We start from the raw sequence: 115,343 nt of genomic DNA on the forward strand, positions 1-115,343 counted from the left end.
AAACGAGCAACTTTTTCGTCTAAGTGTTTAGGAAGAACGTAAACCTTGTTTTCGTATTTTTCACCTTTGGTCCACAATTCAATTTGAGCCAAGGTTTGGTTAGTGAAAGAGTTACTCATCACAAATGATGGGTGGCCTGTAGCACAACCTAAGTTCACTAAACGACCTTCAGCTAAAACGATCACATCTTTACCATCAATCGTATAAAGATCAACTTGTGGTTTGATGGTGTTTTTAGTATTACCATAGTTAGCGTTCAACCATGCCATATCAATTTCAATATCAAAGTGACCGATGTTACAAACGATCGCTTTATCTTTCATTACACGGAAATGTTTTTCAGTGATCAGGTCTCTACAACCTGATGCAGTAACGATGATATCCGCTTCTTTAACCGCTTCGATCATTGGTTTAACTTCAAAACCATCCATTGCAGCTTGTAATGCACAGATAGGATCAATTTCAGTAACAATAACACGGCAACCGGCACCTTGTAATGAAGCAGCAGAACCTTTACCTACGTCACCGTAAGAACCTACTACCGCAACTTTACCAGCCATCATCACATCAGTAGCACGACGGATCGCATCTACCAATGATTCTTTACAACCGTATTTGTTATCGAATTTAGATTTAGTTACTGAATCGTTTACGTTGATAGCAGGAATAGGCAACGTACCTTTTTCCATTCTTTCGTATAAACGGTGAACACCTGTAGTAGTTTCTTCAGATAAACCTTTAACGTGTTGGATCAATTCAGGGTAAGTATCAAAAACCATATTAGTTAAATCACCACCATCATCAAGGATCATGTTCAACGGACGGTCTGCACCACCGAAGAATAAAGTTTGTTCGATACACCAGTCAGCTTCCGCTTGTGTTTGTCCTTTCCATGCAAATACACCAATACCTGCAGCAGCGATAGCAGCAGCAGCCTGATCTTGTGTAGAGAAGATATTACATGAGCTCCATTTAACTTCTGCACCTAATGCAACTAACGTTTCGATCAATACAGCTGTTTGGATGGTCATGTGTAAACAACCTGCAATACGTGCACCTTTCAATGGTTGGCTCGGTCCGTATTCTTTACGGATTGCCATTAAGCCCGGCATTTCTGCTTCGGCTAAAGTGATTTCTTTACGGCCCCATTCGGCAAGGCTGATATCGGCTACCTTATATTTAAGGCTGAAGTCGATGTCGGTTTTAGTTATTGTTGACATATTTGATTTTTTTTAGACCACAAAAGTACAGTTTTACAGTGTAATTTTCTGTATCTTGTAGTAAATTTGGAATATTGTTACAGTTTTCAATCGATTTACAGAATAAAATAGCAGTTTACTATGCCTAAAGCAACTCAAAAAGAAAATTTAGCTACCACAACATTTGTACCAGACGCAAAAGATCTGGCCATATTGAAAATGTTGCAGGAAAATGCCCGTGTAACGGTGAAGGAAATTTCTGCAGCGATACATTTAAGCACCACACCGGTGCATGAGCGTATCAAGCGGATGGAAGATGCGGGGGTGATCAAACAGTATGTTACTATAGTAGATAGAAATGCGGTGAATAAAGGATTGATGATCATTTGTTATGTCTCTTTAAAAGAGCATAGTAAGAATGCAGGAAATAAATTCATCAAGACCATTCATGAACTGAATGAAGTGGTGGAGTGCTTCAGTATTTCGGGTGAATTTGATTTTTTATTGAAAGTGATGTGTGCGGATATGAATGCGTATTACAATTTTCACGTAAATAAATTATCGCCGATTGAGAACATGGGGCATGTGCAGAGTGTGTTTGTGATGGGGGAGGTGAAGAATACGCAGCAGCTTGTTTTTTAATTAGCAAATATGAAAATGTGCAAATGTGCAGATGTGCAAATAGTGGAGTCGTTTGAGTTTAACATTAAAACAGCTTATACACTTGCCGTATATAAGCTGTTTTAAATCACAATCAAAACTAACAAATCTTCATTGGCATATTTGCACATTTGCTTATTTGCACATTATCCCTTGATCCTTCCTTTCTCTGCATCCAACCCAGTCTCTCTTTGTCTTGAGCTTTTAATTTGTGAACTACCAAAACGATAGTTGAAATTGATACGGAATGTTTGACTTTCATATGTTCCACGGCCTTTTAACTGTAATCCGCCGAAATTGTTGCTGATCCTCCAGGGAGATTCGGTTGCAAAAATATCAGTAACACTTAATTTGATTGAACCTCTTTTTTGCAATATTGTTTTTTGAATACCGAAGTCAACATCCGCTTGTGATTCTGCTCTGCCAGTGGCTCCCCAGTTAGTAGGACTGCTCCACCAACCACTCATTTCTGCATTGTAGCCTTTTCCTAAATTAAAGCTTTGTGTTGAGTACACACCAAAATGCGGAACAGACTGATGTACTTTTTTACCGTTTGCTATACCATCGAAGATATAAGTGTTATGCCAGAATTCTAAGTAGCCGTTCCACCATTTTGTAAGTTGCAAAGGAGAGGAAATGTGCCAGCTTAAAATTTGTTGCGTTGCTAAATTTTGAACCTGCAAAAATGTTGAATTCTTATTAGTAGTGTCCAATATTTCTGTTGCATAATCTTTTACATGACTATACGAAAAGTCTGTAGATAATTTGCCTGCAAAAATGTGTTTGATCTGTACATTGTTGGTGTACTGTGGACGAAGGAATGCATTTCCTTTTTGATAAGTCAATTCATCTAACTTGTTTTCAAAAGGATTCAGGTCCTGATAACTTGGTCTGTCGATACGTCTGCTGTAAGAAAGACTGAAATTATTCTTATCATTCAATTTATAACTGATGGCAGCACTTGGGAAAAGATCTGTATAGCTTCTTTTTACATTGTTGTCACTTTGGAAAACACCATCCGCTCTTGTAAGTTCGCCGTTGCTATTGGTTTGTTCTACACGAAGCCCACCCTGAAAATCAATTTTTGAACTGAACTGACGTTGGTATGTAATATAGGCAGCGTTGATATTTTCTTTGTATTTAAAGCTATTGCTTTTGTCCAGCACTTTTGTATCTACACCATTGATCACATTATAAAAATCAAATGCATTTTTTGTTATCACATAAGATGATTTTACGCCGTAACCAACTTTGCCTTTCCATGCTTTTTGCTCAACATCCGCTTTTAAAGAATAGATATCAATGTCTATCGGAGTGCGGTTTCTGTAAATAGCCTGTGATATAACATTGTTGTTTACATCGTAATAGGTATTTGGTTGAAAACTGTTGCTTCTTGCTCTGAATAAACCATAGTCTGCATCAACATTGATCTCTTTACCTGTTGTATCGGTATAACGATAATTGGTGTTGAAATTGGCATTCAGATTTGTTTGCGGAACCGTATTCTTAGCAATCAGCGTTTGTGTCAATTCTTTTGTTGGTGCATAGTAAATAGGCGTGGTGCTTGAACTGCTCCAGTCACGTGAGCCTGCACTCACATTGGCCATGAAGCCGAATGTATTTTTCTTATCGATGAAATAATCGAAACCAGCTTTAGCATTGATATTATTGTTATTGCCCACTTGTTTGCTGCTCATGTCAAACAAAGAGTCATTTTGTGTTCTTGCCAACCACATTTTTTGAATTCTGTCGCCAATATTGCCACTAACATTACTGAAGATGTTGATCTTTTTATCACGATAATTAAGTGAAACAGCAGCATTGCCTTTAGGTGTTAATCCTTGAATATAACCTAGAGATGCGTTTCCGTTAGTGCCATATTTTTTATTCTTTTTTAGACGTATATTAATGATACCGGCATTACCTGCCGCATCATATTTTGCACTCGGGTTAGTGATCATTTCAATGGCTTCCATATCGCTGCTGGTGATACCTTTCAGATATTCCGATACCATTTTCTCATCCATTTGCAACATTTTACCATCTACATATATTTTAACACCGTTCTTTCCGTTCATGCTGATCTTATCATCGTTGCTCACTTGTACACCCGGACTTTTCTTCAGCATTTCCAAGGCATTGCTACCTGTTGCAGTGATGCTGCTCTCTACATTAAAAATGGTTTTATCCGCTTTTATCTCAATAATGGGCTTTTTTGCAGTAACAACTACCTCCTGTAATTTTTTGACAGCGATGGTTAGTTTTACGGTGGGTAGCTGGGTTTCTTTGTCATCGGCTATAGTAAATTTTGGTGAGTAGGTTTTCTCAAATCCGGAGCTTGAATAGGCTAAAAGGTATTCGCCGGGAGTAGAGGTAGGGAACCTGAATTCTCCGTTTATATCTGTTATCTCTACTTTTACCAGACTGCTATCGGCAGCATTAAGCAAGGAAACGGTTACAAACTGTAGTGGTTTGTTTTGAGCATCGGTAACTTTTCCGCTTACAGATGTTTTAGATATATTATTGGCATATAATGATATACAGCCAATAATTAAAAAATTAATTGAAGTTAAAAATATCTTTTTCATTATTATTATATTTTAAAGTACAGGACAAAAGTAGGTACTTTGTAAAACATAGTACATTATTTTGTATAGGTGGTAAAGAAAAGGGACAAATGGTTAGAAAAGGGGAAAATGAAAAGTAGTCTTAGTAAATTAAAAGTCTAATGTCATGATATAATCATCCATGTAAAAATTATGACCAAGATCGAGTAATTCTTCCCGGGAAATGATAAAGCCTATCTTTTGGTAAAAACCAACGGCTTTGTTGTAGCGATTTACATTCAATTCTAATTGAGTAGCTCCGGCCGGTTTTATATCATTGATGATATAATCAACCAGCGACCTGCCGGTACCTTTGGTTTGGTTGCCGACAGAAACATATAGTTTATGTAAACGATAAATACTTGTTGAGGCAATATTATTCATCACTTTTGGGGCATACGAGGCATAACCAATGGGGCTGCCATTATCGTATGCCATAATAAAGTTATGTCCATGGTTTAGTATTTGATTAGAGAGCGATCTTTCGCTGTACATCAACTCAAGCATGTAGTCAATTTGTTCTGAGGAGATGACATCTTTGTAAGCTATTGGCCAAATAGATCTTGCCAATGCATTAATGACCGGAACCGCTTCAAGGCCGACTTTGTTGATGCTAAGCATAAGAAGTTACTGAATAACGATTTTGATCTCAGGAGCAAAGAAGCGACTTCCGTCCGGAGCAAATGCAATAATATCATAGAAATACAACTCTTCCCCTGTGTGTAAATTCTCGGTGATATTTTCTATCCAAATAGTGGGCAGGGGGGAAGAAGTAAATCTGTCAGCAGATAAAGTGCTTTTTTGTGAGATCTGTTTGGTGGTTTCATCTTCCACAGCTCCCCATTTTGTATAGGCAAACTGGTAGGATGATAATTTATAAGTAACGTTTTTATCGTCGGTTATCCGCAATGGCAATGCAACTACCTGCTTACCTTCAGCGGCAGTAGCTTTAGCATCTTTTCCCGTGAACTTACCGAGATAGCTTTTAACTTTTGTAGGATTAAACTTATTTGGAGCCGGTTTTGTTTTTTTAGGAGTACCCTGAGCAAACAACACTGTACTGCAGAGGGATAGAAATAAAACGGCAATCGTTCGTTGCTTAAAGTGTAAAACTGCTTTCATAATTTACAAATAGGTGATACCAATTTACAGAAAAAAACTGAAGCAAATTGTTAATTTAATGCTGCAAGGCTTTCTTCTATGGTTTTGATCCTGTTTTCAGCATCTTCCATTTTCTTCTGCTCTAATGCAATTACTTCGGGTTTAGCGTTTTGTACAAAACGTTCGTTGCTTAGTTTCTTTTGAACAGATAGCAGAAAACCTTTTTGATGCTCAAGGTCTTTTAACAGATCAGCTTTTAAAGTAGTGCTGTCTAATTGCTTTTCACTTTCGATGTAGAATTTATCTTTTTCAATTGCTACAACAATTGTGTTAGCAACACTGTCATTCACAAAATTGATGGAAGCAGCATTGACCTGTTTTGCAACAATTGCTTCTATTGCTTTGTATGCTTGCGGAGTAGCAGTTTGTATGTGTAGTTGAATTGCTTCTTTAGGTTTCAATTGATTTTTATTTCTTGCATCTCTTAATGTAGAAATAACTTGTTTCAATAATTCACCTTGTGTAAGTAAGTCTGTAGTTGGATGTTGGATGTTGGAAGTTAGTTTAACGCAAAGATCATCTTTCTGATCACCAAGTAAATGATAAATTTCTTCCGAAATAAATGGCATGTATGGATGTAGCAATTGCATCAATTCTTCAAAGAATGAAATGGTTTTATCATACACAACTTTTTCTATCGGTTGTTCAAATCCCGGTTTTACCCATTCTAAATACCAACTACAGAAATCATCCCATATTAAAGAGTAGATCGCTTTTAAAGCTTCACTCAAACGGAATTGTTTCATCAGGTCATCAACTTCTATTTTAACCTGATTCAATCTGTTTTCAAACCAATCTATTGCAAAGTGCTTCTCTTTGCCTTGTTGCCTCATTGCCTCATGGCCTTGTCTTCCTTCCCACATCTTCAGCAACTTCAACGCATTCCATAATTTATTATTGAAATTTCTTCCTTGTTCCAAACTGCTTTCATCAAATAAAAGATCATTTCCTGCAGGTGAGGAGATCATAATGCCAAACCTTACTGCATCTGCACCATATTGATCGATCAAACCTAATAGGTCGGGTGAGTTGCCTAATTGTTTGCTCATTTTTCTGCCTTGTTTATCTCTTACCATACCGGTAAAATAAACATCTTTAAAAGGCAACTGATTTTTAAAAATATAGCCGGCCATTACCATACGGGCAACCCAGAAAAAGATAATGTCTTGTCCGGTTACTAACGTGGTAGTAGGGTAGTAATAATTAACTTCTTTATTATTCGGATCGCTGATGCCTTTGAACACCTCCATCGGCCAGAGCCAAGATGAGAACCAGGTATCGAGGCAATCTTCGTCCTGAGTAAGCTTCAAGCTGCAAGCTTCGAGGGTAGAAGTATCCGGATTTGTAATGCCTTTCCCTTGTAGCTTGAGGCTAGCGGCTTCTAAAGCTGTTGTTGCTACAAAAACATTTCCTTCTTCATCATACCATGCCGGTATTCTTTGTCCCCACCATAATTGTCTTGAAATACACCAGTCTTTAATATTCTCCATCCAATAGCTGTAAGTATTTTTCAACTTAGATGGGTGGAACCTGATCTCATCAGTAGCAACAGATTGAATTGTTTCCGGGTTTTCTGAAATGATCTTTTTCATGTCTAAAAACCACTGCAAGGACAAACGGGGTTCTACTACAGCTCCGGTTCTTTCACTGGTAGCAACGGTTCCGTTATAGTCTTCAATTTTAGCAACCTGATTTAGTTGTGCTATGTCCTCAATAATTATCTTTCTTAACTCATCTCTGTCAATGCCATTGTATTTGGTAATATGTTCCCCCGGATGATCGTCGGATAATTCGGCTGATGTGAATTTACCTTCACTATCTAAAGTGTTGATCACCTTAAGATTGTGCTTTCTGCCTAATTCATCATCGTTCTTATCATGAGCAGGCGTTACTTTCAACGCACCGGTACCAAAATCCAATGCAACGTATTCATCGGTAATGATCGGTATTCTTCTGTTGATCAATGGTACAAAAGCAAACTTGCCGTGTAAATGCGTATAACGTTTATCGTTAGGATTAACGCAAATAGCAGTATCGCCTAAAATAGTTTCGGGTCTTACAGTAGCAACAGTGATGTAATCGGCAATGGTCATGCTGTCTTCATGCTCTCTATCATCATCAATTAAATAATTGATGTAGTATAATTTGCTTTGAACTTCCTTATGTATCACTTCTTCGTCGCTCAAAGCTGTTTTAGCTTTTACGTCCCAGTTGATCATTCTTTTACCACGATAAATGACGCCTTGTTTATGCAATTCAATAAAGACTTTTATTACACTGTCGTAATAGTCTTTATCCATTGTAAAAGAAGTGCGATCCCAATCAAGGCTACATCCTAATTTCTTTAATTGCTGTAAGATAATACCACCATATTTTTCTTTCCATTCCCATGCATATTTTAAAAACTCATCTCTGCTTAGGGAAGATTTTGTAATACCTCTTTCCCTCAACATCTGCACAACTTTTGCTTCAGTAGCAATGCTGGCATGGTCGGTACCCGGCACCCAACAAGCATTCTTACCTTGCATTCTTGCCCTGCGTATCAAAATGTCCTGAATGGTATTGTTCAAACAATGCCCCATGTGCAATACACCAGTAACATTCGGTGGGGGCATAACAATGGTATATGGATCTCTGTCGTCTGGTGTACTGTTGAAGTATCCTTTTTCCATCCAATGTTGATACCATTTTGCTTCTGTTTCAGTAGGGATATAGTTTTTGCTCAGTTCCATTTGCCTCAAAAAGGGGTGTTATTGTTGGTTTATAATGTTTGCAAATGTACGAATTATAGGTGTTTAACCACAAAGAGCACTAAGGTTTTCATAAAGTACTCAAACTATTTTTTGTGGGCTTTATGTGTTTTTCATTGTGTCCTTAGTAGTTAATAACTAAGCTATTGATCACCAAAAATTGCCTATATATTTGTTGCTAAAATCTACGTTTTGCAAAAAAAACTACAGAATTTACGTCTTCAAAAAATAATTGCCATTGTAGCAATTGTATTGTTTATAATGAAAGTTATTGCCTGGTATTTGACACGGTCCGTAGCGATTTTAACAGATGCTCTTGAAAGTATCGTGAATGTTACGGCCGGATTGATCGGTGTATATAGTTTATACATTAGTGCAAAACCAAAAGATAATGATCATCCTTACGGACACGGCAAAGTAGAATTTATTTCTGCCGCCGTTGAAGGAACTTTAATAACTGTTGCAGGCGTTATCATTATTTATGAAGCCATCAATAATTTTATACATCCACATCAGATCAAGCAATTAGATTGGGGAATTATGTTGGTGGCTGCAACGGCAGTCATTAATTATTTGGTCGGTATCATTTGTGTTACAACTGGGAAGAAAAACAATTCGTTGGTTTTGATATCCAGTGGGAAACATTTGCAAACAGATACTTACAGTACACTTGGAATTATAGTTGGATTGATCTTATTATATTTTTTGAAATTCTGGTGGATAGATGGCGTGGTAGCGATCATTTTTGCTTTTATCATCATTTTTACAGGGTATAAAATTGTTCGTACGTCCGTTGCCGGTATTATGGATGAAGCAGATACAGAACTTGTAGAAAAAATGGTGACTTTGCTAAACGCTAACAGGCGAGAAGATTGGATCGATTGTCACAATCTACGCATCATCAAAAATGGTCCTACGCTGCATTTGGATTGCCATCTTACCTTGCCCTGGTATATGAATATGCATGAAGCACATCATGAAATTGATGGCTTATCTAATTTGGTGAAAACCGAGTTCGGAGATTCAATGGAATTGTTTGTACATACCGATGGTTGTCTGGAATTCAGTTGTGCCATCTGTTCTAAACAAAACTGCAATGTTCGTAAACATGCTTTTGAAAGAAAGGTAGACTGGACATTTGAGAACATCACTACCGATAGTAAACATCGGCTGTAATATTATAATGCTTGTCCCTTTATCAATAAAACAGTTTTAATGGATTTCTCTTTCAAGTGTGTAAACTGTTTTCTCTCTTCATCATGCAGGAAATTTTCAAAATCTTTTTCAGTGGCAAATTCTACCAAATGAATTTCATACGGATGATCTGTCTTACTTACAATGATCTCTTTCTCAGTTGGCCTTACTCTTAGTAAAAGTTTACCATTGTATTTTGCGATAATCGGTATGGCAATGTTTTCAAATTCATGGAAACTTTTTTCTTCGCCATCATGCAAATAAATTAGTTGCGTTATATAAATACTCATGCACGCAATTTATAATTTTATTGTCAGACCGAATTTTCCTCCGGAAAAAGCATTGCCTCCGCCAAATTCAAGATTGATACCAGTTTTTGGAGAGAAATAATATCGACCGCCGATTTGAGCGCCAAGCCCGAGTCCTGAATTATGTGAGCCGGGATAACCGTTCGGAGATGACCAAGCATAAAATCCAAGATTCAGACCAGCGTAAAAATCATATTTTCTTGGAATTTTTAATGCAGTATTAAAATGATAGTTCCCGTTTCCGGAAATACCGACAATGCTGTGTCTGTATTTAACTGATTGATATTTTTCGTTGTACGATCTGAAAGAGACTTCGCCACCTATGGTGATGTTTTTGTGTACACTGTGATCTATTCCTATATAAAGTGGAACACCCCATTCTGATAATCCTACGCCGAAATTAATTTGATTTTTACCTACGGGTAATGGGCTTTGGCTATATGAATAACTCAAAACCGATAAAAGTACGATCGCTAAAAATAATTTTTTCATAATGATTAATTTTTGAATGATTATTTTATGTTTAGGTATTGCCTTTATTTCAAGTGGATAAAGAGCTCCACTGTTATTTTTTGTGCTATTTTCATTCTTTACAAGAAGGGTGCCAAAAAAAAATCTACTGCAATATCGCAGTAGATTTTTTTCGTATAACAACGAATATGCCTAATTAAATTTTAAGGTAATTTTTACAATTGATCAATTCACATCTTTGTTATTCTTTAGTTTTTCAATCATAGTTTGTACGTTATTTCTATTTTGTTGATCGGGTACAATCGGTAAAACTTTGTTGGCATATTTCAATGCAGTTTTATAATCGCCGTTAGCTGAATAACCTCTTATCATACCAATGAGAGTTGTAAAATCGTTCGGATTTTTTTTGTAGTTCATTTCAAAAATTTCCAGCGCTTCTTTAGGCTTTTGTTGTTGTAGCAATTTTCTTCCATACTGATGTATTTCCTGTACACTTCCTAAGGGAAATGTTTTTTTCATGAGTGCAAGTGCCTCGTCTGTTCTTCCTAATTTTTCTAAAACCTGCGATTTTGTACTCCACGCAGTAAATGATTTATCGCCGCCGAAAGTTGTGCTTGTAGCAGTGTCTGCCCAAAGTAAGGCCTCGTTTAAATTGGTATTATTTTCTACACACCAGGCTGCCGCCTGATCCCAGCTTTGCCATATGAATCCTTTTTCTGTTCTTAACTCACGACGGAAGGAAGCTATTTGTTCTTTCTTATAATCGACTTCTATTTTAAAAGGGATCATTAGTTTTTCCCATTGCAAGGAAACTGTTGCAGTATTGGTTGTTTCATTTGTAAATTCATATTTAAGCCATTCAACACTTTTATCTAATGCAACGGGTTTTACTTTTACTCTTAATACATCTTCTTCAGGTTTATAATAAAAATGCCCCCATGAAGTAGAGTTGCTTGAAAAGATCAGTGTGCATTCTGCAGGATCGTATGCAATAAAGAAACCATAACGTCCGGCTTTTAATGCTTGGCCCTCAATCGTAACATCTGTACTGAATTCAAAAGTTGTGTTTTCGTTTGAACCTGCACGCCATGGTGCAGCTTTGGAACTACCGAATCCGGGGTCAGTAAATCCAACGGGTACAAGTTCTCCCCATATTTTTCCTTCACGACCTTTTACGCCAGGTCTGTCGTAATGAATCGTTACATCTGTTAATCCAATGCGTTCGCTAACGCTTGCTTTTTTATTACCGCCACTCGGTGCAACTGTTAAAGGAATTTGTGCAAAAGAGATTGCAACAATACATACGGTTGTAATGGCCGTTGTGAATATTTTTTTCATAATTGATTAGTTTGGTATAACAAGCTAATCAACTAATGGATGTTAAAGAAAGTGATTGTGATTTGTGGAAATAAGAAAGGATAGGCGGGGGGTATAATAGATCCCCTTTGAGTAAGTTTCAAACTCAATCAATAAATGCAGGTCGAAAACCGGGTCAGATCATACTCTGGTATCATCGAAGTCAAGATCACGTTGATCGTCTTCTGCCCAATCTCTCAAAGCATCCTTTATCTTTTTTATGAAAGATGAAGGCTCTTTTTCTTTTTTGTTTGTCGAATTCGGATCAAGTTCTTCCTTGATTTTGTCCGTGGTTTGAGTATTGGCATTGCCTTCATTTCCCCCACCGGGGTAGTATATGAAGTGATTGTTGGTCTGCATGTTGTTTCAGATTATATGTTAACAAATGAAATGAAGCAAAGTCGCATTTAAATCTAATAAAAAAAATTCAGGAATGCAATGCGAATAACAATTTTAGAACACTTTCTTGCTTATCATTTTCAGATGAAAATATATCTACCTGAATTTTAAGAACATACTGATGATATCCGATTGTAAATTGTTGGTTCTTTTGTAATGCCCATATCTTAATTCAAATTGTTTGATACCGATCACTTTTTTTAAGGGCGTGAATCTAAAGCCGGCTCCCCAAAAATGGCTGTTGAATTCAGAAAGATCATAATTGCTTGAATAATATACATCTGTGATATTGTGTTGCAGATAAGGAGCAAAATAGTTGATGCTTTGTTGTGCGTAAATACGGTAAAACGGACTAATTGAAAACAGCTGGTTTATTTTTACCGCGGTTTCAAGTTCTGCTGTATGGGCAGTCAGGCCCCAGTTGTCGTAATAAAAACGATAATAAGATCGCAGGATCAAGCGATCGCCTAAAAAATAAGTAGCTCTGGCTGCTATGGGCAACTTAAATCTTGTTGAAGGAAGCAGTTCTGTTTTCATTGACCCATTTCCAAAATACACCCGGTGAAAGGGCATGCTTAAAAAGCCATGTTGGTAAGTGGGCTCAGTTAATAACATTAATTGCAGTCGATCATTGATCACTTGCGAATAGGAGAATAGAGTACTTAAAGTGAGTCTTCCTTTTTTAGGGTATCGGTATTGGTTAGGATAACCCCAAAGGCCTCCTGTTTCAGGCGTTCTTAATTCGTAGGGTAAAATGATTTCCACCCTGTCGGCATAACATTGAGCTTTTATAATGAATTCTTTGTTGTCGTCTTTAGATCTTTTTGTGATGCCGGCACCAAAGCCTATCGATACATAATCCGATTCAATTGAAGTAGATAGATTGAAATTTATTTTCTTTCTTTTGGGTTCGTATTCTACAACATGCTCAAATGAAGGATAAAACCGTAAGTCTTTTGACGAAGCCGAGGAAATGGTTGAGGGGTCTATTTTATCAGAAGATGCGGATGTGTAATAGTCGACACCCATGTTGATATTCCAGTTTCTTTTTCTATTCTTCTTATCGTACTTGTGAAACTTTAATTCAAAGCTGTTAGATAAGTCGGTTAATTTTTCGGTACCAATGCCCCCGGTAACTGCGGAGTTAACACCATCCTGAGAGTAGTAAGAACTCACAAGGTTGATCTCATCTAATGCCAATTTTCTTTTTTTGTATTGAGATGAATCTGCGATCTGTGAAAATGCACTCAGTACACTAATATAAAGACCAACTACTACAAGGCAAATTTTTTTCATGTGTTCTAACAGTAGCTTTTATCCTCCGAATTTTATAAGGTGGTGGTCGATATGGTTATTGTTCAATTTACCCCATAAAGTTTTAGTGTTAGGGTAGGGGTTATCAATCCTTGAAAGAATATTGTACTTTATGTGCTGATCGAATAAGTTTTTCATGCACTACTTATTTGTTTGTAAGGTAAAACTTTTTGGCGGGTTAAAGTTACTATTCGGAAAGGGTTTATTAATATAAAATATCCTGAGTTTTCAGCTCAGGATATTTTTACTTTAAAAGTATTTGTAGCAACTTAGTCTTTATTGAGTAGAGAGTAGTAACTTTTTGGTTTAATGGAATAACTGCTATCTAAACGAAAACACATGCTGTCAAGAACAGTAGCTCCTTTTGAGTTTTTCTTTCTGTAGATGTGCATGATGTTGAAGCCGCAAGGTTTCCCTTTAAAGTTGTGAATAAATTTTATTTTTCTATCCAGTATGTCTATAGCTTCCTGATTGTATACACTGCTTAGTTTTAGATAATCTAAATAGGAGATATTATTGGCTAAATATTTTTGTCTGACACTGTCAGTTTTTGTTTCTGTAAGTTTAACGGAGTCTTCATATAATTGAAATGTTTTGTCATCATCAATGGATGACGAATCACTTTTTAATTCGCCAAAACGAAGCGATTCATAACCCTTAGGGTCATTGATGTTTTCCGTCATGTATTTTTTGATGTTTTCTTCTGCCTTCGCTTTGGGATTGTCCTTACAACTGTTTAAGAGAAGTAATGCGGCACTTACAATGGTTAAGTTTTTGATTGACATGTGTTTAAGTTTAGAGTTCCTGAATGAATTTTTTAAAGATGATATCGTTTGTTTCGTAGTACTTGTCTTTCAGGGTTTCTTTTTCCAGATCAATGGAATGATAATTTTCATCTTCATCAAAATAAAAACGAAAGATGTTTTTAGTAGGAAACCATTTCATAGATACACTTAATTTCCATTTAGCATACATTGTATTATCAAAGCCGGCAAAATCTTTTTTGACCTCCTCCAATACACGTTTTTCATCAAATTTTCCATCGCAATAACCTTCTCCGTAGCAGATCAATGCTTTGCTTTTGTAATATGCACTGTCTTTTGAGTCTTTACGTTCCACTGTATCGAGGACATTGTAGGTAAAGTCAAACTCTTTTACATATACGAGCATTGTGTATTCATTTCCACTTAAATTTATTCTGTAAAGGTTGTATGATGTAAACGATTCATTCGCATAAGGAATATCGTGAAATTCTGATAAGATGCCATTTGGCGAACTTACCCATTTACCTATATCATTCTTTCGCCACCCGGTTGCTTGTTTCAAAGTGGCTATTTTTTTTGTAATGATTGGTTGTACATCATCAACTCTGTCATCCTGTGCTTGAAGTTGTAATGAAATTGCAGCAATAAGAATTAAAAGAATAGATTTTAACATATAGCATAACGGTTATGCGTAAATATACATAAATCTTTAATTTCTTTAACTCGTTGTAAAGATTTTTTATGTATTATGCATTTCCTTAATTTGGTATGTAAGGATATCAAGGTTTATCCGCTGAAATAGCCAGGTCTTGTATTTTCCAGAATAGCTCATTCGTTAAAGAGGTCTTTTCGCCATCTTTCGGATCATTAGAAGTAAATCAGCTTGCCCTTTATACCATTCGCTTTTGTTGTTCACTTATTTGAATGGTTTTTTGAAGTCTTGATAGTCTTGTCTTTTCTTGTTTGGCACACATTATCCAATGTAGCATTACTTTTTTATAAGAAGGTGGTTGTAAGTTAAAAAACTTCCATGCAGGTCTATTTTTTTTGAATAGTTTCTCATAAGCAGGAGCCAGCAATTCTGGCCCTTTTTCATGTGCATAAATTCGTGACTTGTTTTCGGTTCTTAAGGCAAATGCTTTTAATCCTTCCGGAGTCATTAACCCTAGTTTGTTGAGTTCTTCAACTTTTTTAATGTTAACAGCACTCCAGATGCTGCTGCTTTTTCTTGGGGTAAAACGAATTGAATAACTTTCTTCATTAATAGATCTTCGTAAGCCATCTATCCAACCGAAACAAATTGCCTGATCAACAGATTCTGACCAGGTCATAGAAGTTTTGCCGCTGCCTATTTTATAGAAGCCAACTAATAATTCTGTTTCTTTATCATGGTATTTTTTCAACCATTTTCTAAATGAATCTTGTGTTGTAAAAAATGTTGGTGTCATTTTATTCCGAACCGCCTGTTATGGTTAATTGAAAATTTGTATTCACTTTTACATTGGTGCCGGGTTCCTGTTTAAGGCTTCTGCAAAAGGCGTTGCCGCTCACAACCGGTTGGTTGGGAACTAAATTTATAATCACATCAGTATTAATATCGGGTACAGTGCCACATGTCCAATTACCTGGATTAGCCCAGGAAGTATTTACTGCCCCTGTCCAATTATTTGCGAATACAATTTTATGTACAATACTTGTATCTTTTATTGCACTATTGGTAATGATGCATCTATATCGGTAATTTAAATATGAAGCAGGAACATTTTTTAAACTCAATGTATTTTGTGTTGTACCCGAATAGATAGCATCGTTTGAAATGTCATTGTAGCCTCCACCCATATCTGCCTGCCATTGATAAGCATCACCTGCTTTTTGTGAGCCCGAATAAAAATAAAATGCATCGCAGCTAGCAGGCCATTGCTTAAACAGCCATTGATAAGCTGCCGCAAATTCTCTTGCCCAAAACCACTCTGCATGTTGCCCATCGGTTTTGGTTACAAGTTTCAGGTTGTTACTGCTAAATCCTACATTGGTTAGTGTAGTATATGTTTTTTGCATATCCGGTACCATTGAACCACTTTCGGTAGTACCCGATACTAAATAGAATTTTTGATCGTTGCGTTTTCCTCTGCTAAGTATTTGAATATTATTTGAGTCATTTGCAAACCAATAAGCAGGAGAGAAGTTGCCTACTCTTGAAAAAACATGTGGATATTCAATTGCTTCGTAAGTAGAAATTAGTCCTCCCATTGAGCTGCCGATGACACCCGTATTAGAAGGATCTTTTTTTGTTCTGAATAGCGAATCAATATATGGTTTTAATGTGTTTACTATAAATTGCGTATATCGTTCACCTTTACCACCGCCGTAAGAAGGGTTTACCCAGGCCGACAATTCATTTAAACGTTCTCCTCCGCCATTATCTATACCTACTACTATTGCTCCATGATCTCCTTGTGTTTGTAAAGTATTAAGTGTTTCATCCACCTGCCATTCACCGGAAAAACTTGTTACCGCATCAAAAAGATTTTGTCCGTCATGCATATAAATGACAGGATAAGTTTTTGAAGTAGTATAATAATCTGGAGGCAGGTAGATCCATATTCTTCTTGTGGTGTTCAATTGCGGTATGGGAAAGTTGTTGCTTAAAATAGAAGTGTTATCTGTTGTGGTAGAATTGTTGGCTATATTTTTCCAGCCCCTTATTACAAGTCGTAAAGTATCCTTGCCACCCGAATAAGTGTAAGTACGATTTGCAATATCATTGCCGGCCGTATTACCTTCCACAGTTGCCCAAGTGCCTCTGGTAAATTTGAATTCTATATTGCCGGCAGCCGGTTGAAAAGTGATGGTGTATTTATTAGAAGGCTTTTGCATTTTGTAATTTGCATTCACTTCATTCCACAAGTTAAAATTTCCTGCCAGGTAAATATCTCCGGCGGGTGTATTAATCGGAACTTTTGTTATTTCAATCGTTAATTGAGCAATCAAGGATTGTTGTAACAACAGCAATACAAGAAAAGTAAAGATCCTCATCGCATACGTAAATTGTACACTCAAGTTACAATTTTAAACTCAGATAAGTTGATAGGCATTAAAATGGAGAAGCATTACTGAATTCCTTCATCAGATCTTTTGTGAAATTGTATTTCACCCCAATTATATAATTATTATTCCCGATAAAATCATTGCTATTTGCCAGTTTGATCTTTGTTCCGTAATATATTCCCACTGTTCCGAACCAACTGAGACCGACATTCGGAAGAACATAAAATTTTAATTTTTGAAAGTCTGTTTGAGCTATTGCACCGAGCCCAAGGTGCAGGAAGAGGAAATCTATATCTCCCCCTGCTGTTATTCCAAACAGGCCATGTTTGTAGTTGTGATTATTTTTCCAGTTGATGCCATAGTATTTAGTTGTAGTATTGTTTAGTAACCAGATCAATGACAAAGAATTTCGAACCCTTGCTATTTCAAAACCAATATTCCCATCGTAGGTAATAGATGCTTTAACTGAAGGTTTAAATGTTCCGTAACCACCTTCATGTCGGGATAAGTGTTGTGTAGTATCCCATGTTATTTGAGCAATACCTCTATTGAATAACAGCAAAAGAAATGTTGTAATAATAATTCTAATATTTATAAAAGTAAAGGTTCTGTGAAAAATTAAAAATCCTTCGTTGAAACTCAGCATCAAGAAATATTAAGTTCTATAACTATCAATATTCAATAATTACTGCCACTCTAGTAAGTTGGTCTTTGTTAAGTTCATATGTACTTGCACTATATTTAACTATTCTAATAATATATCCATCGCCGACATAGCTATGAGCTTTTTCATATCCGGCTTCGTATGCATGGTCCATTTCCACCGTGTTCTTAAAACATGATTTTAGTTTGCCGGATAATTCCTTGTATTTGGCATTTGCCTGTGCATCGGTAGATTTGGAGCAATAAAATGCTACTACCTGATATAATCTGCCTCCATCCGGAAATTTTTTCACTCTCACTGAATCGCTTCCTGATATTGTTTCTTTACTGAGGAAAGTTTCATAATACTCATTTCCCCATACCTTTTTACCAACTACAGCCTTCTCATCTTTCGCAATTTTTTGAGGAATTGCCTTTAGTGCTTTACACCATACGTCTTGTGCATAGCTGGTTAGAGAAAATGTGATAAATGCCAATGCTGAAAAATAATGTTTGATAGACATAAGATAAATTTATAGGTTGACTAAAAAATATGATGCTAAATGTATTAAAAATCACGAAGTTTTCTTACTGCCGATATTCTTTATTTTATTTCTCAGGGGCTCTTCAATAAAACTGTAACAAATAGCCGAGACAATGATCAACACTATCAGAAATATATAAAAAATATTTGCTTGATCGGTTATGTTCAGTTTTGCCAAAGCTTTCAGCGTCCACCAATAAACAGGGATTTGCAAAATGTATATGCAATAGCTGATCTCGCCAAGAAATACAAATATCCTTTTGCTGAAAAGTTTAGTGATAAAACCATTGTTGATAGAGAATAGAAATATCAAAGGTACAAATATGATATTCAGAACGCCATCATGAAGGATCAGAATTGAATTATATTTCAGCCATAAAACAAAAAGTATTGAAGTGAGTATAATGTATACATCTACATTTTTTTTTGTGTTACTTAATTTATTTACAAAAAATAATCCGGCAAGATTGCCAATGAGAAACTCATTTAAATGCATCAAGGGAAAATAATACAACAGATCATGACTTTTTGAGGGAAAGCCTCCGTAGAAACCGGAGTAAGTGCCAATATGTAATAACACCTGACTTAAGATCCAGAAAAGTAAAATAGGGACTACCAGTTTCTTATAATCATATTTTTTGTAGATGTAGTTGAAAAGAAAAGGGAAGGAGATGTAGAACAACACTTCAACGGATAGTGTCCATCCCGGTCGGTTGAATGACAATGCTTCACCGGGTATCCAGCTTTGTATTGTTAAGATGTTCAGCAATATTCCCTTATGATCAATCCAAAGAGATTCGACTTTCAGGTAAATAAAGAAGAGCGCAATAGCGAATAGATAGATAGGATACACCCTTGCAAACCGGTTCTTTAAAAATTCACCTACACCAATTTTATTCTTGCTGCCATAAGCCAGTATCATTACATAACCCGATAGTATAAAGAAAAAACTTACTCCTACATTGGCTTGCTTGAATAGAAATGAAATGCTATCTAAAGAAAAAGGATAGATCGTATCTCCGAAATGATACACCACAATAGATATGGCTGCTAAAAATCGTGTAAATGTAATTTGATCAACCCTCATAAAGTTTGTTTCAACCAAGAAATGGCTGTAACATCGAAATTAGTTAATATCAGGATAATGGGTATTTAGTTTTTTTATTTTTTATTTTGCCTCCACTATACAAAATAGGTAAATTAAAATGTAATGGTTTTTAGTGCTTTGGGATCCGTATGATCTTTGTCCAATTGAACAAACGTATAAAAAAATAAGTTGCATCCATTTCAAACCATTTGAAACCAAAATTCACTTGCGCCGGATTTTTATGATGGTTATTGTGATACGCTTCACCCATCATTAAAAAGTCAATTTTGAAGAGGTTTGTAGATGTGTTTTTTAGCTTAAAATTTATTGAGCCGTATTTATGAGCAAACCAATTAATGATCACTCCCTGAATGGGTACCATTAGAATATGTATTGGAAGCAACAAGAGTAACCAAGCTGATGACGAAAAAATAAAATAGATCAAAACGTAAATGGTAATCCAGCCTAATCTTGATAAGGCCGAATGAGCAATAACATCAAGCGAACGCCATTGAGGTAAATTTTTCAAAAACCTTTGTTCGATCAATACTTTTGCCTGATAAATATTATTTGTCATTTGACGGGCATGCCACATCATAACAAAAATGTTGCGGTCGTTTGCCGGAGAGTGAGGATCCATAGCTGTGTCAGTATACGCATGATGCATACGGTGCATTATTGCATACACTCTTGGGCTGATATAGGATGAGCCTTGTGTGATGTAAGCAGTAAGGTAAAAGAAACGCTCCCAAAACCGACTCATTGTAAAAGCTCTATGTGAGGCATATCTATGATGAAAAAATGTTTGCATAAAAAGGGAGAGATACCAATGCACTATCAAGAAAAGTAAAATAAAGATCATCTGAAGGAACAATACATTAGAATATTGGACTACTGAATATACGCTTTTTAAACAAGATTATCTAGCTTATTGTTGCATTTCTTCTATATAGGCTGCAGGTATATCGGGTATGAATTATACAATTAAAATGCATATACCTGTAAGAATTGCTATATAAATACATCGAACTTTACAAAAACCGATCTGCTCAATTTTTGCCATTTAACTAACTATCAATGAAACACAAAGGGCTTAAATTGTTTTCTTCAGTAATCTTTGTTTTTGCTATATTTTCTTCCGTTTCGGCGCAGGTTTATGTAACATTAGAGTTGTTATTCCTGTGAAATTAAAGACTGAAGTATTTATTAAGGCTATACTGATTACTGAAGAATACGAATCATGGATGGTGCGTAAATGGAAATGAGGGAACGGTAACATAAAATCATCATATTAAATGAACTATGTATAAATTTTATTTTATTCTGCAGCTTGCAGCAATCACTTTTACTTTTAGTCAGTGCAATCAACCGGTAGCTCCTAAGCATGCCGCAGAGCGAAAAAGAATTGAACCTAAAAGCATAGGTTATCATATTGAAGATGCCAAGGAATGGTTAAAGACACATGCAACAGATTCGGTACTACAGCGTATTGTATTTGCTGTGAATAGGGTAGATATGAAACATCTCCCATTATTAGATACGATCATTGTTCCTAATGATGGTAGTGGCGATATTGAATATTATATGCCATTCCCATTAAATGTTCCCGACATAAAAACTGTTCAAAAAATACTTTTCTTTTCTTATTCAACACAATCTTTTGCCGCTTATGAAATGGGAGAACTGGTGCATACAGGGCCGGTTAGTATGGGTAGAGAAAAAGACATTACTCCATCCGGACTATATTATACCAATTGGAAAGCAGAGAAGACCACCAGTACTTTTAATGATGAATGGGAGCTTAAATGGAATTTTAATATTGAAAATAAATTAGGAATAGGGTTTCATCAATACGATCTGCCTGGTTACCCAGCATCACACTCCTGTCTTCGGTTACTTGAAAAAGATGCAATGTATTTGTACAATTGGGCAGACCAGTGGATATTGGATGAAAAGAATAAAGACAGCATCCGTACAAAAGGTACACCAGTTATTATATTTGGCAGTTATCCTTTTGGCTCAGCTAAACCATGGCTGCAATTGCTTAATGATCCACATTCACTTGATATATCGCCGGCAACTCTCGGCCGGGAGTGGGGACGATTTTGATTACAAAAAAAATCCTGAGCTATAAAGTCAGGATTTCCCAATATGATGTAGTCTACAAAAATTATTTAACAGGTAGCATGTCTATCCAAAGCAATTCTGTTTCGTCGGGGTTAAATACAAAATTGATCTGCACTATACCATTGCTATACTTATAACCGTTAGTGAAATAACATTTTTCAATAGTCCAAGATTCCAGTGCATTAGCCACTTCAGTTGCTGATAAAGAAGTACTGAGCTTTAAATTGTCTACCGTGATCGTGCCAGAAAATAATCTTTTCGTTTTATTATATGAATCATTTGCGCCTTGTTTATCGGAGTAAAAAATTTGCATTTCTATTACTTTTCCGCTGTCTGAAGTAGGTTCCCAAAAAATGATCCCTTTTTTTTCGTAATAGTGTACTCTGTTGACCCAGGTTGCACCACTTTTCATGTGATCGGCTTTACCAAGCCCTTTTTTAAAATCACTCACTTTCCAGTCCAACGAAATTTTTACATTATCTATAAACATTCCCTTTTTGCTGATATTTATTCTTTGAGCAGAAATTAAAGTTGTTACAAACAAGAGAGTCAGGAGTGTGCTTATTTTTTTCATTTTTGTAAGTTTAAGAGTGTTAAGATAAAACAATAAAATAAGTATTCATAATGGTAGTTTTTTTTATGATTTCGTGAGATAAAATTCATTCATTATATTGAAACTATTCTACTTTCTTGCCCGTTTTATCAATATAAAATTCTTGCCCATTTAATTTCACTAATGCTTTGCCATCATGGAAAGTGTAAATGTTGTCAAACTTATAGGGAGTTACACTTATCCCTTTTTTATTGATAATACACCACTTGCCCGATATTTTAAGCTGCACTCCGGCAAATCCATCAGAAAAATCTCTTGCATCATTAAATTTAAAAGGAATGACGGTCTGTCCCTTTTTATCAATATATCCGTAACCTTCCATGATGTGCATTGATACTTTTGCAACACCATCAGAAAAATCGTTAGCCAGTTGATATTGTATTGGTATTACAACTTTTCCTTTTTTGTTTATATAGCCCCAAAGACCACCTACAAAATAATTGTCGTATTCCTCTTCCTCAGCACCGCCTAAATTAACCAAGGCCATGCCTTCTTTAAAATCATATGCATAATCGTATTCAGCTTTGATAACAATGTTATCCGCCTCATCTTTAAAGCCATACCTGCCATTTTCGTCTTTGAAAGCATTTAAGTTTTGTGCATCGATAAATGTAGTGCTAAAGCAAAGTAGCAACAATAAATAAGTTTTGAGCATAGATGTAGGTTTAATGATTATAAATGGTACTATTTAAATAGTGTAAAAGAAATTCTGGTTATAGTATTTTCGGTCAATTTGACGATGCAGTAAAAATAATAGTCTTATAACTTTTTGTGGGTAGTATAATAGTAGTATACCTATTGAGTATAATTCAGGCAAAAGCAGATCGTTTTAACATAGAATAACTGAGATATGCTGTTTAATCTTATATGAGATTGCTCCGTTTTCAATAATATCCTTATTGTTGAGCGTGGTGGCATAGGATAAACAAAGGCATTTAACATTCACTTACCAATCTATACCTTATAGTCTCGGTTATTAAGCTCATATTTACTCAAAATATATCTCCTATGAAAATTTATATAAGAAATATGGCATGTGAAAGTTGTAAAGTGGTAGTAAAGGAAGCATTGGATGAACTCAAAATACCGGCTTTAAAAATTGACTTAGGTGAAATTGAAACAAAGAAAGATATTACACTCGCTGATAAGAAGAGGCTAAACAGCAAAATAAAAAAAGCCGGATTAGAATTGCTGGAGAAAAGGCAGGGAATATTAATTGAAAAGATCAGAAAAGAGATCATCAATTATATTTATGAATCAGAAGAGAAGCCTATAAAAAAATTCTCCGTTCTGTTAAGTGAAAAATTGAACCATAGTTATAGGTACCTCTCCAACTTTTTTTCTGAAGTAGAAGCAACTACTATTGAGCAATATATTATTGCGCTGAAAATTGAGCGAATAAAGGAATTGATATTGTTAGAAGAAGACGGCATTTCAGAAATAGCAGACAAATTACATTATAGCAGTGTGGCACATTTATCCAATCAGTTTAAAAAAGTAACAGGATTATCGCCATCACATTTTAAACGTTTGAAAAATAAAAGAAGATTAACCATACAGGAATTATAATGGTTTATTATTTCCTAGTAAGGCTCTTGACTTGCGCTGGGGGGGCAGTGAAGAAAGAATATTGCGATAATTTAAAAGAAGGTCATGTTGTATACCCAGAGCCATAAACTCAGTATAACACAGTTTTTTTTTTATTGAACACTGCAGATAGTTGAGCAATAACTATTTTTCACAGATATCTTTCAACTTGTTGAGTGCTTTTGGATAGGTGTCGTTCATATACTCTAAAAAATCTTCAGTGGTGTCTAATTCAACAGTAAGGGTTGTTGTACCATTGTTTTCTTCGAAGGTATAGTTTTCAAATCCGTTAGCCCATTTTTCTACTTCAGGTCCTTCTGTAATTTCGGTATCAGCTTTTAAAAGTCCGTAATGTTGAATGGAAACAAATTGGTTGGGAATGTTTTCTGCTATTCTGGAAACCATGCCTCCTTTTTCTCCTTTATCATCTACTCCAACAAATAGCATTTTATTTCCTTTCTCCCAATTTCCTTCATAGGTAGATGTTGGGTTAAACAAAGCGGTCCATTGTTCATAAGTTGATTTATTATTAATGCCAAGCATATAATCGTATATCTTACTTGCCGGTGCATTGATACTTACTTGGAATTGTAACTTTTTCATAATATTCTTTCAAGAGGTTATTTTATGTAATTAGTTAGAAGTTATACCAAGATAAAATAAAAAATCCTGAGTTACAAAATCATGATTCAGGATAGTGGAGGGGTGAGATTTCATTCATTGAAAATTTGTGGCAGATATAATTGTTTATTAAAATTCTTCAATTACTTTAGTGTATCATTCTTAATTTTCAAAACTTAATATGGATAACACTAACACCAACGAACAAACGCAAGACCAGATTGCTGATTATGCAGAAGAAATAAAAAAGATCAATATGGAGGGTTCGGAAAGGGTTGTAAAAAAAGCAAGAAATGCATTGTTCTGGACAGCCGGACTATTACTCTTGGGAGAGATATTATCTATTTTCCTAAACAAACTTGAAGTGGATGTAGTTTTGGTTGGGGTGATAGTAGTAGAAGTAGGTGCATTTATCGCATTGGCATTATTGACAAAAACAAAGCCATATACAGCTGTTGTTTCTGGTTTAATCCTTTTTATAGGCATACAGTTATTGGCGGCGGTGGCATACGGCTATGCAGGTGGTATAGAGGGAGTACTTAAAACCTTGTCTAGTGGAATTATTGTCAAGGTAATCATTCTCGTTAACCTTTTTCGTGCTATTGGTGATGCAAAAGAATTGCAACAAGAAAAAGAAAGATTGGCTGAGAATGTTTAGCAAAAAAGTTGGATTTCTTCTTAGTTTGCCTTGGTTCCTGGCACACTAAATAGTTTTTTATTTTATTGTTACACTTTAAACTTTGCCGTTTCGTGTGTCAAGAGCAGGGACAGTGAGTGAAAGAACAACAGCGGCGAAAACAATTTTTACTTTTCTAGATGTGTCTTTAAATTTTCCAGACTTTGTAAAATATCTTTTCCGAGCATTTTCTGAAATATGCCTTTGAATAAGCTCATTGGAAATTTTGTCGGTCCTCTAAAATCCCAAATTACTTTCGTTTGGTTATCATCAAGCGGTTCTATGATAAATTTAGAAGTGCCTGTATTTTTCATTGGTCTTAAAAAAATCAGTTCATATTCTATCCTTGAGCCATCTATAATTTTTGTGATCTGCTGGCTGCCTGCACCAACACTTTTATCTTTACTATCCCATGAATAGATAAAGCCTACAGATCCGTCAGTTCCTTCTGATGATGTTTTCTTATTTGGATCTTTCATGTTCCAAACGCTAAAACTATCTTGATTCCGGATGAATTTTAAAAATTGAAATACCTCTTGTTGCGGCTTATTGATTACGATAGATTTTTCAATGATCATTTCTTTTGCCATGGTAAAAAAAATTAAGTGTTGTCCTGTCAGGATTTGTAATGTATTCTCCCCCAAATATAATATTCTTTCTTTTGTCTTCGGCTTGATTCCCGAAAAAATGGGATAGCGCAGTTTTTACATTTGTTGTACACTAGGGATAACAGTGAAGGAGACCACCATTGCCAATACGATACTAGCAGTAGCCGTTCTTTTCTACTTAAATGCTTTCTCCAAAAGTAAGTAAGTTGTTGTCTGGGTCAAGCATTGCAAATTCTTTTTGCCCCCAGGGTTTTGTTTGTAAATGTCCTTCCGGATGTATATTGTTATTGTTGTTCAACATTGACTGATAGATTGTTTCAATGTCGTTGGTACGAATATAAACTTGTCCATAATTTTCTTTTGGATCAAGCCCTTTGAATTCAAAAAAATGTATTTCTACATTATCTTTTTTAAGTAACAAATAGCCATCAAAGTCAGCTTTGCCAATGTCTGAAAAACCTAATTGTGTTAAATAAAATTCTCTTGTCGCAGCCTTGCTACGCATAGGGAGTTTTGGAATAATAGATGTAAGCATAATACTTTTTAAGGTCTTGTTGGTAAGAACAGCAACAAGCTAATTTAAAAAAAAATATCAGATTTTTCTTTGTGATCTTTTATGGTTTAGACTTCGGTCGTTGTTGAAAACACCAGATAATTTTCTTGAACACTATAGATGGCCGGGAATCAAAGCGAACTGTTTAAACTTATTGACAAGTATATCCTCCATCTGCAGCGATCAATGCACCTGTTATAAAAGAACTATCATCTGATAAAAGAAAACGAACGGTTTTGGCAATCTCTTCAGGTTGACCAATACGGCCTAAAGGTTGAGCAGTATCCAGAGCAGTATATACTGCACTTGTTTCCTGGCCGGATCTATTTACAAACTGTTGAACGGCATTATCGAGTAATGGTGTTTGAATGGTGCCAGGGCAAATACAATTCACCCGTATATTAAATGCAGCATAATCGATAGCTGTACTTTTAGTGAGTTGAGCCACAGCGCCTTTGGTCATACCATAAACAGAACTGCTGGCTTTGCCAACAAAAGCCTGATCGGAACCCATGAGTACAATACTTCCTTTTTGTTGTTGCTTCATGATAGGGATCACTGATTTTAATAAATAAAAAGTGCCCATCAAATTAATGCCCACCAACGATTCCAATTGCTCATAACTGGTGTCTTCGATATTGGCAAAAAGATGCCGGCCTGCATTGGTAAATAAAAAATCGATCCTTTTTTCTTTTTCATGGATCGTTTTAATTGCTTGTTCTACATTCAACGGGTTACTTACATCACACTGAATAAAATAGGGGTCAGGTTGTTTGGCTGGGGTATTGTCGAGGTTGTACACCAGGCTGCCTTCTTTTCTTAAGAGTTCAAGGGTGGCTTTGCCAATTCCCGAACTAGCACCGGTGATAATGGTAACCGTATTTTGCCATTGCATACGTTCGAATTTTTATTTAAGATATGAAAATATTGCTGCAACATAAAAATCCTGAGTTGCAAACTCAGGATAGCGGTATAATCAAATATACGGAACTCCTAATTACAAATTTTCTATCATCCGCTTCGATAAAAGCCCAATAAAGAACTAAACGCACAAGAGTGCCCTTCGTCCCTCAGAGTAAACTGTGCCACCGCAGTCCAATAGCTCCCCAAAAGCCCGTCCCATAAACCCAATTTTGCTTAGCAAAAAATCCACTAAAATGAGCTACCTTCGCCAATCTTTAAAAGAGGAATCAGTACATGAAGAACATCAGAAATTTTTGCATCATTGCACATATTGATCACGGAAAAAGTACTCTTGCAGACAGGTTGTTGCAGTTTACCCATACCATCAGCGACAGGGATATGCAGGCGCAGGTATTGGATGATATGGACCTGGAAAGGGAAAAAGGGATTACCATTAAGAGCCATGCGATACAAATCAATTACCCATTGAACGGTACCGAATATGTGCTGAACCTGATCGATACTCCCGGCCATGTGGATTTCAGTTATGAAGTGAGTCGTGCCCTTGCAGCATGTGAAGGAGCATTGCTTTTGGTGGATGCTACACAAGGTATTCAAGCACAGACTATCAGTAACTTATACCTTGCAATTGAAAATAATTTAGAGATAATTCCTGTCATCAATAAGATCGATATGGATGGGGCAATGATACCTGAAGTAAAGGATCAGATCATTGAACTGGTGGGTTGTAAAGAAGAAGAGATCTTGCTGGCGAGTGGTAAAAGTGGTATTGGTATCGAAGAAATTTTGAAGGCGATCATTGACCGCATTCCTGCTCCGGTGGGTGACCCTAATGCACCTTTGCAGGCTTTGATATTTGATAGTGTGTTCAACAGCTTTAGAGGCATCATTGTTTACTATAGAATTTTTAACGGCAGCATTAAAAAAGGCGATAAGGTTAAATTTTTCAGTACCGATCAGGAATACGAAGCGGATGAAGTGGGCATTTTGAAACTGGGTATGGAGAGCAAACAATCTGTTCATTGCGGCGATGTGGGTTATATTATTACGGGTATTAAAAATGCCAAGGAAGTAAAAGTGGGTGATACGTTGACCACAGTTGCTAATCCTACCTTGAAACGTATTGATGGTTTTGAAGATGTGAAGCCGATGGTATTTGCAGGGATCTTCCCGGTGGATACGGATAAGTTTGAAGAGCTTCGTGATTGTATGGAGAAACTTCAACTGAATGATGCTTCATTAACTTTTGAATTAGAAACATCGCAGGCATTGGGCTTTGGTTTCCGTTGCGGATTCCTTGGCTTGCTGCACATGGAAATTATACAGGAGCGTTTGGAGCGTGAGTTCAACCAAACGGTTATTACTACGGTACCGAACGTAAGCTTTATTGCGTATACGGTTAAGGGTGAGCGTGTGGATGTACACAACCCTACAACATTACCTGACCCAACACGTACGGATAGAATTGAAGAACCTTTTATTAAAGCACAGATCATTACTAAGCCGGAATACATTGGTAATATCATGACGCTTTGTATCAACAAACGTGGTATGCTAACACATCAGGGCTATTTGAGTCCTACCCGTGTGGAGCTTAGTTTTGAAATGCCGTTGACAGAGATCGTTTTCGATTTCTATGATAAATTAAAATCTCAAACTCGTGGATATGCTTCGTTCGATTATCATCCGATTGGATTTAGAGAGAGTGATATTGTGCGTATGGACATCATGTTGAACGGCGAAAAAGTCGATGCACTGAGTGCATTGATACATCGCAGTCGCAGTCAGGAGTTTGGCAGAAAGCTTTGTGAGAAATTAAAAGAATTATTAACTCGTCAGCAATTCCAAATTGCTATACAGGCTGCAATCGGTGCTAAAGTTATTGCCCGTGAAAACATCAGCGCTATGCGTAAGGATGTTACTGCTAAATGTTATGGAGGTGATATCAGTCGTAAACGTAAACTCTTAGAGAAACAAAAAGAAGGGAAGAAGCGTATGAGACAGATCGGTAATGTGGAGATACCGCAGGAAGCGTTTCTTGCAGTACTTAAACTTGATGATTAATTTTTTGATGTGCTGATATGCTGATGTGGTGATGTGCTGATTGGATGCAACTTTTTTGATGGTTAAAGCGACTTGCTATTTAAAACAAAATGCAGTCTGATAAACCTAATTTAATAGTTGATCTTTCATTTGAATTTGCATTGGCTATTATTAAATATGCAGAATTACTTGATGTCAATCGCAAGTACATTATTTCCAAACAATTATTAAGATCGGGAACAAGTATTGGTGCTAGTATCAAGGAGGCACAATGTGCTGAGAGCAGAAATGATTTTATTCATAAAATGAAGATCGCTGCCAAAGAAGCTGAAGAAACGGAATATTGGTTATCGCTTTGCCAGTCATCTGAAGGTTACCCTGATTGCCAAGCCCTTTCAAACAAATGCATTTCAATTAAAAAAATTCTTTCCAAAATAATAGCCTCTTCCAAATCAGCACATTAGCACATAGGCATATCAGTAAATTACTGCGGCTGCAACTTATCCATGGACGGATCTAAAGGTGTCGGGATCGGAGTCTCTCCCTCGGGTGTTTTAAGGTGAAATACTTTTTCGATGTGTACCCATTTGCCGTTTTTCCACTTAAAGCCTTCGTAGTCGCCATCGGGTACATAGGTTTCTTTTTTGTTGGGTTCGTTTGTTTCAGATATTAAATGGTCAACAATGATCATGTCGAGTTGAGGGTCGTAATTCAATCTGGCACCTACATCTTTTTTAAATTCTAAAATGAATCGGTTTTGCGATGATTTGAAAACCGTATCTTCTTCATAACTAAAAAAGCGTCCGCCGAAAATCGGTTCATCGTTTGTAAAACTTAATACCTCTATTAACTTCTTTGTAGTTTTTACATTGTTCTCATCATAACCAATGAGTGTATAATAATTTTGATTGCTGCTGCGTTTTTGTAAGATATTGTAATATACTGCGCCTATCCATCCTTTATTGTTGGCCATTGTATCTAAAGGCTTAGCTGTTACATCTGACTTGTCGATCAATGGAAATAATTTCAAAGAACCGTCGTAGGTTCTCATTTGTATAGCTCCATGCTGACGAATGATATTGTTATTGATGACCATTTGCCAGGTGAATATTCTGAAGCTGCTATCCGGAGCATATAATTTTGAAATAGTTGCTAACGAATCGAAAGGGTAGTAGAAAGATCCATTTACTTTTAATGCTCTTACCAGCATTTTTGTAAAGAGACTATCTGCTGCAAATCTTTTTTGCGGTATAGTATCGTTTAATATTTTGTCGGAATATATTTTTAGAGAGTCTTCTTTCTTACGTAAAATACTTTCGTCGATTGTTGATGGTCGCTGTGAGAAACAGCAAAGGGTAAGTATTGTGCAACAAACAAGTAAGAGAGGTTTCTTCATGCGATAAATTTATATCATATGGTGTATGGTGCTTACAAAGATAGTGTTGTTTAAAGAAAATTTAACAGGAGGGTAGCTATTAGCCACAAGCCACAAGGGAGAAGCAAAGAAGCTTGAATCAGCATGCTTGTCCCTTGTAGCTGATCCCTTGAAGCTGCTTTATAACGCTTTTGCAAAATCATATAAACTCGGATACGAGGCATCTATCCGTTCATCAGTCACATCAACTTCCGGTCTTGTGGTAGGTAAAAAAACGGTTTTAATACCAAGGTTCCTGCCGAAGCCCATATCACCTAATGTATTGCCAACCATTATTGCTTTGGAAAGATCGATATCCGGAAAGTCATCAACAGCTTGTAATCCCATGCCGGGATTGGGTTTTCGGTTAGGACTGGTTTCTTCAAGGTCGGTACAAAAATAGATCTTGGTGATCTTACCGCCATGAGCTTCAATATCTGCCTTCATGTTTTTATGAATGATCAATAGATCTTCAAGTTTGGTCATACCTCTGCCAACACCTTTTTGGTTGGTAACAACAAATATGTATTTGAATTTTTTAGCAAAGATGTTCATGGCTTCTTTAACACCATCATAAAAAACAAATTCATCCCAGGTATGTATATAGTCTAAATGTTTTTCGTGGTTGATAACGCCGTCACGGTCGAGGAAGAGGGTCCAGTCGCTGTTAATTTTTGATAGGTCTAACATGAACGCAATTTACGATTTTTGATGTACGATGTACGATTTCCTTCATTACAAGTACTCTGCTGGCTAATTGAATAAACTAACAATTTAAAGTAAATCGTAAATCCCAAATCGTAAATCATTTTAGTTCGACTTGTGCACGAGCAAAATCCTCAGGAATGCCTATGTCAATGAAATACTCATCCTGTATAGAGCCGTACATTTTATGCTGGGAGAAAAAAACTTCTAAATAATCTTTTTCAAAAGAGAATTTTTCAGGTAGATCTTCGTGTAAAAATTTTGATACATTCAATGCATACACGCCGCCGTTGATCAATCCTTTATGGTAAAATTGTTTTTCTTTAAAAGAAGCAATGGTTAGGTCATGATGTAATTCTACAACACCATATCGATCAAACTCTTTCATTGGTTTTAAACTCAAGGTACATTCAGCATGGTGGTTGAGGTGCTGTTCACTTAATTTTCTAATATCAACAGCAAATAAAGTATCGCCATTTAATACCAATACATTTTTCTCCATTGCTTTTTGACAGGATAATTTTATTGCACCACCTGTGCCTAAAGGCTCTTCTTCAATCGATAATTGATAATTGAGTTTTGGGTGTTCCTTTTTTAAGTAGGCTTCAATTGCTTCGTACATGTAGCCTACAGAGAAAATAAATTCATCTACACCTTGCTTTTGTAAATGCGCTATTACATAATGCAGAAATGGTTTGCCGGCAACCGGGGCCATGCATTTGGGAAGGTCTGCCACAACTGAGCGTAATCTTGTGCCCAGGCCACCTGCTAATATTATTGCTTCATTGATCATCCGAAATATTGCTCTTCAACCAATTGACAAATGATATGCCCTAGTAAAATATGACTTTCCTGAATACGTGGAGTATCGGTACTTGGTACGTTCAGTAAAAGATCGGACAGAACTTTCATGCCGCCGCCGGTCTCACCTGTAAGACCAATGGTGATCATCCCTTTTTCTTTTGCAACTTCAAATGCTTTAATGATATTTTTTGAGTTGCCGGAAGTAGAAAGGCCAACCAATACATCACCTTTATTGCCGATGCCTTTTATCATACGACTGTAAATAACGTCGTAACTATAATCGTTACCAACTGCGGTTATATATGAAGTATTGCAATGCAAAGCTTCGGCAGGTAAAGCATCTCTATCGGTATAAAATCGTCCGCTGAATTCAGCTGCTAAATGTTGTGCATCTGCAGCGCTGCCACCGTTACCGCAAAACAATACCTTGTTGCCGTTTTTAAATGCAGCAGTAATTGCAGTAACGCTATCGTTTACAGTTTTTATCAATACTTCATTTTGTAAAATTTGTTGTTTTACATCGATGGAGGCTTGTATGATATCTTTTATTTGTTTCATCTTAGTTGATCGTCCAGGTTGTTAAACCATATTTTGTAAAGGAATAATTTTTTACTTCGCCCCCAAAAGTATTCAATCTTTCAATAACTGCATAACGTGTATTTTTGGGACAATAAAAGATCATAAATCCGCCACCACCGGCACCGCTGATCTTACCGCCGGTAGCCCCTGTAGCTTTAGCAGCTGTATATATTTCCTCAATACTGTTATTACTGATGTTCGCAGCCATTTGTCTCTTTTGCTGAAAACCAAAGTCGAGCACTTCGCCAATTTCATTGAGCTTGCCTTTCAGCAAAGCTTCTTTCATTATTTTGGATTGCTCTTTTAGTTGATGCATGGCTTCGATACTTTTCTCATTCTTGCTGTTAACATTTTTTACCTGCTCTTTGATGATGCTGGCGCTTTCTCTTGATGTAGCGGTAAAATATAATACAAGATTGTTTTCTAATTCATGTAAATACTCAGGACGAATTCTTAACGGGTTTACAATGACCCGATTGCCTTCATAAAATTCCATAAAATTTACACCACCAAATGTTGCAGCGTACTGATCTTGTTTTCCTCCGGCTAATTGAAGGTCTTCTCTTTCAATTTCATAAGCAAGATGGGCTATATCGTAATCACCTAAAGGAAGTTTTAGCATTTCTACAAAGGCTCCCAATATTGCTACAACAAGGGTAGAAGAAGTGCCTAATCCGCTTCCGGCAGGTGCATCAACAAAAGTAGATAAGCGAAAACCGGTTGTGGTAAAAGGATACTCTTTTTGTATACGATTATAAACACCTTTCAACAGATCCAATTTTCCATTGATCGGGAGTGCATTAGCAACATCAAATGATTCTTCTTCTTTTCTGTCGAGTGCTTCTACCGTTATTTTTTGATCATTGGTTATTTCAATACTTGCATTAGCAGATAATGAAATGGTTGCATTTAAAATAGCACCTCCATACTGGTCGCTGTAAGGACTAACATCTGTTCCTCCTCCTGCCAATCCAATTCTTAATGGTGCTTTACTGCGATATATCATTGGTTACTTTTAATTATCTCAAAAATACTATCTGTCATGTTATTCCAGGTATATTTTTTCTTTTCTTCAATAAGGTGTGGTAAAAAATGTGCTTCACCTTTCTCAAAATATTCAACAATTTTTTCTGCTATTGAATTAGCGTTAGGCTCAGCAATCAAGCCAACCTTATTATCCGGTACAAGTGAAGGGAGTCCGCCTACATTAGTAACGATCATAGGTTTTTCGAAATGATAGGCAAGGGGAGTAACACCACTTTGTGTAGCACTTCTGTAAGGTTGTACCACAACATCGGCAGCACATAAATAATATTTTACTTCACTGTCAGGAATGAAATCTGTTCTTAATACAAGACTGTCTTTTATGCCCAAATTTTCTATTTGATCGTCGTATGCTTTCCTGTCTTCGTAGAATTCTCCAGCAATAAGCAGTTTTATGTTGGAAGTTGGAGGTTGGAGGTTATGCAATAAACTCATTGAATCGAGTAGTATATCAAGCCCCTTATATTTTCTGATGAATCCAAAAAACAGAATTATTAATGCTTCATTATCAATTTTTAATCTTCTCCTTGCTTCCTCTTTGCTTATTTTCTCTCCAAAATTATCGTACAATGGGTGAGCAACAAATTTTACAGGTTTAGTTGGAGCAAATAGTTTAAGGTCATTCAAAACCTTTTCACTCATGGTGATGAAAGCGTCAATTGGTTTTACAAAGTATTTTGTAAACGCACTGTCTCCAATTCTTTTTTCGTGTGGGATAATATTGTCGGCTATACAAACAACTTTAGTGTGTTTGTTCTTTTTTACTAGTCGCAAAATTGTTCCAAGGCAAGGCCCCATAAAGGGTAGCCAGTAACGTACAATAATTATATCTGGTTTACTTTTTCTTAATTCATTACCAATAGAAATCCAGTTGAATGGATTAATGGAATTTATTTTTACATGAATATCCAAATCTGTAGGAGGAGGTTCTGTAGAAAACTGCGTAGTGCCGGGAAAAAGGAATCCTGGGTATTGCAGAGAAAAAGTGTAAATGCTTACAGAATGGCCCTGGGATAAAAATTCTTTTGCTAATCTTTCATTATACGAAGCAAGGCCACCTCTTAGCGGGTGAGCCGGACCTATGATGACTATTCTCATACACCAATTTTTTCTTCTATCAAATAATGATTCCTTTCAGAAGAATTACGTGCAATTAGTTCGCCTAAAAAGCCTGCTAAAAAAAGCTGAACACCTATGATCATAGCGAAGATCGCAAAGAAAAATAATGGCCTTTGTGTTAATCCGGTTTTGTCAAAAAAGAATTTAGATACGGTTAAATAGCCAAATACGACTGAGCCGAATAAAAAGAATAAAGTACCCCATAGGCCAAAAAAGTGCATTGGCCTTTTTCCAAACTTGCCTACAAACATTATAGAGGCAAGATCTAAAAAGCCATTTACAAATCTTTCCCAACCAAATTTTGTTACACCGTATTTTCTTGCCCTGTGTTCAACTACTTTTTCTCCAATTTTTTTAAAACCGCTCCATTTAGCTAAAACAGGAATATAACGGTGCATTTCTCCATAAACCTCAATGCTTTTTACAACTTTTTTTCTGTATGCTTTAAGGCCACAATTAAAGTCGTGTAGCTTTATACCTGAACTAGCTCTTGCTGCTGCATTGAATAATTTACTTGGAATATTTTTTGTAAATGTGTTATCATGTCTTACTTTTTTCCAACCACTTACAATATCAAATCCATCATTCAATATCATGCTACGTAAACCCGGAATTTCATCCGGACTATCCTGCATATCTGCATCCATTGTTATAACGACATCTCCTAGTGCTGCTTTAAAACCTTCGTTCAATGCGGCACTTTTACCATAGTTGCGTTGGAATTTTATACCCTTAATATTGTTATTTTTCTGACGTAGTTCTTCAATCACTTTCCATGAATTATCATTACTGCCATCATCGATCATAATTATTTCATAGCTATAATTATTTTGTTGCATGACATTTTCTATCCAGGCCGATAATTCAGGCAAAGATTCATCTTCGTTATATAGGGGGATGATGATTGATAGATCCATGTTATTGTTTTTTCATTTGCATTATTACTCCTGATGTAACAGCGCTTATCAAAGCTCCTAAGAAAAGATACATAAAAGTAGTGATAGCCGACATCATAGGTATAAAGATACTCTTCATTTGCTTAGCATTTGCCTCAATTTCTATAGGGGTATGATTGCCTTCTTTTACTGCCAGTTCATTGTTCAGGGCTATTTTGGCTTCTGCAATTTGTGGGTTCAATAAAAAAAATGCAATTACAAAAACAACCATTAATAGTGTAACAACAATAAAAGTTTTAAATCCAATGGAGAAATATTCTTTAAACTTTGTATTAACATCAGCGGTTTTACTAAAGGTTAAAATACTCCAAATAATACCGATGGTATAGGTTGTATAGATCGCATATTGATACGGACTCTCAAAAGGTTGCTTCAATCCATAATAAAAAAATACTGCCAGGGCTATCATTGTTAAGCCTGTTATCAGGCCCTTGCCGGCAGGAGTAATATTCTTCATTGCTAATTAATTGAAATTTTATCGCCGTTTACAATACCAATGACCTGACCTTTTAATTTTTTATTGATCAGGGCGGAGTTCTTCGATTTTGATACGATCATTTCTTTATTGAATGTGTATTCATTGTCCGGATTAAATAGAGTAAGCGCTGCTGTTACATTTTCTTTGATCTCCGGGATCGGGAGATTGAATGCTTTTCTTGGAGCGATACTCATCATTTCCACTAACTGTTGCACTGTCCATTGGTTGTTAGTAATTGAGTTGATCACTCCAAAGCTAGACTCAAGGCTAATCATACCATATTTTGCATATTCAAATTCACAATCTTTGTCATCTTTGTTTTGAGGGATATGGTGCGATGCAATGCAGTCGATTATTCCGTTTTTAACAGCTGCTTGTATTGCAAGCATATCTTCTTTTGTTCTTACAGGCGGATTAACTTTTAGGTTGGTGTCGTATTCTTTAAGGTCTTCATCACAGAAGATCAGGTGATAGGGGGTAGTAGAACAAGTAACATTCAAGCCTTCTTGTTTAGCACTTGATATCAGTGCTAAACCTTTTTTTGTTGAGATGCCGGTGAAATGTATTTTTCCGTTGGTATATCTTGCCAGTTCAATATCCCTTGCTATCATTAATTCTTCCGCAATTGCTGGTTTGCCTGGAAGTCCTAATTGGGTACTAATAATTCCTTCATTGATCAACCCCTGAGGGTTGATACTTTTGTCATCCGGTATTTGAATGATACAGGCGTCAACAGCATTTAAATATTGTAATGCTTTCAATAAAATTCCGGGAGATTGGATGCTGTTTATACCATCGCTGAAGGCAACTGCTCCATACGATTTCATATCATACATTTCCGTTAGCTCTTTGCCTTCGGTATTCTTTGTTACTGCTCCGATCGGGTGTATGTTTACCGGAGTAGATTTAGATTTTTGAATGATGTATTCAACCTGAGATTTACTACCCACTACCGGAGCAGTATTCGGCAATATCATCACATCGGTATAACCGCCGGCTGCGGCTGCGGCAGCTCCGGATTCAATCGTCTCTTTATACTCAAATCCCGGATCGCAGAAATGTGCAAATACATCCACCCATCCAATACTTACATGCAAATTGTTTGCTTCAATGATGGTATCAACTTGATCATTGATCGAATCGGCTATCTTGTTAATAATGCCGTTCTCAATAAAAATATCTTTGGATTGCCCGTGATAGGGAGAAGTAGGACTAACTATTTTGGCTTGCTTGATTAAAAGCTTCATGTAATAAAAGTTACGCAAAGGTAATCTTTGTTTTTTGAATTTTTAAATTCGATTTATGTATCTATTTTTGCAGCCGATTTTTGGATATTTCGGGATGTAGCGCAGCCCGGTAGCGCACACGTCTGGGGGGCGTGGGGTCGCAAGTTCGAATCTTGTCATCCCGACATTACTTCCAAAGAGGTGATCTTGAAAAAGATTACCTCTTTTTGTTTCTTCCAAACCCATTGTTGCTGTTGCAATTGCAAGGAATAAACTGTTTACTCTGGTAGTTCGAACTGTATCATTTTTCTTGTCATATTGTATTCCATCGGGAAATATCAAATACTGCAGTTGTTGTTTATTAGTATAGTCTGCAGAAGACCAAAATTGTTGCAGGTTTTCAGAGAGGTACAGACTCTTTTGAATGGCTTTTTTCAGGTTCGAACTAATTTTGTCATGGCTGTCAATTTCATTCTGCAAATGCTGTATATCAGCTGTATATTTTTTTACTAAATTTTTCAAATAACTCCAATAGTATTAGAATATTTTGTATAAACTGTCATTTATTTATCTAAAAGCCTTTTTAGCATTTTTCTAGGTGTTTGTTCCTTTACATTTAGGGCCTTTATTCTATTTTTATGCAGCCATGAATAACGTCATTAAAAAAGGGCTTACAAAGTACATCATTATTACTTCTACCTACTTACTTAATTAATTAAAGTTATGTTCCCATTTAAATCAATCTCACTATTGTTATTACAAATCACCTGCATTGTGTAAACGAAGGTGTCAGTATTTAATTTACTTCCTTTGTAAGTTCCATTCCACGCCGCAGATGGGTCATTTGCATTAAAATTATTTTTTTCAAAAATAATTTCTCCCCAGCGATTAAAGATGCGTAATTTTTTTATTTTATACAAACCGCTTCCTCTAGGATAAAACAAATCATTTACGCCATCATTGTTTGGAGAAAAAACGTTTGGCATGAATACATTACTTCCATTACATGTTACAAAAACAGTTACATCATCTGACGCCTTGCATCCCCCTTCATTTTTCACTTCAATAGTGTATGTTGTTGTTTCTTTTGGCATAACCGTTAAATCCGGTAGATCATTGTTACTACTTATTACAAAAGTTTTTGGAGACCAGTTAACTTCCGTTACATCTTTAGAAATTGAAGGTTGGATCATCAAACGCTGACCGATATTAATTGTTTTGTTTTCACCTGCATTTGCTCTTGGTATAGGGTACACTGTTAGTTTTACATAACCGGTATCTTTAAAGCAGCCTACTTCATCGGTACCAATTACCCGGTAAATGGTTGTGCTATCCGGTTTTGCATTTGGTGTTGCTATTCCGGTGTTGTTCAAGCCGGAAGAGGGAGACCATTGGTAACTGCTAGCTCCCGATGCAATTATATTTTTTGATTCTCCAAAACATAACTTAGCAGGTGGAGAAATTGTTATTTTGAATGGCTGCTTCACCTGTACAGTAACAGAGCTACTGTCTTTACATCCATAAGAATTTTCCCCGCTATACTTGTATGTTGTAGAACTCAGAGGGTTTGCAATTACAGTTTTACAAGTATCACAATTTAACCCGGTGGCTGGTTGCCAACTGTATTTTTCTGCACCACCTGTCGTTAAACTAATATTCTCCCCTTTACACAACAAAGTGTCTTTTAATGCCAGTAAGGATGGTACAGGGTACACTTCAATAGTATGATGTATAGATTTGGAACAACCGTTTATATTCATTACAGTAAGGTTAACTGTATAGGTGCCTGCATCTTTGTATAATTGTTTGGGAGGATTAGCTGCATCATAATGTTTACCATTTCCCATATCCCAATGCCATTGTATAAATGGTGCTCCGGCTTCGTCTTCTACAGAATAAAAAGTAGTGCTAAATGGCGCACAACCTTTACTTATACCCGCTATATTTATGTTTGAAGAGGGCACTACTTTTACAGGTTCTTTTGAACGATAATACCCACTGCAACCAAGGCTGGTAGTTATTGTTAAGGATGGATAAAAGAGTCCTGGAGATTTATACTGATGTAATGGATCTTTTTTATCTGAATTTTCACCATCTCCAAAATCCCAATGGTAAGTTGGGTTTTTATCATTTGTATATGACGTGTTTGTAAATTGAATGTCGCTGCCGGCGCATATTGCATTATCGGGAAATATAAATGCTGATGTTGCGAACACATTTGTTATAGAATCTTTACCTAATATAGGTACTCTGCAACCTATTGTGTCTACCAATATCATTTTTGGAAGAAATTTTCCGGAATCCTTGTAAACATAATTTATTGCAGAATCATTTCCCGTAAGGATATTCCCATCATTGAAATCCCACAAATAAGAACGAGCATCCAATGAATGAACCTGAAAATTAACGGAGTATGGTTTACATTGTCTTAAAGGATCATAAGTCATACCGGCTTCTTTAATTGTAAATCCGATACTTGTCTTTGGTATACATAACTCTTATGTTAAGAAATTTGTAATGGTATTAGATAATTAATAAATAATGTTTTGGCAAAGCTATGTTCTAGTAATAGAAGCAACATTGATTCTTTTTTCAATTCACGGTGCCGAAATAGTAGGTGATTTTAATCTGTTTGTTTTTTAAGAAAAATTTTTATGCTGAAAAAAATATTATTAATGTAGGCCTTAGATCTGTTTTGAAAAATTTTTGGACGAAGCAAAATTAAAATTAAAATAATGGCTACCGCAACTGCAAAACTTGAATATGATTGATTTTTAGCTAAAAATTTAATGATTGAATCAGAATGCATTTTAAAGAAGTGCGTTGGTTAATATATTAATTTCAATAGAGTTGTAGTTATATATTTAAAAGGCCTAAAAAAGGAGAGGTATTCTGAGGTGTAATCAAACGCCACAATTCAATAAGTTGATTTTAATCATTTTGATAGTTGATTAAAATCACATAAACACAACATCTAGGTTGAGACTCGTAATATTTTTAAAGATTCGTTGTTCTTTTGGGAGCATAATTTGATTCTTTGCATATAACCAAAATCCCTAAAAACTTTTTTACGTAGTAAGATTTAAATGCCAATTGACTATGAATTCTTTTATTGCAAGCAAAAACAACAAATGGGCCTATATAACAAAAGTCTTAGGTTTATTATTAATTTCTGTACTCTTGATCCAAATTTTGTGTTCAAATATATCTTTTACTGAATTGACTCAAATCTCTAAACCCAGTACATCTTTCGCCTATGTACAATTAGGTGTTACAAGTTTTAATACTTTGGCACTGGGGTATTTAATTTTTGTATTGAGCCTGTTTCTATTTGGTTCGAAACAAGAATTTGTAATGAAACAGCTGATTGCTTATTCAGTAGCACACATTATTACTTTATGGCTAGGTGCTTTAGATGTTATTAATGTATCAGCTTATGTAATGAAGGCGTTAGTTTTGCTAACTACAATTTATATTGCAGGAGAAAACATCATAGCTTTCAAGTTAAAAAATCTTCGTGTAATAGTAGTTTTCACTTGTGGATTGATTCATGGCTTAGCTATGTCTGCTAATTTAAAGGAAGTGAGTTTTGGAAAAAGTACTTTTCCAACAAAACCTTTATTGATGTTCAATTTAGGAATAGAACTTGCAATTGCTTGTTTTGCAATCCCGGCTTTCATACTATTTGTAAAATTTGCTGCAGGCAAATCTCACACCAAAGTTTTTTTGAATATTATTTCCGGAAGTTTGATTGCTTATGCTGCTTACTTAACTGTACAACAACTATTTATTTCTAACTAATAATTGGTCAGGACTAGAATAAAGGAAATATTTATCTGCTATAGCTACCGAAAGACAGCAATAAAAAATATCAAAGATGAGAAATATTAATATTTAAATAGGTTTGTAATAGAAATCACTAAAATGCTTTAGAATAATAAGTTTTATCAATCACTGAAAAAAGTATATGCAGAATGACATGCATGACATGTTCAATGGTATAAATGGGGGCGGTAAAAAAAGCGGCCCTTTTTTGTGCCCATATAATTGAATATAGATAAGAGTTTCTGAGCTTTCCTTTATATTACAAAATAGTATTCTTTCTACCATCCATCATTCAAGCCTTCATTGAGTGCCTGATGATATTTTTTTAGATTAAAAGAATACAGATAAGGTGATTTATGTGGCACACCTTTTTTTGTTTCTGACAATCGTTCGAGTATTTGAAAACCTAGAAGTTTACGCTGAAAATTTCTTCTGTCTAATTTTTTATCAAGAATAGTTTCATACAATTTCTGTAGCTCTGGCATAGTAAACTTTTCCGGCAATAAATTATGTCCTATTGGTTGATAATTTAATTGTATCCGCAGCGTATCGAGAGCTTTGTCAACAATTTTCCTGTGATCTAAAATTAATGAAGGCATCTCATGAATATCCCACCATTCACATTTTTCAGATATGGTGTCATATACGGGATTTACTTTTGAGAATTCTACCAATGCATAATATCCAATGGTAACAAATCTTTGTAAGATCCAGTGATCTTCGTTTACATTTATACCATCTTTTTTTAAATCTTGAAGATGAAATTCTTTTTCAGAACGTTTAGGTTCACCAAAAATTTGAAATTGTTGTAGAAAGATTTCATTTAAACCTGTTCTTTCTTTCAATACCCGATATGCAGCAGCATCAACAGGTTCATCTTTGTATATAAAACCGCCGGGAAGTGCCCACATGTTTAGATGCCGATGTTTAAGCAATAATACTTTTAGCAGATTTTCGTGAAATCCAAAAATTACACAATCCACTGATAACGAGGGAAGAAATCCTTGTTCACCTGAATTTAATAATTCTCCAATTATTTTATTTCTTTCCATAAAAACCCTTAAGAATAAATTATTTCAATCAAAAAAAATAAAAAGTTTTGACAATTTGAAAAAAAGATTTATCATTGTGTCATAAAGACGCAATGAATTATTTTTTCATTGTTCCCTTTAAAACGATTTGCATGAGATTGCTTGGCCAAATATTCAATCCATTGGTATCTATTAAAATTATTTATTAATTGTTTCATGTTTCGAAACAAAAACTAATTATTTACTGTTTAGTTCTTCGTGTAGTGCGAATATTAAAACAGTATTTGGATGATAAATATTGATAGCTACAATTAGAAAGACGATTGAAATGCCGGGTATATTTCTCACCGACCCCTTATAAAAGCCAATAATAAACAAGGATATTTTTTAAAACGAACACGGATTTTGTGCAAAGAGATTAGCCAAAAAATCACTCAATGTAATAATTGATATAGGGATACTAGATTTTAATAAACAACTAAATACACAACTTATGAGAAAGTCTGTTTTTGCTTTTGTTTTGGTTTTATTAACTACTGCAATATCGGCACAGGTAAACAAAGTGTACGTAAAAAATGGTACAGAAGGGACAAGGCTGTCTGTAAATGGCAGCGATTTCTTCATCAAAGGTATGAACTGGGATTATTTCCCAATCGGGACTAACTATACGTATAGTTTGTGGAAACAGCCGGAGGATGTAATAAGAGCAGCACTCGATTATGAGATGCCACTACTAAAGAATTTGGGTGTGAATACCATTCGCCAATATGTTGGCGTTCCATCTAAATGGATAAAATACATTTATGAAAACTACGGAATCTATACCGTGCTGAATCATTCTTTTGGTCGGTACGGACTTACATTGAAAGGAGCGTGGGTGCCCAATACTGATTATTCCAATCCTTTGACGAAAGAACTTCTTTTAAAAGAAGTAAAAGATATGGTTAGTCAATACAAAAACACACCGGGACTATTAATGTTTTTGTTAGGAAATGAAAATAATTATGGGCTTTTTTGGCGAGGAGCGGAAACAGAAAATGTTCCAATGCAAGACAGAAAATCTACCATTGGAGCAAAATATTTATATAAGTTGTTTAATGAGGCTGCACTTGAGATCAAGGGTATTGATCAATCACACCCTGTTGCCATTTGTAATGGTGATCTTTTGTTCTTAGATATTATAGCAAAAGAATGTACCGATATAGATGTACTCGGTATTAATATATACAGAGGGTTATCTTTTGGTGATGCATATACCAGGGTGAAAAATGAATTTGGTAAGCCTGTTGTACTAACCGAGTTTGGCGCAGATGCATATAGTACTTTTTCTAACAGCGAAGATCAGGAGTCTCAGGCAAAATATTTAGTTAACAACTGGAAAGAAATATATGCCAATGCCGCAGGTATGGGCAAAGCAGATAACAGCATTGGTGGTTTCACTTTTCAGTTTAGCGATGGCTGGTGGAAAACCGGCCAAACAACCAATTTAGATGAACATGATGCAGATGCTTCTTGGTCAAATGGTGGTTATCTCAATGATTATAAAGCCGGCGAAAACAATATGAATGAAGAATGGTTTGGCATTTGTGCTAAAGGAGAAACGAATGAAAGAGGCACTTATCAATTGTTTCCTCGTGCTGCTTATTATGCATTGAAAGAAGTACATCATTTTAACCCATATAACAATAATGCACAAACGCAATTAAACAGCATTGATAATATCCAAATAGCTGATGCAGCACTAATGGCTCGTGGAGATAAAGCGGCATTGGAAACTGAAGGCAAAGGAAAGCTTTACCTAAGCAACCTGCAAGCTAACTTCAGCACTTATAGCACGGGTGGTAGTTTAATTTCAACACCAACAGAAGATGATCCTGCTACCAGCAGTTATCCAAATAAGTTAGGCTTCGATCATATGCAATCGTTTAACATTGGTATTACAGCAAAGCCTGCTCCTAATATGACCGCTAACATACAGTTCAATGTACTCGGTAATGTAGCAGAGAATCCTATTGATGAAGTGTTTTATGAAAATAGAGGAAGAAAAATTACAGTAAATACACCTACAGGAACACAACAAATAAATTCAAATAACAGAATCCAATTATACAAGGCTAGTTATGGTTGGGATGCAAAATTATTTAAGCTTACCGGTTTTTACAGAACGGGCCATTATCATTGGGGATATGAAGGTGATTTCTTTGGCTTATATCCGGAAGCTAATTATGGCCCTAACATTGACATATATAACGGCGAAGCTCCGTTTGGTTTTGAAATTGAGGGCAAAAAAGCCATCAAAGGATTAAAGTTGGCTTTTGGTCCTGAATTATGGTGGGGTGCAAACCCGGCTATCATGGCGAAATATAGTCGTAAAATAGCCAAGTTCAATATAACAGGAATGTTTCATGAAGATATAACTCAACGTAGCGGCTTGCAAAGTTCTTTTGCAGTACCAACACCAAAAACAAGAAAAGCTGCTTTGAGTGTTTCAAGAAAATTTGAAAAATTTGGATTTGATATTGGTGGTCTATGGGCCGGTCAGCCACTTAATGGTAGAGACTTTCAACTAATGAGAGAAGGAAAAGTTTATCAGGATAAGATAAAAGCTGAAGACAATTTTGGCGGTAAAATAAAACTAACCTACACCGGTGGAAATATTAACTGGTATGGTTTGGCTAGTTATATGGGCCTTGTGGCCAACGGTGGTGTTGATCAAACTAAAACATTTACCGGATGGCGTTTGAAAGATATTGGCAGCGGCAATATGTACAATGTGTTGAGTGGCTTTACCGTGAATGTAGGTAAGCTGCAAATAGCACCTAATTTTTTATACCAAAAACCTATAGAAGGTCCTATACCTGCGGATGTACTGGCACCGGGCAGACCAAGAAATGTTTTGGATGATCCATTTTCCGTTCGCAGCAACAGAGAAACAGTAGCCGGCGAATTGTTACTTACCTACGACCCTACACCTGGTACCTGGATGTATGACTGGGATAACGATAGGGCTGAAGATGCAAAATTTGCAATTAGTGCAGACTTTGTTTATCGTCATTTACCAACTACACAAGATGCAGCAATTGGTATTTCAGCAAATGGAAGAACAACATTTGTTTTTCCAGGTGCTGCACCTGCCGAGGATTTGTGGGAAGCTAATACCCGTATCGTGTCTAAGCTAAACCCAAACTTCGGTATTATTGGCAATCTTTATGTTGGTAATGGTCAAGCTAACGGTAGTGATAAACGCACTATTAACCGATATGGTTTTGATCTCCGCACTATCTATAAAAAAACTAAGTTGGTTGCCATTGGTAAATTCAATGATTGGGGACCTTTTGATTATCACCGAGATTTTAACCTTACGTTTCCTGTGCAGTTGATTGCTGATATATCTACCGAGATTGGAAAACCGGATTGGTTTATGATGCCTGGAACTAAAATAGGTATTAGAGGCACCTACAGAACACTGGACAAATATTCTCCTCGTTATTCACCAATCAAAACCATTGATGCCGCAGGCAATTGGGTGCCCGACCCGAATGCGATTGGCTTCCCTAATGGTAATGAGTGGGAAATTCGGACTTACATTCAAATCAATATTGGTAAATAAATCTGCTTGCTAAAAAATTTTAATAAAATTTATATGAAAAAGAATCACTCACTTTACACAATTTGCAGCTTCTTATTAGTTGCGGTAGTAATAATCGGAATCAGTTGTAAAAAGCGGGATGTTGGAGAATTGCAACCAACAATTTTTCCCACCACTGCCGAAGTTTTTATTGATGATTTTACAAGTGACCTGGCCTATTCTGCTTTTGGTGGATCTGATGTAAAGGCATTTCAGGTAGATAAAGATGTAGCCTATAACGGCACGAATGCTTCTATGCGTTTTGCTGTTCCTGATGCAAACAGCCCACAAGGATCTTATGCAGGTGGGGTATTCTACAGCAAAACAGGTCGCAATTTATCCGGTTACAACGTACTTTCTTTTTATATAAAAGCATCTCAACCAGCTACAATAGAAATATGCGGTTTAGGGAACGATCTGGGACAATCAAAATATCAGGTTTCTAAAAGTGGGGTTGCTGTGAATACAAATTGGAAAAAAGTTTACATACCTATTCCAGACGCATCAAAACTTACACAAGAAAAAGGATTGTTTTACTATTCTACAGGTCCGGAAAATGGAAAAGGATATACTTTTTGGATTGATGAAGTAAAGTTTGAAAAGTTGGAAACAATAGCTTATTCGGCCGCTACTATTTTAAATGGAGTTGATAAAGAGCAAATATCTGCTATAGGTATTGCTAGTGCTTTGAGTGGATTTTCTGCTTCTTACAATTTGCCGGACGGTATAAATGAAACAATAAATATTTCTCCTTATTATTTACAATTTTTGTCTTCAGATCCTTCAGTAGCAACGGTTAACGAAACAGGAGTTGTTAATACAACAGGAGGGGGGACTTCAAAAATTACTGCAATGTTAGGTACACTAACTGCAAAAGGAAGTCTTACTATAAAGTCTTCTGGTGTATATGTAGGAGCACCTTTACCTACCAAAGCTGCTACTGATGTAATTTCTATTTTTAGTGATGCGTATACAAATGTAAAAGTAGATTATTACAATGGGTACTGGGCACCTTATCAAACTACATTATCTGCCGATTTTGAAATAGGTGGAGATCATGTTTTAAACTATTCAAATTTTAATTTTGTAGGAACTCAAATTTCATCTCCAAGTATAGATGTTTCTTCAAAAAGTTTTTTACATCTTGATATTTTTATACCAGGTACTTTAACACCCGGCGCTAATTTTAAAGTAAAAGTGTTAGATTTTGGAGCTGATGGAGTTGCAGGTGGCAGCGATGATGTGAGTGGCGAAGTTAGTTTTACTGCACCTACTTTAGTAGGGAATGGTTGGACAAGTTTGGACATACCTTTTACGAGTTTACCTACACTTACAACCAAAGGTCATATCGGTCAAATTATTTATGAAGGTGCTAATATTTCTAACTTCTTTGCTGATAATATTTACTTCTGGAGCAATCCGGCAACACCTTTAACAGCTGCTCCAACACCAACAACTCCGGCGGCAAATGTTATTTCAATATTTAGCGATGCATACACAAATGTGGCAGGAACCGACTTCAACCCTAATTGGGGACAAGTTACGGCTGTAAGCCAATTGCCAATTGCCGGCAACAATACCCTTAAATATGCAGGGTTAAATTATCAGGGTACACAATTTGGAAGCAATCAAAATCTTTCTGCCTACGGCTCATTGCATATTGATTATTATGCAACCAATTCAACCAGTCTAAAACTTTCGTTGATAAGCCCGGGTAAAGAAACGCCTTATACACTTAATGTACCTACAAGTGGTTCATGGACAAGTGCAGATATTCCATTGTCCGCATTTGCATCAATTGTTGATTTAACCAATGTAATTCAAATAAAGATCGAAGGCAATGGAGATGTCTTTATCGACAATATTTATTTTTGGAAATTTCCAGCAACACCTCCAACAGCAGCACCTACACCTACCCGTGATGCAGCAAAAGTAATTTCTATTTTTAGTGGTGCTTATACAAATGTGGCAGGTACTGATTTCAATCCTAATTGGGGACAAGCTACAGCTGTAAGTCAATTATCAATTGCGGGGAATAACACACTTAAGTATGCAGGATTAAATTATCAGGGAACACAATTCGGCAGCAATCAAAATGTTTCTACTTACGATGTATTTCATATAGATTATTACACAGCTAATTCAACCAGTTTAAAACTATTTCTTATTAGCCCAGGTAAAGAAACGCCTTATACGCTTAATGTACCTACAGGTGGTGTATGGACAAGCGTAGATATTCCATTGTCGGCATTTTCTTCAGTTGTTGATTTAACCAATGTATTTCAAATAAAAATTGAAGGCAATGGAGACATCTATATTGATAATCTTTATTTCTATAAGTCCGGATCAGGTGGTGGAGGAGGAGCATTCGATATTACTAAAACAATTGATTTTGAGCCCGCTGGTTTTGGTGCCGGTTGGACATGGAATGTTTTCGAAAACGGATCAAATCCGCCTCTGGCGTTTGTAGCAAATCCGAATGCTTCTGGAATAAATACATCTTCACAAGTCGCTAAATTCTCTGCACGCCAAGCAGGTCAGCCTTATGCAGGTGTTGAAGTGGCACATGGTCAAATGGGAATTACCTGGAATCTTTCAGCTACAAATTCCAAAATTAGAATTATGGTTTACAAAACTAAAATAAGTGATGTAGGTATTAAGTTAGCAAACACTACTGGTGGTGCACAATCAGAAATTAAAGTGGCTAATACTTTAGTTAATACTTGGGAAGAATTAACATTTGATTTTAGTTCTCGAATTGGAAATGGATTGGACGGATCTACAAATATTGATCAAATTATAGTGTTTCCTGATTTTGTTGCAAGAGGAGCTGATGACGTGATATATTTTGATAACATAAGATTCGGTAATTAAAAACTTAAATTATTTCAGCAAAGCATGTTTGTTTATTGCATATGCTTTGCTGAATTTTTAATCAATTATTAAAAAAAAATATTATGAAAAAGTTTAAAAAATATATTGGTTTATCAACTACATTTTTGTTCGGGCTACTAATGCTTCTTTCAAGCTGTAAAAAAGAAGCCAAACAAACTTTGCCTGAGAGAAATTGGGAATTAACTTGGTCAGATGAGTTTGACGGAACTTCGGGATCTTCACCAAGCAATACAAATTGGTCATTTGATATTGGCGCAGGTGGATGGGGAAATTCCGAATTAGAATATTACACAGATCGGAGCCAAAATGTTTCTCTTGATGGAGATGGACATTTGGTTATTACCGCAAGGCAGGAATCTTTTTCCGGCGCAGGATTTACATCCGGTAGAATTAAAACAAAAGGTTTGTTTGATCAAACTTATGGACGATTTGAAGCCAGAATAAAAACTCCTTATGGACCGGGAATATGGCCGGCATTTTGGATGCTGGGCGCCAATATTGATGCTGAGCCTTGGCCGCAATGTGGCGAAATTGATATAATGGAACAACGTGGTCAGCTGCCACATATAAATAATGGCAGTGTGCATGGCCCGGGGTATTCTGGTGGTAATGCTATTACCAAGCCTTACGGATTATTGAATGGTCGGTTCGATACAGATTATCACATTTATGCGATTGAATGGGGAGAAGGGTACATAGATTATTTTGTTGACGACTTTTTGTACCAACGTATAACACCTGAAAGTGTAACAGGCCAATGGGTGTACGATCATCCTTTTTATATTATCCTGAATGTGGCAGTTGGTGGCAACTTTGTTGGCTTTCCTACAACCGGTACACCATTTCCACAATCCATGTATGTTGATTATGTAAAAGTTTACAAACAGAAATAAGTGTTGATCTTGCGATAAAATAAATTTTTATCTGCATCAAATACTTCTTAATAGATATTAATGGAAAATTGAAATATTTATTTGCTTCAATGCTTTATAAAGTTTTGAAAAAAATAATGTTTTTGTAATGTATTATTAACCGTTACTAACAGTTATAATGAAAATGGCGTTAGATGAAAAAGTAAAACTTGATTCGGTAGAAATTAATAATGAGTTTTTTTACAAAATATCCAATGTGGATGCAATGCGTCCTTTCTTTATGAGCATTGTAAGCGATTCTAATCATTGGATGTTTATTTCCAGCAACGGAGGATTAACAGCCGGAAGAAAAAATTCAGATTATTCCCTTTTTCCATATTACACCGATGATAAAATAACTGAATCTGCAGAGATTACAGGAAGTAAATCTATTTTTAAAATCATTAAAAATAATAACACTTTTATTTGGGAACCTTTTTCAGAAAGATTTTTTGGATTGTATGATATCACAAGAAATCTCTATAAAAATTCTTTCGGTAACAAAATTATTTTTGAAGAAATTAATCACGATTTACAATTAGTTTTTAAATATCAATGGAGTTTTAGTAATGCTTATGGTTTTGTGAAAACTTCAACATTAATCAATTTATCTACCGAAAATCAAATTCTAACAATTTTGGATGGAATCCAAAATATTGTTCCTTACGGTGTTGGAAGCGATTTGCAAAATAAAGTGAGCAACCTTGCGGATGCTTATAAAAAAAGTGAATTAGTAAAGGAAACAGGGGTAGGAATTTTTGCATTAAGTGCCATTATTGTAGATAAGGCCGAGCCAAGTGAAGCATTGAAAGCGAATGTTGTTTTTTCTTTAGGGATAGATCACCCGAAATATTTGTTATCGTCTTTGCAATTAAAAAATTTTAGAGCAAAAAAAAATCTGGTTGAAGAAGAAGATATTAAAGGCGAAAAAGGAGCTTATTTTATTTGTAGTGAAATAGAACTTATTGCCAATGCCGAAAAAAAATGGATGATCGTTGCTAATGTTAATCAAACAAACACTACTATCCATCAGCTTTCAGCAACAATTAAAACAAATAAAGATTTTGCAAAAATCATTCAGGATGATATTGATTTGGGCACTAAGCATCTGATTGAACTAAATGCTTCTGCGGATGCTTTGCAATACACAGCTGATGATCGTAAAGATGCCCGTCATTTTTCCAATACCCTTTTCAATATAATGCGTGGGGGGATTTTCGATTATAATTATCAAATTGAAAAGCAGGATTTTGTACAATATCTGGTAAAAGCAAATTCAGCTGTTTTTACAAAAAATAAAAATGTTATCGACAAACTTTCTGAAACATTTTCTTTGTTCGAACTAAAAAATAATTTAAAAAAATCGGATGACAAAGATTTTATCCGTCTTTCTACAGAATATTTACCATTAAAATTCAGCAGAAGACATGGAGACCCTTCCCGTCCCTGGAATCAGTTTTCTATCAATACTAGAAGCGAAGTAGATGGTTCTAAGATTCTGGATTATGAGGGGAACTGGAGAGATATTTTTCAGAATTGGGAAGTACTAGCTCACTCTTATCCGGAGTTTATTGAAGGAATGATCTTTAAATTCCTGAATGCTTCAACTTTTGATGGCTATAATCCTTATAGAGTAACGAAAGGTGGGTTCGATTGGGAAACCATTGAGCCCGACGATCCCTGGTCGTACATCGGATATTGGGGTGATCATCAAGTTATTTATTTGCTGAAGTTTTTAGAATTTATTGAACATCACCAACCAAATGCATTGAATCATTTGTTTGAAAAAGATGAGTTTGTTTATGCCAATGTTCCTTACAAAATAAAATCTTACGAAGAAATATTAAAGAATCCAAAAGACACGATTGTTTTTGATGAAGAGTTAGATAAAGAGATCCGTAAAAAAGTAAGTGAAAATGGTGCAGATGGAGCTTTGCTTACAAACCAAAGTAATGAGATTTATCACGTCAATTTTATCGAAAAAATATTGGCAATAGTGTTGGCGAAATTGTCCAATTTTATTCCGGAAGGGGGTATTTGGATGAACACACAGCGTCCTGAGTGGAATGATGCTAACAATGCTTTGGTAGGGAATGGCGTTTCTATGGTAACGCTATATTATTTGAGAAGATTTCTACATTTCTTAAAAAATATTGTAGAAAATGCAGATTTGGAACGGGTAGAAATTTCTACAGAATTGTCAGATTTTTTTTCCGAGATCAACGATACTTTCCAGCAAAACCAATCGGTTTTATCAGGGAAAATCAGCGATGAAACCAGAAAAAAAGTTTTAGATGGTTTAGGGAAATCTGGAAGTAATTTTCGAGATACCATTTATAAGATCGGATTTTCGGGCAATAAATCATCTGTTACATTAAAAGAACTTTTACATTTTATTGAAACCGCTAATCAATTTTTAGAACACTCCATTAAAGCCAATAAAAGAAACGACGGCTTATATCATGCATATAATTTGATGACAATAGAAAAGGAAGGTGTTTCAGTTTCTTATCTCAGCGAAATGTTAGAAGGTCAGGTTGCGGTGCTGAGTTCCGGGTATCTTTCTGCGTCAGCATCTTTACAGGTGTTGGATGCATTGAGAAACAGCAGCCTTTATCGGGAAGATCAATACAGCTATATACTTTACCCAAATAAAAATTTGCCTAAATTTTTAGAAAAAAATAATATCCCACATGAGGCAGTTTCGAAATCTGAACTGTTGCAACAATTAATTACAGAAGGTAATACTCAAATCATTGAGAAAGACATTCACGGAAATTATCATTTCAATGGGAATTTTAGAAATGCGAATGATGTAAAAGAGGCACTTCAAAAATTACGTAATCATTATCAGGGTGTAACAAAAAATGAGTCCGAAAAATTAGTAGAAATTTTTGAACAGGTCTTCAATCATAAAGAATTTACAGGCAGATCGATGACCTTCTATGGTTACGAAGGGTTAGGGTCTATTTATTGGCATATGGTTTCTAAATTATTGCTTGCAACACAGGAAACTTGCCTGAGAGCAATCAAAGAAAAAGCGGATGCAAGAATTATAAATCGTTTGATAGCACATTATTACGAAATAAATAAAGGAATTGGTGTCCACAAATCTCCTGAATTGTATGGCGCATTTCCTACAGATCCTTATTCACATACGCCTTTTGGAAAAGGAGCACAACAGCCTGGAATGACGGGACAAGTGAAAGAAGATATTTTAGCTCGTTTTGGAGAGTTAGGTGTTTTTATAGAGGATGGCAAGCTTTATTTTAAACCTGCAATGCTGAAAAAATCAGAGTTTTTATCTGAAACCAAGACGATACATTTTGTAGATATTTTTACCAAACAACAAACAATTGTTTTAGAAAAAGAATCACTCTTTTTTACTTATTGCCAAATTCCTATTATTTATAAAATTTCTGAAAAAGAAGGGTTAGAAATAAGTTTTAATGATGGCAGAAAAGAGGCTCTGGGTACTTTAAGTTTAGATGAGAAAATGAGTAAATCGATATTTGAAAGAAGAGGCCAGGTAACAATAATTAAAGTTTTTGTTAAGGAAGAAAAATTGCTATAAATCAATTCAAAGAAATGAAAATTCAAAAACTTCTATTTCTAATATTAGTATTAAGTATGATTTTAAATGCTCAAGCTCAAAAAAAAAGTTTGAATGTTGAAGTGTTTGAAACTTCTGCAAGCGGTAATAAATTAACAAAAATTGATCCGATAGCTACTTCTAAAAACAGTATTAAAATAAAAATCAATCCCAAAAGAATGTATCAAACCATTACGGGTTTTGGAGGTGCGTTCACAGAATCTTCAGCTTATTTAATAAATAAACTCAGCAAAGAAAATCGCAATAAAATTTTAGAAGCGTATTTTGGAGAAACCGGTGCAAAATATTCTTTAACCAGAACGCATATTAATTCCTGCGATTTTTCACAGAAACAATATGCTTACGCAATGGTTGATGGAGATAAAAATTTGGAACATTTTTCTATCGAAGAAGATAAAAAAAATAATCTTATTCCAATGATTTTAGAAGCCCAAAAAATTTCAAAAGAAGGTTTTAAAATAATTGCGTCCCCATGGACAGCGCCTCCTTGGATGAAAGACAACAAACACTGGGTAGGAGGAAAATTATTGCCCGAATACAATGATACGTGGGCATTGTATTTTTCAAAATATTTGGATGCGTATAAAAAAGAAGGCATCAATATTTGGGGAATTACTGTAGAAAATGAACCCAATGGAAACGGTAACAATTGGGAGAGTATGATTTTTTCGCCAAAAGAAATGACCGATTTTGTTCAACATCATTTAGGCCCAAAATTGGAAACAGATGGTAATGGGGATGTGAAAATTTTGGGCTACGACCAAAATCGAGCAGGCTTAAAAGAATGGGTTGACGAAATGTATAGAGATGAGAAATCTTCTAAATATTATGCAGGAACCGCTATTCATTGGTATGAAAGTACTTACGAGGTTTTTCCTGAAGCACTGCAATATGCACACCATAAATCACCCAATAAATATTTAATTCAAACCGAAGCATGCGTAGATTCGGATGTGCCAAAATGGAAAGACGATAATTGGTATTGGATCAAAGAAGCTACAGATTGGGGTTGGGATTGGGCAAGTGAAAAAGAAAAATATCTTCATCCCAAATATGCACCTGTAAATCGCTATGCATCTGATATTATTGGGTGCCTGAATAATTGGGTAGATGGTTGGGTAGACTGGAATATGATTTTAGATAAACAAGGCGGTCCTAATTGGTTTAAAAACTGGTGTGTTGCTCCTGTAATTGTAGATACCGAAAACGACGAAGTTTATTTAACGCCTTTGTATTATGTAATGTCACATTTCAGTAGGTATATAAGGCCAGGCGCTATACGTATCGGTGTTGAGATTGCATATAATGATATTCAGACAACAGCAGTTAAAAATCCTGATGGATCAATTGTAGTGATAGTTTTTAATCCTACTGAAACAAAAAAAGAACTGGAAATAAATATTAATAAGAAAAAGAAAAGCGTATCAATAAGTGCAAAAGCATTACAAACGATCATTTTACAATAATTCATTCATTAATCCTCAATACAACGTATGGCTAACAATATAACTGGCACTAGAGTAAAAGTTCCTATGGGACAAAAAGTTGCTTTTGGATTAGGAATGCTGGCAAACCAAATGTTTCCGGCAATGATTGGGATTTTTACAGTTGTATTGGTAGAAAAACTAGGCTTTAGTGGACTGTTACTTGGACTAACCTATTTTATCCCAAAATTTTACGATGCTTTATTTGATTTGATAATGGGGTACGTAAGTGATAATACTAAATCGAAATGGGGCAGAAGAAGACAATATGTATTAGCAGGTGCCATTATTTTAGGAATTTCATTTGCATTAATGTGGCAATTATATGTTGAAAATGGTGTTACCTACAATTTTATTTACTTTTTAGTTATTTCACTAATTTTTTATTCAGGGCTTACCATATTTAGTATTCCTTATGTAGCAATGGGTTACGAAATGAGTGATGATTTTCATGAACGAACAAATATTATGGCCACCTCTCAACTCATTGGTCAATTAGCTTGGGTTGTTGCACCTTGGTTTTGGGTAATTATGGCAGATCAATCCTTGTTTTCGTCCAGTGACGTTGCAGTTAGAACCTTGTCTGTGTATGTTGCCATTGGTTGTGCAATTTTAGCGGCTATTCCGGCATTTTTTATTCCAAGTAAATCTACACTAAACGAAAACTACAGTCCTATTGATTTTAAAGGAATCCTGAATAGTTTTGGAGAAATTAAAGAGGGATTAAAAGCTTCGATAGAAATTAAACCTTTCAGAAAAATTTGTATTGCAACTTTTTTAATTTTTAATGCTTTTCAAACAACAGCCGGCTTTTCTTACTTTATTATCAAATATTATTTGTTCAAAGGAAATGAAGAAGGGTTTGGATTATGGCCTACATTATTTGGAAGTATAGGTGCAATTATTACCACCATTGCGGTAATTCCTGTCGTTGCAAGAATGTCCAAAGTAATGGGTAAAAAGAAAGCATTTTTGGTTTCTCAAGGTATTTCAATAGTGGGTTACATTTTACTTTTTTTACTTTTTGTTCCTGGTAAACCCTATCTTTTTCTCTTTGCTCTCCCTTTCTTTTCTTTTGGCATTGGAAGCTTGTTTACCTTAATGATGTCGATGACATCTGATGTAATTGATATTGATGAGTTAAATACTGGAAAAAGAAGAGAAGGAAGTTTGGGCGCTATCTATTGGTGGATGGTAAAGTTTGGAACGGCTGTGGCAGGATTGTTAAGTGGCTTAATTCTTTCCCTGGTAGCTTTTAAATCTAACGCGGCTACACAAACAGATGAAACAATGTTTTGGTTAAGAATTTTCTTTGTGGGAATTCCAATACTAGGTACATTGACTGCTATTTGGGCAATGAAAGATTATGATGTTGATGAAACCAAAGCATTAGAAGTAAGATATCTTATCGCTAAAAGGAAAGCACCAAAACCTTCAGGTTATGGCGTAAGTAGTGTATTTGCTGGGTTAGACTTGAAAGGATTATCGAAGTTGAAATTATTAGAAAAATTTCCCACGTATATAAATGCTGGTATTGATTTTGAGGATTTACATACAAGTGATTTAAAACAAAAATTTACTGACACTTTTAATAAAAAAATGCACGGTATTTGTTTTAGCGCATTTACCGAAAATCAAAATCCCGGCGATATTATTAGTGAAGAACAAATTGTAAAAAGATTAAAAGTGCTGGTAGATCATACCCAATGGATACGTGTGTTTTCATGTACCAATGGGCATGAAAATATACCGAAAATAGCCAAAGAGATGGGCTTTAAAGTGCTAATGGGTGCATGGATTGGTAAGGATAATGCTGAAAATGAAAGAGAAATACAATCGCTTATTAAGCTACTACATGAAGGACATGTAGATATGGCTACCGTAGGAAATGAAGTGCTGTTTAGACAAGACCAAACCGTAGATACTTTGATTGCTTATATAAACAAAGTGAAAAATAATGCCAACGGTGTGCCGGTATCGTATGTTGGTATTTATACTGAGTTTATTGAGAATCCAAAACTAGTAGAAGCAAGTAACAAAATACTCATCAATTGTTATCCGTTTTGGGAAGGAGCAAACATAGAGCATGCTTCGGTATACTTGCAAGAAATGTATAGTAAAACAAAAGCCATTGCCAATGGAAAAGAAGTGATTATAACTGAAACCGGATGGCCAAGTAGCGGTCAAGTAGTGGGTGAAGCTGTACCGTCGGATGAAAATCAAATGATTTATTTTATTGAGGCACAAACATGGGCCACACAATCAAATGTAAGTCTATTCTACTTTTCATCGTTCGACGAATCGTGGAAGATACATGCCGAGGGCTGGGCAGGCACCTCATGGGGCATTTGGGATAAAAGCGAAAAATTAAAATTTATAAATAATTAGCGATATGTCATACAGAAAAGAAAATTATTTAACCATAACGACTTCTGATACTCAAAATTATGTAGCAGGTAAGTCGGCTATTGAAATTTCTAATTTGTTTTCAGAAATTTTAAACAAAGGTGTTCATGGTTTTTGTTTTAGTTTGTATGAGGAAGGGCAAAAACCAGGTGACATTATTTCTAAAGAGCAGGTAAGAAGAAGAATGAAAATTCTACAACCACACACAAAATGGATCCGCTCTTTTTCTTGTACCGAAGGAAATGAACATATACCAATTGTAGCAAAAGAATTAGGTATAAAAACGCTTGTTGGTGCCTGGTTAGGAAACGACCCCGAGGTGAATGAAAGGGAAATAAGTGGGTTGATACAATTAGCTAAAGAAGGTTATGTAGATATTGCTGCTGTAGGCAATGAGGTAATGTATCGCAAAGATTTAACCGAGGAAGAATTATTAGCATTTATTTATCGGGTGAAAAAAGAAATTCCTGATATTACTGTTGGATATGTAGATGCATATTATGAATTTTCTCACCGTCCAAAAATTACCGAAGCATGCGATGTAATTTTATGTAATTGCTATCCGTTTTGGGAAGGGTGCCCTTTCGAAAATTCGTTGGATTATATGCGGCAGATGTATCATCAGGCATTAGCAGCCGGTAATGGAAAAAAAGTAATCATTACTGAAACCGGATGGCCTAGCAAAGGCGAAAATTTAAAGGGGGCATATCCATCTGAAGAAAGTGCTTTACAGTATTTTATTAATACACAACTTTGGTGTACTGAAGACCAAATTGAATCCTTCTATTTTTCTTCTTTTGATGAGTCTTGGAAAACCGGACCGGAAGGGGAAGTTGGAGCATATTGGGGCATTTGGGATAAAAACGAAAAACTAAAATATTAAATGAATTTTTTTGAAAAATTTAAGACGAATCCAGCAAATGCAATATGCTATTCTGGTTTTAGAGAGGGGCAAAAACCCGGAGGCGTTTATCCAACTTATGAAGAAATAAAGGAAGATTTATTAATTCTTCAAAATAATTGGAAATACCTCCGTCTGTATGATTGTGACGAGCATGGTGATACTGTAATAGCAGTAATTAAAAATGAAAATCTTGATTTCAAAGTAATGATGGGTGCCTATATTGGTGCAGAGATGAATAATTTTGGTTGTCCTTGGGGTGGCGGAGTTTTTTCTGAAGAGCAGCTAGAGCTCAATAGAAAAAAAAATTTCTCCAATATCCAGAAGCTGATCGATCTGGCAAATAAATACCCTGAAATAATTTTTTCGCTTTCCGTAGGTAATGAAGCCTGTGTAGATTGGACAGACCATTACGTGCCGGTAGAAAGAGTGGTAGAATATGTTAAAATCGTAAAGGAAAAGACAAAACAACCTGTTACATTCTGTGAGAACTATGTGCCCTGGTTGCATAAATTACAGCCCTTAGCTGAAGTTGTCGATTTTATTTCTATCCATACGTATCCGGTTTGGGAGTATAAACACATTCACGAATCTTTAGAGTACACCAAACATAATTTTTACGCAGTAGCAGAAAAATATCCCAACAAGCCTGTGATAATAACCGAAGCAGGCTGGTCAACAAATTCTAACGGTAGAGGTATAAATCCTGAAATTGTTAATGAAGAAAATCAAAAAATATATTACGATGATCTTATGGAGTGGACCAATGCTGAAAATATTTTAACCTTTGTTTTTGAAGCTTTTGATGAAGACTGGAAAGGTTCACCTGAACCAATGGAACCTGAAAAACATTGGGGCTTATACAAAATAAACAGAACTCCAAAATTAGTAATGCAGAAAAAAATGGCTTAAGAATGGTTTGAATGGCGTTTTCTTTAAAATACATGAATCAAAGAATTGCTATATTCTTTATCCTCTTGAATTTGAAGGGATGCAAATCATTGAAATAAATTTATATCTAAATTATACTCGACGCTAATATAATCCCATTTCTAGTAAACTTGGCAATCTTTAGAAAACATAGTGTTGTAATTTTTTAATTATAATAACTATGCGATTAATAAAAAGACGTTTAATGTATTTTCTAAACCTATCAAGATTTAGCTCGAGCTTACGGTGGTCATCCCGACAAAAAGTAGGAGCATTGTTGTTCCTACTTTTTTATTGAGTATTTTATTGATATAAAAGGGGGGGCTCTCTTAAAATCAACGATTGCTATTTTGTTACTTTCAGTATAATCGATGTATTATCCGGACCGACTATCTCAAGATGATAAATACCTCTTGCCAAATTGTTTTTGTGCTTGATTATTTCTGCTTGATTTGATTCAGTATGATAGAACTTATCGGTAAACATTATCTGACCTATGCTATTTAATAAACGTATAGAATATAATCCTGTTGGTTTATTATGCATGTATAAATTGATCACATTGTTTTTTATCGGATTTGGATATACAGCAAATGGTTGTTGTAGTGAAGAAACTCTTACACTTACAATTTTGCTATACACTTTTTCAGCGTTGATTCCGATACTTATGATTCGGTAGAAGTTTGCACCAGATTGTATGTCTTTATCTATCCAGTTATATACTCCATTGCCTCCTACATTTACAATTGCTATCTGTGTAAAATTAATTCCGTCATCAGATCTTTCTACAATGTATTCTTTAGTATTTATTTCGTCTGCAATATTCCATTCAATTTTGATTTCAGCTTTATCTGTCAATTGAGTTGCTTTCACATCCACAAATTTTACAGGGAGCGGACCATCACTGCTACGTCTGAAAACGATCTTAAATCGATTGATGTCTGCAGAAGCTGCATTGCTGTTATCTATTGTGAAATTGTAGAAGCCTGTATTGTTTCCACTTACATCGATCGGCATTGATGTGCCCGTATATTTATCTTCCAGATAAGCATTCAATGACGGACTGAAATTTTGTACACGAAATTTGAACTGATAGGTTTTATTACTAAGTAGTTTGGTCAAAAGAAAAATAGTGTCATTTTGATTTGGCAATTTTCTTTTTTCAACTGCAAGTTCTTTTCCATTGCTTAAAATACTTAAGCCTTCTTTTACGTTAAACGACGCAAGTTTGATAGCATCTTTTTCGTTGACCTCATTTTCGTATGTTGGAGAATAGGTATTTGCCACAGCATCAGCAATGGATAAGCTATTGTCATCTCGTAATGCATACATCGTAGTGTATATTTTTGTTACTTTATTAATGCCGACCGGCCTGCTTGATAAACCTATATTCGAACTACTTGTTTCTTTATCTGCTTCATGGAAGCCGAACGTATGAGGGGCGGATTGTGAGTAAACTCCAAAACCTACACCCGATTGTATTATGGGATCAAGTTCGTCGTAACCACTCTCGTTAAGAGGGATTGTGTACTCACCATTTCCATCACTTGTAACTTCAATAAATTTGCCTACAGGATTGGTTGAGCCGCCTACTACTTTTGGATCAAAAAGATATAATGTATAGCCAGAAGTGCTGTAAGGCTGCCCGTGAAAAGTCAATCCATCAACATGTATGGCAGAAGCATACGGGTTTCCCAATACATTAAAATAAGGTAACAGTGTTTTTGTTGTATCGCCTGCATATAAATATCCTTTTGCTCTCAGCGTAGTAGGCTTCGCAGTGATATATTGATTACTGATCTGAATACTTCTATCTCCACGAACAAAGATCATAAATGCTTCTTTTGATGTGATGATCGTGTCTGTATTGGTTAGTGTATGGTATTGAACATTTGTGCCTATAACCCCTCCGGGTTTAATATAGTACATTGATGGATTATTGGTACTTCCAACATCATAACCATCAGTAGGGCCGTTGGCTATAGTACTCTTGGTAATATGTGTTCCGTAACCGGGATTAGGGTTGTAGCCTGTTATTGAATTTGTTGCATCTGTAGTCGCAGTTGTTGGAGTAGCATTTTCTTGCCATGCTTGTCTTACAGTTTCAGCATTTCCATCGTTTTTAAAAGGTACTGTAAGTAAATGCCATCTTCTTGCTGAAATAGTAGTGGCTATATCCATATATCTTTCTACACAGAATTTTCCTGTGCCTGTGTAACTAAATCCTGCCGTACTACCGACTACGCCTACACGAGCAGTTTTACTTACTGTAGAAAGAATTGTAACAATAGCGTTATTCAGATTAACGATTCCTGAAGATGGTGTAAGTGCCCCACTGATGGAAAAGTTGTTATTGAACGTAATTCCGGCTGCATTGTTTATAGTAATATTATTTTGTGCAGAAACGGAGCCTGTTGCTCCCGGGAACACTTGCGGATAAGTGCCATTGAAATTCAGATCACCATTATTGGTAAATGTGCCGGAGCTTGTATAAATTCCACTTACTGTTAGGGAACCTCCACTATTGATTGTAACAGCAGCATTGGTTTGTATGGAAATACCTTTACATAAAGCAGCTACGCCTGTAGTAATAATAGGATAGGAGGCACTTCCGCCATAATTTGTTATAACAACACTATCTGTTGCTGATGGGATACCTCCACACCAGTTACTTGGCAGATCCCAGGTTGTAGATCCTGTATTAAGCCATTCTACATAAGCTTTAGAAGTAAGTGTGCCAGCGGCAACATTAAATGTTTGGGTGCATCCACCTAATGTTAAAGAAGTAATTGTTATTGCCTGACCTGCCATTGCAGCTGTAATGGTTGTTGAAGTAAAACTTGCACTTCCCGAAGCAGGTGTAAAGGAAGAAGAAGTAAAAGAACTTGATCCAATAGTGTAACCTGCTGCAAATGTACCGGATGCAAGTCCGGTTAAATTAATTGTTGTAGTAGAGTTAACGCAAGGCGAAGTAAATGAAGCACCTGTTAATGTATAAAAGACTGTGGGTACTACTTCGCCTGTAACTGGAGTGAGGTATGCTGAGGCCGAACAAGTATTGCCATTGAAATATATTACAGCTAACTGTCCGGCAATTAAATGCGAACTTAGTGTACCTACAAAGAATTTACCGTAGGTGCCGGTTGTACTTGGGTTGGTAGCCCAATTGGTAATATTGAGTGTGGCAGAAGTCCAGGTAACTCCACTACTATTTGCAAACTTGATGGAATGAGCTGTATTACCCAAGATAATTCCGCAGTTGCCCGTTAACGTTAGTGTGCCTAAAGTGTTGGTGCCGCTACTAACATTTGTTGTTGCGTCACCCACACCACCGGAAGTGCTTAAAAATCCGCTGTTTAAAACCATATTACTATTGGTGGGGATAGTATTTTGTGTGCCGATTATGACTGTTCCGTTATTTACAGTTGTTGTTCCTGTATATGTATTTACTCCGGTGAGTTTTAATTTACCTGATCCTGAACTTGTAAAATTCCGTCCGGAAATTATTCCTGAAATTCCATCATTCGTACTACCACCGGTAGTTACAGTTGCGGCGCCATCGGTAATGGTAATATCGCCACCGGTACCATTTGATCCTGATGCACCTGTGCCTGTTCCACCGGAACCACGGGTAGCAGTAATATTTTGCGTACATGTAATACCGTTAGATCCTGTAATGCTAATAGTTCCTCCAGTACCACCGGTACCACCTGTTAAACCGCCATTGCTACCGCTTTGTCCACCGGTTCCACCAGTAGCTGTAATTGCAACAGACGTTATTGATACAGAACCCGATGATGAATTAACTGTTATATTGCCTGCATTTCCGCCGGTAGCACCATTTGAGCTGGATCCTGATTGCGGCGTTGTACCTGGGATAGAAGTTAGTCCGGCTGTAATTGAAATATTACCAGTAGCCGTTACATTAATATTACCCCCTGTTCCACTGGTGCCGGCTAATACATTGGCGCAACATGCCGGACTACCGCCATTTCCTCCGGCAGAACTCAATAAACTATTTAAGGTAATAGTTCCACCAGTAGTATTGACAGTAATATTTGCACCTGTGCCGCCAGGTTTTCCTACTCCGGAACTAGATGCGCTACCAGATCCGCCACCTATAGCTGAAATAGCTGAAGAAGTATTTACTTGTATATTTCCTGTTGCATAAATGTTGATTGCGCCTGCATTACCACCATTACCACCAACACCATTTGACGCATTTGTACCGGCAGCAGCGTTAGTAGTAATTGTTGAGCCTATGGTTATGCTTCCGGCAATTGGAGTGCCGGAAGTACCAATTGATACTATTCCGCCACTACCACCTGCACCACCTGTTCCACCATTTCCTGCACTGGTAGTTCCTCCGGTGGCACTTAAGGCACCGGAAGTACTTACAGATGCGCCGGCAAAAGTTATATTGCCAGCTGTACCACCTGTTCCCGGAGAGCCATTACCTCCATTGGTATGTGGTCCACCAATACCACCATTTGTAGTTATTGTGGATGTTAAACTGATGCCACCTGAACCACTAGCTGTGATATTAACTGCACCGCCAGCACCGCCATTTGAAGAAGTGTTACTATTTTTTGCTGCTCCTCCTGTTCCGCCTGTTGTATTTATTGGCGCACTAACAGTAACAGTGCCGCCACTTGAATTTATAGTAACTGTATTGCCGGTTCCGCCGGCGCCTACTGTAGCACATTGGTTACACCCACCGTTGTTTCCACCTATAGCTGTAATTCCTGTATTGGCTCCAATTGAGATATTACCTGAAGCTGAAATGTCAACTATTCCGGCATTACCCGAACTTCCATTAGCGCCCGATCCGCCATTTGAACCACTCGTACTTGTTACTGCACCACCGGAAGTAAGAATAGCAACAGCAGAGCCGGAAATTGATATGGCGCCGGATACAGCGCTCAATATTACTTTACCTCCATTGCCACCATTACCAAATGCGGCATTGCCATTTGCTGCACCACTATTTCCTCCCAAAGCCGTCAGTATTCCACCGGTTGTAATTGTTATTCCTCCAGGACCGGAAATATTTATATTAGCACCAATGCCACCGTTACCACCAGCAGTTGTACCGGTTGTAGGTTGAGAGCCTACGCCACCTGTTGTGGTAATAGCTGCACTAATACTAACGGTATTGCTAGGGCCTGCTTTTACAACTACACTATCACCTAAGCCTCCAGCAGACAAAGCAGTAGAAGCCAATCCTGAATTTGTTTTACCAGTTAAATTAATGGCACTGCTGATCGTTACGTTTCCATTACCACTTGCATTAAGCGTTAAGGTATATGAATTACTTGTTGAAGGATTAGCGGCTGTTATTGCAGAACCTACAGTTATACTACCTGTACTTGTACCGCCTGATGAAGTAGCTGATTTAATTGTTACACTTCCTGGTGTTGACGCAGTAATTGATACCCCACCTGTAATTGTACCTGTTGCTGTACCGGTAAGTATGTTTTGTATTTCTGCAACACTTACTGTTGCTGTAGACGCATTTGGTGTAAATGTATACAAAAGCGTAGCACCTGAACCAGAAGTTGTCCATACTCCTCCGGTTGAAGCATTGATACCTACGCTATTGTTGATTGTTACTGCTGAGTATTGCGCTTTAATAGTGTCAGTGCTAGCTAAAAGCAAAAGGATGAAAGGAATATATATCCTCAATTTTAAAAAAAAGGGATACAGTAGGTGAGTGATAAGCTGATCGCCGCTTAAATCAAAATAATTATGCGTTCTGTTTTTTAGTGTACAATTAATGATCATCTTTTAGTTTTATTTAAAAAAGTTAAAAGATAGAATATGGGATTACGGCTTAATGCAAGCAGCAGAAGGTTTTAGTAATAATCTATGGCTTATCGGCAATAACTCAATCACTTAATTGAAAAGCATGAATCATATCGCTGAAGCATGACATCGTTAATGTAAAACTACAAAATAGAAAGAGTATTTGCAATAATATTGAGTATATATAAATGTTTTTTTCAGTATTAAGCTTTTAAGTAATAATTATAATGTGTATCAATTAGTTAAATGCGAATTAATATTATTGATATATAGGCAAAATATAGTCAAATAGCTTAGTTTTTGATCTTACAGGATTCTAAAAAAAACGTTGATTGTTTAAATGCATGAAAGATCTATAACCAAGTAGGAGTAAGTTCAATTAGTTTATTTATCTTGATCAAAGTTGTTAGCAATATGCAGAGATGTGATTAAAATTTATTTCTTGAAAAATATTCATAACCAGGCATATCACTTTCTTTGAATTCAAAACATAAAATACTTTTCGATGTGTTACTTTTGAAAAAAAATCAACAACTGATTTTTTTAAGATCATCAATCAAAGATGATCAGTTTGTTTTCTATGTTAAAAAACATCTCTTCCTTTATAAAAAATAAACCTGCATTAGCTGTCGGTTTTTTATTTGCTACTTCAAGTCTCTTGTTCGGTATTTGGGTGGCTTCCATACCTGGTATTAAAGCAAGTTTAGGATTAACGGATGGAACGGTTGGTCTGTCATTATTATTTTCTCCATTAGGTGCCATATCGGGAATGCTTATTTCAACAAGAGTATTTAGTAAGATAACGGTAGGAAAGTGGATGCTGGTGGGTTATATAATATTGTGTTGTATCATGTTATTACAGATCAATTCGGTAAATCGTGTAATGTTTTGGGTCAGTCTTTATTGTTTCGGTGTAGTTAGTTTTCTGAATGGAGTTGCATCCAATGCAACAGTGAATATTATGGAGAGGAAATTTGGTAAGCTTATGATGAGTACATGTCATGCAATGTATAGCCTTGGTGGTGCAGTCAGCGCAGGTGTAGCGGCATTGTTGTTTTACTTACATATTCCTTCCGGCTGGCAGATCACTATTGTTGCTGCTGTGATCATTTCCGTTATCATTTCTAACAGAAAGCATTTGTTGGCGAATAATGATATCATTCACTCAAGATCGAACGTTAAATTTCCGTCATTGACAATACTCGGAATTTCATTTATGTGTATGGTTAGTTTTATGGCTGAAGGTTGTGTGGCAGATTGGAGTGCAATTTATTTTAAAGAAGTATTGCATGCTCCTAAAACATTCATAAGTCTGGGGTATGCAGGTTTTTCAATAGCAATGACCCTTGGTAGGTTAAATGGAGATATGCTGTTCTCAAAATTTGGCAGCAAAAAATTGGTTATTGCAGGGAGCCTACTGGCATCATTAGGTTTCTTAATTGTAGTACTAGCACCCGGAATTGTAGTGGCTATTGCAGGGTATATCTTAATAGGGTTGGGGTGCTGTTGTACTGTGCCGATATTATTCAGGGCATCGGCTAATATTCCGGGCTTGAGCTCGGTTGAGGGCTTTGCAATGGTAACTACCGGAGGGTTGGTGGGGTTCCTTGTCGGACCTTCAATTGTAGGTTTCATTTCTGAAAAAGCTGGCCTTGCCAAAGGTCTTTCTTTGTTAATACTAATGACGCTACTGGCTGCATTGGCGGCTTGGAAAAATAAATTCTTATCTAATAAAAAGTCCACAGATTCTTCTTTATCTTTTGATTGACACTAATACCAAGCTATTTTTTGTACAATAAAATTCTTGAATATCGTATGCTTTTGAATATATATTATTTTTGATAATGTAAATTTATGCATATGTTAATCAATTAGTTATAGTGCTAGATATTCCTTTTTTTGAAATATTTACTATGTATTTGCTATATTGCTTGTCAATGCCTTTTTAGTTTCTTTATATTTGTTAGCTTGATAAAATGCTGATTTTATAACGATTGCAATCTATTATTTACTTCTAATTTTTTTGGGGTTCTCCCTTTTATTACATTATGCTGAATTTTGATGCGGTGATCTTTGATATGGACGGGGTTATTACTCAAACAGCGGTTGTCCATTCAACAGCCTGGAAAAATATGTTTGATGAATATCTGCATTTCAGGGAAAAAAAATACAATGAACCTTTTAAGGAATTTACACATACCAACGATTATTTACCCTATGTGGATGGTCGACCTAGGTATCAAGGGGTTCATCGATTTTTAGAATCAAGGGGTATCGATATTCCTTTTGGCGACTCTGGAGACGAATCAGGAAAAGAAACAGTTTGCGGTTTGGGCAACCGGAAGAATGAGTTGTTCAATAAAATAATGGAGAAAGATGGAGTGGCTTTATATGACTCTACCATTATTTTGATCAATGATCTGATTAAAAAAGGCATCAAAATAGGTGTGGCAACTTCCAGTAAAAACTGTGTGCTCATTTTAGAAAAGGCAAAAGTGATGCATTTGTTTGAAACACGTGTTGATGGAGTAGTGGCTGCAGAAATTGGTTTAAAGGGAAAACCTGAGCCGGATATTTTTATAACTGCAGCCAATAATCTTGGTGTAGAATATAGTCGTGCTGTAGTAGTGGAAGATGCTGTATCCGGTGTACAAGCTGGAGCGAAAGGGAATTTTGGTTTGGTAATAGGTGTGGCTAGAGAAGAAAATGAACATGAGTTGAAAAGTAACGGCGCAGATGTGGTGGTTGAAGATCTATCACAGCTAAGCATAGACGAAATAAATAAACTCATACTCGTAAAAAAAGAAAAAGTATAACGTTTGCAATACATATTTTAGTCTACATCTAAAACAGCAATATGAAAAAAAAACCTTTATTAAGTTTCTGGCAATTATGGAATATGAGTTTCGGATACATCGGAATTCAATTTGGGTTTGCTCTACAAAACAGTAACCTCAGCCGTATATTCGAAACGCTTGGTGCTAAACAAGATGCAATTCCAGGATTGTGGATTGCAGCACCTTTGTCGGGATTGATCATTCAGCCCATAATAGGTTACATGAGTGATAGAACATGGAATCGTTTGGGCCGTCGTAAACCATATTTTTTGGTAGGTGCTATTCTTGCATCACTGGCTTTGTTGATATTGCCTAATTCGCCTGCATTATGGGTTGCTGCCGGTATGTTGTGGATGTTAGATGCATCGATCAATATTACGATGGAGCCAATGAGAGCATTTGTCGGAGATATGTTGCCGGATGAACAAAGAACAAAGGGTTTTGCCATGCAAACTTTCTTTATTGGTGCAGCTTCTATTGTGGGGTCATTGTTACCATGGCTCATCACTAAAGCATTGGGAGTATCTAATACTGCACCGGAAGGCATTATACCCCCATCTGTTAAGTTTGCATTTTATACTGGTGGCATCATTTATATATGTGCTGTTTTGTGGACGATCTTTACCACAAAAGAATACTCTCCTGAAGAGCAAGCTGCATTTGAAGGAAATGAAATAAATGATGCGGCAAAAGAAGGGGATGAACTAGTGCTTAATACAAAAAAATATTTCACTTCAGGTTCAATTTATTTGATTGCAGGTTTGATCACAACTTTTATTATTTATCAATTTGGTTGGGATAAAGAAATATATATTCTATCATTAGCGATTGCTGCTTACGGGATCTTACAGTTGATTACGGCACAATTATATAATGCAGGACAAAGAGCCGGCCTGGTTGAGATCATTTATGATATGAACAACATGCCTGTTGCAATGAAACAATTGGCTGTTGTAACAATATTTACCTGGTTTGCTTTATTTGCGATGTGGATCTATAGCACCAATGCAATAACAAGCACAAAGTATAATATGAAAGTAGGCAAAGAGGTAGTTCTTGCCATGCAAAAAGATATTGATGCTGTTTTAAAACAACCGTCTATCGATGAGAAAACGAAACATCAATTCGAAGCACTGCAGGCAGACATTAATGATATAAATAAATATAGACCAAATGATAATCCTGTAAATGTTTCAGTTAACCTGGCTAATCATTATGCAGATAGCGCCAATACAATTTTCTCGGCTGCAGATAAGGTAGAACTAAAAAGAGTGGGGAAAGAATACAATGATGGTGCTGATTGGGTAGGAGTACTAAACTCTGTCTATAACGGTGTAGCGGCATTGGTCGCATTTTTATTGCCGCTAATTGCAAGAAGGTTTACAAGGGTAAAAACCCATTTCCTTTGTTTACTTGCCGGCGGTTTAGGTTTAATATCTATGTACTTTTTTAACAGCCCTAATTTATTAATACTCTCGGAGATAGGTATTGGTATTGGATGGGCAGGTTTGCTGATATTCCCTTATGCCATTTTAAGCAGTACAGTGCCGCAGAAAAAAATGGGGGTATACATGGGTATGTTCAATTATTTTGTTGTTATTCCTCAAATACTTGCGGCAGCCTTACTTGGCCTGCTCGTAAAAACTGTATTAAATGGTAATGCCATATATGCAATTGTATTGGGAGGCATTGCAATGATCATTGCAGGAGTATTAATGTTATTTGTTAAAGATCCAAAAGACCGTCATTCATTATGAGCAAAGGCTGGAAAGTAAGCGCTGATCAATTTATAAATGAGAAAGAAAGCATCATGCGCATGGGCAACGTTTACCAAATTGCAAACGGCTACATGGGTTACCGTGGTACACTTGACGAATTTGGGCTCGATGAATTGGTAGGTATAACCATTGCAGGTATTTTTGACAGAGTAGGAGATTCCTGGAGAGAACCTGTAAATGCCCCTAATGGTGGTTATACAAAACTAACGGTAGATGATAACGAAGTTTCAGCATTAACAAGTTTGGTAAAAAGGCACAGCCAAACGCTGGGTTTAGTCAATGCTGTTTTTGAAAGAGAAACAGTTTACGAAGTAAATGGCAAAGTACTTACAGTTAATACTGCAAGATTTTTGTGTGCAGATAAACCAAATATCGGTATTATTAAATATAGTTTTTCTGTTGATAAAAAAGCTTCAATAAAGATCAATACCGGTATTGATTGCAATATCTGGGATTTGAATGGGAAGCATCTTGTTGACCTTCAACTTGAAAAAAACAATGACGCACTGTTAGTACAGGCGGTTACCAATGAATTGCGTAAAAAGGTTGTTGTTGCAGAAATGATCGATGCATCATTCGGTACTGAAGTACATGAAGTAAAAAACAATCAAAATTTACGTGTATTATCATTGGATGCAGCTGCCGGAAAAGTATACACATTCTACAAATACTTTTCTGTGTTTACTGAAAATGATAGCGTTGATGGTAGCTTAACTGAAGCAGCAATTAATTCTGTAAAGGCAGTAAGGGTGGTAGGTTATGAAAAAAATCTGGCTGAACACAATGCTGCATGGGCAAAAAAATGGGCTTATTGCGATGTATTGATAGATGGAGATGCTGAGGCGCAACAAGCTTTGCGTTATAGCATTTTTCAATTATTAATTGTTGCACCTGTGAATGGCAGTGCTAATTCTATTCCTGCAAGGGCTTTATCCGGGCAAGTTTATAAGGGAGCTATTTTTTGGGATACGGAGATGTTCATGTTTCCGTTCTTTCTATATACCTATCCTGAAAAGGCAGTGGAGTTAATGCGTTACAGAATTAAAACACTGGATGGAGCAAGAAGAAAAGCGAAAACAGAAAGTGTTGGATTTGAAGGAGCGTTTTATGCATGGGAAAGTCAGGATGATGGTGACGACGCTTGTACGTATTTCAATATAGGAGATCCCAATACAGGAAGAGACCTTCGTACACATTTCAGAGATAAACAGGTACACATTAGTGGTGATGTTGCTATTGCCATGTGGGAATATTTTAAACTAACCGGAGACGATAGTCTTTTACTGGAGGGTGGTGCTGAAGTTATTTTAGAATGTGCCCGTTTTTATTTTTCTTACGCTTATTTCAACAGAAATAAAAACAGATTCGAAATTTTAGATGTGATCGGGCCTGATGAATATCACGAACGGGTTAATAATAATGCATTTACAAATATGGTTGCAAAAGCTACTTTTGAAATTGCCAATGCAACTGTAAAATATTTGAAACAAAATCATCAGGAAGCGTTCAATACACTTATAACGAAAATCAATATTGCCAATGAGTTGCCTCTTTTTGTAGAAGCTGAAAAGCTGTTGTACATACCTCAGCCGGATAAGCACACTAAAGTTATCGAACAATTTGATACTTACTTCAAATTGAAAGAGATAAGCATAAAAGAATTAAAAAGTAAGATGATCCACCCGAATGAATATTTAGGAGCAGGGCAGGGTTTGGCTGTTCCAACACAGGTGATCAAACAAGCCGATGTGGTAATGATGCTGAATATGTTCAAGGATCGTTATCCAAAAGAAATTAAAAAAGCAAATTGGGAGTATTACGAACCCCGTACAGAGCATGGCTCTAGTTTAAGTGCTTGTGCTTATGCCATGGTAGCAACAGAATTTGGCAATACTGATTTTGCATATGAATATTTCCTGAAAACAGCTAAAATAGATATCGAAGCTAAGTATAAAGTGTATGTAGGAACTATATTTATGGGTGGATCACATCCGGCGGCTAACGGTGGCGCATGGATGACAGCTGTATTTGGCTTCGGTGGTGTTAAGGCAGGAGATGAGTATGTGACCATTGATCCGAGGTTATATAAAAAATGGAATGCTCTTCAGTTTAATATGATCTATAAAGGGAATAGGTTTAATATAAAAATTACGAAAGATGAAATTGTTATTGATGCCGAAGCGTCAAACAGAAACAGCTGTAAATTCATCGTTACCGGAAAATCTTTAGATTGTGCACCGGGTAAAAAAGAAACTATTAAATATGGATAGTTGCATCTTTCAAATAAAAAAGTCCGAAAATTATTTTCGGACTTTTTTTATTAATTGAAAAATATTTTACCAATGACAAGTAGGGCATTTAAATCTGAAGCTATTGCCTAATAAGAATCCTACAACAATTTCATGTGTATTACCCTGATAATTTCTTAGTCTTGAAGTACTGGCAAAATCATAAGAGTATCCTATGTTCAATGTATTGCTGATATTCACACCGGCCATTGCTGCAAAACCTCCCAACTTATCTGTATGACGATAACTTGCTCCAAACCATAATTTATTTTCATACTGAAATTTCATATTCGCATGAACTTGTACAGGTTCAGGATTGATCCATTGTACTAAAACCGAAGGAAGGAAAGTAAGCCCGCTTGACATTGGAACACGAACACCACCCGATACAAAAGTGTGAGGAACTAAGTAAGTTCCATATTTGCTGTCTTTTACAAATCTTGTTTTTGCCGGCACAATATTTAGCATTGATGCACCCACAAAGAAATCCTGTGAATAGAACCAAAGGCCAACGCCTAATTCAGGTACAGATTTTTTGAGTTCGCCGGTTGCATATCCAATCGCAGGATCATTAGGATCCATTGATGTATTACCCCAATCGATTTTTGAACGATCTACAGTTACACTTGAAAGTCCTGCCTGAAAACCTAATGATAAAGTTGTTTTTGGGCTTAAGCCTTTATGGTATGCGTAAGAAGCCGCAACACTAAAACGGCTAAGATAACCTGTTTTATCATTGATGATACTTAAACCAACACCATGGTGAGTAGGAGATGTTACGTTCTCTTCGTACCAATCATTACCAACAGAATTTTCTCCCGATGGCTCAAAAGAGGTAGGTGTGGTTTTGTAATCAGCCTTACCGATTGGAGCATGTACTGTCATGTACATTGTTTGTGGAGCTCCGGGAATATTCGTCCATTGGTCACGGTAGCTAAGTTTCAGATCTGTATAATTCTCAATACCTGTTAAGGCAGGATTAAGAATATAATTGTTCAGAATGTATTGAGTGTAATAAGGCTTTTGCTGGGCAAAAACATTGCCACCCAGTACAAGCATTCCTACAATCATCAATTTAAACTTATTCATAAAAGCATTTTTTCGTTAATGTTCTAAATCTTATTTGAGGATAGTTATGTAACCTACTTTAGGATCTACCATACCATCTAATTCAATGATATAATAGTAAGTACCTATCGGTAAAGGTTTTCCTTTAAAGTTACCGTCCCAGCCTTTAGGATCGTATTTTCTTGTTTCATAAACAACTTGACCATAGCGGTTAAACACCTGAACTCTTTGTATCGGGAACCTTGGTAATTGTTCTATTATCCAGAAGTCATTTCTACCGTCGTTATTTGGCGTAAATGTATTTGGAACTTTAAAGTCTTGAAGAACCAATACTTTAACCGAACTATCAAATTCACAACCATCTTTTGTTACAACATGCAATTTGTAAGTAATGTCTTCCAATGGTGTACTTACAGGTTTCAAGATCGCAGGATTATCTAAGTAAGTATTTGGCGACCATGTATAGGTTTGTATATTACCTTCAACCGTAGGGTTAAGTGTAACATTATCACCCAATAATACCGTTCTTAAATTATCCATTCTGATCTTCGGTGTAGCATACACGAAAATTGGTTGAGATGCCTGGCTAACACATCCGTTAGTAGCTGTATCGGTATAGGTAATGATATGATTACCCGGACCGGCTAGTAATGGGAAGAATTGGTTAGTGTTGTTAATGATTCCATCTCCGGTAAAGTATGCCGAATCTATCGGAAGACTGTTTGCATCTACAGGTATTGCTATTTGTATTGTGTCTTTTTCTTCACAAATATTTGCAAGAGGAGCAAATTGTAAAGCTGGTGATGCCAATACAGCAATGGTTCTTACAGAATCTTTGAAACAACCATTATTAGAATATGCTCTGATCAATACATCGTAGTTCTTATCAGCCGACAGATCAGGATATTTGAATGTGTAAATGCCTGATGTTACCGGAGCATTATCAACTGTTTTCTTAGTTTGATCGCCTGTATAGTCCCAGAATATTTCTATTTTCGAAACACTTCCAAATCCATTTGGAACAGATTCATTGATCAATGTAACAGGCGTACTGCTACAAAGTCTGTTTGCGTTTACTATACTGTCTTTTGCAATTGGCGCACTAACAGCTGTTACATTTACCGGAGCCCCTGTAGTGGTACATCCCTGATCAGATGTAGCAGTAAGAATTACAGAATACACCCCACCCGCCGGGTAAGCATGTGTAAATGTAGATAGATGCAAGGTATCTGTATTATCACCCAAGCTCCATTTCCAATCTGTGATGCTACCGGAAGTAATAGTACTTGCATCGGTGAAAACTGCGTTTACGTTCGGTAAACAAATATCTGTTACGGTAAATAATGGAACAGGGTTAGGGTATACATTAACCGTTAATCTGAATGTATCGCTATAACAACCTTTGCTGTCTTTCACAACAAGTTTAGCATTATAACTTCCTCCAAGATCATAGGTGTGAGTAGTACCTGCAGTGTTAACTGTTGCAGTTTGTCCATCACCAAAATACCATTTCCATTCAACGATTGTAGCAGGGGCTGTTGCAGTAGAAGCATCAGTAAAGTTGACTACTTTGCCTGCACAACCAACCGCAGCTTGCGTGAATGAAGCAACCGGTAATGGATTGACAGTAACAATTTTTTCAGCTGTATCTGAAGTACAACCTGCAGCAGAAACAAAATAATGTTTGATCGTTTGCGGACCGCTTACAGACCACGAAGCAACCGTATCTTTTTTAGATAATGTACCGAATGAACCGTTGCCCAGATCCCAATACCATGATGCTGCAGTACTTGCTGCTGCTGTGCCGGTGCTTGAGAAAGAAGCAGGACTGTTTAGACAGGTTTCCGTTGGTGCAGTAAAGCTTGCTTTTGGTTGAGCAAAAATATTGCTGATCACTTTTGGTGTAGCCGCATTCGTACAACCATTGATACTGATAGTAGTTAGTTTAACAGTATAAGGGCCAACGCCTGTGAATTGATGGCTTGCAGGAGCTAAACCAATAGTAGTATCTTTTTTAGCACCATCACCATAATCCCAAATATTTTGGAAGCTGGATTGAGTGCCATCTGAAATTGTTGAAGTATTAACAAAAGTTGCAATGCCTGCAGGTAAACAAATATTTGTTGTTGGCAGATCAAAACTTGATGCAGGTGTTGCACTGATCGTAAAGGTTACAGTTGCTCTGTTTGTAGAATCCTGACAACCTTTAGATGATTCTATCCAAAGCGTAGCAGTATACGGACCGGTACCAGTGTATGTATGCGTTACTGTTGCATTGTTTGCATCATCTCTCGTACCATCACCAAATACCCAATGGCGTTTAACAACAGATGAACCTGCCGGTACTGTTGATTTATCGGTGAAGGTTACTTTCTTGATGCTACAATCAATGTCTTTATCAAATAAGTTTACCGGAAGTGCATTTACAGTGATTGTTTTAGAAACTGTATCTGAAATACAACCTACTGCAGAAACAAAATAATGTTTAATAGCAGTGTCGCCGGCAACATTCCAAACACCTACTGTATCTTTTTTAGATACGGCGCCAAAGCCGGTACCAAAGTTCCAGTACCATTCTGCGGCAGTGCTTCCTGTTGCAGTACCGGTTCCACTCAACGCAGCTTTTGCATTTACACAAACTTCTGTTGGTAAAGTGAAATTAGCTTTTGGTTGAGAGAAGATGGTATTGATAGTTTTTTGTGCCGTGCTTGTACAACCTTTACCACTGGTTGCTGTCAGTTTAACTGTAAAGTTGGTTGCTGTTGCATAAGCATGACTAACTGTTGATGGAGCAGGAGCAGCTTGGGTTGCTGTACCCAGGTCACCAAAATCCCATGCATAACTGATCTGACTTTCTGTGCCATCAGCAATGGTAGTTTTATTGGTAAATATCGCTGCATCGTTTGGCAAACAAACTTTTGCAGGAATATCAAAATCTGCAACTGGAGATACACTGATAGTGAATTTTCTAGTGAAGCCAGTGTTACTACAACCGTTACTTGTAGTAACTCTTAATGTTACTGTATGTTCAAGGGCATCATTAAATGTTTGTTTGAATGTTGCACCTTTTGTTACAGGAGATCCATCAATTGTCCAATTATAAGTTGTAACAGTACCGCCATTCGTTACAGACTTATCCGTAAACGTTACTTCCTTAGTAGTACAGTTTACATCAATGTCGAAAGAGTCTTTGGGTAAAGGTACTACTGTTACTTGTTTTGTAAATGGTGCTGCCGGAGAGCAACCTCCTGCAGATTTTACAGTTAAAGAAACTGTATAGTTTCCATCAGTAGCATAAGTATGTGTTACTGTTGAATTAGTATTTGTTACAACCGGACTGCCATCACCAAAATCCCACGTACGGGTATCAATGGTACCTATTGCAATAGTACTTTCATCTGTGAAAGTAGTAGCAGAGCCAAGGCAGGCAGTAGTAGCCGAGAATTTCGGTACCGGGGTAGCCTCTACCGTTATAGTGCTATCTTTTTTGTTTACACATCCAATGGGAGTGGTTACAGTTAGGCTAATATTCTTAACACCTGGTGTTGTATATGTTTGTGCCGGAGGATTTGCACCGTCAAAAGTTTTGCCATCACCGAAACTCCATTTCCAATCGTTTGGAGAACCCGAAGTTCCTGTACCAAAGGATTTATCAGTGAATGTGGTGTTGTCTCCTGTACAAAGCGATGTTTTGCTTATATCAAAATCAGCTTTCAAACCACCGCCAAAATCAATGTTCACACTATCAGACGAGTAACAGCCAACACTATTTAAAGTAGTAAGTTTTACTTTGTATGCGGTAGTTGTGGTACCCGGGTAAGTGTGAGTCTGTGGAGTTAGAGGGCTTGTGGTTGAAGTTACGTTATCACCAAAATCCCATTTCCAGCTCAATATGTTTGTACCAACCATTGGTATTGTATCTGCAGTGAATACAACCGTTGGGTTATTACATTTCGGATCGGCTTGTAAGTTTAAATTATCCTGACCTACGTTTACCAAAATTGTTTGTCGGTCTTCACCCGGACAATCTGTGAGAAAATTACCATAGGCTGTAACACTGAATCTATACAACGCATTTTCATTAAATGTATATGGTACCGGTGAAGAGTAGATGTAGAATGTACGTCCGTCAATAACCTTAGTACCTTCATATACAGCTTTACCGCCGGATGTTGCACCGTCTTTCGGCACATTCGGAGAAACTCTTACATCATTAGGGTACCAAACAATTTTGTCAACTAAGCTTGGATTATGAGGGAATCCAATTTTTAGCGTTATTGGAGTTCTAACACAAGTTCTTACAATTGTACTGCTTGAGTCTCCACCTTGTGGGTTAACAGAAAATTTATATGAAGAAAGGTTTTTAACCGCTGTACCTGCATTGAAACCATAGCTTTCTCCATCACCATAACCATAAGCAATGGCAACAAATCCTGTATCTGCAGTTAATGAGTGTTTCATTTTAGATGTTACCGGAAGAGATGCATAAGAGTAACCTGCATCTTGAGGATGCGGTTTAAATGTACCTGCTGCAGGTGTTGCGCCATCCAATTTAAAGGTACTTGCCTTAGAGGAAGGAATGATCACATTCATAAAACTGTTGTAAGCACCCGAACCATCAATGATACTTTTTCCTGATGTAGGAGAGAAGAATACAACATTTGAAATAGATTGTTCTACCGGACTTAAAATGATCATTTCCGGACCACCATCAATACCTGTTTGCGTAGTACAATCCGGTGTTAATTGGAATTGACTTACGTTAATTGGTTTATCACTTGTAATTGATAAAGGAAGGGCACTTTGATATTGATAATATATCGCAGAGTTATTTACCTTAACCAGGTTTGCTGTGGTTAAAGCAACACCATTTACCTTAACTATTGATGTAGAATCCTGGAAGTAAATACGGAAATAGTTAGGGGTAGAATTCGTTGTTGGAGCTGTTAAGTATTTAGTACCCCATGCAACTGAAGGGAACATTTGTTGTATCATATGATCCGAGCCGGTAGATTGAGTACATGTTAAACCTCCAACCAAACAACGTCCATTACCACCAAATACGGTGATCTTCTTATCGCAAGTTGTAGAAACTTTGGTACCACTCAGATCAAGTCCATTACCTGCCGGACTGAAACCACCAATTGCATTAAACACCTGACCTTTATTAAGTGTAACCGTATAAGTACCACTGGCAGCATAGGCAGTATTAGCAGGAGTCGTCAAATTTTCATTGAACAATGATGCCGGAGATGCATCAATGATTGGTCGGGTAGGCTTAAACGTTACTACCGTATTATCTTCATTTGCAATTACAAAGAAGAAAGAGTTTGGATTGCTGTTATTGCTTTCTCCACCAAATGCCTGCACAGTATAAGATGAATTCCATGTATTGGTAGGGAATACCATCGCTCCTGCAGCTGTATTTCCATGTGTATATGAATGCATATGAACAGCTACCGGAATATTTTTCTCTGTATATACATGGATAGATTTATTACTTATACCGGTAGAGAATAACCTGGCATCAGGTAAACCACCCGGGTTGGTTGCATCCGTTGCATCTCCCGTTGGGAAGCCGGTGAAAGCATAAGATCCACCCGGAGCAATATCCATTTGTTGAGCATATCCACCACTAGTAAGGTCACAGTGTACTCTTACAGTTTGGGTCGTGCTAGGATTTGTAACATATACGCTTAAACGACATTCATCAGCATCACCTGCCTTACGGCTCATTTTTTCCTGATAACCAAAACCTAAATAGAAATCGGTTCCGGCATTAGAAACATCATCAGGAGATTGTATTACGTTACCTTTTAGTATAACCTGATCGGCATCACCTACAGCAACTCCAGGGGCACTATGCGTAACTACAGCATTGAATGCACCGAACGATGCTGCAGAGAATTGAACAAAAATTGGTGTTTTAGGAACTTTTCCTCCTGAATATGGTAATGTAATAGAGTTGCTGAATCCTGTACTTCCGTTCAATGAAATTTTAAATCCACCGGCCGGCACAGAAATCGTAATTACACCCGATGCAGGTGATAAATTATTACCTGTCAGATAATATTGTGATACCAAAGAATTGGCACCAAATAAAATATCTCCAAAATCCAATGTTCCCGGTATTGCAGTTAATGTTGGAACAGGAAGACCGGTTTTAAAACAGGTATCTGCACTATAACCATAGCCCTGTGCATTATGAGCGTATGCCTTTACACAGTAATTTGTGTTAGGTTGTAAACTTTTAATAAGATCGGTAAATGAGTTTACTCCTGACCCTAATGCCATTATTCCGTTATTGGAATTGTAAGTCGGGTTTGGATTTAGACTCCATATAAATCCTTTCTCATCTACATAACTACCTCCACTATCCGGAACATTGCCTGTTGCATTTACTTTATTTGAAGAAATTGAGTTCAATTTTATTGTTGCAGTCGGCGGAGCCAGCGGTTTTGTTGTAAAGTTCTTCACAGCGCCAAGATGAACACTATTATCCAAGCCAATAGCATAAGCTTGATAAAAATAAGTTACACCTGGAGATAAAGGGCCAATTGTATCTGTAAAAGGTCCGTTGTCTGCAGGACGTGTCCATGTTTTTGTTGTTAAAGCTGTATCGGCTTTGGTATTGGTTAATGGAGATGCACTCCAGATAATACCGGTTGCCAATAAAGGAAGTGTACCCGGCGCTACCGTGCCGCTTGTAGCAGCATTGGTAATACCTGGGACAACGCCTCCGGTTGTAACGGTAGGAACAGTACCCGTTGGTTGATAAACAATAATATCATCTATTGTTGATGTGCTACCACCTGAATTGAAAATACCTACACGAACCGGACCGGTAACACCTGTGAAGTTTACACTATATGAAGTAAAGACGGTATTAACCGGAAACGATGAAGAAAAATTGGCAAAATTTCCCGGAATTGGGTTTGCGCTTGAATACGTAGGTTGACCGGCTTTTGTATCCGTTGCAACACCTACAGTGAAAGGAGAATTCATTACAGCCCAAAATGTAACACTTACAATTGCAGATGAAGTAACAGGTGTGATCAGGTAGCCACTTGACCCTAATCTTATACCACGGGTAGCAGAATGCACATTTCTTAATCTTGTATCGCTGGTAGTAGCCGCTTTTGAATACCACCATACACCATTATTTGGAACGGTATTTATTGAAGTAGTGGTAGAAGAACTAGCAGTATAGTAGGTCATTGTGCTACTTACAGATGTACCTGTAACCGTAACCTGACCACTGGTGGTTGGATTAATGCCTGTACCCCAATCCGGTTCTTCAAAACCTTCATTGATAATTTGTGCTTTACTATCTGTAAAAAGCCCGAATGTAAAAAGGATTAAAAACAGGGATCCGAGCAGGCCAACAGTAGATTTTTTCATAAATGTAATCGTTAGTAATTTATTGATATAGAGCCCGTTTTTGGCAAAACGCTGCCCAAGTATAAAAAAGAGTCCGCAAATCTATTCTTTTTTCATCTGAAAAGAGGTATTTGATATGAAGTTTGCAGCATGCGGACAGCTATATTTTTACGCAATCGTTCCCGAATTTGCCTGATTTTTTTATCGGTTGGATGGATGCTTCCGGTAAAACTATTTTAATGTTAAAAAAAGCCCGGCTCTTTGTTCCGGCAAATCATAGAACATATAAAGAATTCTTACTGAAAATTTTTGCTTTTACAGAGGATTGAATAAGGTAACGGCAAAGAATAGTTGTTTTTATTTTTTCTTTTTTTCAGTTTTTGTAGAAGAGTCCCTCACACAAAGTTCTGTATGCAAAACTTTTGTTTCAAATTGTGTAACAGGTCTTTTGCTTTCTATCAACTGAATTAATAATTCAGTAGCCATTTGTCCCATTTCAAATGCTGGTTGCTTAACAGCAGATAAAGACGGATTTAGTAATTCAACCAACCCCGAATTGGTGAACCCGATAATGCCAACATCATTCGGAACGGAAATACCTAATGACTTGAAAGTAGCCAGACAACTGGTTGTTACACGATCGCTGGCAGTAAAAATTGCATCCGGTTTTTGTTTCAAACTTAGTAATTCTTTAACGGCGCCTTCAACTTCGGCTAATATCATTCCACCATGATTACAATATTTTATATAAGATTCATTCAATGGAATACCATTCTTTGCCAATGCATCTTTATAGCCTTGTAATCTTTCTTTTGTAATTGATAAATGAGATGAACTAGTAAGATGAGCAATTTTTTTAAAACCTGATTTTATTAAATGCTCTGTAGCATCATAAGCTCCTTTGTAATTATCTACAATTATTTTATGTGTATCTATTTCATCGGTGATCCTGTCGAAAAAAACCATTGGCAAACCTTTTTCATGCAAACTTTTAAAATGGTCAACATTTTCTGTTTCGGTAGAAAGCGAAACCAGCAGTCCGTCAACAGATCTGGATGAAAGGTGTTGCATATTTACAATTTCTCTTTCATAAGACTCATGACTTTGTGAAATGATAACGTGATATCCTCTGTTATACGCAATAGATTCTATACCGTTAATAGCCTGAGAAAAAAAGTTGTTGGCAATTTCAGTTACAATGACACCAATAGAGCGGCTTCTTCTTTCCTTTAAACTTAAAGCAATAGGGTTGGGGCGGTAGTTGAATTTCTCTGCATATTCCAGTACCAGTTTCTTGGTTTCAGGGCTAATTTCATAACTGCCTCGTAAGGCTCTGGATACTGTAGAAGTAGAAAGTCCTAAGGCTTTAGCAATGTCTTTTATGGTTATGGCTTCGTACATTTAATACTTGTTTTTCATCGTTTTATCAAATCCTCACTTACAACCGTTCGATGTTTCAAAGATAAAGTTTTTATCTGCTATATAAATATCGTGATTTTAAACTTTAATTGCAAACGATACCGAGAACGATTGCATAAATATTTAGGTTAAATAGGTCGTTCTCAATACAAAATGGTGATAAAATTGATTGATATTTGTTTGTGTAAATTACGTAAAAGCAGCATCTTAGTAAAATGATTGCTCTTATTATTTTGTATATTTAGATAAAAACTTGCTGTATGAAGAAACTATTAGTAGTAGTGCTTGCTTTTTTTGCTCTGCCCGTGAGCCTTTTAGCCCAACAAACCATTAAAGGAAAAGTAGTAGATGAGGAAGGGAACGGTGTTCCTAACGCTACTGTTGTGCAGGTTAAGGGAACCAAAAAAGGTACCCAAACTGATGCCTCAGGAAATTTTACTCTGGCTTTAAAAGAGAACGGTACAACTTCGTTGACTGTTTCCTCTGTTGGTTATGCAACCAACACCTTTGTTGTAAAAACCGGTGTTGATCCCGTTATTACTTTAGAAAAAAAGGCTGTGTTGAATGATGAAGTTGTAGTTGTAGGTTACCAATCGGTAAAACGTGGTGATATGAAAGCTGCGGTAGCAACTCTTGGTTCAGGACAGTTAAAAGATATTCCTGTTTCTTCAGCAGCAGAAGCATTAACCGGAAAACTGGCCGGTGTACAAGTAGTAACTTCTGAAGGTTCGCCAGATGCGGAAATAAATATCCGTGTTCGTGGTGGTACTTCTCTAACACAAAATAACTCACCTATTTATATTGTAGATGGTGTTCAAACTGAAGACGCCTTAAAATCTATTGCTCCGCAGGATATTGAAAGTATAGATGTGATTAAAGATCCTTCTATATTATCTATCTATGGTGCAAGAGGTGCTAATGGTGTTGTTGTAATTACAACAAGAACGCCAAAAGCGAAAAAATTCACTGTTACTTACAATGGTTTTGTAGGTATGAGAGAATTACCAAAAACTTTGGATCTTATGGATCCTGCCGAGTTTGTAGAGTATCAATATGAGAACTATTTAACTCGTTCTGATACTGCTGGTTTCTTCGATTCATATAGCCCGATTGACAGAACTTTTGCAGGTTTGAAATCATTTAAAGATTCCACTGCAGTTAACTGGCAAGATGAAGTTTTTGGTCGTAAAGCATTTAACCAAACACACAATGTGAGCATTGCAGGTGGAACAAAAACTACCCAACTTACATTTGGTTATACGCACAATGATGAAGATGCCATCATGATCAACTCAGGTTTTAAAAGAAATCTTTTGAATTTTAAGATTACTCAAAAATTAGCAAGCTTTATTAAAACATCTGCAAACATTCGATATACCGATCAGGTTGTAACAGGTGTTGGTGTATCTTCTTCAAAAGAAGGTCAAGGGCAAAACCGTTTAAGAAATGCGATCCGTTACAGACCGTATATCCCTTTAGGTACTGATATAGATGATTTTGATGAAACCCTGTTTGATGAAACTGCGGAAAACGGATTGAATTTATACAATCCTGTGTTATTAGCTTACAGTGAATACAAAAAAAACTACACTAAAATTTTCAATATCGGTGGTAGTATCGATGTGTCGTTTACAAAATACTTATCATTTAAAACAACACTTGGTTACAACAGCAGTAATAATGAAGTGTTGGAACATTACAATACATTTACACAAGAAGTTCGTGGTAATCCGGCGGCTAACAGATTACCTATAACAGGTTTTAACAATGGAGAAAAAATCTCTGTAAATAATTCAAATGTATTGACCTTTAATGTTAACAAACTGATCAAGAAAAAATCATTTAAAAAACATCATGATTTGATCATGCTTGTTGGTCAGGAAACATATAAAGTAATAAACAAACAAACCAACAGAAGATATGGTAATGCGGTAGATACACTTTCTGCAAAAGCAAGTGTTCAAAGAACAAGAGCAGGAAGTCCGGTTGGTGTATTGTTTTTAAATTACCCTACTTATACAGAAGAAGAATCAAGATTGGCATCTTTCTTCGGTAAAGTTGATTACACGCTAAATAAAAAATATTCTGCTACTTTCTCTGTAAGATCTGATGGAGCATCTGTATTAGCTCCGGGCCACAGATGGAATACTTTCACTGCAGGTGCATTAACATGGATCATGTCTCGTGAAAATTTCTTCCAAAAAGCTTTCTCTCCAAGATTGATCAATGATTTTAAAGTGAGATTCTCTTATGGTGGAGCAGGTAATGCAAAAATTGATCCTTTCTTATATCTGCCGGTATTCTCAAGTCAGGTAATAAATCCTACAAGTGGTACCAGTACTTATACATTGAGTTATTCAAGCGGTACTGGAACCGGTACAAATAATATCGGGTACGGTTCTCCGTATTTGTCTAACGGGTTATTGAAATGGGAAACAACAACAACTAAAAACTTAGGATTTGATCTAGGTATGTTCAAAAATCGTTTCCAGTTATCAGTTGATATTTATAAAAACACAACCAAAGACTTGTTGTTGCTACAAACCATACCTGCTACATCAGGTTATACTTCTCAAATTCAGAACGCAGGACAAACAACCAACAAGGGTATAGATGTTCAATTGACTGCTACAGTAGTTGATAAAAAGAACTTTACTTGGTCTGCTAATTTCAATATTGCATTCAATAAAAACAGAATTGATGAAGTGGGTAGTTTCAACCCATTACAATATAGTGGCTGGAGTGTATTAAAAGAATCTTTACTAGATTACAATGCAGGTAAAGGAATGCCGGTAGGCGAAATGTATGGTTTTGTATCTGACGGTTTTTACACTACAGATGATTTCACATACAATGCAAGTGCAACTCGTGGTAACAGATATGTATTGAAGAAAAGCACAACTGCCCCTTATACAACGATCAATGGTACAAATATTCAGCCGGGTATGCTTAAATTGAAAGACTTGAATGGAGACTCATTGGTTACAGATGCTGATAGAACGGTTATCGGTCATGCACAACCTAAATTCACCGGCGGTTTAAATCAACAGTTTAGTTTCTTTAAACGTTTTGATCTAAGTGTTTTTGTAAACTGGGTAGTTGGTAACGATGTATACAATGCAAATAAAATTGAGTTTACCAGCGGATACACTAAAAGCGCTAATATGCTTGCGTTGATGAACGACAGATGGAAAATTGCCGACGAAAACGGAAACAGCTTAAGAGATACCACGCCGGATGTTTATGCAGCATACAATGCAAATGCTAAGCTATGGGCACCAAGTACTGCTTCGGGTGGTTTAAATGTAACTTCTTGGGCAATTGAAGATGGAAGTTTCTTGCGTATCAATAACGTTAGCTTAGGCTATAATTTTGCTCCAGCTGTTTTAAAGAAAATTAAAGTAACTAAATTAAGAGTATATGCAACTGTAAATAATCTGGCTGTTATTACAAATTATTCGGGTTACGATCCGGAAGCAAATACTAGAACAAGGAATCCGTTGACACCGGGTGTAGATTATTCTGCATATCCTCGTAGCCGTTCTTATGTTGCAGGTATTAATCTTACATTTTAATTGTCATTGAAAAAGTATAAAAAATTAGTTATGAACTTATATAAGAAAATCCAACGAATAAGCTTACCGGTAGTGATTTTTACACTGGTAATTGTAGCCTCTTCATCATGTAAAAAATATCTTGATGTTGAACCCAAAACAATTGCAGGTAATGCTGAAACGATCTTTGTGCATCCTGATACCGTTGAAAAAATAATTTATGGTATCTATGATGTAATGCAGGGAGATTATGGTTTAGGCGGCAACCGTCTTACAATTATGTATCCTTATGATGATGATTGTATGATGTCAAGCTCTGCTGCATCAGACCTCACCTCAAGAGGTTTTTATAATCACTTCAATATTTTCCCTACATACGATAACGTATTGTTTAAAAATGTTTGGTTATGGTTCTTTACCGGTGTAGAAAGAGCGAACACAGCCATTTACTATATACCAAGAATGACTTTGTACACAAGTGGTACAGCAGATGAAAAAGCTAAATTGAAAAGATTCTACGGAGAGGCCTTAACATTAAGAGCCATTTATCTTTCTGAATTAGTGAAAATGTGGGGAGATATTCCAGCATCTTTCTTACCGGCATCACAAACACCGGACCTTTATATGGAAAGAAGAAACAGGTTTGAAATTTATGATCAGATCTTGGCTGATCTGGATCTTGCAGCAAATGAATTGCTTCCATGGAGAGACGAAATGGGAGGAATTGATCCGGATAGAATTACAAGAGGTTATGCAAAAGGTTTAAGAGCCAAAATTGCATTGTTTGCAGGTGGGTATTCTTTAAACCAAGATGGTACTACTTTCAGACAATCAAATTATCTTGATTACTATGCGATCGCTAAAAAAGAAACTTCAGAATTAATGGCGAACAGATCAAGACATACTTTGAACCCAAGCTATAAAGCGGTGTTTAAAGATGCAATATTGGCTCATGCTTTCGAACCAAACGGAGAAATTCTTTTTGAAGTAAGCTCTCGTTTTCAAGGTGGTAAAACAGGTAGTAAGTTAGGGTACGATTGCGGACCAAGAATGACTACAGGTACAACAGGTAATGGATTTATCCGTGTTTCGCCAACGTATTTTTATATGTTTGATTCTACAGACGAGAGAAGAGATGTAACCATTGCTCCTTATAAAATTACACCTACTACTTTGGTGAGAGTACCACAAGCTTGTGGTGACTGGTACGATGGTAAATTCAGAAGAGACTGGATCACTAATACTTCATTTGATATTTACACTAACCAAAATCTTGGTTTGAATTTTCCATTAATGCGTTTCTCTGATGTGTTGTTAATGTATGCAGAAGCAGAAAACGAATTGAATGGCCCAACTACCAGTGCTTTGGATGCTATAAATGAAGTAAGATTAAGAGCAAAAGCTCCTGCACTTACGCTTCCGGGTTCTAAAGCAGCGATGTTTGATGCTATAGTAAAAGAAAGAGCATTGGAATTAGGTGGTGAAGCGATCAGAAGATACGATCTGATCAGATGGAATTTGATGGAAACTAAATTAAGAGAAACTAAAAACACATTGGATCAAATAGCAAGAGGGATCAATTTTCCTCTTGAATATAGCATCCCTGCTCCTTATGACACATTGCCACGTGTAATGTATTTGAAAGATGATGTAGCAAATGGAGGTTTGGCTGCTGGTAATTCTTATTACCATCCGTACAAATCATCTGACCCTACAATTGGAGGATATACTAAGATCAACTGGATCTCCTCTATTGCATCGTCTAGTACAATAACTGAAACAAACCCAAATGGTATGATTGGTTTACATTCAAACTATGCATTAGGTGGGTTGCCATTGGGTAATGGCTTTGGTTTTATTCATGGAACACATGAATTATTACCGATACCAACATTTGCAATTACAACAAATCCGAGGGTAACTCAAAACCACGGATATTAATATTTTTTCTGAAAGGCTGAATTTATTCAGCCTTTCTTTTTTGTTTATAACGATAATGTGTACACGATGAGAGTTCTTTCTGTTTTTGTTTTTCTATTTTTCATTTTTCATTCTGTAAAAGCGCAACAAATAGCTTTCCCTACAGCAGAAGGAATGGGGAAATACACAACCGGTGGCAGAGGTACACCAACAGTGCCTACGACAGTAATGGAGGTTACTAATTTAAACGACGATAATCTTCCCGGAAGTTTAAGGTATGCTGCAACTAAGAGCGGTATTACACACCGTACAATTGTATTCAGAGTGTCCGGTACCATTCGTCTTACTTCAAGATTGGTATTGAACAGACCCAATACTACCATTGCAGGTCAAACAGCTCCGGGTGATGGTATTTGTATTGCGGATTATCCCGTATCCATCAGTGCCGACAATTTGATTATACGCTATTTACGTTTTCGCCTTGGCGACAAAAATCAAAATCTTGGAATGGTGAATGGCAGTGGAGATGGCGATGCGTTAAGTGGCACCGGTCATAAAAATATCATCATTGATCATTGTACTATGAGTTGGAGTAATGATGAAGCATTTACGGTATACGATGGAGATAGTACAACTTTACAGTGGAATATCTTAAGCGAACCGCTTAATTACTCATACCATTTTGAATCAGGAGATTCAGATTTTGAACGCCACGGTTATGGAGGTATCTGGGGAGGTAAACATACAACAGCACACCACAATTTGATTGCTCATGTTAAAGGAAGAGCACCAAGGTTTTGCGGAAGCCGTTTCATGGGAGACGGTGCTACACCCGGTTTGGAAAACGTTGATTTTAGAAATAACGTTATCTATAACTGGCAGGATTATAATGTTAATGGCGGCGAAGGTGGAAATTACAACGTTGTAAATAATTATTACAAATTTGGCCCGTCTACATCAACTACTGCTGCAAGAAAATTCATGATCATCAATCCCGGTAAGAGTTCAACACTGCCTTATGGTAAATATTATCTTACGGGTAATTATGTCGAAGGTTCAACGGCTAACACAAATAGTAACTGGTTAGGAGCTTTAATGGATGGAGCAAGTGGTGCTACAAATATTGCTGCAGCTAAAGCAGCTGCAACAGCAACTGTAGCTTTTCCCTGGTTGGCCATACCTGACGAATCTGCTGCAGATGCCTATACTAGAGTGCTGAAAAATGCAGGCTGTGTATTGCCTAATAGGGATACTTTAGATGCAAGAATTGTAAATGATGTAATCAATGGCACAGGTAAGATCATTGATGTACAAGGAGGTTATCCGGCACATAGTACAAATACTCCTGCAGGTTTTGCTGCTACCTTGAATGCATGGCCAACACTGGCTTCGGCTCCGGCCCCGACCGATAGCGATAAAGATGGTATGCCCGATGAATGGGAGCAGCAAAGAGGTTTGAATAGTAATAATGCTACGGATAGAAACGGATATCACAGTAACGGATACACGAATATTGAAAATTGGTTGAATGGTGATACGATTGTTGCATACGGTAAGATCAATAACTGTGTAACTGCAAGAAAAATAAATGCCTCCGCAACCGGACTATGGCTGCATGCAAAAGATACCACTTATACAAGATTGATCAGTACCGATACAAATAATCTTGTAGCTTCTATTTTTGATAATGCCGCTTTAGGAGAATTTAATGTCTCTTACTATACAACAGGTACGGTAAGGAATTACGCCTCTATTCGTCCTTATTTAAATAGAAATATTACAATAACAGCAGCTTCGCCAATTTCAACTCCTGTGAATGTAAGGATCTATTTCACAGAAGCTGAATTTAATGCATTAAAAGCTGCCGATCTTTCAATTATTACTGTTGCCGATCTGAACGTGTTAAAAGTGGCTAACAATAATTGTCCTACTGCTCTTACAGCTGTACCTGAAGTAATTGCCCCATCGGCATATGGTACATATGGTACTTATCAAAAAGGGTATTACTTAGAATTTACAACTTCTTCTTTCAGTACTTTCTTTATCGGGGGTAAAATATATTTTCCTGTTCCGGTAAAACTTGTATCATTCAACGCAGTACAAAATAACGGTGTGGTTAAAACCAATTGGTCAACCAATAACGAGATCAATGCACAAAAATTTATCGTTGAAAGGAGTAATGATGATCTTTCATTTACTGAGATCGGTACTGTTGTAGCAGGAAATCTGGCAACGCTCAATAATTATAATTTTACTGATCTTGATCCGATCAATGGGATTAATTATTACAGATTGAAAATGATCGATAGGGATGCTGCATTTACTTACAGCAAAACAATTGCAGTTAATTATAAAAAAGAGATATCTTCATTTGCTGTAAATCCTAATCCTGTAAAGAATATTTTAAAGCTCAGCTTTCCTCAAAGTAATTCTGCTGGTGTGTTAACTATTTTTGGTAGTGATGGAAGAAAGCTGCTGATTGAAAAAATTAAAGCGAATTCCACTGGTCAGTTGTTAGATGTTGCATTTTTGAATAAAGGAATCTACTCTGCTGTTTTAGTGTCAGACAATAAAGTTCAAACAATTAGATTTATTAAAAACTAATCATTAAATATTTTGCTATGTTAAGCTCTAAAAAAATATTTGTTTTCGTTATTGCTTTCTTTGCCATTTCAACTGTACAGGCATATGATCTAATCGTTGCACAGGATGGTAGCGGTAATTATACAACGGTGCAGGCAGCGATCAATGCAGCACCTAATAATTCATTGGTGCCTTATACTATTTTTATCAAGAACGGAAAGTACAGAGAGAAAATTACTGTTGCTTCTTCTAAAACCTTCATTCAATTGGTAGGGGAAAGTGTTGCCAATACTATATTATATTATGATGATCCTGCGACTGTGCTTGGAACACAAAACTCGGCTAGTTTTAGTATTAATGCAAATGATTTCTCTGCAATCAATATCACTTTTGCTAATACTTATGGAGACGGATCGCAGGCAGTGGCTGTATTAGTAAATGCCGATAGAGCAGCATTTAAAAACTGTAGGTTTTTAGGTAATCAGGATACGCTGTATGCGAAAGGAAGCGGTACGCCAAAGCATTATTTCTATAAATGTTACATAGATGGAAATGTAGATTTTATTTTCGGAAGTTCTGTTGCGTTGTTTGATAGTTGCTATGTATATGCTAAATCAAGATCATCTAATGGTTCATCTTACATTACTGCAGCCAATACAACTGCCGGTCAAACATACGGGTATGTATTTAAGGATTGCATACTGCCATCTAATACTGGAAATACGCTTTATTATTTAGGAAGACCCTGGGGAAATGCAACAGGAAATACCAGCGCAGAAAACAAAACGGTTTTCATCAACCCAAAATACGGAACAAATCAGATTCAACCTACTGGCTGGAGTACCTGGGATGCAGGTACTATTACTAGTCAGATCACTTATGCTGAGTACCAGCCTAAGAATCTAGACGGTACTGCAGTAAATACTGCTTCAAGAGTAGCATGGAGTCAGCAATTGGGTGATGCATCTGCATATACTTATGCATCTATGTTCGGGTCTTGGGACCCATGTACTGCATATGGATTCTGTACTTATCAACCGAAAGATATTGCCGTATCGAACTTCAGAGCAACAAAAGGGGCATCTACATCACAGATCGATTGGAATATCAGTTGGCCAATGACCGGCATTACGTACAGATTATTTCGTTCGTCCGATAACGTTAGTTTTACGGAAATTTACAACACAACTGCTGCGAATGATACAGCTATCAATTTTAAATATACCGACCCGGGTTTGCCTGCAGCCGGACAAAAATATTATTACTATGTAAGTGCATCGCTTGCAGGATTTGCAACACATAATACAGATACTGTTCTGGTTTCAAGTAAACAAACAATCAGTACGTCGGCAACATCTGTAAGTGCTTTTGCTCAACAATTGGGCTCGCCAACAGATCCAAAATCATACACAGTTTCCGGTGTTAATCTTACCGGTAATATAACTATTACGCCTCCTGCTAATTTCGAAATATCAGATGATGCCGGCGCCAACTGGCATACAAATGCGTCACCGATCATATTAACTCCTGTTTCAGGAACCATTACTAATAAATCTATTTTGGTTAGATTGAATGCAGGTGCATTGGGAGATTTTTCAGGAAATATTGTTCATAGTTCTGAAAATGCAGATGATGTGAACGTTGCTGTTTCTGGAACAACTGCATTGGTAGTACTTACACCTGTAACATTGATACATTGGCCGTTAACGCTAAATCAAACAAATTCAGATTCAGCAGCTGCAAGATCTTTAAGTGTACAGCCTAACAGCAGTAGACTTAATAATCTTGTCTTGTCTAACGGAACTCAAGTGCCTGCTGTTCCTGCTTATTCCAATTTATATGGTCAGGCTTTCAATGCAGGTATTTTAGGCAATGGTTTGTGGAGTGTTGCCGGAAATGCTGGGAATGGAGGTACATTGAACAGAAATTTTTATGAAGAGTTTGTTGTTAAACCGATTACCGGAGAGTCTGTTAGAGTGGATTCTATTATAAGCTATTTTAATTTCTTCGGAGCAGCCGGTACTACTTCAAATTTTGGGTTTAGATACGGCTGTGTTTGGTCTAGAAGCAGCTTTACAGTAGACTCGGCAGATGTGATCAGTTGCGACTCTTCGGGAGTAGTTACAACACCTGTAACATCTGCCCGTAAGGGAGGCTTTGCAGATTATTTACTCATCAATACAAAATCAGATGGAACTGGCCCGGTAAGTCGCTTTGCTTTTACCCTTGCTAATGGAGGAGTAACACTTAATTCAGGCGATTCGCTAACATTCAGACTGTATTTCAGTTGTGGATCGGGAAGTGCCGGCAGATATGGCACTCTGAAAAATGTAATGGCCCGTGGGGTAGTCTTATCAACTACACCGGTAAAGCTGATCTCATTCACCGGGGGCGTAAACAATAATAAGAACACGTTATCGTGGAATACAACCTGCGAAACCAGCGTAAAAGACTATATCATCGAAAGTAGCGCTAACGGCAAAGAGTTTAATAGCATTGGATCTATCAGGTCTAATGTTTCTTGTAATGCCAATAAATACCAATTTGTAGATGATCGTGTAGCGTCAGGCATGGTATTTTACCGTTTAAAGATCATAGATATTTCAGGCAAGATCACTTATAGCGCTATATTGAAAATCAGTACACAATCCAAGGTATTTAATATTAATATTTACCCTAATCCGGTAAGTAACGAATTGCTTATTACCTATCCGAGGGCTTCCACAGAAAGCAGTGTTTTGATCAAATCGCTTGAAGGCAAAAATATCATATCCCAAAAATTGCCTGCCGGAACTTTAGCCACATCCATTGATGTTTCTAAACTGCCTAAAGGGGTTTATTTGGTTACATACAATAGTAATGGAGAATCAATTACCAAGCGACTTGTAAAGCAATAAGCGCTACTAAAAACTTTATGAATTATAAACGGGAGCGAATAAATTTTTGCTCCCGTTTTTTGTTTAATTTCATCCTTTATTGAGGGAAAAAAGAGATGCTCCGATTTGTCATCGTTTTCGGCATCGTTTGCGTAGAAAAACATCCTAAAATGCTTAAAAATAGCTGTTTTAATAGGTAATTTTATGCTTGCTCTGCCATTGTTACCTACCTCTATACAAGTAATAGTGCCATAGCGGAATGTATTACCCCTTATAAAAAAATATTTACTTACACAAAAACACAATTATGAAAAAGTTCTTTACACTATTTTCTTCAGGCTTATTGTTGGGCTTAGTTCTTGCAACAAACGCAAATGCACAGGTTAACGATGTTTATTTTGCTGAAGGTTTTGACGGAGGTTTACTTAGTACGTTGAACCCGTCAAGTAGCACTTCAAACCCGAACAAATATTCTGGAGCAGGAAAAAACAGTGGAGATTGGTTTGTAAACTGGACGTACAGAACAACCGGTACATCTTGTGCAAATATTACATTTGCCGGAACGCCTCAACCAAATTCACCAATGCACATTAGAATCTTAAATCCAACAACTTCGGCTATTCCATTTTTGGATGCGCCAACAAACACAATAAAAGATACAGCCTATATCATCTCTCCGGTTGTTGATTTTGGTATTGGTAGCCTTAGCTATTCATCTTCAAATGCACGTAGATTGATTTTCTGGACAACGGAAGATGCAAACAATACTACAAACCCAACAACTCCTGGTGCTACCGGTTGGACTAAAGTAATTACTGTTCCCGGTTTAGTAAATTTATGTACAGATACAACGATCCAAATTAACAAGGCTGCAGCTAAAAGAGTAGCAATTTCTATTTCTCAGAACTCTTCTATGGATATGGATAGCATCACTCTTAGAAGCTTCTTAACGATTACTCCGGTTAAATTTGGTTCTATCAATGCTATTAATGCAAACGGAATTAATAAAATTACCTGGACAAGTGAAACAGAGATCAATACAAAAAATTATATCATCGAACGTTCTGTAGATGGCATCAACTTTACACAAGTAGGTACATTGGCTGCAACTGGTGCTACTAAATATGTTTGGATGGATAATGCTTCTTTAACAGGAAAAGCATTTTATCGTGTTAAAGGAATTGATCAAAACGGAGCGGCTAATTTCAGTTCTATCGTAAAAACCGGAGCAACAGCAAAAGCTCAGGAATTAACAGTAGCTCCAAACCCTGTTAAAAACGGTCAGTTGAATTTACAAATGGCTAATTTTTCAAAAGGACAATACACAGTAAATATCTATAATAACGCAAGTCAAAAAGTATTTACAAAAGTTTTGGCGAACGATGGTGGTACTACTTCACAACTGGTGCAGTTACCTTCTACACTTAAAAGTGGTGTTTACAATTTACAGTTGTTAGGCGATGCTGTTAAAATGACAAAACGTTTAGTGGTAGAATAAGTAGTAAATGCATTTGAAAAGAGGCTGCGATTTGCCGCCTCTTTTTTCTCTCACAGAGTATTCGCATTACTCACAGACGGTAAATAAGTTCTGTGTATCCTGTGACCTCTGTGAGATTTTTTTTTAAAGGGAACATGTGTATTAAATTATAGAAGCGGAAGGATAGTAGCTAAACTTTATAAACTCTAAGCCTTCTAAACAAAGAATTATGAACTTATTCGATCTCAAAGGAAAAGTAGCATTGGTTACCGGTTGTAACAAAGGCATAGGTAAAGCAATGGCTATTGGTCTTGCTGAAGCCGGTGCAGATATCATTGGTGTATCTGCCAGTATTGAATTAAGCGGTAGTGAAATTGAGAAGGCAGTAGTTGCTTTGGGAAGATCTTTTAAAGCCTATCAATGTGATTTTAGTAGTAGGGATTCATTAAAAGCATTTATCGAAAAAGTAACTACGGAAAATAGCAAAATCGATATTCTGGTAAATAATGCCGGTATGATCTTACGTAATCCGGTTGCTGAGCATAGCGATGAGTATTGGGATAAAGTATTATCTGTAAATCTGGATGCACCCTTTATTCTTACTCGTGAGATAGGAAAAAAAATGTTGCAGCAAGGAAGTGGCAAAATCATTTTCACAGCATCGCTTTTAAGTTTTCAGGGAGGGGTTTTTGTGCCGGGTTATGCAGCTAGTAAAGGAGCTGTTGCAAGTTTAATAAAGGCATTTGCCAACGAATGGGCAGGAAAAAACATCAATATAAATGGAATAGCTCCGGGTTACATTGCAACGGATAATACCGAAGCGTTAAGAAATGATCCTGAAAGAAGTAAATCTATTTTAGGCAGAATACCGGCTAATCGTTGGGGAGAACCCGAAGATTTTAAAGGTGTAACGGTATTCCTTGCGTCAGCCGCAAGCGATTATGTGAATGGCACGATTGTTACAGTAGATGGAGGTTGGATGGGAAGATAAGAATTGAAAATGTAAGAAGTGATATTGAATATTTTATGACATCTTACTTGAGTAAAATATTAACTAAACAATATTAAATATTAAATAGCTGATGATACAACGATTTGCCAACGGCATCAACGAAGTTAAACAGATGGATACTGAAGAATTAAGAGAAAATTTTTTAGTAGAAAAACTGTTTGAAGAAAATACTTTTCATTTTGTTTACTCTCATTACGACAGAGTAATAATAGGAGGTATAATGCCTGTAAGTAAAACCGTTGTTTTGCCGAACTATAAAAATTTAAGAGCCGATTATTTTTTGGAGAGAAGAGAGCTTGGAATTATTAATGTTGGCGGAAATGGAGAAATTAAAGTAGAAGACAAATCTTATTTAGTAAATAAATTGGATTGTTTGTATGTAGGTAAAGGAAACAAAAAAGTTTCTTTTAAAAGTTTGGATAAAAATAATCCTGCAAAATTTTATTTATTATCAGCACCTGCTCACCACACCTACAAAGTACAGTTGATGAAAAAGGAAAAAGCTTCTCCGCTTGATCTGGGAGCTGTTGAAACAGCCAATCAACGTACAGTATATAAGTACATTCATGCCGAAGGGTTGAAAAGTTGTCAGTTAGTGATGGGGCTTACTGTTCTAAAACCGGGAAGTGTATGGAATACGATCCCTACACATGTACACGACAGAAGAATGGAAGCGTATTTTTATTTCGATGTTCCGGATAATCAAAGAGTATTTCACTTTATGGGGCAGCCGCAACAAACAAGGCATATTTTAGTTGCAAGTGATCAGGCACTGATCTCTCCGCCGTGGAGTATTCACTCAGGTTGTGGAACGAGTAATTATTCTTTCATCTGGGGAATGGCCGGAGAAAATTATAATTATACAGATATGGATGTGATAGATATTAAAGATGTAAGATAACTAACGATAAATATTAAACGAATTAAACGTTCAACGAAAACACCAGATGAAAAAAATATTTTCAATAGCATTAGTCGGATTGATAATGGCCTTTCAATTACCGGAAAAGCCAGTTCGTATTTTTATGATAGGAGATTCAACTATGGCTAACAAGCCAGTGGAAGATAATCCGGAAAGAGGTTGGGGACAATTTTTTCCTCAATATCTTACGAACGATGTTGAAGTGAAAAATCATGCAGTGAATGGAAGAAGTACAAAAAGCTTTATCAAAGAGGGTAGATGGGATACTGTAATGAATCAGTTACAGCCTGGTGATTATGTGATCATACAATTTGGTCACAATGATAGTAAAATCGAAGACAGTACAAGATATGCCGCTCCACAAACTACTTACAGAGAAAATTTAATACGCTTCATCAACGATGCAAAAAGTAAGGGAGCTAATCCGATCTTGGTAACTCCGGTAATGCGTAGAAAATTTGATTCAAAAGGAGTTTTTGTTGATCAACACGGTGAATATCCTGGTGTTGTAAAAGAAGTAGCTGCTAAATTGAATGTACCCTTGATCGACCTGCATAAAAGCAGTCAGGAACTTATCGAGAAAGAAGGTGTTGAAAATAGCAAACGTTTATTCCTGAATATTCCTGCCGGACATTTTAAAAATTACAAAGGCAAACCTGAAGATAATACACATTTTAGCGAATATGGCGCAGCTTCAGTTGCATCATTGGTATGTCAATCTATTAAAGAACAAAATCTTGCTTTGGCAAAATATCTCAAGCCGTCAGACTTTAAAGAAAAGTTTGCATTTGAATTGCCTAAGGTATATGTTCCGCATTTCAAGAAAGATACTTTTAATATTGTAAACTACGGAGCTATCGCTGATGGTTATACGCTAAATTCAAAATCGATCAATACAGCAATCGATAGCTGTGCGGCAAATGGTGGTGGTACAGTGTTGATACCAAGAGGGGCATGGTTAACAGGCCCCATTGTAATGAAGAGTAATATTGATCTTCATCTGGCAGATGGTGCCTTAGTGATATTCACACCTGATTTTAATCAATATCCATTAGTAATATCTTCTTTCGAAGGTGTCGATGCTGCAAGATGTCAAGCACCGGTAACTGCTGAAAATCTTGAGAATATTGCAATCACTGGAAAAGGAATAATGGACGGGAATGGCTATTACTGGAGACCATTGAAGAAAAGTAAAATGTCTGACGCAGAATGGAAAAATCACTTATCGAAATATGGCGGCGTATTAACCGAAGATAAAAAAACATGGTATTCTTCTACAAAAGCTTTAAAAGGATTAGCAGATAATAATATTGGTAAATTAAAAGGTGGGAAGCAATTGAAGGATTTTGAAGATGTGAAGGATTTTCTTCGTCCGAATATGATCCGTATTGCCAATTGTAAAAATATTTTATTGCAGGATGTGACATTTGAAAACTCTCCTGCATGGACAACGCATTTGATGTTAAGCGATCATATCACTTTGCAAAATCTGAGAGTTAAAAACCCGTGGTTTGGTACCAATACCGATGCGTTGGATCTTGAAAGTTGCACTCATGCAAATGTTCAGGGCTGTGTTTTTGATACAGGTGATGATGGTATATGTATTAAAAGCGGTAGAGATGAAGAAGGAAGAAAAAGAGGCAGACCTACTGCAGATATAATTGTAAATAATTGCGTTGTTTATCATTCTCATGGTGGATTTGTAATTGGCAGTGAAATGAGTGGTGGCGCAAATAATATTTATGTAAGCAATACAAATTTTATTGGTAGCGATATCGGTTTACGTTTCAAAACAACAAGAGGCAGAGGCGGCGTAGTTGAAAATATTTATGTGAACAATGTTAACATGCTTGATATTCCGGGAGAAGCTATTTTATTTGATATGTATTATGCCGCTCAGGACCCTATCAATACCGGTGGTGAAAAAAGAGAGCCGCCGAAAGTAGAGTTTAAAGCAGTTGATGAAAGCACCCCGATTTTCAGGAATTTTTATTTTAGAAACATTACCTGCAACGGTGCCGCAAAAGGAATATTTGTGAGAGGTATCCCCGAAATGCATGTAAAAAATGTGTGGATGGAAAACCTTTTATTACAAGCAAATGAAGGCGTTGATATTCAAGAGGCATCCAACATCAACATCAATAATCTTGTGATGGTAAGTAAAAACAGTAAACCTTTAGCGTATATTCTTAACAGTGATAGTATTACCATCAATAATTTAAACTATAAAGATTCTGCTGATGTGTTGGTACAATTACAAGGAGAAAGAACAAAAGATATTAAAGTGTTGAATAGTAATACTTCTTTAGCGAAACAAAAATTGATAGCAGATTTTGGGGCTACTGATAAAACGATTCAATGGGCATTACCTGTTGTTAATGACAAAGCGACCAAAAAGAAAAAAAAGAAAAAATAATAGCCATATGAAAAAGAACATTGTATTTATCCTCATTTCAGTTTTGTTATCTGCCGCTACTATGGCACAACAAAAAAGGCTTTCTGTGCAATTGACTGAAAGTATGATGTCGATCTACAGTGGAGATACAATGCAGCTCAAAGCTAACAGACCTGCAGAATGGACATATGAGCAAGGTATAGTATTGAAGGCGATGGAAAAAGTATGGAAACGAACAGGGCGTGGCGATATATACCATTATATTAAACGTAGTATGGATTTCTTCATTCGTCCGGATGGAACAATTCGTACTTATAAAATGGAAGATTTTAACAGCGATAATATTGCACCCGGAAGAAATCTGTTGATGTTGAATGCTGTTGATGGAGATAAAAAATATTATTCTGCATTACGTTTATTAAGAGAGCAAATCAATTATCATCCACGTACAAACAGTGGAGGTTTTTGGCATAAAAAAAGGTACCCAAATCAAATGTGGTTAGATGGTTTATATATGGTAGAACCATTTTGGGCCGAATATGCACAGCATTTTAATGAACCCGAAAGTTTTAATGATATTGCTAAGCAGTTCATTCAAATGGAGGCGCATGCAAGAGATTCTAAGACAGGTTTATTATATCATGGTTGGGATGAAAGCCGAAAAGAAAAATGGAGCGATTCTATTACAGGCTTATCTCAAAATTTTTGGGGAAGAGCAATGGGTTGGTATGGTATGGCTTTGGTAGATGTGCTGGATTATTTCCCCGTAGGTCATCCAAAGAGAGATAGCCTAATCAGTATTTTAAGAAGATACTCAAAAGCTGTTTTAAAAGTACAGGATGCTAAATCCGGCGTATGGTATCAGGTTTTGGATAAACCAAAAGAGAAAGGAAATTATAAAGAAGCTTCCGCAACAGCAATGTTCGTCTATACATTAGCGAAAGGTGTAAGAAACGGCTATTTGGATAGAAGTATTTTGCCTGCGATCAATAAAGGATATGCCGGATTACAAAAGAACTTTATTGGTAAGGACTCTCTTGGCCGAACTTGCGTAAATGGAGTTTGTTCAGTTGCCGGACTTGGAGGAAACCCATATAGAGATGGCAGTTTTGAATATTATATCAAAGAGCCCATTGTAACCAATGATGTAAAAGGAGTTGCGTCGGTTATTCTTGCTGCCAATGAAATGGAAATTCTTGAAGATGAAAAGATCGGCAAGGGTAAAACTGTTGCGTTGGATTATTATTTCAACAACGAACAAAAAAGAGATGAGCGATCAGGTTTACTAGTTGGCCACCATTACAAATGGGAAGAAAGAGATAATGGCGGATTTTCTTTTTTGGGAGATATTTTTAAAAACTACGGAATAAAAACTACTGCATTAAAAGAAAAGCCTTCTCCAGCAAATTTAAAAAATGTAAATATTTATATTTTAGTCGATCCTGATTTCCCTAAAGAAAATCCTAAGCCAAACTATATCATGCCCGATGATGTAACTACAATTACCAATTGGGTTAAAGCGGGCGGAGTGTTGGTAATGTTGATGAACGACAGCAATAATGTAGAATTTGAGCATTCAAATGTATTGGCGAAGAAATTTGGCATACAGTTCAATAAAGACAGTCGCAATAGAGTAGAAGGGCACGACTATGAAGTTGGGGCATTTGCTGCTCCAACGTTGTTCTGCAAACAGGCAAAAAAAGTGTACATCAAACAAATCTCAACCTTGAAAGTAACACCTCCTGCAAAATCTATTCTTACCGATAAGGGAGATGTGATTATGGCAGTTGCAAAATACGGCAAGGGAACAGTGTTTGCTGTTGGCGATCCTTGGTTTTATAATGAATATGTAGATGGAAGAAAGATACCTGCAGAGTATGAAAATTTTACTGCAGCGCAGGAATTGGTGAAATGGTTGGTTAAGCAAGTGCCTCTAAAAGCTAAATGATAAAAAGTTTAAAACATATCATTACATTAATAAGTGCAATATGCTGTTGCACTATTGCTGTTTATGCACAGCAAATAACTGTTGCTGCAGATGGTAGTGGCAATTTTAAAACCATTCAGTCGGCTATTAATAGCTTATCTGATAGTGCAAAAGAACAGCGAATCATCCTTATTAAAAAGGGGGTTTATAACGAAAAAATTTTCATCACAAAAAATTACATAACATTAAAAGGAGATAATGCTGGTAATACAATTATTACTTATGCAGAAGGGCGTGAGCTTTTTAAATGTAACAATAATAATGATGATTGGGGAGTGGCTACCTTGAATTTAAAAGGCAGTGATATTAATTTAGAAAATCTGACCATAGAAAATACTTACGGACTAACGGCAAAGGATACAACGATCAGTTGCCCGGCCGATAGTGCCAATGCAATTAAATTGGTAAAGAAAACCACTCATCAAATGGCATTGCGTTCATTTGAAAGTACAACCAGATTAAAAGTTAGCAATTGCATTTTTAAGGCATATGGCGGCGATACGGTAAGCCCATGGAATAAGGAAACTGGGATGTTTTATTTCTATAACTGTGTGATGGAAGGTGGTGTAGACTTTTATTGCCCGAGAGGCTGGGCATTGGCAGAAAAATGCACTTTCATTTGTCACAACAACAGTGCTGCAATTTGGCATGACGGATCTAAATATGAATCCTCAAAAACTGTTTTATTGAATTGTACTTTCAAGGGTGATGACGATTTTAAATTAGGAAGATACCATAGAGATGCACAATTTTATTTGATCAATTGTTCGTTTCCGAAGAACATGGCCAATGCAGATATTTACCAGGCTGCTGCAACTCCGCCAAATGTAATTCAATGGGGCAAAAGAGTATATTATTATAATTGCCATCGTGATGGTGGTGATTATGAATGGCATAAAAATAATCTGCCCGTTTCGTTAGGGGTGAATGATATTAATCCGGCCTGGGTATTTGATTACAAATGGAATCCGGTAAAAGATACTTCCAATGCAAGCATTGAAGATATAGTAACGATCAAGGCTTCTTCTACTGATAGTATAGCAGATAATATGTTGCTCTATCAACGAAAGAATGGTGGTTGGCCGAAACACTTTCAGGATAAAAAAGTTGATTACAAACGTAAACTCACAAGTTCTGATATAGGAGAATTGCAAAACGGTTATTATGACGGAATTGACGCAACGATAGATAACCAGGCTACAACGAAGGAAATAAAATATCTGGTAAAAGCATTTGAGCAAACTAAAAATAAAGCTTATTTGAAAGCCGCAGTAGCTGGTATAGATTATTTGTTGCTGGCTCAATATGATAATGGTGGTTGGCCGCAGTTTTATCCTGATTTCAGTAATTATCGTGGTGAGGTAACTTACAATGATGATGCAATGATCAATGTTTTGAATATCATGCAGGATATTGTTGAAGGAAAGAGCGGCTTTGATGCACTTGATAAGAAGTATAAAGTAAAAGCAGAAAAGGCCGTAAAAAAAGGCATTAAGTGTATTTTAAAAACACAGGTTAAACAAAAAAAGAAATTGACTGCTTGGTGTGCTCAATATGATGCAGGTTCTTTGGAGCCGGCTCAAGCTCGTAAATTTGAACTGCCGTCATTAAGCGGAGCTGAGTCGGTTGGTATCATTCGCTTTTTAATGCGATTGGACAACCCGTCAAAAGAGATCGTTGCTGCCGTAAATGCAGGTATTGATTGGTTTAACAAAGTTAAAATTGAAGGATATAATTTTGTTGAAATAAAGGCTCCTGCAGAGCAAACAGGAAGAGATAGAGTATTAGTAAAGGACAGTGCATCTACCATTTGGGCAAGATTTTACGATCTTAAAACCAATGTGCCGTTTTTTACAGGTAGAGACAGTAAGCCTCATGCCACACTTGCAGAAGTTGAAAATGAAAGGAGAGTTGGATATGCATGGTATGGTACCTGGCCGGCAAAATTATTGAACAAAGAATACCCCGAGTGGAAATCAAAATGGATAAAAAATATTAACTAAACATAATTTACCTTAAACCTTATATTTAATTGTTATGATACTATCAAAATACACTTTAAAGAATATCCAGTCGGATAAAGTGCAAAAACCCGATGAAGCAATTTTCGAATTGCCTGAAAAAGTATTACAATTCGGTACAGGCGTTTTATTGCGTGGCCTACCCGACTATTTTATTGATAAAGCTAACCGTAAAGGAGTTTTTAATGGAAGAATAGTTATTGTAAAATCAACTTCCGGTGGAGATGCAGCAGCTTTTGAAAAACAGGATAGTTTGTATACGCTTTGTGTAAGAGGGTTGGAGAATGGCAAAGCTGTAGAAGAGAATATTATCAATTCTTCCATCAGCAGAGTTCTATCAGCTGCAGATGAATGGGATAAAGTGTTGGAGTGTGCCCACAATCCCAATTTGCAGATAGTAACTTCAAATACTACTGAAATTGGTATTGAATTGGTAAATGATGATATACGTAAACACCCGCCTGTTTCATTTCCCGGAAAATTATTAGCATTTCTATATGAACGTTATAAAGCTTTCGACGGGAGTAAACAAAGTGGTATGATTATCGTTCCAACCGAACTGATCTCTGATAATGGCAAAAAACTGGAAGCAATCGTTACTGAACAGGCCCATTTAAATGGTTTGGATGCTGCATTTATCGAATGGTTAGAGAGCAGCAATACTTTCTGTAATACTTTGGTAGACAGAATTGTTCCTGGTAAGCCAAGTGCTGATACAAAAGCCGCTGTAGAAAAAGAACTAGGTTACTCAGATGATCTTTTGATCATGAGTGAAGTATATCGTTTGTGGGCAATAGAAGGAGATGAACATGTGAAATCTGTTTTGTCATTTGCTCAGGTAGATGACGGTGTGGCTATTGTTCCCAATATCACCAAGCACAAAGAATTAAAACTACGTTTACTAAACGGTACGCATACACTAAGTTGTGCGTTGGCTCATTTGGCCGGATTTGCAACAGTGAAAGCCGCAATGGCAGACTCGACAGTATCAAACTTTGTTTCTAAATTAATGAAAAAAGATATTGCTCCTGCAATACCTTATAAAGTAGATGCTGCAGAAGCTGAAAAATTTGCCAATAGCGTATTGGATCGTTTCGCAAATCCAAATATTGAACATCAATGGTTAAGCATTGCAGGAAACTACACTCAAAAGATTGAAATGAGAGTAGTTGCATTATTTAGTCAATATATATCATTATTCAATAAAGTACCGGAATACATGTCTCTTGGGTTTGCTGCATATATTCAGTTTATGAAGGCAGTAAAAAAAGATGGTAATAAATATTTTGGTATAGCTAACGGACAGGAATATCCTATAACAGATGATAAAGCATCTTATTATTTTAGTAAAAAAGATCTTTCTGATAACGAGCTGGTAGCTGAAGTGTTGGGCAATACTGCTTTTTGGGGGCAAGATCTGAACGCTTTACCCGGCTTTACTGAAGCGGTACAGGAACAATTAAGCGAAATAGTTGAAAAAGGAGCATTGCAAGCAATTCAAAACATTGAAAAAAGTAAAATTTTAGCATAAAAGATGAAACAAAAAGTATTAAAGGTTAATGCCGGTGATAATGTTATAGTGGCATTAACAGATTTAAAAAAAGGAGAAACGGTTGAGTATAACGGAAATAGTTATACGCTTTTAGAAGACATTCCTGCAAAGCATAAGTTTTATGAAAGTGATATGAAACAAGGCGAAGCAGTAACAATGTATGGAGTCTTGGTAGGAAAAGTTCAGCATGATCTGTCTGTTGGTACTCGTATGTCTACAGAAAATTTAAAACATGCAGCTGAGCCGTATGTTTACAGAGAATCAAATTTTACATGGACAGCACCGGATGTGTCTAAATTCGCAGGCCGTACTTTTAATGGCTATCATCGTCCGGATGGTAGAGTAGGTACTGCCAACTATTGGTTGTTTATTCCAACGGTTTTTTGTGAGAATAGAAATCTCGATGTAATCAGAGAAGCACTGCACAATGAATTGGGGTATGCTGTTACTGAAAAATATAAATCCTATGCTCATCTTTTAGTGGAAGCCTATAAAAAAGGAGAAGATATTGCAAACATAAATTTAGCTCCGTCAATTGAAGTAGCTAAAAACAGGCCATTCAAAAATGTTGACGGAATTAAATTCTTGAACCATCAAGGTGGTTGTGGTGGTATCAGACAAGATGCTGCTGTTTTAAGTAAATTATTGGCAGCTTATGCTGATCATCCGAATGTTGCCGGTGTAACAGTGTTAAGCTTGGGGTGTCAGAATTTGCAAGTGGGAGATTTTAAGGCCGATCTAAAAGAACGTAACCCTAATTTTGACAAACCATTATTTATTTTTGAACAACAACAATCTCAAAGTGAAGAGCAATTGATTGCTGATGCTATCAAAAAAACTTTTGAAGGATTGGTTGAAATAAACAAATTGGAAAGAAAACCTGCTTCATTAGATAAACTGGTACTTGGTGTGAAATGTGGTGGTAGCGATGGTTTCAGTGGCATCTCCGCAAATCCTTCTGTAGGTTATTGTTCAGATCTATTGGTAGGATTAGGAGGAAAAGTTTTGTTGGCTGAGTTCCCGGAATTATGTGGTGTTGAACAGGAATTGATCGACAGAACAATCGAAGCCGATGCTGCAAAAAAATTCATCAATCTGATGAAATCTTATAGCGATTCGGCATTGAGAGTTGGCTCGGGTTTTCACATGAACCCTTCTCCCGGAAATATTAAAGATGGTTTGATCACCGATGCAATTAAAAGTGCCGGTGCTGCTAAAAAAGGTGGTACTTCGCCGGTGGTTGATGTATTAGATTATACAGAACCTGCTGTTAAGCCGGGATTAAATCTCGTTTGTACTCCCGGTAATGATGTTGAAGCTACAACAGGTAAAGCTGGTAGCGGCGCTACATTGATATTATTTACTACGGGCCTTGGCACGCCAACAGGAAATCCCGTTTGCCCTGTAATTAAAGTATCTACCAATAGTAATTTAACCAAACGTATGAATGATATCATCGATATTGATTGCGGCCCGGTTGTAGAAGGGGATAAAACAATCGAACAAATGGGAGAGGCGATCTTGGAATATTGTATCAAGGCTGCAAGCGGAGAGGTGATCCCTAAAGCTGTACAATTAAATCAGGATGATTTCATACCTTGGAAACGTGGCGTAAGTTTGTAATAAGCTGCGATTATCATAATAACCATAAAAATCAGCGTTCAAAAAAATAAAAATCGATGAAGAATTTCTTAGACGAGAACTTTTTACTGCAAAACAAAACAGCAGAAAAACTGTATCATGAATTTGCAAAACAAATGCCGGTAATTGATTATCATAATCACTTACCTCCCGATCAAATAGCGAATGATATTAATTTTCAAAACCTGACACAGGTTTGGTTATATGGCGATCATTACAAATGGCGTGCTATGCGTACCAATGGTGTACACGAGAGTTATTGTACTGGAGATAAACCCGATTTCGAAAAATTTGAGAAGTGGGCAGCGACTGTCCCATATACACTCCGTAATCCATTGTATCATTGGACGCATCTTGAGTTACAGCGTTATTATAATATCAATAAAATTTTATCTGCAGATACAGCTAAAGAAATATACGATGAAGCTTCTGCGAAATTAATAACACCTGAATACTCTGTACGCAACTTGCTGCGTAAAGCCAATGTGAAAGTTCTTTGTACTACTGATGACCCCATTGATTCTTTAGAACATCACAAAAAAATTGCAGACGATAGCAGTTTTGAAATTAAGATATTGCCTGCTTATCGTCCGGACAAAGCAATGAACTGCGATGATGTAGTTGCATTCAATGCCTATGTTGCAAAAGTTGAAGCCGCATCGAATATTGCTGTTTCATCTTACGACGATTATTTGAAAGCATTAAAAAATCGTCACGATTTCTTTGCTTCAATGGGTGCTTCTGTATCAGATCATGGTTTAGAGCAGATCTATGCTGAGGATTATACCGAAGCTGAAATAAGAACTATCTTCTCAAAACTACGTTCAGGCAATGCCGTTAGTTATGAAGATAATCTGAAATTCAGATCTGCAATGTTGGTAGATTTTGCAAAATGGGATCATGAAAAAGGCTGGGTGCAACAATATCACTTAGGAGCTTTGCGTAACAACAATGCCCGTATGATGCGTTTGCTTGGTGCTGATACTGGTTGGGATTCGATCGGTGACTTTAGTCAGGGTAAGGCTTTGGCTAAATTCCTTAACAAATTAGATTCCACAGATCAATTGGCGAAAACAATTTTGTACAATTTGAACCCTGCTGATAATGAACTAATGGCAACAATGATCGGTAACTTTAACGACGGAAGTGTTGCAGGTAAAATTCAATTTGGTTCAGGTTGGTGGTTCTTAGATCAGAAAGATGGTATGATCAAACAAATGAATGCCTTATCTAACATGGGTTTGCTTAGCAAGTTTGTTGGAATGTTAACGGATAGTCGCAGCTTTATGAGCTATCCACGTCACGAATATTTCAGAAGAATATTATGCAATATGTTTGGCGAAGAAATTGAAAATGGAGAATTGCCAAATAATATTGAATGGGTCGGACAAGTGATAAAAGATATTTGTTTCAACAATGCCAATAAATATTTTGGCTTTAACGCTAAATAGTAGGTATTGGAAAATGAAAAGTGAAAAATAAATGGCATCCTACTTGGTTTGAGTTTTTAAATTTTTCACTTTTCATTTTTTGTTTTTAATTTGAGAAATGGCCAAACAAAAAATATTATCTTTTGGAGAGTTGTTATTAAGAATATCTCCAAATAGTGCAGATAAATCTGAAAAACAACCAATGCAATTATTTGTTGGCGGTGCCGAAGCCAATGTTGCAACAGCTTTGGCTGGTTGGGATATGCCGGTAAAGTACTGCACTGTTTTGCCGGATAATTTTATGAGCAGGCATATGCTTCATTATCTCGAACTCAAAGGGATCTTCACTTCGTCAATTTTATTTTCCGGCAACAGAATTGGTTTGTATTACTTAGAACGTGGTGCCGATTTGAAAGGCAGTATGGTCTATGACAGAGAACGTTCATCTTTCTCAGAATTAAAGAGAGGTATGATTGATTGGGATAAAGTGCTTGCCGGTGTATCATGGTTTAATTTTTCTGCTATTAGTCCGGCATTGAATGATAATGTTGCTGATGTATGCCTCGAAGCAGTAGAAGCTGCAAGCAAAAAAGGGATTACAATTTCGCTTGACCTCAATTATCGTTCTCGTTTATGGAATTATGGAAAACAACCAATTGAAGTAATGCCGCAGTTGGCTGAGTATTGTGATGTATTAATGGGTAATATCTGGAGTGCCAATACCCTGCTGGGCATTCCGGTTGATGAAAAGATTCACGATAAAAAAAGCAAACAAGCATATCTCGATCATGCCAAAGCTACTTCCGAAGAGATCATCAAAAGGTTTCCCAAATGTAAAACCGTAGCTAATACTTTCAGGTTTGATAGCGAGGCCAACAACATTTTATATTATACTACACTTTATACCGAAGATCAGCTTTTTACTTCCAACGAATTTACCTGTATGGGAGTAGTAGACAGAAGCGGTAGTGGAGATTGTTTTATGGCAGGGTTGATCTATGGTCTTTGTAACAAATATACCCCTCAGGATACTGTAAACTACGCAGCCTCAGCGGCTTTTGGTAAATTACAGGAGTTTGGTGATGCTACTGAACAGGAGGTACTTACTATTGGGAAAACCGATATTTAATCTATAATATCTCAAAAACTCCCACTTTTCATTTCTTTAATGCAACTAATTAAGCGGTCAGAACGTCTTATTCAAAGATTTAGTACCTTTATAAAGAGTTTAATGTGTATTTTTTACATTTTAAATTGTATATTTGGTCTTGCTTGTAAATCTGTCCTTCCTGAATGCCTGCGATTCGAATTTTTGAACGTATGATTGTTGTAATATGAGAAAAATACTTCATAGATTTCTTGTTGTTGTCGTGATTTTCTTTACGTCTAACAGTATGGCATATGCCGGTACCGGCATATGGGATTTTTATGTGTATATAGGAGGGCAGGGTTATTATTTAAATAATAGCTCTGGTTATGGCGGTTTACAAGCATACAATGGAACAAATTTTGGAAATGTAACCTCCTCTTCATTATTCATAACAGCTGCACAGATCAATACCTATAAAACTACAGGTTCCAGTAATGTTTGCGGAGGAACAATGTATTACAGGGTATATATGCAAGGAACAACAGCGCCTGCATTTACGGCATTACCTCAAGCACTTAATTATGATGGAACTTATGGTGATGTAATTTCCGGGGCAAGTACCAATCAACGATGGAAAGCTAGTAGCCCTAATCAGGATCTAAAAAGCGGTGTTACACAACCGGGAACTTATAACGTAGAAATTCGCTTTGATTATACAGGGGATAATAGTTCATCAAGTGGGTGTGGTACAACTTTTACTGGTACAGTTTATACAGCTACGTTTACATTTGGCAATACTTATTATTGGATAGGTGGTTCAACCTCTGGTTGGAATACATCAGGAGCATGGTCAACAAGTTTGGGCGGAGCCTCTGCCGGAGCGATTACACCATCAACAAGCAACATCTATATATTTGATGCCAGTAATTTAGGAGGCGGTTATACCGGCGCAGTAGTAGCCACACATGGTTCATTGGGAGCTGGTTTCAACGTAGCTCAGATCATTCTTAAAAATAATGCTAACATTACTTATGGTCCAAGTTCATCGAGCAGGGCTATAACAGTAACTGGTGGCTCAGGTACAGACTTTGATATTCCATCAGGAAGTACCTGGACAATGAGCAACTCCTATTCAAATACCAGTGTTACCATGGCTACGAGTGCTACTGCGGTAATTGCAGGCACAGTGCATTTAGGCGCCGCCGTTAGAACGAATACTACCGGTGCTTCATCATCGTTTCTGGCAGGAACAGATAAGCGATCTGTTGCTTTTAATTCAGGAGGTATTTGTGAGATTAATATATCTGGCTCAAGTGGAGTTTTCCCATTTGGCAGCGGAACGGATTCATCTGTGGTTTTTTATAGTGGTTCTAAAATGGTTCATGAAAGAAGTGATTACATCTTTGGAGGTATTACAAAAAATGTAGTATACTTTGATCATGGTAGTACCTATGAGTTTACTGCATCTAATTCAAATGCGAGTTATAATGCTTTTCGTATACAGAATTCAGGAGGTACTCCCTCTACACGAACATTTGGTATAGTGCTTTGGAATCCATATGATAACGGCTCGGCTTTAAATGCAGGTGCTTTTGGCAGCGACATTATTTTAGATAGTATGGTTGTTTCATCATCAACCACAGTTTCTGCAATCAATATTCAGGATGGTACACACACCTTAACCATATATGGTAATTTGTCTAATTACAGCACAACCACCCTTTTGAATTTTTCACCAAGTGTAAATGGAACTTTTACAATTAATTTTTCTGGCACGAGTGGAACCCAATATATATTGAATCGAAATCCTGCGGCTAGTGGTGCCGGTATTGTTTTTGGTACTACATCTTCAACTCGAATAGTAAATATTAATGTAGGATCATCCTCAACTGTTAGAATGGGGAATGGTGTAGATGCAGGCGATTTTCAATTATCTTCTCCTTCGAGTACTCCTGGTAATACAGTATTTACAGTGAATGGTACACTGAACATGGGTACAAGTATATCGTATGCAAATACTAGTTCAACAGGTAGAGGAGGGACATTTATTACTACTTCAGGTAGTACGCTGCAGATGGGGCACTTGTCGGGCATCAATTTGTTTGCTAGCGGAAACATAGGTAATGTGCAAAATTCTACCAGAACATTTAACACTGCAGGTAATTATGAATACAATGCAACAACGGGCAATCAAGTTACCGGAGATGCATTGCCGGCAACTGTGAATAATCTGACGATCAATAATACTACTTCTACCAATAATACTGTACAAATTACGAATAGTGCCGGAACTCAAGTAAACGGTGCACTGTATATGACTGCAGGTACAATGGATTTAAATGGCAAAACAATTACTATGGGTAATACTACTGCTAATACGATCTATGTTACCGGTGCAAGAGCCATTAATAATACCAATGCAACTAACGGTCGTGTAGATGTACCTTCAACAAGCAGTGCATTAACCATTACTTCAGCTTCCGGAACATCACTTACTTTTGGAACCAATGCCGAACTTCAAACAGCTAAATCGGTAAACTTTGGCTCAACTTTCACAACTACCAATGATACATTCCGGATAAAAAATGGAGGCTATGTTCCTACAGGTGGATATGCTCCATACTATGGAACAGGTTCAACATTGATCTACGATTGCGGATGTAATTTTACGTCTATTAACTCCACTACAAAAGAATGGTATGAAAATACCACCGGTAATAATTATGGGGTACCATACAATGTAATGATAAAAGCAGGGTCTTCTTTGAATTTTTCCAGCACTAATTTTGTGCATGAATTGCGTGGCGACTTAACAATTGGTGAAACTACTGGCTCCTCCAGTACATTGTATTTAAGTACAGGTAGCGGCGATTTGAATATAGGCGGTAATTGGATACGAAATCAACAGGGGATTTTTACACATAATAACAATCGGGTGTACTTTAATGGTGCAACAGGGAACCAGACCATTCAGGTAACCGGTGGTGGTACAGAAACTTTTTCGGGAATAACAATTACAAAATCCGGAGGAGGTAATGTGCAACTGATTACAACGCCAAATCTTACAAACATTGCTTCGGCAAAAAACTCTGGCGATGTAATACAAATATTTTATGGAGGATTGGATCTGAATGGGGATACACTTACATTAAGTGGAACTGGTGGTAATATCAATGTTGCAAATGGAATTCGTACTATTACAGGTGCTGCAAACAGCACAGTAGTTGTTTCAGGAAGTTCAGGAACAATCAGTAAAACAGTTACCTCATCATCGAGTGGTACATTGGTAATTGATGCAAACGTAAAAGTAAAAGTAGCAACAGGAATAGATTTCGGGTATTCTTCCGGGGCAATTACTACTATCAATGGTTCACTTGAAATGGGGCCGAATGCGTATGTAAACTCTTCTACAAATTCTGCTCCGTATTATGGAGTTGGCTCTACATTAATATATAATACCCTCAGCAATTTCATATCAATAAATACCAATACCAAAGAGTGGTATGAAAATAGTTTTGGTTCAGTGGCTGGTGTGCCGTATCATGTAACTATCAAATCCGGCAGTTCACTTAACTTCTCCAATACTTCCTTTGATCATGAGTTGAGAGGAAATCTCACCATTGGTGAAGCAACAGGCTCCTCGAGTACATTAACATTAAGCACAACTTCAGGAGGCGATTTAAATGTTGGTGGAAATTGGACTCGTAATGCACTTGGTGTTTTTATACATAATAATAGAGAAGTAGAATTCAATGGTAGTAACGATGCAACAATCACTGTTTCTGCAACCGATCCGGTTGAAGAATTCGCTTACATGTTATTAAATAAATCTGCCAAGGCAAATAAACTCACTTTAGCAAGTAGTGTAAGGGTGTCAGATAGAGCCAGATTCAATAAAGGAACACTTGATCTTGGTACCAAATTTTTTACAATACTTTCCACTGCTGCAAAAACCGGACGGATCGGGCAATCAGATTCAGCCAATACAAATTTTTTGTACGGATCCGATAACAACACAGGACAATTCATAATACAACGTTATTTTCCTGCAAAAAGAGCATGGCGTTTGGTAGCAGCCCCTCTCAAAAATGGTGGTGGCACACACACTATCAGTCAGGCTTGGCAGGAAGGGATGGCTTTCGATTATCAAACCGGCAGCACTTTTGCCGGAGATACTGTTGCAGCAACTTATGCAACACAAATTACCGGAGGTTCTATTTCAAATGGCTTTGATTTAAGTTTTGAGAATAAGGCATCTATATTAAAATTCGTTTCATCAGGAAGTTCAACATTCAATAATTCTACGGGCACATGGACGCCACCTGGAAACACCAATAGCACATCGGTTAATAGTGAACAGGGCTGGATGTTGTTTGTTAGGGGAGATAGAAAAAATTATGGACAGATCACTACTGCTTCTAAAACTCCACTACTTACAACTTTACGTCCAAGAGGGCAAATAAATATTGGAGATGTGAGAGTACCTGCAAGTGGAAATTTAACCGGCATTCAGGTTGTAGGGAATCCTTATGCGTCTGCAGTTGATTTTAATGCAGTTGCCAAGAGCGGCTCAGTGAATACTACGCAATATTGGGTATGGGATCCTCAAGTAGGTGGTATAAACGGCAGAGGTGCATTTGTAGCATTGGCATGGAATTCCGGTACATCTACTTATGACAGGTCGATTCCGCTAACTACCGGAACAAGTACTTATGATAATCGTAATATCCCTTCAGGAGCTGCAGTAATGGTTGACTTTGGAACAACGGGGGGATATATCACATTTAGTGAAAGTAATAAAAGCAGTCAGGATACTACAAAAGCGTTCAGGCCTTCTTCGGGAATACGTACAACATTAAACTCTGTAGAACCTGACGGTACAACATTTGTCACAGATGGTGTGCTTACTTTATTTAATCCTACATACGACACAGCTGTGAATAAAGAGGATGTAATGAAATTGGTAAATGTTGAAGGAGAGAACTTTAGCATCAAAAAAAATGGGGCTTTGTTGTCAATTGAAAAAACAAGATTGCCAAAAAACACCGATACGATCTTTTTAAATTGGAGTAAAGTAAAGGTCAGAAATTATCAGCTTGAAATAACATTAGATAGCTTGGAAAACAGTTGGACAAAATTTTATCTTGAAGATGCATATAAGAAAACGCTGACTCCGCTTAGTTATAGCGATACTACAAAATATGATTTTAAAATTATAAGAGAAGATTCCGGCTCTTTTAAGGCAGATCGTTTGCGATTGATCTTGAAATATGATCCTCCAGTGTATTCTACAACCAAAGCTTGGCAACAACAAAATAATGTTAGGTTACAGTGGGGGTTAAACGAAGAAAAATATGTAGTACGGTTTGTGATAGAAAGATCAATAGATGGTATCAATTTTTTACCAATTGGTAAAATAGAGGCTGAAGATATAAGAGGCAAAGGAATACATCAATGGTTGGATACAAAACCGTTATTCGGAAATAATTTTTATCGTATTCGTGGCATTGGAGAAAATGGACATATTATTTATAGTCCAATCGTAAGAGTATTAGTAGCAAGACCATCTATAGCTGTATATCCTAATCCGGTTACCAATGGATTAGTAGGGTTGCAGTTCACTAATATGCCTGAAGGGAATTATCAAATTGTATTGATGAATAGCGTTGGCCAACCTATTGTTAGAAGGCAATTCAATCATGTCGGCGGAAACAGAACTGAACAAATTACTTTGGGTACTGTTAGAGCAAGAGGCAATTATCAAATAGAAATCTTATCACCTGACGGATCAAGTTCTGTTATTAAGTTAGTATATTGATATCCCGATTCATTGATCTTATTGTAAATTTTAGCTTCATTTCTACCAATTATTAACTCGGTATTACAATAAAACACTTGTAAAGGCGTTTAAAAGATGTTGGCAGTAGTACTCAACAGAGAACAACCGCTAATCAAATATCCAAAAATCCAAAAAATCCGGAGTATGAAAGACCAAATTCAACTTTCGAAGAGCCATGTATATGCATCGCATACATCTTTTTCGAGGTTAATACATAGAACCTCGGCCCGTTTCAGCAAACCTTTATTTACTTTTTTTGCACTTTGTTTCTGTATTGGTGTATCATCGAGTCATGCACAAGGTGTAGCAAAATTTTATACTAGCCTGTATGCTATAAAAACAGATGGATCTCTGTCACTAGCAGATGGTGTGGCAAACACGTACTATTCAACCTATTGCAATTCAGTTGATGAAGCAGATGCATTAAAATTAATTTCTTTTAATACGAAAGAAACGATCAGTATTCTGAGAGAAGGGAAAAAATTAGCTGTTGAAAAAAGAGTACCAATTGTAGACAGAGATTCTATTTTCTTAGATATGGGAGAACTCTCTGATAAAACCTATGAATTGAAATTTGTTCCCAAAAATTTTAATACAACTTTAGCGGGTTATCTTAAAGATGAATTTAAAGGAACCATTACAGGTATTAGCTTGGTACCAAATGATACTACAAGCTATACATTTGAAGCATCAGATGCACAACCTGCTTCAAAGGCAGCAAATCGTTTTTCTGTGATCTTTGCTTTACCGGGCATGCTTCCGGTAAATTTCAGCAGTGTAAAAGCTTCAGAAAAAAACAATGCAGTTACTGTTGAATGGAATGTTGAAACAGAAATGAATGTTCAGCGTTACATTATTGAACGATCAAAAGATGCAGTACACTTTAGTTTCGCTGCAAGTAAAGATGTATCTAACGATCCGGCTATAAGCAAACAATATAGTTGGACTGATGTTGCGGCAGGAGCCGGCACTACATACTATCGTATCAGCAATGTGAACAGCAATGGTTCTATTGCTTATAGTAAAATTGTAAGAGTAGATATCGGAAATAAAAATTCATCTTCTATTAATGTATACCCTACAGTAATGACCGATGGATCCTTTTCAGTACAATTCAATAATGCTCAAAAAGGAATTTACCAGCTTCGTTTGATCAATACCAACGGTCAGTTGTTGTTTACAAAAACAATTAACCATGCAGGTGGTAATTCAACAGAAACGATCAGAGTAGATAAAAATATTAATAAGGGGCTGTGTCAGTTGAA

75 protein-coding genes and 1 tRNA gene (2 of these 76 only partly in view) are annotated in these 115,343 nt (G+C 36.6%); 37 read left to right on the forward strand and 39 right to left on the reverse strand.

Going from position 1 to position 115,343, the window contains the following annotated elements:
- A protein-coding gene (gene ahcY / locus ACQ33O_RS09450; protein ID WP_430995328.1) for an adenosylhomocysteinase crosses the window boundary here: on the reverse strand, positions 1-1,220 show its 5' portion. It extends 109 nt beyond the left edge of the window; the window shows 1,220 of its 1,329 coding nt (coding positions 1-1,220); it begins with the start codon at positions 1,218-1,220; its stop codon lies off the left edge, out of view.
- 120 nt (positions 1,221-1,340) lie between these two features.
- Between ahcY and ACQ33O_RS09455 the strand changes: the two genes are divergently transcribed.
- Positions 1,341-1,841 carry an Lrp/AsnC family transcriptional regulator gene (locus tag ACQ33O_RS09455; RefSeq protein ID WP_430995329.1) on the forward strand — a complete coding sequence of 167 codons (501 nt, stop codon included), beginning with the start codon at positions 1,341-1,343 and terminating at the stop codon, positions 1,839-1,841.
- 164 nt (positions 1,842-2,005) lie between these two features.
- Here ACQ33O_RS09455 and ACQ33O_RS09460 read toward each other — a convergent pair whose 3' ends face one another.
- The 4 genes from ACQ33O_RS09460 to ACQ33O_RS09475 form a co-directional block, all read right to left on the reverse strand.
- Positions 2,006-4,447, reverse strand: coding sequence for a TonB-dependent receptor domain-containing protein (locus tag ACQ33O_RS09460; RefSeq protein ID WP_430995330.1), 2,442 nt, complete (start codon positions 4,445-4,447; stop codon positions 2,006-2,008).
- Positions 4,448-4,576: 129 nt separating this feature from the next.
- On the reverse strand, positions 4,577-5,086 hold the full coding sequence (locus tag ACQ33O_RS09465; RefSeq protein WP_430995331.1) for a GNAT family N-acetyltransferase: 510 nt from the start codon (positions 5,084-5,086) through the stop codon (positions 4,577-4,579).
- A 6-nt stretch (positions 5,087-5,092) separates the two neighbouring features.
- Positions 5,093-5,587, reverse strand: a complete 495-nt coding sequence (locus tag ACQ33O_RS09470; RefSeq protein ID WP_430995332.1) for a hypothetical protein — start codon at positions 5,585-5,587, stop codon at positions 5,093-5,095.
- Between the two features lie 50 nt (positions 5,588-5,637).
- On the reverse strand, positions 5,638-8,358 hold the full coding sequence (locus ACQ33O_RS09475; protein ID WP_430995333.1) for a valine--tRNA ligase: 2,721 nt from the start codon (positions 8,356-8,358) through the stop codon (positions 5,638-5,640).
- A gap of 210 nt (positions 8,359-8,568) precedes the next feature.
- Between ACQ33O_RS09475 and ACQ33O_RS09480 the strand changes: the two genes are divergently transcribed.
- Positions 8,569-9,552, forward strand: a complete 984-nt coding sequence (locus ACQ33O_RS09480) for a cation diffusion facilitator family transporter (RefSeq protein WP_430995334.1) — start codon at positions 8,569-8,571, stop codon at positions 9,550-9,552.
- 2 nt (positions 9,553-9,554) lie between these two features.
- Here the strand turns inward: ACQ33O_RS09480 and ACQ33O_RS09485 are convergent, their stop codons facing one another.
- The 13 genes from ACQ33O_RS09485 to ACQ33O_RS09545 form a co-directional block, all read right to left on the reverse strand.
- Positions 9,555-9,860: a DUF1330 domain-containing protein gene (locus ACQ33O_RS09485; RefSeq protein ID WP_430995335.1), complete on the reverse strand. Its 306-nt coding sequence runs from the start codon at positions 9,858-9,860 to the stop codon at positions 9,555-9,557.
- A gap of 9 nt (positions 9,861-9,869) precedes the next feature.
- Positions 9,870-10,370: a hypothetical protein gene (locus ACQ33O_RS09490; RefSeq protein ID WP_430995336.1), complete on the reverse strand. Its 501-nt coding sequence runs from the start codon at positions 10,368-10,370 to the stop codon at positions 9,870-9,872.
- A gap of 204 nt (positions 10,371-10,574) precedes the next feature.
- Positions 10,575-11,687, reverse strand: a complete 1,113-nt coding sequence (locus ACQ33O_RS09495) for a DUF2911 domain-containing protein (RefSeq protein WP_430995337.1) — start codon at positions 11,685-11,687, stop codon at positions 10,575-10,577.
- A gap of 159 nt (positions 11,688-11,846) precedes the next feature.
- Positions 11,847-12,065 (reverse strand): hypothetical protein, encoded by a 219-nt coding sequence (locus tag ACQ33O_RS09500; protein WP_430995338.1) that lies wholly within the window; start codon positions 12,063-12,065, stop codon positions 11,847-11,849.
- A 135-nt stretch (positions 12,066-12,200) separates the two neighbouring features.
- Positions 12,201-13,400: a DUF3570 domain-containing protein gene (locus ACQ33O_RS09505; protein ID WP_430995339.1), complete on the reverse strand. Its 1,200-nt coding sequence runs from the start codon at positions 13,398-13,400 to the stop codon at positions 12,201-12,203.
- Between the two features lie 287 nt (positions 13,401-13,687).
- Positions 13,688-14,203 (reverse strand): hypothetical protein, encoded by a 516-nt coding sequence (locus tag ACQ33O_RS09510; protein ID WP_430995340.1) that lies wholly within the window; start codon positions 14,201-14,203, stop codon positions 13,688-13,690.
- A gap of 10 nt (positions 14,204-14,213) precedes the next feature.
- Positions 14,214-14,855: a hypothetical protein gene (locus tag ACQ33O_RS09515; RefSeq protein ID WP_430995341.1), complete on the reverse strand. Its 642-nt coding sequence runs from the start codon at positions 14,853-14,855 to the stop codon at positions 14,214-14,216.
- A 217-nt stretch (positions 14,856-15,072) separates the two neighbouring features.
- Positions 15,073-15,630 carry a YdeI/OmpD-associated family protein gene (locus ACQ33O_RS09520; RefSeq protein WP_430995342.1) on the reverse strand — a complete coding sequence of 186 codons (558 nt, stop codon included), beginning with the start codon at positions 15,628-15,630 and terminating at the stop codon, positions 15,073-15,075.
- Position 15,631: 1 nt separating this feature from the next.
- Complete coding sequence (locus ACQ33O_RS09525) at positions 15,632-17,242, reverse strand: alpha/beta hydrolase (RefSeq protein ID WP_430995343.1); 1,611 nt, start codon at positions 17,240-17,242, stop codon at positions 15,632-15,634.
- A 34-nt stretch (positions 17,243-17,276) separates the two neighbouring features.
- Positions 17,277-17,876 (reverse strand): hypothetical protein, encoded by a 600-nt coding sequence (locus tag ACQ33O_RS09530; protein WP_430995344.1) that lies wholly within the window; start codon positions 17,874-17,876, stop codon positions 17,277-17,279.
- Between the two features lie 25 nt (positions 17,877-17,901).
- Positions 17,902-18,396, reverse strand: coding sequence for a hypothetical protein (locus tag ACQ33O_RS09535; RefSeq protein ID WP_430995345.1), 495 nt, complete (start codon positions 18,394-18,396; stop codon positions 17,902-17,904).
- 51 nt (positions 18,397-18,447) lie between these two features.
- Positions 18,448-19,503 (reverse strand): acyltransferase family protein, encoded by a 1,056-nt coding sequence (locus ACQ33O_RS09540; RefSeq protein ID WP_430995346.1) that lies wholly within the window; start codon positions 19,501-19,503, stop codon positions 18,448-18,450.
- A gap of 130 nt (positions 19,504-19,633) precedes the next feature.
- Positions 19,634-20,365 (reverse strand): acyl-CoA desaturase, encoded by a 732-nt coding sequence (locus ACQ33O_RS09545; RefSeq protein ID WP_430995347.1) that lies wholly within the window; start codon positions 20,363-20,365, stop codon positions 19,634-19,636.
- A gap of 440 nt (positions 20,366-20,805) precedes the next feature.
- Here ACQ33O_RS09545 and ACQ33O_RS09550 point away from each other — a divergent pair, with 440 nt between their 5' ends.
- Positions 20,806-21,612, forward strand: coding sequence for a L,D-transpeptidase (locus ACQ33O_RS09550; RefSeq protein ID WP_430995348.1), 807 nt, complete (start codon positions 20,806-20,808; stop codon positions 21,610-21,612).
- Between the two features lie 61 nt (positions 21,613-21,673).
- On the opposite strand, the gene ACQ33O_RS09555 is transcribed toward ACQ33O_RS09550, so the two are convergent.
- Both ACQ33O_RS09555 and ACQ33O_RS09560 read right to left on the reverse strand, forming a co-directional pair.
- Positions 21,674-22,204 carry a hypothetical protein gene (locus ACQ33O_RS09555; RefSeq protein ID WP_430995349.1) on the reverse strand — a complete coding sequence of 177 codons (531 nt, stop codon included), beginning with the start codon at positions 22,202-22,204 and terminating at the stop codon, positions 21,674-21,676.
- Between the two features lie 103 nt (positions 22,205-22,307).
- The gene (locus tag ACQ33O_RS09560; protein ID WP_430995350.1) at positions 22,308-22,898 is read right to left on the reverse strand and encodes a WG repeat-containing protein; all 591 of its coding nucleotides are present in this window, start codon (positions 22,896-22,898) and stop codon (positions 22,308-22,310) included.
- 353 nt (positions 22,899-23,251) lie between these two features.
- Between ACQ33O_RS09560 and ACQ33O_RS09565 the strand changes: the two genes are divergently transcribed.
- Entirely contained in the window at positions 23,252-23,812 is a 561-nt protein-coding gene (locus ACQ33O_RS09565; RefSeq protein ID WP_430995351.1) for a helix-turn-helix domain-containing protein, read from the forward strand.
- Between the two features lie 162 nt (positions 23,813-23,974).
- On the opposite strand, the gene ACQ33O_RS09570 is transcribed toward ACQ33O_RS09565, so the two are convergent.
- A complete protein-coding gene (locus ACQ33O_RS09570; RefSeq protein ID WP_430995352.1) occupies positions 23,975-24,433 on the reverse strand; it encodes an SRPBCC domain-containing protein in 459 nt (152 codons plus the stop codon).
- A gap of 199 nt (positions 24,434-24,632) precedes the next feature.
- Between ACQ33O_RS09570 and ACQ33O_RS09575 the strand changes: the two genes are divergently transcribed.
- Positions 24,633-25,109 (forward strand): hypothetical protein, encoded by a 477-nt coding sequence (locus tag ACQ33O_RS09575; protein WP_430995353.1) that lies wholly within the window; start codon positions 24,633-24,635, stop codon positions 25,107-25,109.
- A gap of 146 nt (positions 25,110-25,255) precedes the next feature.
- Here the strand turns inward: ACQ33O_RS09575 and ACQ33O_RS09580 are convergent, their stop codons facing one another.
- The 3 genes from ACQ33O_RS09580 to ACQ33O_RS09590 form a co-directional block, all read right to left on the reverse strand.
- Positions 25,256-25,717: an SRPBCC family protein gene (locus ACQ33O_RS09580; RefSeq protein WP_430995354.1), complete on the reverse strand. Its 462-nt coding sequence runs from the start codon at positions 25,715-25,717 to the stop codon at positions 25,256-25,258.
- A gap of 196 nt (positions 25,718-25,913) precedes the next feature.
- Positions 25,914-26,270, reverse strand: coding sequence for a bleomycin resistance protein (locus tag ACQ33O_RS09585; RefSeq protein WP_430995355.1), 357 nt, complete (start codon positions 26,268-26,270; stop codon positions 25,914-25,916).
- Positions 26,271-26,439: 169 nt separating this feature from the next.
- Positions 26,440-27,183 carry an SDR family NAD(P)-dependent oxidoreductase gene (locus ACQ33O_RS09590; RefSeq protein WP_430995356.1) on the reverse strand — a complete coding sequence of 248 codons (744 nt, stop codon included), beginning with the start codon at positions 27,181-27,183 and terminating at the stop codon, positions 26,440-26,442.
- Between the two features lie 302 nt (positions 27,184-27,485).
- Here ACQ33O_RS09590 and lepA point away from each other — a divergent pair, with 302 nt between their 5' ends.
- Positions 27,486-29,276, forward strand: coding sequence for a translation elongation factor 4 (gene lepA, locus ACQ33O_RS09595; RefSeq protein WP_430995357.1), 1,791 nt, complete (start codon positions 27,486-27,488; stop codon positions 29,274-29,276).
- An 89-nt stretch (positions 29,277-29,365) separates the two neighbouring features.
- Positions 29,366-29,719 (forward strand): four helix bundle protein, encoded by a 354-nt coding sequence (locus ACQ33O_RS09600; protein WP_430995358.1) that lies wholly within the window; start codon positions 29,366-29,368, stop codon positions 29,717-29,719.
- Between the two features lie 20 nt (positions 29,720-29,739).
- On the opposite strand, the gene ACQ33O_RS09605 is transcribed toward ACQ33O_RS09600, so the two are convergent.
- The 9 genes from ACQ33O_RS09605 to ACQ33O_RS09645 form a co-directional block, all read right to left on the reverse strand.
- Positions 29,740-30,651 carry a hypothetical protein gene (locus ACQ33O_RS09605; RefSeq protein ID WP_430995359.1) on the reverse strand — a complete coding sequence of 304 codons (912 nt, stop codon included), beginning with the start codon at positions 30,649-30,651 and terminating at the stop codon, positions 29,740-29,742.
- A gap of 159 nt (positions 30,652-30,810) precedes the next feature.
- On the reverse strand, positions 30,811-31,359 hold the full coding sequence (locus ACQ33O_RS09610) for a D-glycero-alpha-D-manno-heptose-1,7-bisphosphate 7-phosphatase (RefSeq protein ID WP_430995360.1): 549 nt from the start codon (positions 31,357-31,359) through the stop codon (positions 30,811-30,813).
- A gap of 115 nt (positions 31,360-31,474) precedes the next feature.
- Complete coding sequence (locus tag ACQ33O_RS09615; protein ID WP_430995361.1) at positions 31,475-32,167, reverse strand: nucleotidyltransferase family protein; 693 nt, start codon at positions 32,165-32,167, stop codon at positions 31,475-31,477.
- Positions 32,164-32,736, reverse strand: a complete 573-nt coding sequence (gene gmhA / locus ACQ33O_RS09620) for a D-sedoheptulose 7-phosphate isomerase (RefSeq protein WP_430995362.1) — start codon at positions 32,734-32,736, stop codon at positions 32,164-32,166. The genes ACQ33O_RS09615 and gmhA overlap by 4 nt, the downstream gene beginning before the upstream one ends.
- A 1-nt stretch (position 32,737) precedes the next feature.
- Positions 32,738-33,763 (reverse strand): dehydrogenase, encoded by a 1,026-nt coding sequence (locus ACQ33O_RS09625; protein ID WP_430995363.1) that lies wholly within the window; start codon positions 33,761-33,763, stop codon positions 32,738-32,740.
- On the reverse strand, positions 33,760-34,899 hold the full coding sequence (locus tag ACQ33O_RS09630) for a glycosyltransferase (RefSeq protein WP_430995364.1): 1,140 nt from the start codon (positions 34,897-34,899) through the stop codon (positions 33,760-33,762). Before ACQ33O_RS09630 ends, ACQ33O_RS09625 begins: the two co-directional genes overlap by 4 nt.
- On the reverse strand, positions 34,896-35,837 hold the full coding sequence (locus ACQ33O_RS09635) for a glycosyltransferase family 2 protein (RefSeq protein WP_430995365.1): 942 nt from the start codon (positions 35,835-35,837) through the stop codon (positions 34,896-34,898). Before ACQ33O_RS09635 ends, ACQ33O_RS09630 begins: the two co-directional genes overlap by 4 nt.
- 1 nt (position 35,838) lies before the next feature.
- A complete protein-coding gene (locus ACQ33O_RS09640; protein ID WP_430995366.1) occupies positions 35,839-36,333 on the reverse strand; it encodes a DUF4199 domain-containing protein in 495 nt (164 codons plus the stop codon).
- Between the two features lie 2 nt (positions 36,334-36,335).
- Positions 36,336-37,601: a dihydroorotase gene (locus tag ACQ33O_RS09645; RefSeq protein WP_430995367.1), complete on the reverse strand. Its 1,266-nt coding sequence runs from the start codon at positions 37,599-37,601 to the stop codon at positions 36,336-36,338.
- A gap of 90 nt (positions 37,602-37,691) precedes the next feature.
- Between ACQ33O_RS09645 and ACQ33O_RS09650 the strand changes: the two genes are divergently transcribed.
- Positions 37,692-37,765: transfer RNA gene (locus tag ACQ33O_RS09650), tRNA-Pro, on the forward strand.
- A gap of 522 nt (positions 37,766-38,287) precedes the next feature.
- On the opposite strand, the gene ACQ33O_RS09655 is transcribed toward ACQ33O_RS09650, so the two are convergent.
- On the reverse strand, positions 38,288-40,027 hold the full coding sequence (locus ACQ33O_RS09655) for a PKD domain-containing protein (RefSeq protein ID WP_430995368.1): 1,740 nt from the start codon (positions 40,025-40,027) through the stop codon (positions 38,288-38,290).
- 652 nt (positions 40,028-40,679) lie between these two features.
- Here ACQ33O_RS09655 and ACQ33O_RS09660 point away from each other — a divergent pair.
- Positions 40,680-41,381, forward strand: coding sequence for a HupE/UreJ family protein (locus ACQ33O_RS09660; RefSeq protein WP_430995369.1), 702 nt, complete (start codon positions 40,680-40,682; stop codon positions 41,379-41,381).
- A gap of 302 nt (positions 41,382-41,683) precedes the next feature.
- Here the strand turns inward: ACQ33O_RS09660 and ACQ33O_RS09665 are convergent, their stop codons facing one another.
- Positions 41,684-42,457, reverse strand: a complete 774-nt coding sequence (locus ACQ33O_RS09665; RefSeq protein WP_430995370.1) for an NUDIX hydrolase — start codon at positions 42,455-42,457, stop codon at positions 41,684-41,686.
- 472 nt (positions 42,458-42,929) lie between these two features.
- Here ACQ33O_RS09665 and ACQ33O_RS09670 point away from each other — a divergent pair, with 472 nt between their 5' ends.
- The 8 genes from ACQ33O_RS09670 (at position 42,930) to ACQ33O_RS09705 (ending at position 59,186) form a co-directional block, all read left to right on the forward strand.
- The gene (locus ACQ33O_RS09670) at positions 42,930-46,046 is read left to right on the forward strand and encodes a glycoside hydrolase family 2 TIM barrel-domain containing protein (RefSeq protein ID WP_430995371.1); all 3,117 of its coding nucleotides are present in this window, start codon (positions 42,930-42,932) and stop codon (positions 46,044-46,046) included.
- A 33-nt stretch (positions 46,047-46,079) separates the two neighbouring features.
- A complete protein-coding gene (locus tag ACQ33O_RS09675; protein ID WP_430995372.1) occupies positions 46,080-48,938 on the forward strand; it encodes a hypothetical protein in 2,859 nt (952 codons plus the stop codon).
- A gap of 83 nt (positions 48,939-49,021) precedes the next feature.
- Positions 49,022-49,852 carry a glycoside hydrolase family 16 protein gene (locus ACQ33O_RS09680; RefSeq protein WP_430995373.1) on the forward strand — a complete coding sequence of 277 codons (831 nt, stop codon included), beginning with the start codon at positions 49,022-49,024 and terminating at the stop codon, positions 49,850-49,852.
- 157 nt (positions 49,853-50,009) lie between these two features.
- Complete coding sequence (locus ACQ33O_RS09685) at positions 50,010-53,444, forward strand: hypothetical protein (protein WP_430995374.1); 3,435 nt, start codon at positions 50,010-50,012, stop codon at positions 53,442-53,444.
- A gap of 14 nt (positions 53,445-53,458) precedes the next feature.
- On the forward strand, positions 53,459-54,949 hold the full coding sequence (locus ACQ33O_RS09690; RefSeq protein WP_430995375.1) for a glycoside hydrolase family 30 protein: 1,491 nt from the start codon (positions 53,459-53,461) through the stop codon (positions 54,947-54,949).
- A 27-nt stretch (positions 54,950-54,976) separates the two neighbouring features.
- Positions 54,977-57,355 (forward strand): MFS transporter, encoded by a 2,379-nt coding sequence (locus ACQ33O_RS09695; RefSeq protein WP_430995376.1) that lies wholly within the window; start codon positions 54,977-54,979, stop codon positions 57,353-57,355.
- 4 nt (positions 57,356-57,359) lie between these two features.
- Complete coding sequence (locus tag ACQ33O_RS09700) at positions 57,360-58,256, forward strand: glycosyl hydrolase family 17 protein (protein WP_430995377.1); 897 nt, start codon at positions 57,360-57,362, stop codon at positions 58,254-58,256.
- Positions 58,257-59,186, forward strand: a complete 930-nt coding sequence (locus tag ACQ33O_RS09705) for a glycosyl hydrolase family 17 protein (protein ID WP_430995378.1) — start codon at positions 58,257-58,259, stop codon at positions 59,184-59,186.
- Between the two features lie 363 nt (positions 59,187-59,549).
- On the opposite strand, the gene ACQ33O_RS09710 is transcribed toward ACQ33O_RS09705, so the two are convergent.
- Positions 59,550-64,988 carry a beta strand repeat-containing protein gene (locus tag ACQ33O_RS09710; RefSeq protein WP_430995379.1) on the reverse strand — a complete coding sequence of 1,813 codons (5,439 nt, stop codon included), beginning with the start codon at positions 64,986-64,988 and terminating at the stop codon, positions 59,550-59,552.
- A 601-nt stretch (positions 64,989-65,589) separates the two neighbouring features.
- Between ACQ33O_RS09710 and ACQ33O_RS09715 the strand changes: the two genes are divergently transcribed.
- The 4 genes from ACQ33O_RS09715 (at position 65,590) to ACQ33O_RS09730 (ending at position 71,894) form a co-directional block, all read left to right on the forward strand.
- Positions 65,590-66,777: an MFS transporter gene (locus tag ACQ33O_RS09715; RefSeq protein WP_430995380.1), complete on the forward strand. Its 1,188-nt coding sequence runs from the start codon at positions 65,590-65,592 to the stop codon at positions 66,775-66,777.
- Positions 66,778-67,057: 280 nt separating this feature from the next.
- On the forward strand, positions 67,058-67,825 hold the full coding sequence (locus ACQ33O_RS09720; RefSeq protein WP_430995381.1) for an HAD family hydrolase: 768 nt from the start codon (positions 67,058-67,060) through the stop codon (positions 67,823-67,825).
- Between the two features lie 41 nt (positions 67,826-67,866).
- The gene (locus ACQ33O_RS09725; RefSeq protein ID WP_430995382.1) at positions 67,867-69,603 is read left to right on the forward strand and encodes an MFS transporter; all 1,737 of its coding nucleotides are present in this window, start codon (positions 67,867-67,869) and stop codon (positions 69,601-69,603) included.
- Entirely contained in the window at positions 69,600-71,894 is a 2,295-nt protein-coding gene (locus ACQ33O_RS09730; RefSeq protein WP_430995383.1) for a glycosyl hydrolase family 65 protein, read from the forward strand. The genes ACQ33O_RS09725 and ACQ33O_RS09730 overlap by 4 nt, the downstream gene beginning before the upstream one ends.
- Positions 71,895-71,960: 66 nt before the next feature.
- Here ACQ33O_RS09730 and ACQ33O_RS09735 read toward each other — a convergent pair whose 3' ends face one another.
- The 3 genes from ACQ33O_RS09735 to ACQ33O_RS09745 all read right to left on the reverse strand — a co-directional run bounded on the left by ACQ33O_RS09735 (position 71,961) and on the right by ACQ33O_RS09745 (position 81,761).
- Positions 71,961-73,001, reverse strand: coding sequence for a PorP/SprF family type IX secretion system membrane protein (locus tag ACQ33O_RS09735; RefSeq protein WP_430995384.1), 1,041 nt, complete (start codon positions 72,999-73,001; stop codon positions 71,961-71,963).
- A gap of 30 nt (positions 73,002-73,031) precedes the next feature.
- Positions 73,032-80,381 (reverse strand): PKD domain-containing protein, encoded by a 7,350-nt coding sequence (locus ACQ33O_RS09740; RefSeq protein WP_430995385.1) that lies wholly within the window; start codon positions 80,379-80,381, stop codon positions 73,032-73,034.
- Between the two features lie 336 nt (positions 80,382-80,717).
- Positions 80,718-81,761 carry a LacI family DNA-binding transcriptional regulator gene (locus tag ACQ33O_RS09745; RefSeq protein ID WP_430995386.1) on the reverse strand — a complete coding sequence of 348 codons (1,044 nt, stop codon included), beginning with the start codon at positions 81,759-81,761 and terminating at the stop codon, positions 80,718-80,720.
- Positions 81,762-82,039: 278 nt separating this feature from the next.
- Between ACQ33O_RS09745 and ACQ33O_RS09750 the strand changes: the two genes are divergently transcribed.
- The 16 genes from ACQ33O_RS09750 to ACQ33O_RS09825 form a co-directional block, all read left to right on the forward strand.
- Positions 82,040-85,354, forward strand: coding sequence for a SusC/RagA family TonB-linked outer membrane protein (locus ACQ33O_RS09750; RefSeq protein ID WP_430995387.1), 3,315 nt, complete (start codon positions 82,040-82,042; stop codon positions 85,352-85,354).
- A gap of 30 nt (positions 85,355-85,384) precedes the next feature.
- On the forward strand, positions 85,385-87,274 hold the full coding sequence (locus tag ACQ33O_RS09755) for a RagB/SusD family nutrient uptake outer membrane protein (protein WP_430995388.1): 1,890 nt from the start codon (positions 85,385-85,387) through the stop codon (positions 87,272-87,274).
- 66 nt (positions 87,275-87,340) lie between these two features.
- Positions 87,341-89,857, forward strand: coding sequence for a T9SS type A sorting domain-containing protein (locus tag ACQ33O_RS09760; RefSeq protein WP_430995389.1), 2,517 nt, complete (start codon positions 87,341-87,343; stop codon positions 89,855-89,857).
- Positions 89,858-89,874: 17 nt separating this feature from the next.
- Complete coding sequence (locus ACQ33O_RS09765; protein WP_430995390.1) at positions 89,875-92,733, forward strand: pectinesterase family protein; 2,859 nt, start codon at positions 89,875-89,877, stop codon at positions 92,731-92,733.
- 286 nt (positions 92,734-93,019) lie between these two features.
- The gene (locus tag ACQ33O_RS09770) at positions 93,020-94,210 is read left to right on the forward strand and encodes a T9SS type A sorting domain-containing protein (protein WP_430995391.1); all 1,191 of its coding nucleotides are present in this window, start codon (positions 93,020-93,022) and stop codon (positions 94,208-94,210) included.
- A gap of 208 nt (positions 94,211-94,418) precedes the next feature.
- A complete protein-coding gene (locus tag ACQ33O_RS09775) occupies positions 94,419-95,180 on the forward strand; it encodes an SDR family oxidoreductase (RefSeq protein ID WP_430995392.1) in 762 nt (253 codons plus the stop codon).
- Positions 95,181-95,271: 91 nt separating this feature from the next.
- Positions 95,272-96,102, forward strand: a complete 831-nt coding sequence (gene kduI, locus ACQ33O_RS09780) for a 5-dehydro-4-deoxy-D-glucuronate isomerase (RefSeq protein ID WP_430995393.1) — start codon at positions 95,272-95,274, stop codon at positions 96,100-96,102.
- Positions 96,103-96,148: 46 nt separating this feature from the next.
- Positions 96,149-98,539, forward strand: coding sequence for a glycosyl hydrolase family 28 protein (locus tag ACQ33O_RS09785; protein WP_430995394.1), 2,391 nt, complete (start codon positions 96,149-96,151; stop codon positions 98,537-98,539).
- Positions 98,540-98,546: 7 nt separating this feature from the next.
- Complete coding sequence (locus ACQ33O_RS09790) at positions 98,547-100,466, forward strand: glycoside hydrolase family 88/105 protein (RefSeq protein WP_430995395.1); 1,920 nt, start codon at positions 98,547-98,549, stop codon at positions 100,464-100,466.
- Positions 100,463-102,508, forward strand: a complete 2,046-nt coding sequence (pelA, locus tag ACQ33O_RS09795) for a pectate lyase (RefSeq protein ID WP_430995396.1) — start codon at positions 100,463-100,465, stop codon at positions 102,506-102,508. Before ACQ33O_RS09790 ends, pelA begins: the two co-directional genes overlap by 4 nt.
- Positions 102,509-102,542: 34 nt before the next feature.
- Positions 102,543-104,057 (forward strand): tagaturonate reductase, encoded by a 1,515-nt coding sequence (locus ACQ33O_RS09800; protein WP_430995397.1) that lies wholly within the window; start codon positions 102,543-102,545, stop codon positions 104,055-104,057.
- 3 nt (positions 104,058-104,060) lie between these two features.
- The gene (locus ACQ33O_RS09805; RefSeq protein WP_430995398.1) at positions 104,061-105,701 is read left to right on the forward strand and encodes a UxaA family hydrolase; all 1,641 of its coding nucleotides are present in this window, start codon (positions 104,061-104,063) and stop codon (positions 105,699-105,701) included.
- 56 nt (positions 105,702-105,757) lie between these two features.
- The gene (gene uxaC / locus ACQ33O_RS09810; RefSeq protein WP_430995399.1) at positions 105,758-107,170 is read left to right on the forward strand and encodes a glucuronate isomerase; all 1,413 of its coding nucleotides are present in this window, start codon (positions 105,758-105,760) and stop codon (positions 107,168-107,170) included.
- A 97-nt stretch (positions 107,171-107,267) separates the two neighbouring features.
- A complete protein-coding gene (locus tag ACQ33O_RS09815) occupies positions 107,268-108,278 on the forward strand; it encodes a sugar kinase (protein WP_430995400.1) in 1,011 nt (336 codons plus the stop codon).
- Between the two features lie 205 nt (positions 108,279-108,483).
- The gene (locus ACQ33O_RS09820; protein ID WP_430995401.1) at positions 108,484-114,057 is read left to right on the forward strand and encodes a beta strand repeat-containing protein; all 5,574 of its coding nucleotides are present in this window, start codon (positions 108,484-108,486) and stop codon (positions 114,055-114,057) included.
- A 165-nt stretch (positions 114,058-114,222) separates the two neighbouring features.
- Positions 114,223-115,343: the 5' portion of a hypothetical protein gene (locus ACQ33O_RS09825; protein WP_430995402.1), read on the forward strand. It continues 55 nt past the right edge of the window; the window shows 1,121 of its 1,176 coding nt (coding positions 1-1,121); its start codon is at positions 114,223-114,225; its stop codon lies beyond the right edge, outside the window.

It is taken from the genome of Ferruginibacter sp. SUN002, assembly GCF_050611725.1.
Taxonomy (GTDB): domain Bacteria; phylum Bacteroidota; class Bacteroidia; order Chitinophagales; family Chitinophagaceae; genus Ferruginibacter.

Excerpts from the sequence above, each read along its gene's own strand:
- ACQ33O_RS09455 (WP_430995329.1), top strand. The coding sequence starts at position 1,341 with ATGCCTAAAGCAACTCAAAAAGAAAATTTAGCTACCACAACATTTGTA.
- ACQ33O_RS09460 (WP_430995330.1), bottom strand. The coding sequence starts at position 4,447 with ATGAAAAAGATATTTTTAACTTCAATTAATTTTTTAATTATTGGCTGT.
- ACQ33O_RS09465 (WP_430995331.1), bottom strand. The coding sequence starts at position 5,086 with ATGCTTAGCATCAACAAAGTCGGCCTTGAAGCGGTTCCGGTCATTAAT.
- ACQ33O_RS09470 (WP_430995332.1), bottom strand. The coding sequence starts at position 5,587 with ATGAAAGCAGTTTTACACTTTAAGCAACGAACGATTGCCGTTTTATTT.
- ACQ33O_RS09475 (WP_430995333.1), bottom strand. The coding sequence starts at position 8,358 with ATGGAACTGAGCAAAAACTATATCCCTACTGAAACAGAAGCAAAATGG.
- ACQ33O_RS09485 (WP_430995335.1), bottom strand. The coding sequence starts at position 9,860 with ATGAGTATTTATATAACGCAACTAATTTATTTGCATGATGGCGAAGAA.
- ACQ33O_RS09490 (WP_430995336.1), bottom strand. The coding sequence starts at position 10,370 with ATGAAAAAATTATTTTTAGCGATCGTACTTTTATCGGTTTTGAGTTAT.
- ACQ33O_RS09495 (WP_430995337.1), bottom strand. The coding sequence starts at position 11,687 with ATGAAAAAAATATTCACAACGGCCATTACAACCGTATGTATTGTTGCA.
- ACQ33O_RS09500 (WP_430995338.1), bottom strand. The coding sequence starts at position 12,065 with ATGCAGACCAACAATCACTTCATATACTACCCCGGTGGGGGAAATGAA.
- ACQ33O_RS09505 (WP_430995339.1), bottom strand. The coding sequence starts at position 13,400 with ATGAAAAAAATTTGCCTTGTAGTAGTTGGTCTTTATATTAGTGTACTG.
- ACQ33O_RS09510 (WP_430995340.1), bottom strand. The coding sequence starts at position 14,203 with ATGTCAATCAAAAACTTAACCATTGTAAGTGCCGCATTACTTCTCTTA.
- ACQ33O_RS09515 (WP_430995341.1), bottom strand. The coding sequence starts at position 14,855 with ATGTTAAAATCTATTCTTTTAATTCTTATTGCTGCAATTTCATTACAA.
- ACQ33O_RS09520 (WP_430995342.1), bottom strand. The coding sequence starts at position 15,630 with ATGACACCAACATTTTTTACAACACAAGATTCATTTAGAAAATGGTTG.
- ACQ33O_RS09530 (WP_430995344.1), bottom strand. The coding sequence starts at position 17,876 with ATGCTGAGTTTCAACGAAGGATTTTTAATTTTTCACAGAACCTTTACT.
- ACQ33O_RS09535 (WP_430995345.1), bottom strand. The coding sequence starts at position 18,396 with ATGTCTATCAAACATTATTTTTCAGCATTGGCATTTATCACATTTTCT.
- ACQ33O_RS09540 (WP_430995346.1), bottom strand. The coding sequence starts at position 19,503 with ATGAGGGTTGATCAAATTACATTTACACGATTTTTAGCAGCCATATCT.
- ACQ33O_RS09545 (WP_430995347.1), bottom strand. The coding sequence starts at position 20,365 with ATGATCTTTATTTTACTTTTCTTGATAGTGCATTGGTATCTCTCCCTT.
- ACQ33O_RS09550 (WP_430995348.1), top strand. The coding sequence starts at position 20,806 with ATGTATAAATTTTATTTTATTCTGCAGCTTGCAGCAATCACTTTTACT.
- ACQ33O_RS09555 (WP_430995349.1), bottom strand. The coding sequence starts at position 22,204 with ATGAAAAAAATAAGCACACTCCTGACTCTCTTGTTTGTAACAACTTTA.
- ACQ33O_RS09560 (WP_430995350.1), bottom strand. The coding sequence starts at position 22,898 with ATGCTCAAAACTTATTTATTGTTGCTACTTTGCTTTAGCACTACATTT.
- ACQ33O_RS09565 (WP_430995351.1), top strand. The coding sequence starts at position 23,252 with ATGAAAATTTATATAAGAAATATGGCATGTGAAAGTTGTAAAGTGGTA.
- ACQ33O_RS09570 (WP_430995352.1), bottom strand. The coding sequence starts at position 24,433 with ATGAAAAAGTTACAATTCCAAGTAAGTATCAATGCACCGGCAAGTAAG.
- ACQ33O_RS09575 (WP_430995353.1), top strand. The coding sequence starts at position 24,633 with ATGGATAACACTAACACCAACGAACAAACGCAAGACCAGATTGCTGAT.
- ACQ33O_RS09580 (WP_430995354.1), bottom strand. The coding sequence starts at position 25,717 with ATGGCAAAAGAAATGATCATTGAAAAATCTATCGTAATCAATAAGCCG.
- ACQ33O_RS09585 (WP_430995355.1), bottom strand. The coding sequence starts at position 26,270 with ATGCTTACATCTATTATTCCAAAACTCCCTATGCGTAGCAAGGCTGCG.
- ACQ33O_RS09590 (WP_430995356.1), bottom strand. The coding sequence starts at position 27,183 with ATGCAATGGCAAAATACGGTTACCATTATCACCGGTGCTAGTTCGGGA.
- lepA (WP_430995357.1), top strand. The coding sequence starts at position 27,486 with ATGAAGAACATCAGAAATTTTTGCATCATTGCACATATTGATCACGGA.
- ACQ33O_RS09600 (WP_430995358.1), top strand. The coding sequence starts at position 29,366 with ATGCAGTCTGATAAACCTAATTTAATAGTTGATCTTTCATTTGAATTT.
- ACQ33O_RS09605 (WP_430995359.1), bottom strand. The coding sequence starts at position 30,651 with ATGAAGAAACCTCTCTTACTTGTTTGTTGCACAATACTTACCCTTTGC.
- ACQ33O_RS09610 (WP_430995360.1), bottom strand. The coding sequence starts at position 31,359 with ATGTTAGACCTATCAAAAATTAACAGCGACTGGACCCTCTTCCTCGAC.
- ACQ33O_RS09615 (WP_430995361.1), bottom strand. The coding sequence starts at position 32,167 with ATGATCAATGAAGCAATAATATTAGCAGGTGGCCTGGGCACAAGATTA.
- gmhA (WP_430995362.1), bottom strand. The coding sequence starts at position 32,736 with ATGAAACAAATAAAAGATATCATACAAGCCTCCATCGATGTAAAACAA.
- ACQ33O_RS09625 (WP_430995363.1), bottom strand. The coding sequence starts at position 33,763 with ATGATATATCGCAGTAAAGCACCATTAAGAATTGGATTGGCAGGAGGA.
- ACQ33O_RS09630 (WP_430995364.1), bottom strand. The coding sequence starts at position 34,899 with ATGAGAATAGTCATCATAGGTCCGGCTCACCCGCTAAGAGGTGGCCTT.
- ACQ33O_RS09635 (WP_430995365.1), bottom strand. The coding sequence starts at position 35,837 with ATGGATCTATCAATCATCATCCCCCTATATAACGAAGATGAATCTTTG.
- ACQ33O_RS09640 (WP_430995366.1), bottom strand. The coding sequence starts at position 36,333 with ATGAAGAATATTACTCCTGCCGGCAAGGGCCTGATAACAGGCTTAACA.
- ACQ33O_RS09645 (WP_430995367.1), bottom strand. The coding sequence starts at position 37,601 with ATGAAGCTTTTAATCAAGCAAGCCAAAATAGTTAGTCCTACTTCTCCC.
- ACQ33O_RS09655 (WP_430995368.1), bottom strand. The coding sequence starts at position 40,027 with ATGACTTATGATCCTTTAAGACAATGTAAACCATACTCCGTTAATTTT.
- ACQ33O_RS09660 (WP_430995369.1), top strand. The coding sequence starts at position 40,680 with ATGAATTCTTTTATTGCAAGCAAAAACAACAAATGGGCCTATATAACA.
- ACQ33O_RS09665 (WP_430995370.1), bottom strand. The coding sequence starts at position 42,457 with ATGGAAAGAAATAAAATAATTGGAGAATTATTAAATTCAGGTGAACAA.
- ACQ33O_RS09670 (WP_430995371.1), top strand. The coding sequence starts at position 42,930 with ATGAGAAAGTCTGTTTTTGCTTTTGTTTTGGTTTTATTAACTACTGCA.
- ACQ33O_RS09675 (WP_430995372.1), top strand. The coding sequence starts at position 46,080 with ATGAAAAAGAATCACTCACTTTACACAATTTGCAGCTTCTTATTAGTT.
- ACQ33O_RS09680 (WP_430995373.1), top strand. The coding sequence starts at position 49,022 with ATGAAAAAGTTTAAAAAATATATTGGTTTATCAACTACATTTTTGTTC.
- ACQ33O_RS09685 (WP_430995374.1), top strand. The coding sequence starts at position 50,010 with ATGAAAATGGCGTTAGATGAAAAAGTAAAACTTGATTCGGTAGAAATT.
- ACQ33O_RS09690 (WP_430995375.1), top strand. The coding sequence starts at position 53,459 with ATGAAAATTCAAAAACTTCTATTTCTAATATTAGTATTAAGTATGATT.
- ACQ33O_RS09695 (WP_430995376.1), top strand. The coding sequence starts at position 54,977 with ATGGCTAACAATATAACTGGCACTAGAGTAAAAGTTCCTATGGGACAA.
- ACQ33O_RS09700 (WP_430995377.1), top strand. The coding sequence starts at position 57,360 with ATGTCATACAGAAAAGAAAATTATTTAACCATAACGACTTCTGATACT.
- ACQ33O_RS09705 (WP_430995378.1), top strand. The coding sequence starts at position 58,257 with ATGAATTTTTTTGAAAAATTTAAGACGAATCCAGCAAATGCAATATGC.
- ACQ33O_RS09710 (WP_430995379.1), bottom strand. The coding sequence starts at position 64,988 with ATGATCATTAATTGTACACTAAAAAACAGAACGCATAATTATTTTGAT.
- ACQ33O_RS09715 (WP_430995380.1), top strand. The coding sequence starts at position 65,590 with ATGTTAAAAAACATCTCTTCCTTTATAAAAAATAAACCTGCATTAGCT.
- ACQ33O_RS09720 (WP_430995381.1), top strand. The coding sequence starts at position 67,058 with ATGCTGAATTTTGATGCGGTGATCTTTGATATGGACGGGGTTATTACT.
- ACQ33O_RS09725 (WP_430995382.1), top strand. The coding sequence starts at position 67,867 with ATGAAAAAAAAACCTTTATTAAGTTTCTGGCAATTATGGAATATGAGT.
- ACQ33O_RS09730 (WP_430995383.1), top strand. The coding sequence starts at position 69,600 with ATGAGCAAAGGCTGGAAAGTAAGCGCTGATCAATTTATAAATGAGAAA.
- ACQ33O_RS09735 (WP_430995384.1), bottom strand. The coding sequence starts at position 73,001 with ATGAATAAGTTTAAATTGATGATTGTAGGAATGCTTGTACTGGGTGGC.
- ACQ33O_RS09740 (WP_430995385.1), bottom strand. The coding sequence starts at position 80,381 with ATGAAAAAATCTACTGTTGGCCTGCTCGGATCCCTGTTTTTAATCCTT.
- ACQ33O_RS09745 (WP_430995386.1), bottom strand. The coding sequence starts at position 81,761 with ATGTACGAAGCCATAACCATAAAAGACATTGCTAAAGCCTTAGGACTT.
- ACQ33O_RS09750 (WP_430995387.1), top strand. The coding sequence starts at position 82,040 with ATGAAGAAACTATTAGTAGTAGTGCTTGCTTTTTTTGCTCTGCCCGTG.
- ACQ33O_RS09755 (WP_430995388.1), top strand. The coding sequence starts at position 85,385 with ATGAACTTATATAAGAAAATCCAACGAATAAGCTTACCGGTAGTGATT.
- ACQ33O_RS09760 (WP_430995389.1), top strand. The coding sequence starts at position 87,341 with ATGAGAGTTCTTTCTGTTTTTGTTTTTCTATTTTTCATTTTTCATTCT.
- ACQ33O_RS09765 (WP_430995390.1), top strand. The coding sequence starts at position 89,875 with ATGTTAAGCTCTAAAAAAATATTTGTTTTCGTTATTGCTTTCTTTGCC.
- ACQ33O_RS09770 (WP_430995391.1), top strand. The coding sequence starts at position 93,020 with ATGAAAAAGTTCTTTACACTATTTTCTTCAGGCTTATTGTTGGGCTTA.
- ACQ33O_RS09775 (WP_430995392.1), top strand. The coding sequence starts at position 94,419 with ATGAACTTATTCGATCTCAAAGGAAAAGTAGCATTGGTTACCGGTTGT.
- kduI (WP_430995393.1), top strand. The coding sequence starts at position 95,272 with ATGATACAACGATTTGCCAACGGCATCAACGAAGTTAAACAGATGGAT.
- ACQ33O_RS09785 (WP_430995394.1), top strand. The coding sequence starts at position 96,149 with ATGAAAAAAATATTTTCAATAGCATTAGTCGGATTGATAATGGCCTTT.
- ACQ33O_RS09790 (WP_430995395.1), top strand. The coding sequence starts at position 98,547 with ATGAAAAAGAACATTGTATTTATCCTCATTTCAGTTTTGTTATCTGCC.
- pelA (WP_430995396.1), top strand. The coding sequence starts at position 100,463 with ATGATAAAAAGTTTAAAACATATCATTACATTAATAAGTGCAATATGC.
- ACQ33O_RS09800 (WP_430995397.1), top strand. The coding sequence starts at position 102,543 with ATGATACTATCAAAATACACTTTAAAGAATATCCAGTCGGATAAAGTG.
- ACQ33O_RS09805 (WP_430995398.1), top strand. The coding sequence starts at position 104,061 with ATGAAACAAAAAGTATTAAAGGTTAATGCCGGTGATAATGTTATAGTG.
- uxaC (WP_430995399.1), top strand. The coding sequence starts at position 105,758 with ATGAAGAATTTCTTAGACGAGAACTTTTTACTGCAAAACAAAACAGCA.
- ACQ33O_RS09815 (WP_430995400.1), top strand. The coding sequence starts at position 107,268 with ATGGCCAAACAAAAAATATTATCTTTTGGAGAGTTGTTATTAAGAATA.
- ACQ33O_RS09820 (WP_430995401.1), top strand. The coding sequence starts at position 108,484 with ATGAGAAAAATACTTCATAGATTTCTTGTTGTTGTCGTGATTTTCTTT.